Origin of the sequence: Paenibacillus sp. H1-7 (assembly GCF_022354825.1) — a bacterium.
In the GTDB taxonomy this organism is placed as follows: Bacteria; Bacillota; Bacilli; order Paenibacillales; family NBRC-103111; genus Paenibacillus_S.
Genome location: NZ_CP031168.1, coordinates 7,816,886 through 7,932,228 on the forward strand (window position 1 = coordinate 7,816,886; position 115,343 = coordinate 7,932,228).

Below are 115,343 nucleotides of genomic sequence, written 5' to 3' on the forward strand. Positions count from 1 at the left end.
TACGAACATACATACGAACATTATAGGCACCTCTATCAAGGATAAAGATTATGCTGCTAGGCAAATAAATCTTCTTAAAGGTCTTCAGAAAAATTTTCCAAATTCGGAGATATCCTAAGAAAACTAAAGAATGACAAAGTTTGAGTAAAGACAAACGGCTATTCTTCCGTCATTTTTGAACGTAGATTCGAAGATTTCCTTCTTGCAATCATAGCTGGAAGAGATTAGAATTATACGCGAACGGATACGAACATTTGTTCTTATTTTGTGCTCCTCACCGACAACTAAGAAAATACTTTTCGTCTGCCAAACCATGTGAAAGGGGTTGTTTCTTTGCCGCAGCAGCCTTATGGTGCCCGCCACTCCCATCCGACAAAGGAGCTTTGGTCCGCTGACAACCTCAATGGTTATTAACTCTTAATTTAACTTGGAGGTGCTAATTTATATGAGAAAAATGAAACTGGATATAAGCAGCAAACGACGCCGATTTACACCTAACGCCTATTGCCTTGATGCCAAAGGGATTGCCCGCCTTCTTCGGGACGGCCATCATATTCGATCCCGCACCTATTACGCCGGGGATTATGCAGGTGTCGATATTTTAACGGATTTGACGATCGCTATGGAATCGGCTTCTCTTACCACCAGGCAGGCTGAATCGATTCATTGGGTGTATATTCACGACGTCACGCTGGATACAGCCGGTATCCGAATGGGCATTACGAAGCAGGCCGTTCAAGATGCCGTCGCTACCGCCACGAGAAAAATAGCCGCTGTGTTTAAGCAATGGCACGACGTTGAAACGGATACTGAAGGGCAAAAGGAAGGTGAGCCTATTGGATCATAATGAGCATGACGAGCTGGATCATAAAATAACCGGAATCATCCGGCGTAATATCGCTAACCGTACTTTACGTATAAAGGTCATATTCTCACTCATCGAAACCTACCTGCATTCCGCCGGTAAGCTGCCCGCCTCCTCCCAACTGGAGCGTTTGGCCGATTATTTATTACAGGAAGAGCTGAAGGACCCCAATCCATATAAAATCGCTCATAACGATCAGCCGTTTTTGAGTGCATGGCAATACGATATGAGGCAGCGAAGAGAGACTTCGCTTAAAATTGCCGAAGAAATCGGCTCCGACGGCTACCGCCATGCGGCTCCCAAACGGCGCAAGCTCTCCCGCAAAGAAATGATATTCCTCGACGAACAGGCCAAAAGCCGCAATGCAGCACGAGCCCTACAATATGCAAAGGATACCGCACCAGGGCCGGTTATAACGTATTATTTGCGGGATACCGGAGGGCTGATGAGCGATTCCTTCCTCTCATGTACCATACGAAAAAAAAGAATAGAATAACTCCTTTACTTTCGTATCTCCTCAAGCCTATACGTTATGAAAGAGCAGAACCATAAACAGACAAGCTCCATACCAAGGCTGGGGAGATTGCTCTTCGTCCACTCATACAATATTGCCTAAGTTTCAGCATCTTTCCTTAATTTTGTAGCCTGTCGGACTTTGTCTGTCAGAAGTGCATTATGAGGAGGTGACGCGATGTGTTTGATGTTATCGATGTTGATGACTACTAACGATGCTTTTGAGGCGGCTGTAGGTACTGTTGCGGCTATTGTGGCGGCTGATGGTGTTGGAGTTGTTACTGAAGCAGGTGGCTGAGGGTCAGTTTCGTAGCTAGAAGAAAAACGCTGAGCTGCCGAGGAATGTGATTTCATCTCATAAATGACAAGGAGTTGATCATAGTTATGTTACCTACAACAACAATGGATTATTTTGCTTTTTATGGTCCTTTCGCCGTCCTGTTTGTAGCTTTGTTCTATTGGACATTGCGTACTTATACGCATCGCGAAGAGCTTCACCGCAAGGAAATGGATAAGCTCCGAGCAGAATTGGAGGAACAATCAAGGTATCATTATGAGGTTTTAACCAAGTTTAGCGAGAAGTACGACTCTGTCATTTTAGAAATACGAGATATTCGAACCCAGCTCGAATGGAAGCGCGGGAAGTCGCTTTAACTACCATCCTCATTCTATTAAAGCCCTCCTATGGATTTTATCTCCGAGGGCTTAGTACTAGCCTGCTTATTGCGGCACGATGGCTATTACACAAACGGGACAACAAAAAAACCACCCTCATACGAAGGTGGTGATCTGTTCTACGTAAAAGCGTCCCAGGAGGGACTCGAACCCCCGACAACTCGCTTAGAAGGCGAGTGCTCTATCCAGCTGAGCTACTGAGACATAAATATGGAGCGGGTGATGGGAATCGAACCCACGCTACCAGCTTGGAAGGCTGGAGTTCTACCATTGAACTACACCCGCTCACTACTATAAAATAACATGGTCGGGACGACACGATTTGAACATGCGACCCCCTGGTCCCAAACCAGGTGCTCTACCAAGCTGAGCTACGTCCCGAAGATATGGTGCCGGTAGAGGGACTTGAACCCCCACGGTTTCCCTCACGATTTTGAGTCGCGCGCGTCTGCCAATTCCGCCATACCGGCTTTCTGGAGCGGAAGACGGGAATCGAACCCGCGACCCTCGCCTTGGCAAGGCGATGCTCTACCGCTGAGCCACTTCCGCACATTTCAGAAAGAACAAGAACTATTATACAAAAAAATACCTATAAAAGCAAGAACTTTTTTATAGATAATGGAGCGGAAGACGGGAATCGAACCCGCGACCCTCGCCTTGGCAAGGCGATGCTCTACCGCTGAGCCACTTCCGCATAAAACATGCGCGTAGAGGGACTTGAACCCCCACGGTCGCCCGCTAGATCCTAAGTCTAGTGCGTCTGCCAATTCCGCCATACGCGCGCTTTAAGAAAACATGGTGAGCCATGTAGGACTCGAACCTACGACACCCTGATTAAAAGTCAGGTGCTCTACCAACTGAGCTAATGGCTCTTACATGGCTGGGGATCTAGGATTCGAACCTAGGCATGACGGAGTCAAAGTCCGTTGCCTTACCGCTTGGCTAATCCCCAATAAAAAAGATGGGGCGATCGATGGGACTTGAACCCACGAATGCTGGAGCCACAGACCAGTGCGTTAACCCCTTCGCCACGACCGCCATATGAAAATATCAAAACCTGGTGCCGTCGAGAGGACTTGAACCCCCAACCTACTGATTACGATTCAGTTGCTCTACCGATTGAGCTACGGCGGCATGATAAGTAAAGCTGCCGATGTTACACTCTTCGATTCACTCTAAATCAGATACACCTTGAAGCAAAATGGCGGAGCCGACGGGATTCGAACCCGCGGTCTCCTGCGTGACAGGCAGGCATGTTAGGCCTCTACACCACGGCTCCACACTAAAAGAAAATTGGTTGCGGGGGCAGGATTTGAACCTGCGGCCTTCGGGTTATGAGCCCGACGAGCTACCGGGCTGCTCCACCCCGCGTCGTTTTATTATATGGTGGAGGCTGACGGGATCGAACCGCCGACCCTCTGCTTGTAAGGCAGATGCTCTCCCAGCTGAGCTAAGCCTCCATATGTATAGGAATAGTGGTGACCCGTAGGGGATTCGAACCCCTGTTACCTCCGTGAAAGGGAGGTGTCTTAACCCCTTGACCAACGGGCCTTGCATAAATTAATGGCGGAGAGAGAGGGATTCGAACCCTCGAGACGCTTGTGACGCCTACACGATTTCCAATCGTGCTCCTTCGGCCAACTCGGACACCTCTCCATTGTGAATCAAATGAAAAAGGAATTATCATTCCTTGACTGTTAAGTTGGAGATGTGGCTCCCCGAACAGGACTCGAACCTGTGACAACTCGATTAACAGTCGAGTGCTCTACCAACTGAGCTATCAGGGAACGTTACAATTCACTGATGTTAAAACTGATTACCGCTTGGCGACGTTCTACTCTCCCAGGACCCTTCGGTCCAAGTACCATCGACGCTGGAAGGCTTAACGGTCGTGTTCGGTATGGGTACGCGTGGTTCCCTTCCGCCATCATCACCAAACGGTATGTTTCTGCCAAGAAACATAAGGTATTTCATTCAGGTCGTCTTGCGCCCTGAAAACTAGATACGAAACGATGCGTGTAATGAGCAAGTGTATTGCACTTCTGACCATACTTCGTATGGCAGATGAATGGATAAGCCCTCGACCGATTAGTATTCGTCAGCTCCACACGTTGCCGTGCTTCCACCCCGAACCTATCTACCTCGTCGTCTTCAAGGGGTCTTACATACTGGGAAATCTCATCTTGAGGGGGGCTTCACGCTTAGATGCTTTCAGCGCTTATCCCGTCCGTACGTAGCTATCCAGCCGTGCTCCTGGCGGAACAACTGGTACACCAGCGGTACGTCCATCCCGGTCCTCTCGTACTAAGGACAGCTCCTCTCAAATTTCCTACGCCCACGACAGATAGGGACCGAACTGTCTCACGACGTTCTGAACCCAGCTCGCGTACCGCTTTAATGGGCGAACAGCCCAACCCTTGGGACCTACTTCAGCCCCAGGATGCGATGAGCCGACATCGAGGTGCCAAACCTCCCCGTCGATGTGGACTCTTGGGGGAGATAAGCCTGTTATCCCCAGGGTAGCTTTTATCCGTTGAGCGATGGCCCTTCCATTCGGTACCACCGGATCACTAAGCCCGACTTTCGTCCCTGCTCGACCTGTTTGTCTCGCAGTCAAGCTCCCTTATGCCTTTGCACTCTTCGAATGATTTCCAACCATTCTGAGGGAACCTTGGGGCGCCTCCGTTACTTTTTAGGAGGCGACCGCCCCAGTCAAACTGCCCACCTGACACTGTTCCCCGACCGGATCACGGCCGCGGGTTAGAACTCCGATACGATCAGGGTGGTATCCCAACGTCGCCTCCACACAAGCTGGCGCTCATGCTTCTCAGGCTCCCACCTATCCTGTACAGATCGTACCAAAGTCCAATATCAAGCTGCAGTAAAGCTCCATGGGGTCTTTCCGTCTTGTCGCGGGTAACCTGCATCTTCACAGGTATTAAAATTTCACCGGATCTCTCGTTGAGACAGCGCCCAAGTCGTTACGCCATTCGTGCGGGTCAGAATTTACCTGACAAGGAATTTCGCTACCTTAGGACCGTTATAGTTACGGCCGCCGTTTACTGGGGCTTCGGTTCATAGCTTCGGGTTACCCCTAACCACTCCCCTTAACCTTCCAGCACCGGGCAGGCGTCAGCCCGTATACTTCGCCTTGCGGCTTCGCACAGACCTGTGTTTTTGCTAAACAGTCGCTTGGGCCTTTTCACTGCGGCCCCCTCGGGCTATTCACCCTACCGAGGCACCCCTTCTCCCGAAGTTACGGGGTCATTTTGCCGAGTTCCTTAACGAGAGTTCTTCCGCGCGCCTTAGCATGCTCTGCTCGCCTACCTGTGTCGGTTTGCGGTACGGGCACCTTCTCCCTGGCTAGAGGCTTTTCTTGGCAGCTTGAACTCATGACCTTCGCTACTGTAATTTTCACTCCCCATCACAGACCAGCCTTACGATGTGCGGATTTGCCTACACATCAGCCTCTCTGCTTGGACGGGCATCCATCAGCCCGCGTCACTATCCTTCTGCGTCACCCCATTGCTCATAACGGTTCACGGTGGTACAGGAATATCAACCTGTTGTCCTTCGACTACGCCTTTCGGCCTCGCCTTAGGTCCCGACTTACCCTGAGCGGACGAGCCTTCCTCAGGAACCCTTAGGCTTTCGGCGGACAAGATTCTCACTTGTCTTTTCGTTACTCATACCGGCATTCTCACTTGTATGCTGTCCAGCGCTCCTTACGGTACACCTTCAACCTACATACAACGCTCCCCTACCACGCATTTCTGCATCCATAGCTTCGGTGGCGTGTTTAGCCCCGTTACATTTTCGGCGCAGAGTCACTCGACCAGTGAGCTATTACGCACTCTTTCAATGGTGGCTGCTTCTAAGCCAACATCCTGGTTGTCTGCGCAACTCCACATCCTTTCCCACTTAACACACACTTGGGGACCTTAGCTGATGGTCTGGGCTGTTTCCCTCTTGACAATGGATCTTAGCACTCACTGTCTGACTCCCGGGATAAAGTATGTGGCATTCAGAGTTTGACTGGACTTGGTAACCCTTGGCGGGCCCCGCACCCAATCAGTGCTTTACCTCCACTACTCATCTCCCGAGGCTAGCCCTAAAGCTATTTCGGGGAGAACCAGCTATCTCCGAGTTCGATTGGAATTTCTCCGCTACCCCCACCTCATCCCCGAATTTTTCAACATTCGTGGGTTCGGGCCTCCAGTGCGTGTTACCGCACCTTCACCCTGGACAGGGGTAGATCACACGGTTTCGGGTCTACGCCCACGTACTCATTCGCCCTATTCAGACTCGCTTTCGCTGCGGCTTCGGCTTCTCACCTTAACCTTGCACGGGAACGTAACTCGCCGGTTCATTCTACAAAAGGCACGCCATCACCCGTTAACGGGCTCTGACTTCTTGTAAGCACACGGTTTCAGGTTCTATTTCACTCCGCTCCCGCGGTTCTTTTCACCTTTCCCTCACGGTACTGCTTCACTATCGGTCACTAGGGAGTATTTAGCCTTGGCAGATGGTCCTGCCTGCTTCCCACGAGGTTTCACGTGTCTCGCGGTACTCGGGATCCGTCTAGCGATACGTTGGTTTTTAGCTACAGGACTGTTACCCCCTATGGTGAGCCTTTCCAGACTGCTTCGCCTAACCAACTTTTCGCACATTGACGTCCCACAACCCCAGAGGGCAAGCCCTCTGGTTTGGGCTGTTCCGCTTTCGCTCGCCGCTACTGACGGAATCACTTTTGTTTTCTTCTCCTGAGGGTACTTAGATGTTTCAGTTCCCCTCGTATGCCTCTACACACCCTATGTATTCAGATGTGAGTAACTGAGAATTACCTCAGCTGGGTTCCCCCATTCGGACATCCCCGGATCAATGCCTGCTTACGGCTCCCCGAGGCGATATCGTCGTTCGCCACGTCCTTCTTCGGCTCCTAGTGCCTAGGCATCCTCCGTGTGCTCTTATTAGCTTAACCTTGCTAATACACTTTGTTTGCTCTACGCATTTATTTCGTTATCTAGTTTTCAAGGAACAAGCTTGGTTCATTCAACCTGTCTCAATGACAGGAAGAATATCTTATCATGCGGTTAACCTCGATGCAAGCATCAAAATCTTCCAACATGGTTTGAGAGTTTGTTGTCCTCTCAAAACTGAACAACGAAGTGAGTGTTAGTTTGCAGTTTAAAACTGCTTTATGTCCGATGACCTGCAGTCATCATGGACTCCATAGAAAGGAGGTGATCCAGCCGCACCTTCCGATACGGCTACCTTGTTACGACTTCACCCCAATCATCTACCCCACCTTCGGCGGCTGGCCCCTTGCGGTTACCCCACCGACTTCGGGTGTTGTAAACTCTCGTGGTGTGACGGGCGGTGTGTACAAGACCCGGGAACGTATTCACCGCGGCATGCTGATCCGCGATTACTAGCAATTCCGACTTCATGCAGGCGAGTTGCAGCCTGCAATCCGAACTGAGACCGGCTTCTAAGGATTGGCTCCACCTCGCGGCTTCGCTTCCCGTTGTACCGGCCATTGTAGTACGTGTGTAGCCCAGGTCATAAGGGGCATGATGATTTGACGTCATCCCCGCCTTCCTCCGGTTTGTCACCGGCAGTCACTCTAGAGTGCCCAACTTAATGCTGGCAACTAAAGTCAAGGGTTGCGCTCGTTGCGGGACTTAACCCAACATCTCACGACACGAGCTGACGACAACCATGCACCACCTGTCTTGGGTGCTCCGAAGAGGGCGCCTATCTCTAGACGTTTCACCCAGATGTCAAGACCTGGTAAGGTTCTTCGCGTTGCTTCGAATTAAACCACATACTCCACTGCTTGTGCGGGTCCCCGTCAATTCCTTTGAGTTTCACTCTTGCGAGCGTACTCCCCAGGCGGAGTGCTTACTGTGTTTACTTCGGCACCAAGGGTATCGAAACCCCTAACACCTAGCACTCATCGTTTACGGCGTGGACTACCAGGGTATCTAATCCTGTTTGCTCCCCACGCTTTCGCGCCTCAGCGTCAGTTACGGTCCAGAAAGTCGCCTTCGCCACTGGTGTTCCTCCACATCTCTACGCATTTCACCGCTACACGTGGAATTCCACTTTCCTCTCCCGCACTCAAGTCATCCAGTTTTCAGTGCGATCCGGGGTTGAGCCCCGGGCTTAAACACCAAACTTAAATGACCGCCTGCGCGCGCTTTACGCCCAATAATTCCGGACAACGCTTGCCCCCTACGTATTACCGCGGCTGCTGGCACGTAGTTAGCCGGGGCTTTCTTCTCAGGTACCGTCACCCACAGGGCAGTTACTCCCCATGGCGTTCTTCCCTGGCAACAGAGCTTTACGATCCGAAAACCTTCATCACTCACGCGGCGTTGCTCCGTCAGACTTGCGTCCATTGCGGAAGATTCCCTACTGCTGCCTCCCGTAGGAGTCTGGGCCGTGTCTCAGTCCCAGTGTGGCCGATCACCCTCTCAGGTCGGCTACGCATCGTCGCCTTGGTAGGCCATTACCCTACCAACTAGCTAATGCGCCGCAGGCCCATCTGCAAGCCACAGGTTGCCCCGTGTTTCATGATTCCCTCATGCGAGGAAACCAGCTATCCGGTCTTAGCTATCGTTTCCGATAGTTATCCCGGTCTTGCAGGCAGGTTGCCTACGTGTTACTCACCCGTCCGCCGCTATCCCCGAAGGGACCGCTCGACTTGCATGTATTAGGCACGCCGCCAGCGTTCGTCCTGAGCCAGGATCAAACTCTCCATTAAAGTGTCACCGAAGCGACCGTATAACAGAGCTTGTCTTAAGCTCAAAATTCAATGCTAGCGAGAATTTTCATTCTCTATTTAACACTCACTCGTTGTTCAGTTTTCAAAGGACAATTTCGTTCATTTCCTCGTTGCCCAATCAGCAGCAAGGAATTTCAATATATCATATTCTCTCAAGCAATGCAAGCTTTTTTTAAATTTCTTTATTTAAGCTTCCCTTTGCTTGCCAGCCGTCATTTGGCCGGAAGACCAATATAGCATGATCCAAAATTATTTGCAACCCTAAATTTCAACTTTTATAGTATATCCGCCTTCAACAAAAAATAACAGCCTGATAACAAAACTGCAAATGCAGCATCGTCACCAGACTGTTTCCCATAATATGACTATTCCTTCGCCTCAAAGCCGGTCGCTTGGGCAAGCGCGAGCTCCTGTTGAAACTCCGGATGAATATGGCCGTTGGAGGCTAGAACATGGCGAACTCCCAACGTATACGGATTGCCTGCAGTATCGGTTACACGACCGCCCGATTCGGTTATTAGCAGCGAGCCTGCAGCAACATCCCACGAATTCAGCCCGATCTCCCAGAACCCGCTCAGCCTTCCCGCGGCCACATAGGCCATATGCAGAGCAGCGGAGCCCGCTACGCGAATGTTGCGAACTTTGGGCGTCAACGCCTGTACGCCTTGCATATTAATAGGCAAAGCATAATTTCTGTCGGCCGGGAAGCCTGTCGCTACCAAGCACTCGGAGAGCTTGATTTCTGTAGATACACGCATGCGTCTTCCGTGCAGGTAGGCGCCTTTTCCTTTTTCCGCAACGAAAAGCTCGTCCTGGATAGGGTTGTACACTACACCTACAATGACTTCCCCTTTATGAGCAAGCGCAATGGATACGCTGAAAAACGGGAATCCGTGCACAAAATTGGTCGTTCCGTCCAGCGGATCTACAATCCATAAATACTCGGCCTCGCTGGCCTCCTCCAACGCTTTGCTGGAAGCTTCCGGTCCCGGCTCCACTCCCTCCTCACCCAGTATGGAATGATGAGGAAAGTGCGTTTGTATCAAATTGCGGATCATCGTCTCCGCACCCTTGTCCACTTCGGTAACTAGATCATGAGGGGAATACTTCATATGTAAGCTGTTGAAGTCCCCTAGCTTGCTTTGGATCCACTCTCCAGCTTTGGATGCGGTATTGATGGCCACTGCGGTAAAATTTTTGCTTCCCACAACAAAAGATGAATTGCTTTCGTTAGCCATTTCAATCAGTCCTTTTCTTCCCATAAAAAATAGTTTGGTTTCGATTACAACCAGTATAGTTAATTTACGACCCAAAAGCTACAGCGTTTCACCCAATTAATACTAGAGTTTATGACAAATCAACAAACATCAGAACGGGTCAAATCGAGCTCCGCACCCTTTCTCCCGGAGATGAAAACACCCTCGTTCTCCTAAGCAGCCTATCCAGCAAAAGCACTGCCGCCTCCATATGAAAAAAGACCCTTCTGCCGTCGCAACGAAGGATCTTCTTCAAGCAAATAATATAGGGTAAGTTGAATTACACGCCTACAATATGATAGCCGTTATCAACATAAATGACTTCTCCAGTAATACCACGGGACAAATGACTCATAAGGAACATGGCGGTGTCGCCAACCTCGGCTGTTTCCGTCGTGCGTCGGAGAGGCGCTTTTTCTTCTACGGTTTTCAAGATGGAGTTGAAGTCCTTGATGCCTTTTGCCGCCAGCGTGCGGATCGGACCTGCCGAAATCGCATTGACACGAACATTGTATTGACCCAAATCGTTGGCCAAATAACGGACGCTCGCTTCCAAAGCCGCTTTGGCTACGCCCATTACGTTGTAGTTCTTCATGGCGCGTTCCGCACCGAGGTACGTCATCGTCATGATGCTGCCGCCTTCGGTCATCAACGGATACAGGCGTTGGGCAACCGCAACGAGAGAGTAAGCGCTAATATCGTGAGCCAATGCGAAACCGTCGCGCGAAGTGCCTACGAACAACCCTTCCAGCTCCTCCGTCTTAGCGAACGCAATGCTATGTACAAGCCCATGAAGAACGCCGAAATGCTCACGAACAGCCGCAGCAAGAGTATCAATCTCCGCATCCACCGTTACGTTGCAAGGCAGTACGATAGAATTGGGAATCGTATCGGCCAGCTTGCGTACCCGTTCCTCTACGCGCTCGCTCTCATAAGTAAAGGCAAGGCGCGCACCTTGAGCGGCCAAAGATTGAGCAATCGCCCAAGCGATACTGCGATCGTTCGCAACACCCATAATTAGTATATTTTTACCGTTCAGCAGTTGAGTCATGAAATAGAAGTCCCCTCTCCGAATTAAAATGAGGCGGCTTGGCCAACCTTACTTCTTTCTCAAGTTACCCCATTTTTACCAATAATTCAAGAGAGAATATAGTAGGTTTAAAGCTCGAACGAAGCTTGATCCAGCAAGGTTACGCCCGTTTCCTCACGCACATCCTCCACCAGCTTGAATAATGCTTCATCCTTCTTTTTGGCTTCAATCATGACATCCAGCCTGGGTGTGAGAGCGGAGATCGAACGAAGAAATTGCATGAGTACACGAGCATCTATAAAGTCCGCGTGACCTCTCGGATCCTTCTCGCTTTTGGGGCTGGACACATGGATTTTGGGCGGCAGCGGTCGATCCGAGCCTTGCTCACGCTCCCCTTCCCACGTACGCAAAATGCGGGGCCACAGCTCAGGAGCACTGTCCCGGCCCTCCTCGTGATTGACCTGGTGATGATGAATATCGAGCACCATGGGAGTGTTCACCTTTTCACAAATGTCCAGGGTCTCGAGAGCGGTGAACGTTTTATCGTCGTTTTCCAGAGTCATTCTCCGTTTGATTCGCTCCGGCAGCTGTTCGAATCGGGAGACGAACCGGTCGGCCGCCGTCTTTTTGTTGCCATAGGTGCCCCCGACATGAATATTGCATTTGGCCGATTCATCAAGGCCCATCGCCTCTAACATCGTCACATGCCGGTCCAGATCGTCCAGCGAATTACGCAGCACCTCGTCTCTCGGAGTACTTAACACCGTAAAATGATCAGGATGAAAGCTGAGACGCATCGCATGTTCACGGGCATAGGAACCTAACTCGGCAAAAGCCTCCGATAACACAGGCATCGGGTTCCAGCCACGAAGAGCTTCGTGACCGATCAGCGGAATCAATTTGGACGAGCACCGGTACATACTGATATCGTGTGCCCGGTTATGCTTCAGAAGCCGAAGCGTATTATGGATATTTTCCGCAGCTATACGCTCCAGCTTTCGAATTGCCGCCTCCCGGTCTTCCAGCTTCAAGAATTGGGTCGCCGTCATAGTTTTGGAGGGAGAAGCATTGGACACACTCATCGACATTGCCACATAACCGAGACGAACAATCACAGGCTTGCACACTCCTTCCTCTCATCTACCGGCTAGTTTGTCCATTTGCGCCAAGAGCTATCAGAGCGGAAATAAAAAAACACCTCTTCGCCCTGCGACGAAAAGATGCTTTTGCTTCGTTAACGTTATTTATGATTTAGCCCAAAAAACATTTCATGAGCCAGCGACGTTTGCACGCGCGCTTCTTCATCCGTAAGCCTGCGGACCAGCTCCATTTCCACTTGAGTCACTTCCTCGCCTTGAAAATTGATTTCCGCGATGGATGCGACAATTTTGACTATGGCGATCGCTTTATTTTCCGGAGTATAGGCAATGACCATCTGCCCCGTCGGGAAAACCCGGAAGCCGCTTTTGACCATTTTGCCCCGGCCATATTCCAACAGCTCGTAAAGCTCCTGCTCGGATTTGAATTTGCATACAGAATTGAATTCGGTTTGAAATCCCATACGTGGTCCTCCTTCCCAAGGCTTTATCAACCTGTTTATGCTAAGCATACGTGAAGCCGCTTCACGAATCAAGTCAATAGAACGATAACGGCGTCACATACGGAATATTCGATTGGATACAACCTCGTTCTAATCCCTTACTCTACATCAAACGTATATTGAAGCCGCTGTTTATCGGCATGGCGTTGCAAAGCTAGAGTAATCAGATCGTCAAGAAGCTCCTGATACGGCTTGCCCGTCTCTTTCCATAGCAGCGGATACATGCTGAAAGGTGTAAAGCCTGGCATCGTATTAATCTCATTAATAAAAATGCGATTGTCTTCCTTGCGCAAAAAGAAATCGACACGCGATAAGCCGGATCCGTCAACCGCTTGAAATGCACGAACCGCCAGCTCGCGAATTTGATCGGACAGCTCCTCGGAAATTTCGGCCGGAATAATCATGGAAGATTTGCCATCGATATATTTCGCTTTATAATCATAAAATTCATTGGACGATACGATTTCACCGACAACGGATGCACGCGGCTCATCATTGCCTAGCACGGCTACTTCAACCTCACGCGCGTTGATGTTCTCCTCGACTATGACTTTACGGTCATACTGGAATGCGATTTGAATGGCAGCGATGAGCTCGTCACGGTTACTTGCTTTGCTGATGCCGACGCTGGAGCCGAGGTTAGCCGGTTTGACAAAACAAGGATAGCCAATGGAAATTTCGATTTCCATCAGGAAGTAGGCTTGGTCCTTTTCCCACTGCGTCTTGGTAAAATGACGGAACACGCATTGCGGTAAGCCTTCCTGCGCGAACACCTTTTTCATCATGACCTTATCCATGCCCACGGAGGAAGCAAGTACGCCTGCGCCTACATAGGCGATGTTAGCCATCTCCAGAAGACCCTGGATCGTTCCGTCTTCGCCGAAAGTACCGTGCAGCAGAGGGAATACGACGTCCAGCGGCTTGTCTTGGGCCGAGCCTGTCTTTTGAGCCGGTGCCGTTTGGGACGAGCTGATTACGGCCTTATCCCCTGTAAGCTGGGAGGCAAAAAACGGCTGAAGCGCAAACGATGATGCCGGAGCGGATAGCGCCTCATCCTGGAACGTCAGCTCGGCAACGGTTTGTGCCGGAGCCGTCAGTTGAGGGCCCGTGCGCCATTCCCCCTGCTTCGTTATGTAAAATGGCTGAATTTCGTATTTGTTCATATCGAATGCTTTAATTACGGCGAGTGCCGTCTGAAGAGAGACCTCGTGCTCTCCCGACTTCCCTCCGTAGATTAAGCCGACGCGAATTTTGTCATTCATAATAACCTCCGAATGGATATGTCATTCAATGCATAGTACTATCGCTAATCTCGTAACCTAAGAACATTCTGAGAAGAATGTTCAACTTTGTAAACATGCGCCCCTAAGAACATTCCGTAAAGGAATGTTCAACTTCGAAAGCGTGCGCTAAGAACATTCCGCGAAATGATCGATTGGAGTATCTGCTTAGATCATTCGAGGAATGTTAAGCTTCGGATCATATGATAAGAACATTCGAAGAATGCCGAAGCTTTCAGGCTACAGCAGATCCGCAATATGCAGGAACTTGTATTTGGTGTATTCCGTCCAGGCTACAGAGTCCCTGTAGCTCCAGTATCTGTGATAGCTGTTGGTAGTATGGGCGTTCACCAGCGGCATTCCGTTCCCATCCTTGGCCGTTACGATAGTGCTGTGCTGGTATCGTCCGTTGCCGTCCCAGTCATAGCTTATTACGTCACCCAGCTCAAGCATTTCCGCCCGTGGCACCTCCTCGGCGCGAAATCCGCCGCGGTTCGCCAGCAAGTAGTGCTGCAAGCTATGAGCCACAGCCCAGCTGAAGCTCCACTGCTCTTGGCCGTTAAAGCGGCCTTTGTACCACCAGCCGGAATCCCTTTTCCCAGTATAGTGCATTGGCGCCCCGCCTGCAAAGAGGCACTGGGATATAAAATTGCTGCAGTCCACTTCAAATTCAATGTAAGCGGGATTCGCCTTATCCCACCAGGTATCGGCGTACTGAACGGCTTTCATCCGGTCATAAGACCCTTTTCGACCGCTTGACTCCAAGTAGGGGAGCACGCTGTAATTCAAATAAGGCACAGAGGGCGAAGGGGCGGAAGAACTGACGGTATATTCGTCCATTTCAGACAGGTCATCGTCCGCAGCCGCTTGCTCGGATGGATACGACCGCTCGGTGGCCATGGAATCAATCTTTGCGATATACCATTTCCCATCATATTCCATGAGTTGGATACGCTCGGATTCCAGTCTCTTTTCCTCCTGCTCCCGATAACCGATGGTTCCTACGGACGTTCGCCGCAGCAGGACATCGGCGGTTACGTTCCCGGGCTGTTCGTCCGCTTGCAGGATCGTTAAGCGGGTCTCGCTTTTCACAGGATAAAACCTGCGGTCCTGATCGGAATGAGCCGTTCTCGACAGCCGCTGAATTTGGGATTGCAAATAACCATTATCGGTAACAAAAGGCAGCAGAGGCTGGACGGAATAATCCATGTCCATTTGATTTTTGTGATGAACGTAATCATAGAGCGTCGTTTTCCAAGACATGCGGGCTACCTCCATTATTATGAAATGGCTGTTAAGGGCTGCCTAGCTGAACGGGATGCAAGTTATATGAAAAAACGTAAACCAGACAGGCTTTTTCACGCATAGCAATTACTCCAATATATGAAGAAATCCAAGTAAAAATGATTGAATTTAACCTTTACGCGGGGCCTTTCAGCATGTATACTTAGTGTATGGCAATTATGAAATCCTGTTTCAATAGATGAAACATAGATGGTTTCAGCTTACAACTTCTTAAGGAGGAATGACACTCATGGCTAAAAAAGACCATTACTCGGTCCGTAAAGCGCTTGACGTAAAAGGTAAAACATACCAATACTACAGCCTGCCAGGACTCGAGGAGCAAGGCCTCGGCAACATTTCCGCACTTCCTTTTTCCATTAAAGTGCTGCTGGAAGCAGCGGTTCGTCAATTCGACGGCAGAGCGATTACTCCAGATCATGTAAAGCAAATCGCAAACTGGGCGAAAGAGCGCGAAGAGAAAGAAATTCCTTTTATTCCTGCTCGTATCGTTCTTCAGGACTTCACCGGCGTACCGGTTGTCGTTGACTTGGCGGCAATGAGAGACACGATGAAGAAATCCGGCGGAGACCCTAAACGGATCAACCCGCTCGTTCCGGTTGACCTGGTTATCGACCACTCTGTCATGGTTGATGCTTTTGGTACCAAAGACGCTTTGGACACCAACATCAACATTGAATTCGAGCGTAACGAAGAGCGCTACCGTTTCCTTCGTTGGGCACAAACAGCATTCGACAACTTCCGTGCTGTTCCTCCTTCAACAGGTATCGTTCACCAAGTTAACTTGGAGTACCTGGCTAGCGTAGCAGCTACGAAAGTCGTTGACGGCGAAACGGAAGTATATCCTGATTCCCTCGTAGGTACTGACTCCCATACTACAATGATCAACGGTCTTGGTATCGTAGGCTGGGGCGTAGGCGGTATCGAGGCGGAAGCAGGAATGCTTGGACAACCTCTGTACTTCGTTACACCTGAAGTTATCGGCTTCAAATTGACAGGCACATTGCCTGAGGGCGCTACGGCTACCGACTTGGCTCTTACCGTTACCCAAATGCTTCGTAAAAAAGGCGTTGTAGGTAAATTCGTCGAGTTCTACGGCCCAGGCCTCAGCAACATCAGCTTGGCAGACCGTGCAACAGTTGCGAACATGGCACCTGAGTACGGCGCGACGATCGGTTTCTTCCCTGTTGACTCCGAGTCCCTCAACTACTTGAGAGGTACTGGCCGTGAAGAAGATCAAATCGCTTTGGTTGAAGCTTACTATAAAGCACAAGGCATGTTCCGTACGGACGATACTCCGGACCCTGTATTTACGGACAAAATCGAGCTTGACCTTTCCTCCGTTGTACCAAGCTTGGCAGGTCCTAAGCGTCCTCAAGACCGCGTAGAACTGACAGCTATGAAGGAATCGTTCAACTCGATCGTTCGCACGCCGATTGAAAAAGGCGGATACGGCTTGAGCGACGAGAAAATCGCTGAAACCGTTGAAGTAAAACACGCTAGCGGCGAAGTTACCAAAATGGGCACAGGCGCAGTCGTTATCGCGGCTATTACAAGCTGTACTAACACTTCCAACCCAAGCGTTATGCTCGGTGCAGGTCTCGTTGCGAAAAAAGCGGTAGCACGCGGTTTGAAAAAACCTGCTTACGTGAAAAGCAGCTTGACTCCAGGCTCCCTGGTTGTTACCGAGTACCTGAAAAACGCAAACGTGCTTGAGTCCCTCGAAGCATTGGGCTTCCACGTAGCTGGCTACGGTTGTGCAACCTGTATCGGTAACTCCGGTCCTTTGCCTGACGAAGTAAGCAAAGCGATCGCAGACAACGACATGACGGTAGCCGCTGTATTGTCCGGTAACCGTAACTTTGAAGGCCGCGTTCACGCACAAGTCAAAGCGAACTACCTGGCTTCCCCGCCGTTGGTTGTTGCCTATGCTCTTGCAGGAACAGTGAACATCGACCTGGCGAACGATCCTATCGGCTACGACCAAGCGAACCAGCCGGTTTACTTGAAAGACATCTGGCCTACTAAAGACGAGATCCAAGAAGCTATCAATACGGCTATGGGTCCTGAAATTTACCGTGAGAAATATGCGAATGTATTCCGCGCCAACGAGCGTTGGAACGCTATCGATGTTCCAGAAGGCGAGCTGTATGAGTGGGACGAGAAATCCACTTATATCGCGAACCCTCCGTTCTTCGAGAACCTGGGCGCTGGCATTTCCGATATCGCCGATATCCGCAGCGCAAGAACTTTGGCATTGATGGGCGATTCCGTAACAACGGACCATATCTCTCCTGCAGGTAACATCAAAGTCGACAGCCCGGCAGGTAAATTCCTGATCGAGCATGGCGTGAAGAAGGAAGACTTTAACTCCTACGGTTCCCGCCGTGGTAACCATGACGTTATGATGCGCGGTACGTTCGCGAACATCCGTATTCGTAACCAAGTGGCACCTGGCACCGAGGGCGGCGTAACGACTTACCTGCCGACCGGCGAAGTCGAGTCCATCTACGATGCTTCCATGAAGTATCAAGCTCAAGGAACGAACCTTGTCGTTATCGCAGGCAAAGAATACGGTACAGGAAGCTCCCGTGACTGGGCAGCGAAAGGTACATTCTTGCTTGGCGTCAAAGCGGTTATCGCTGAGAGCTTCGAGCGTATTCACCGCTCCAACCTCGTGGGCATGGGCGTATTGCCTCTGCAATTCCACGAAGGCCAAAGCTGGAAAACGCTTGGTATCACAGGTACCGAAACGTTCGACATCTCCGGCTTGAGCAACGACGTTCAACCGGGTCAAAACGTAACGGTAACGGCTACCCGCGAAGACGGAACCAGCTTCTCCTTCGAAGTATCCGTACGTCTCGACAGCATGGTGGATGTAGACTACTACCGTAACGGCGGTATTCTGCAAACCGTATTGCGTCAAATCATGGCTTAATTTAAGCCTTGAACCAATAGATACAAGGTTTACATGCAATACAAGCGAAAAGCCCCGCAAGGGGCTTTTTTGCTTGTCGAAGCAGCGCGGTTGGAGGCTGCTTCCGCAAGAAGCGCGGTGAAATGAAAAACAGGAGCTTCCGGGTCATGAGTATGACCCGACGAAGCTCCTGTTTGTTTATTTCACCATCTTGCCCATGCGGCTGGCCGCTTCCATCAGGACCGGCGCATGCTCCTTCATCTTCTCCAACGTGAGCCGGTTGGAGGGTCCGCTCACCGCGAGCGCGGCTACAAGCCGCTGCGCCCGGGTTAAGACGGGCACCGCCACCGCCGCGGCGCCGGGCTCCCGCTCCTCGACGCTCGTCGCGTAGCCGAGCGCCTTCGCCTCCGCCAGCTGCTGCAGGAAGGCGCCTTGATCGAGCCCCGCCGGCCAAGCCGGGCTCGAGAGCAGCGCCTCCTGCAGCTCCTGCTCCGCGAAGGCGACGAGGATCTTGCTCGAAGCGCCGACGTAGAGCGGCATTCTCGCTCCGATCGGAGCAACGCGGCGAATCGCCTGGTTGCTCTGCACCGCCTGCACGCGCACGCGCTCGAACCGATCGCTTACATATAAGCTGATCGTCTCGTCGAGCTGGTCGCGCAGCCGTTCCATTTCCGGCAAAAAGATCAGCGCCGGGTCATCGCTATGTGTCATATTGGCCGACAGCTCCCATATGCGGAAGCCAAGCCGGTATTTATCCGAAGCGGCGTCACGGATTACGAAGCCCTTCCCTTCCAAGGATGCAAGAAGCCGATGCACCGTGCTCTTGTGCAGCGATACACGGAACGCGATTTCCGTCAGGCTCAAATCGGACGAATCCGTAAAGCAAAGCAATATATCCAGTGCGCGTTCTACGGCGCGCACGGTTAGTTTACCATCTTCCATCGTAGGTTCCTCCGTCATATAGTTTCACCAAATGAAACTCTGTTACGTATAGTATAACTCGGTCCGGCAAAAACGTAAAGGTATTATTTCACCAAAATCTGACTGGGATACCGTCTAAAAGACCTAGCTCCGTCCTAATATTACGGACAGATTACAACAAGCTAACATTTCTCGCGAACGATTGACGCGGATGCCCGCTGCATTTTACTATAGTTATAAGAAGACCAAGCAAGTGTTACCCATCGATTTCTCCGCCTATGGAATTCGCTGTTCACCGCTTAAGTCATCTTAGTCAACAAGGAGGGATCCCGATGGAAACGAACCCCGTCACCCCAACCACTATAAGCACAACAAGTGTTGAAACCGCTGTCAAAACGCGTTCCGTAGCCAGACGCAGAATCAAAACGATCCTAATCGCTCTGCTTTCCGTCGTGCTGCTCTTTGTCAGTCTGGTTATGGCTTTCCATGCATATATCGCCTGGACGTTAGCCAGGCCTCATATCGATCCTTTACGTTCGAACCCGTCGATCGCATTCGGCGCGGCTTATCAAGATATCGAGTTCCCCAGCCTGAACGGAAGCTCTGTCTTAAGCGGCTGGTATATCCCGGCCCAACAGGCTGCTCCGGCCAAGAAAACCGTCGTCTTCTCGCACGGCTACGGCGGCAACCGCGAAGAAATCTGGGTTCCGATCTACGATTTGGCTCGCGAGCTCCACAAGCAAAACTATAATGTCCTCATGTTCGATTATGGCTTCGTACAGCCGAAGGAAAGCGTGACCGGAGGAATCCGCGAATCGCAGGAGCTGCTCGGCGCAATTAAATATGCTAAGGATCAAGGCGCGGAGCACGTATATGTATGGGGCTTCTCCATGGGAGCCGGCACCGCTTTGCAGGCCGCGCTGTTAACCGACGATATCGAGGGCATGATCCTGGACAGCACCTTCATTCTGGAGCCCGAAACGCTGTATCATAACATGAAACAGGTCGCCAATTTGCCGAAATATCCGACGCAGCCGCTGGTCGATTTCTTCTTCCCGTTCATTAACGGCGTAAACTTGAGCCAGATTCCTTACGACAAGGTCAAGGAGACGAAGTACTCCATCCCGATCTTCTTCATTCACGGAAAGCAGGACTTGAAGGCCCCCTATGAAATGGCGCAAACCATTTACAACAACCAGCCGGCCAATTCCGGTTCCGAGCTGTGGCTGCTCCCTAATGACAGTCATGAGCTGATCTACAGAGCGCATCCGAAAACCTACTTATCTTTAACGACCGGCTTCCTGAAAAACGTCGCTGCTTCGCAGGCCTTTTTGCAAAAGGAGCCCGGAGCTGTCGTAAATTAAAAAAACCCCCTTGCCTGTTGGTTTTCAACAAGAAAGGGGGATTTTTTTGAGTTCGTTTATTGCTTCAGCAGCGACAAAAATTCGGCACGCGATGCCGGTTCCTTGCGGAAAATACCGCGAACGGCCGACGTCACCGTCTTGCTGCCCGGCTTCTTCACGCCGCGGGCGCACATGCACAAGTGCTCGCCTTCCACAACGACCATACAGCCGTGAGGCGTAAGCTCCGTTTCGATAATATCGGCGATTTCGGATGTGATCCGCTCTTGCACCTGCAGTTTGCGCGTAACGGCTTCGACCAGTCTGGCAAACTTGCTGAGACCGGCGATTTTGCCGCTCGGCACGTAGCCGATATGAATTTTGCCGAAAAACGGCGCCATATGATGCTCGCATTGGCTGTAATACACAATATCCCGCACGATGACGAGCTCCTCGTGCTTCTCGTCGAAGGCTACGCCGAGAATCTCTTTGTAGTCCGCTTCGTAGCCTGCGAATATCTCTTCGTACATCCGGGTTACCCGGGCAGGGGTATCGAGCAAACCTTCACGATCTACGTCTTCTCCGATTAATCTTAAAATCTCTTTTATGTGACCTTCGATTAATTCGCGGTTTTCGCTGACCCGGGTATTTTTGTATTCTTTGGCCGGCATGTTTTGCACCTCCTGTGAGCTTCACCGGGGGTGAAGCTTACTTTATTTTCTTCCCGGCTTGCGGCCGCCGAAGTTTTGGTTTTTCATCATTTGCTGAGCTTTTTGCAGCTGCTGCTTGTTCATGTTGTAGCCCATCTTCTTGGCCATTTCCTGAAGCATAGCCGGGTCGCTCTGCATATTTTCAAGCTGCTTGCGCAAATAGTAGACACCTGCGAAAAATCCGCCTACCGCGCCGACAAGTAGAGTAACAATAGGGATAATATAGCTCCACATTACTACGAATTCACCTCATTAGGAAGTTATCATTGTACCATAATAGCAAATACTGCGCTTGCACACAAATACGTTTTTTCTATTTGCCTCTCCGCCTGTCTATAAAAGCACGCTGTCGATAAACACCGTCGTATGCTTGGCCAGATCGACTTCCTTTACGTCCAGCTCGCGGTCGGAGAAGTCGGATTTGACGACCCGGACGACCGGGCGACCCGGAAGTCCTCTGTGCTGCCCTACAACGACCCCCGTCTCCTTGGTCGACAGCTTTACCGAAGCACCCGTCGGATATACGGATACCGTCCGCAGGAAGTGAATCACAATCTCGCGGTCGAGCTGTGTTCCGGCGAGCGCCGTCATTTGTTCGCAAGCTTCGTGCGGCAGCATGCGCCGGCCTAATGAAAGGTCGGACAGCAGGTTGTCATACGTGTCGGCGACGGCCGTAATTTTTGCATACAGATGAATCTGATCGCCGGGTATTCTTCTCGGGATGCCTTCGCCGTCCATCCGCTCATGATGCTGGAACGCTACATGCGCTATGAGCAGGCTCAGCTCGCGTTTGTTTTTAAGCAGCTCGAAGCCCCGCCAAGTATGATGCTTGCGCAAATCGGCAGATTCGTCGTCCGTAATGGACTCGATTTTACCCACATCGTGCAGCATGGCCCCAATCGACAGCTCACGCAGCTGAGCCATCGGAAGCCCCATATGAATGCCTATCAACACGGACATCATGCATACGTTAAGCGCATGGACATACATTTGGTTATCCTGGGTGCGTATGTCGGAGAGCTGTATAAGCACCTCTTTGTTCTTCATAATCTCTTCCAGCAGGTTGTCGATACTGCCGTTAATGCTGCGGGTGTTGAAGTCTTTGCCCGAGCGGATCGATTCGAACGTTTCCCCCATGCGCTGCATGACGGCGCGCTTCGTTTCCTCCGACACGACCTCGGCTATTTCCACGTCCTCAAACTGAGGGTCTTTAATGTAGATCATCGTGACGCCGATCCGCTTCAGCGTCGTTATCATGTAAACCGTCAGCTGCACCCCTTCGGAGAGCAGCACCGCCCCGTTGCCGGAGAAAATCGTCCTTCCCAGAAACTGGCCGGGCTCGACATTATCAATGTGTACGTATCTCATAGGCTCTCTCCTAAAAGCTTCCGCCAGGACGCCATATCGCCGTAAGCCTGTAGCTTGCGATACATTCAACGCTTCCCTCGGCAAAGCTTCTCTTCTATTGCATCATTCGGCAGTTCCTGTTCCCCGGACTGCGACGAACGTCCTACTACTTATATCGGATAACCTTCGAGCCTTAATAAGCGGGTTTTCACATCCAGCCCGCCGCCATAGCCGACCATGGATCCGTCCGCTCCAATAACGCGGTGACACGGAACAATAATCGGGACGGGATTCTTATTGTTGGCTCCGCCTACGGCGCGGACCGCCTTTTCCGACTGAATGGCCCGTCCGATGTCTTTGTAGGAGCAAACTTGACCGTATGGAACCTGCGTCAACGCCCGCCATACTTTGACTTGAAACGGCGTTCCCCGCAAATCAAGCGGCACATCGAACGTCGAACGGCTTCCGTCGAAATATTGCTCAAGCTGGTTTTGTGCCTCCGTGAGCTTTGAGCCGCTCTCCTCCCATTCGGTCGTTCCGAACCATCGATCGGACCACTTTTGGAGATCAGCTTCGTTATCCGAGAACCGGCCGAATTCGATATGGCACAGTCCTCTGTCGGAAGCTGCGACAACCAACGGTCCGATAGGAGACGATACCTCAGTGTAATAGATGCTCGTGCTTGGCATAGGCTTTGTCCAGCTCCTTCCTTACGATTGCATCCTGCTCCCGTTCCTTGGCTTCGAGGATGGCCTCCAGTGCCTGCTCTCCGCCTATTCTTCCTAATGCCCAGGCAGCAGCCCCGCGAATTTCCGGCCGGTCGTCGGTCTTCAGTAACTTACGCAAGGCAGGTATGGCTTCCTTGTCTTTAAAATGCCCCAGCGCCAATATCGCATTGCGCTGAATCGGCTTTCTGCCTCTCCACGCTGCGGCGCTGGAGCCGAACTTCTCTTTGAACTCCCGGTTGCTGATTTCAAGCAGCGGCATTAGCAGCGGCTTGGCCTGCTCCGGGTCTGGCCGAAGCTCCGGTTGATGGGTCCAGTTTTTCCCTTTATTCTTGGGACAGACGATCTGGCACGTATCGCAGCCATACAGGCGATTGCCGATTTTCTCCTTTATCGCATCGTCCTCGATATGGCCTTTGGTCTGCGTTATGAACGAAATACACAGCTGCGAGTTCAGCTGGCCAGGCCCTACAAGCGCTCCCGTCGGGCAAGCGTCAATACATATCGTGCAGTCGCCGCAGCTTTCCGTGACAGGCGAATCCGGGGGCAGGGGCAAATTCGTAATCATGTCCCCAAGGTACACCCAGGAGCCGAATTCCGGCGTAATAATGGAGCAGTTTTTGCCGCTCCAGCCGATCCCCGCTCTCTCCGCTACGGCACGGTCCACGAGCGCTCCCGTATCCACCATGCTCTCCAGTCTCGCATCGGGAACGCGCTCCCGTATCCATGCTTCCAGCCGCTGCAGCCGATTGCGCAGCACGCGGTGGTAGTCTTCGCCCCATGCGGACCGGGACAGCATTCCGCGGTAAGCTCCCGGCTCGGAGCGCGGCACATAAGGAAGCTTCGACGGATAAGCTATCGCAATAGAGATAATGGAGCGCGGCGCCTCCAGACTAAGCGCAGGATCCGTCCGCTTGTCCAAATCCGGATCCTCAAAGCCCGATTCAAAGCCCTGCTCGCGGTGACGCTGCAAAATATCCTTCAGCTCGGTGAAAGGATCGGCGCTCGCAATTCCTATTTTATCGATACCGAGATCTGCGGCTGCCGCCTTCATGTCCGCTTTCAGCTGGTGCCAGTTCATGTTGCTCCCGTCTTTCGCTTCTGTCGTCATTTGTTGTCACCTCACGATCCATCGGGACCGTTTAAACTATCGTCCCTTTTCTTACAATGATCCCCATTTGGCTACCGGCCATACGATGCATTCCGCGAGTCCTTCTACGGAGCTCAGCGAAACGGCGCCAAAGCTGCGGCTATCGTAGCTTGCATTCCGGTGACGGTTGTCCCCCATCACAAAGATATGACCCGGTTCCACAATATACGGATCGAACCGGCCGTCCTCAATGAGGGAATCCGTATAGCTCTCTTCATTCGAGCTGCCGTTCACGTACAGCTTGCCCTGCCGTATAAACACCTCGTCCCCAGCTATGGCGACGACGCGTTTGACCAAATATAAATGCTCTGAGCCTTCACCCTCCGGCTCCTTGATCACGACGATATCCCCCCGCTCGGGCTCCCTCGTCCAAAAAGCCGCTTTATTAATAAACAGCCATTCGCCTTCTTCAATAGTTGGTCGCATTGAAGCACCCTTTACAGGGGACAGATGAAATCCGTATTGATGGATCAACAGAATAAGGAATAATGCAACGACGATAGATTTCATCCAATCCCATAGCTCCGCCATAAAATCCGTCGCCTGATCCACCGGAGCCCCTTGCCCCGCCAAGTCGCGATCCGGTTTTTTCTGAGGGAAAAAAACCATGCTTATGCCTCCGCCCCTTCACCTTTCCACTTCTGCCACTGCCGGTAATATTCATGCACCCATTCGTCATGGAACGGTGCCTGGCCCTGCTGGATGCGAAGAAGCAAGTCCTGAAGGCCTTGTTTGACCTTGCCGTCAACGATGGATGAGTAATGGTAGCAGATTTTATGCCTCTCATACTCTTCCTGATCGACAATATGAACGGTGCCTCCCGGCATTCGGATCACATCCAGGTCATAATCGATATACGTTATGACGTTTCCGTTCACATAAGGCGGAGATGCCACGTTGCAATAATACCGCACTCCGGAGTCCTCGAGCAGCGCCACTACATTAAACCATTGCTTCGGAATAAAAAACGAAATGCCCGGGATGCGGCTGACCCATTCCTTCCCGTCCGCTTCGATAATCTTGGTCTGGCTGTTGATTAGAACCATCATCGATTCGGCTTTGTGCGATTCATGCAGAAGCGATTCGGGCACCATCCCGTTTTCCTGCCAGGTACGGTGTAAATGTCCGTCATGCTTGAAGCTTTTTATAATGTAGGAAGAAAACGTCGCCATGAGGTCCAAACCCTTCTATATTAACGTACGTTCGCCGATGCCTTCATAAGAAAATCACCGGATTATCGCCTTAAATCGTCTTTTGTCTAGCATAAACTTATGTCCGGCCGCTTTCAAGAGGATTCCCGTCATACAGCGAATAAATCCACGAAAATACACCGAATCCGGCGGCAGAAAAAACAAAAAAGCACAGCCTGTGCAGCGCATGCGGGCTATGCCTTGGTAATGCTATTCAATGCTTGTTAGCAGCGGATGCTTATCCGTTGACAATGCTCAGGCGGTGCGTCGTCCGCGAGAAATCCGTTGCTTGATACCCTGCCGATTCATATACCGGAATGACCGTCTCATTGTGTACATCTACCGTTACCATAATCTTGCGAACTTTCCGTTGAACGAAACGTTGTCTCATCCCTTCAATCAATGCCTTGCCAATGCCCCTGCGCTGAAACTCCTGACCTACTGCGATACGGTAATAATAGCCGTTGTGGTTATCGATTGTGCCTACGATAATACCCACCAGCTGGTCTTCCTCGATGGCGACAAGCACCAATTCGCTGTCCCACGAAAGCTGTCTTGCGAAGGCTTCCATGGTTTCGTCATAACAGGCCTCTGTCAAAACCTGCTTGAACAAGTTGGTAACGGAAACGTAATCGGACAATTGAAAGGAACGAACAAGCATCTCTGAACTCTCCCCGCCGCTTGGTATAGTTAATATATAAAATACGACAAATCTCGCAATATTCCTTCTAAATTTCGAAAAAAACACAAAAAAACTTCATAATATTTTAAAATTCTACTGAAAGCGCTATTTTTTAAGCGTTTTCACGAACGTTCGTTCACTCTAGGTCAGGCACGAGCTTCAGCTCCGCCCAGCGGTCGGTGTCATAAGCTCCGGACATTTCGTGATCTTTTTTCCCCTATTGACAGAATAGGAAGAAATGAGTAAAATTCACTGAGAATGATTTTCATTATTAGATATATAAGGGGAGATATCTCAGATGTTTGTCAAACGGATTCGTTGGACCAAACCATCCATTCTTTTAAGTGCTGTTCTTAGTATTGGCTTGATTGTATCCGGTTGCGGCCAGGCACCGGCTAAAGATAATGCGGGCAGCAACGGCGGTTCCCAGCCGACGTCCCAGCCAGAGAAAGCGGCAGCCTCCGCTTCTTATTCGGTGCAGCACGCTATGGGAGAAACCAAGCTTCCCGGCAAGCCGTCCAAGGTTGTTGTACTGACGAACGAGGGTACGGAAGTGCTGCTGTCACTCGGCATCAAGCCTGTCGGAGCGGTGAAATCGTGGTCCGGGACTCCTTTTTACGATCATATTAAAAAGGACCTTGAAGGCGTCGAAGTGGTAGGCGACGAGAATCAGCCGAACCTGGAGGCGATCGCCAAGCTGAAGCCGGATCTGATCATCGGTAACAAGCTGCGCCAAGAAAAAGTATACGCTCAGCTGTCCGCTATCGCTCCAACCGTTTTTTCCGAGAAGATTAACGCCGACTGGCAAAAGAACTTCAAGCTGTATGCCGAAGCATTGGGCAAAAAAGCTGAAGGCGATCAGCTGCTCGCCAAGCTTGACCAACGCATCGCCGAGTTCAAAACCAAAGCAGGCGACAAGCTGAACATGAAAGTATCCCTCGTTCGCTTCATTCCGGGCAAAACGCGTATCTACTATAATGATACGTTCTCCGGATTCATGCTCAAAAAGATCGGCTTCCAGCGTCCGCAAGCGCAAAACAAAGAGACGTTCGCCGATGAAGTAAACAAAGAGCGCATTCCGGATATGGAAGGCGACATCCTGTTCTACTACACTTGGGACAACGACAAGAAGGAAGCGAGCAGCGTCGAGAAGGAATGGACCAACGATCCGCTATGGAAAAACCTTAATGTCGTGAAGCAGAGCAATGTTCATAAAGTAAGCGACGATACATGGAATTCGTCCGGAAGCATTATTTCCGCGAATCTTATGATGGACGATTTGGAAAAAATCGTTTTGAAAAAATAAGTTTTTGAGAGAGGGCCTTGCGCTCTCTTTTTTATTTGTCGGCACGACGCGCGCTGTCTCATAACGCACCTTCGGCGAACATGATGTATAATAAGGATCATATCTATTGGCGTGAAGCAAGGAGAAACGGACACATGAACACTTTGACTTTACAAATTACGGAACCGAAAAATAAAGATTTGCTCGATCTGATCGCCAAGCTGGACGACTATCTGTATTCGATCTATCCGGCGGAAGAGGTATTCGTCGTCGATTTGGACGAGCCTAAGGTGCAAGACATCGTCTTTGTCGTCGCCTATCTGGACGGAAAGGCTGCAGGATGCGGCGCTTATCGTCCTCTGGACTCTCACTCCGCAGAGCTGAAACGCATTTTCGTCGATCCGGCGTACCGGAACCGAGGGATTGCGTCCAGGGTAATGACGTTCCTTGAGCAGGATGCGAAGCAGGCGGGCTTCACCGCTATGCTCCTCGAAACCGGGCCGATGCAGCAGGAATCGATAGAGCTCTACAAAAAGTTCGGTTACGAGCTTATTGACCGGTTCGGAGAATATATAGATTGTCCGAGCAGCATTTGTATGCGAAAACATCTCGTCTAATTTCAGCATAATCACCAAGAGGAGAATTATGACAACTAATTTGCCATTTGACGGAGCCGATGGAATGACTGATGCGCTTGGAACTGGTGGAACCGAGGGAGTCGGTGGAGCCGATGGCCAGGCGGCTGCATCCTTTAAAAGGATGCCATACGAAGGCATGACCATACGCTCCATGGGCCACGACGACGTAGCGGCCGTGCACGAGCTGATGACGGATGTCGTCTCCCGCCTCCCTTCCAGCTCGCTGTTCGCTACGGATGACGTAGCGTACTTGCATGGCCTGCTGAATCGCGGAGGCGAAATCTACGGAGCCTTTGACAACGGGCGGTTGGTCGCCTACACCGTGCTTGCCATCCCTGGAACGGCTGCAGGCAATTTGGGCCGCGAATTCGGAGTTCCGGATTCGGAGCTCGACCGGGTCGGAGTGCTCGATGCGACGATCGTTCATGAATCGGTGCGGGGCCGAGGGCTGCAGCGATTCTTCCACGAGCTGCGCGAGCAGCGGGCTCGAACACGCGGACTGGTGTGTTTGTACTCCACCGTCCATCCCGACAACCACGCCAGCCGCCGCAATCTGGAGGCCGCCGGCTTCGTCCTTCAGTTCACCCGCCCTATGTATGGCGGGCACCCGAGGCACTGCTACGCCAAGCGGCTGGAATAGCCGCGTCCGGCGCTCACGGCTTCTTGACGGGCAGCAGGCAGTACCGCTCTGTTGCAGCTTGGAGCAGTATCCTTAGGGTCAAGCGGACGGTATAGGTGTGCGTAGACGCAGTAGACGTAAGACGGAGTCGTAAGAGCAGGAGCGCCAATTAAAGGAGCAACCTGACGGAGCAGGATCCTTGCCCGTCAGGTTCTTTGCGTTCAGTCAACCAGCTCCTGTGCAGAATCGTGTGCTGGGGGAGCCTACACCCATCTATACTGCAGTTGCTGCCGCCGCTGCCGCTTGGGATTGTGCGAAGCCGGGGAGGCTTCGGACCGTACGTCCGCTATTTCCTCATTTTGATGCCAAAATGAGGGGCGATCGGACACCAGATCCGTTATTCACTCTATTTTCAGCGAAAATCGGCTGAATTTGGGCGAATAACGGATTCCCTGTCCGATAGGTCGCCAAAAAAGCGCGTTTAGAGCAAATAGCGGATCCTGTGTCCGATCGGTGCTTGGATGCGGATTTGCTATGCTATTGCAGAGCCTTTCAATGCTGTGGCGACGCAGTCTTACGTCTGCGCATTTGCGATGCACGTGTAGAGTCTTACAGCACTCTGGCGGTGCCTCTTGCCGCGCAGTTGTGACGCTTTTGCCACGCTCTTACAACATGCTTGCTGCTACACGCTCACAGCTTCTACTATGATCGTTCACCGCTACAACGCTCTTCCACTGCCTTCTGCAACAACCTTTGCTACTACATTCCTCCAACGCTTCTACTACGACTCAGCCACTGCTTCTACTACGACTCAGCCACTGCTTCTGCAACGCTCTTCCACCGCTTCTGCAACACTCTTGCTACTACGCTTCTCCTCCGTCTCTACTACAACTCATTCACCGCTACACAACGCTCTTCCACTACTTCTGCAACAACTCTTGCTATTACGCTTCTCCGCCGCTTCTACTACGACTCGTTCACCACTACTACAACGCTCTTCCTCTACTTCTGCAACACTCTTGCTACTACGCTTCTCCACCGTCTCTACTACGACTCGTTCACCACTACTACAACGCTCTTCCACTGCTTCTGCAATAACTCCTGCTACTACGCTCCTCCACCGTCTCTACTACGACTCATTCACAGCTACTACAACGCTCTTCCACTGCGTTTGCAACAACTCTTGCTACTACGCTTCCCCGTCGTCTCTACTACAACTCATTCACCGCTACAACGCTCTTCCACTGCCTTCTGCAACAACTCTTGCTGCTACGCTCCTCCACCGCTTCTGCTACGACTCATTCACTACTTCTGCAACACTCTTGCTATTACGCTCCTCCCCTGCTTCTGCTACGTCTTGAATAATGTTACAACCCTCCTGCCATGCTCCTGCAACGCAAGACCTGCCTTGACCCAAACCACAGCCCGCCTGCAACAAAAAACACCGGAAAAGCACGAAGCTTTTCCGGTGTCATAATGTTTAGCGCACGCCGAGCAGAACTTCCATCGTCAGCTGATCCAGCTTCTCGTAGTTCACGCCTTCCGCGCCGATGGTAGCACGATCCACTTCATAGCCGCGAAGCGCCTTCAGGCTCTCTGCGGAGAACTTGATGTCGAAGCCAGGGAGATCAAGCTTCTTGCCGTTGATTTCCTGCAGCAGCGCTTGAATCTCCTTGTCTTCGTTAAACTGCCGTACTTTCTCTTTCAGGATCAAGTACGTTCTCATGTTGCCTTTGGCAAACTCGATGACCCCGTTGCGGTCTTCCGTACGCAGCGCGTGAGCATCGAAATGCAGCATGCCTTGGTACTTATAGTCTTCAAGCAGCTTGACGAGGAAGAACGCTTCTTTGACTCCGTCGGAGCCAAAGCGCAAATCCTGGTCGAAGCGGCCCATCTTCTGGTCGTTCAGGTCGATATGGAACAGCTTGCCGGCATCCAGCGCTTGCGCTACCGCATGGTAGAAGTTCAAGCCCGCCATCCGCTCATGGGCAACCTCAGGGTTAACGCCTACCAGCTCCGGATGATCCAGCGTGGAAATCAGACCGAGCATCGCTCCTGTCGTAGGCATATAGATGTCAGCGCGCGGCTCGTTAGGCTTTGCTTCGAGTGCGAACTTGTAGCCTAAATTTTGCGAGATGCTGTACTCGCACAAGTAGTTGATCGCTTCACGGTACCGCTTGGTAGCTTCCACCGCATCCTTGCCTGCATCCACCTCGGAGCCTTCACGGCCGCCCCAGAGGACGAACGTTTGCGCTCCGAGCTCGGCTCCCAGATCCATCGCCTGGATCGTCTTCTGGATCGCGTAAGCGCGTACACGCGGATCGTTCGATGTGAAGCCGCCGTCCTTGAAGATCGGATCCGTGAACAAGCTGACGGTGGCCATAGGCACCTTCAATCCGGTCTCATCCAGCGCACGCCGGAATTCGCTTACGATCCGGTCTCTTTCCGCAGCCGTCGCATCGATCGGCACCAGATCGTTATCGTGGAAGTTGACGCCGTAGGCTCCGGCTTCCGCAAGCATATGCACCGCTTCAACAGGGCTGAATCCTTCACGCACAGGCAGGCCGAACGGGTCGCGACCCGGATTGCCGACGGTCCATAAGCCGAATGTAAAACGGTCTTCTTTAGTAGGAATAAATTTACTCATAAGTGCACCTCCGAGTATACTTTGTTTATTCAGTAAACTATGTATCTGGAAATAGTGTACCACTGATCGGACGAAATGAAAAGACGGTTCGGGTCATTTTATAAAAAGAAAAAAGCCGACCGGATGAAAACCGGTCAGCCATGCCAAACAAGCCGAACATACACTAGCTTAATTCAATAATGGAATGAATGTGCACCTTCGGCACAACGAAAGAGATTCCGCGGTCTGTCGAGCTTACGGATAAAGGAATATTACCGGGCTGCAGGACAGCGCTGGACACTGCTTTATCATTAATTTTCACTTCGATATCATGCACCGGCGTAATTTGCTCAATCGGGTTGTAATAGGCGGTGCTCTTCTCCCCGGCATGGATGCTTTGGAAATTGATCAGGTGCAAATATTTGCGTCCTTCCTTCTCCATCATGTTCGCTTCTACATGCGTAGGCGCAGCTACTTCGTAAAGTTTATACGCGTCATACTGATCGAGCAAATTGTTTACGATACGGCGTACCCAGAAGTGATTGGAATGCCAGTACGAACGGAATACCGGCGCGGCGACATAGAGCGCAATGCCTTTGCCGTATTCATTGACGCTGATCCCCGGGAAGTCGCTAATGTTGCCGGCCGGAGGCATCGGATGGCGGAACGCACGGTTCACCGCAGGCACGGTCAACGGCCATTGAACATAGCTCAACGTCTTTGCCGTTGTCGCCATTGCCTTGACGAACTCCGCTTCGACCAGCTGCGGAATCCGCGCTATCCCTTCCCACAGCGCTTCGTTCTCGGTCAAGTACGCGAACGAATACGGTGTCCGCTCCAGATACTTCACGCCGAGCACATCGGCCAGCAGGAAGTTTTTCTTCTGCTTGTCGTAAGTAGCCGCGCCTTCCGCCAGCAGCAGGCCGCCGTTGCGGACGAACTGCTTCAGCCGCTCCGCCGATTGCTCCGACAGCTTGACCGTATCAGGCAGGACAACGGCACGATAGCCGCTTAAATCCGGAAAGTTATCATTGTAATAAATATCGAATTGATGATGGCCTTCGATTAACATTTTGGCGGCGCCGAATGTAGCGGCATCATCCTTGTCGTGATACCAGTTGCTCGTATTGTCCGCGATCAAGGCAATATGCTTCACGCTGTTCGCGCGCGTGCAGAAGGGCTCCCGCTCCTCGACGAATCTGAACGCCTCGCCGATAATGTCGTATACGCCGCTTTGCAGCGTCCCGTCCGGCAGCATTTGATCGCCGATGTTAATGATGCCGCCGTTCGCCATAATCGTCGCGAACTCATATTTGAGCTGCTCCGCCGTTTTGCAGGACATGAGCCCCCAGCCTTCCGTAAAACGGACGGTCATGACCTGTACCGGAACGTCCAGCGTCCGTACATGGCGCGCGCGGATCGAGTGATTGTGGAACGACCCGGTCGCCGACGGCTGGGATTCCCACAGCCCGTAATCGCTGGTCGCATTGATCGAATCCGGCTCGCCCATACGCCAAGCGCCGTTGCAGTTCATCAGCACGTGCGGGCGGATGCTTTTCACGGTATCATGAATTTCCTGCATGCAGCGGGCGGCCGAGTCGATACCGAACTGAACGACCAGCTCGCGGTTCGTCTCGAGCAGCTCCGGCGTCAGAGCCAGCCCGTGCTCCTCGGCGAACTTCTTTTTGCAGTACGTGCAGAAGCAGTAATGATTATGCAAATACGGAATGTCGAGCAGATAACCGTCCATATCGTATTTCTCGGTTATTTCCTTAATTTGCGGAATGACCAGCTCTTCCCGGTAAGGGCTGTTGATGCACGGCAGCTCCCATACGGTCCCTTCGGCTCCGCGAACCTTCCCGTGTTCATCCACCTGGTACCAGTCCGGATTGTTGACTACGGCGTGCGCATCGGTGCCGAGCGAATAATAGGCAATGACCTTGATCCCGTTCTTGTGCGCCTCTTCCAGCACCTCGCCGAAGAAATCCTCCTTCAGCCCGCTATGCTTGTGTCCGACCGTGTTATCGTAAAAGGCGTTGCCGAAATGGCACTTCGTAAAGACGCCGATCACGTTCGCTTTCGCTTTGACGAACTGGGCGACGAACGATTTGGCATCGAAGTTTTTAACGGCATCGCGCGGAAATTCCGGCATGTGAAAATCAACATGGACCTGACGGGTGTAATCCCAAAACCAGCTGTCCCTTTTCATGAATCATCTCTCCCATTCCTTGAACGTTCTCCAAATCAAAGAACCCGGCAGCATGCGGTTGCAGCCAAACCGGGAACCTTTAGTACCATATTATGATTGCTTGTACGAAATTAGGACAATCCTAAACGGATGGCCTGCTCCTCCGGCGCCTTCAGCTCTTCCAGCTTCCGCCGCAGCGCCTGCTGCATTTCCTCCAGCTTCTCCGGCATGTCGCCGGCCAGGTTGATCCGTTCGCCGGGGTCCGCTTTCTTGAAGCTGAGCCACGTCGGCTCCGGCCACGATTCGCAGTCCGTTTCCCGCTTGCCGTCCCGGTATGGACCCAGATCGTAAGGAATGAAACGGGCCGTGCTGTGGCCGTACCAATTCAACGGCTTGTTCGAATCTACAGGCGATTGATGCAGAATCCAGTCGCCGTCCGTAATGGTGACGCTTTTGCCGAACATGCCGCACACCGCATATTCGCGGGTCTTCGCTTCGGCATCCTGCAGCACCGGGAGCAGATCGACGCCGTGCCGATCCGGCGGACATGGGCGGCCTACCGCACTCAGCACCGTCGGATAAATATCGACGAGCTGTACGAGCTGGCTGCGCCGCTCCCCATGCCCGTACTGCGGATGGGCGATGATGAACGGGATATGACCGCAAGCATCGTGCTGATGCGTCTGCAGCTTGCCGATCCGGCCATGATCTCCGTTGTAGGTGCCGTGGTCGCTCGTGAAAATAATCATGGTGTCATCCCACAGCCGAAGCTCGTCCATCTTGTCTAGCAGCTTGCCGAGCCACTTGTCCGTAAGCACGACCTGCGCCGCATAGCGGGCTTGAACGTGCAGCAGCTCCTCCGGTGTATAATGCCGGTCCCACTTGTCATAAGGGACCATCGAACTCCATTTCTCCACGTCGTAGCCCCGCGGGTCGAACAGCTTGACCAGCTCCTCCGGCGGGTCCCACGGCTCATGCGGGTCGAAGCAGTCGATGTGGAGGTAAAAGTTGCTGTGATTCTTGTTCGCTTCGAGCCACTCCGCCGCCTTGGTGAACACCTGCGCGCAAAACTGGTCGCTCTCCGACCGGCGCGTTAAATGCACGTTGCGGAAGTGGCGCTCCGCTTTGTGATGGATATCGTCCGGACACGGGAACGGAACCGGGTCCGTCTTCCACGCGTCGGCCTCATGGCCGCGGACAAACTCGAAGCCGCTGTAGCCCATATGATAGTTGCCGGCCCCCTGCTCCCACAGATGGAAGTGGTCGGTGACAAGGTAGCTGACCGGGCGGCCCTGCGACAGCTGCCACGTTAGCGACACGTTCGGAGCCCCCGATATTTGCCGCGGCAGATCGAGATCGTCGTCCTCGAGCGGTCCCCAGCCCCGTTCGAGAAATTCGTGGCGGCCGATATAAATGTCGCGGCGTGCCGGCATACATGGCGTAGAGCCGCACCATGCCTGATCGAACACCGTCCCCCTTGACGCTAGCCTGTCCATATTGGGGGTAGGAACAACCCAGTCGGGCTGCTCCTTGCTGACTACCTGGTTGAGCGGGCGTCCGTGATGGTAAGGACCGCAATGGTCATAGCGCAGCGTATCGCAGACGATGACAATGCAATTCATCGGATGATTCTCCTCCAAGCTTTGCGCAGTTTTCTATCAAATTGCGCATTATTTTTTACTGCCGTAATCGTTATCCTTAGACCAGTTGTTCGTCTTCATGACTTCGTTGATGCCGTTTTTGAGCGTTTTTTGCAATTCCTTCGTGTACATGTCGAGCGTTACCGAATTTTCCAAATACAGCTGCCCGATGCGAGCCAAATCTTCGTTCAGCTTCTTATTAATATGGGCGGCGTAAAAGTTGACGAGAATCCGTTCGCCTACGAACTGGAACCCTTTCAGGTTATCCGGCAGCTGGATGTCGGCAAGCGTCGTGGCGGTATACATTTTGTTGCCCATAATGGTCGCTACTTCAGGAGACGACAAATATTTCAGGAAGTCGAGGGATGCGTCCAGCTTCTCTCCCGTCACCTTCTTCGGAATCGTGAACACCATGTCCGGATAGCCGCCGAGCTCGACGTTTTTCTCGGATGCATTCGGATTGTCCTGCTTGGTCAAATAAGGAAGCGCGAACGTTCCGTATTCGAATTTTCTCGCCTTGGAGTCCTGGATCGTCTTCAGCTCGAAGTTGCCGGCCATCACCATCGCCACATCGCCGCGCAGGAACATTTCCTTGGCCGTATCGCCATTGGTACCGTTAAAGCCTTTGGCCCAATATTGCGACCAATCCTTCACAATCGGCAGCACCGCATTCCAATCCGGAGACTCCAGGTTGATAACGCCTTGGTCTACGGCCGCAGCGATTTCGTTAAGCTCCAGCTGGCGGTTCTTGTTCACGTCGAAGTTTTTAACCTTCTCCGCCGCTATCTGGTTCGTCATCATGTTGACGACCCACAGCAAATGGTTGTCGCCCGGCTTCGAGTTAGCGAAGGCGAATGGCGTCACGCCGCCCGCTTTCAGCTTCTTCTGAACGTCAATGAATTCCGTCCATGTTTTCGGAACCTGCAGGCCGAATTTTTTGAACACATCCTGGTTGTAAAAGACGCGGATCGAGAGCGTTTGCAAAGCAACGCCGGACAGCTTGCCGGAAATCGGATTTTTCATCTCGTTCAAAATGGTCGGAGTGAATGTATCCTTCCATACTTTGTTATCGGTATATGGATTCGGCTTGTCGTACTCAGGTGTCATATCTACGAGCAGGTCCCTATTCAGGTCCTCGTGGGTCCATGTGTAACGGCTGGGCACGATTTCCGGAGCGGTCCCTCCGATCAATCCGGTGGTAAGCCATGTGCGGAACGCATCGCCGTCGTTAGGCGCGTAATCGAGCTTGATTTTGACATCAGGCCTTTTCTTCGAATAGCCGTCGACGATTTCCTGCCATACCGCTTTCGTCTCCTCCTGCTTCGGCGTCTCTACGGCGAACGTCAGATTGACCGTCTTGCCGCCGGCTCCTCCCGCTTCCTTCTTGTCTTCTTTAGCGGAGCTGCAGCCCGCCAGCACGACGGACAAAGCCATCATGGCGGACAAGCTTGTGTAAGCCCATCTTTTTTTGCTGTTAACCATCATTGATAACACCCCTTTTATAAAATAAAGCTATATAACTAGCCCTTTACCGCGCCGGACGTAATTCCGGAAATAAACGGCTTGGTGGCTACAAGAAACAAAGCAAGCAAGGGCAAAGATGAAATAATATAGCCCGCCAGCTTGACGCTGACCCCTTGATCCATATTGCCCGTAACGGTGCTGAGCGCAAGAATGACCGGTTTGACGTCGTCGCCCGTCGTTGCAACAAGCGGCCAAATATAGTTGTTCCAGCCTGCGAGAAAATTAATAATAGAAACCGTCGAAATGACAGGCAGCGACAACGGAAGCACGATGCGGGTAAAAATTTGCATTTCGCCAGCGCCTTCCGTATCGGCGGCTTCCAGCAGGCTTTTCGGAATCCCTTCGAAAAACGTCTTCATCAAGTAGGTCGCCATGGCTGCGCCGAACGCGATGGGCGGGAAAATTTGACCCTGGTACGTATTCAGCATGCCCAGCTTTTGCACAAGCAGAAACTGCGGAATAAGAATTAGAAAGCCCGGAACCATCATAAGCGACAGAATGAGCATGAACAGAATGCTTTTGCCCGGATAAGAAAATCTCGTGAACGAATATCCCGCCATCGATGAAATCACAATAACACCGATGACGATGCAGACCGAAATGAACACGGTGTTGCCGATAAAAGGGCCGATCTGCTTAAAAGCCGTAACATAGTTGTCCAGATGCAGCGGGTACGCCATCCCCCAGAAATTGTTGATCATTTGCTCTGTGTATTTAAGGGAGCTGACGATCAGCATATAAAACGGAAACAGCGTCAATCCCAGCAGCACAGCCAGTGTGCCGAAATGCGGCACGGCCGCCAGCTTGTTTTTCATGCGTACCCCCCCCTTTAGTCAATCGTCTCCGTGTTTTTAATAAAGCGGTTGTTGGCCCATGTAAGCAGCAGCAAAAAGAAGAACAACACAAGACCGATAGCCGAAGCATAGCCCATTTTGCTGTAAGAGAAGCCTTGCAGGTACAAATACAGCGCCGGGGTCATGGTCGATTGCCCGGGTCCGCCGTTCGTCAGCACGAGAATGTTCTCGAAGCTCTGAATTTGCTGAATGATAGTAAGTACCATCACCAGCTTCAATTGGCTGCGCACCAGCGGGAATTCCAAGTGAATGAACCGCTGCCATACCGTCATGCCGTCCAGCTTGGCCACCTCGAACAGCTCGTTCGATATCGCCATCAGCCCCGCCAAGTAGATCAGGAAGGTGATCCCGCCGATCCAAGGGAAATTGACGAAGATAACGGACCATAAAGCGGTTTTGCTCTCCCCGAGCCAGGCATGCGTCCACGATTCGAGGCCGACGAGCTCAAGAAATTCGTTCAACACCCCGTAGTCTCCGGCAAAAATCCACTGCCAAGTCAAGTAGATGACGATGCTCGGAATGACGAGCGGAATGACGAACCAAAGCTTGAACGCGTTTTGCAGCTTTTGGTGCTTGACGTGAAAGACGAGCACGGCCGCGAGCAGCGGCACCGTCAGCTGGATGATCACGCCGGTGACCGTGAAGGTCAGCATGTTTTTCAAGGAAACGTAGAAGGCCGGGTCCTGAAACAAATCGATAAAGTTGCGTAAGCCGATAAACTGCTTGACGTTGGCTCCGTTCCAATCGTAAAACGACATGATCAATGCGTCAAAGAATGGAACGTATTTGAACGTGGCCAGAACGGCGAACACAGGAAGCAGGAAAGCGTAGCCTTTCCAATGCTTGCGACAAAAACGTGATGCGGCTGCAGCCATCTGTCTACCTCCCGTAGTATGATTGGTGAGTTGCGTTTGCGATACGTTTACTTTACGTGAAACCGTTTTACATTCACAGGAGACATTTTTTTTACTTCAGGGGGGTCATTTTTTGATGGTGCCTCGGGAGGGTCTTTCGCAGGCTCGCATCCGGGAAACATATGCTATACTAAAATTCCGGTGAACTACAATCCCGAAGCGGATGAAATAATGCTAGGCCTCACGTCATCGAAAATAGCGAAAACGCTCTCTTGATGCTTTTGAGCCCGCTCCGTATGGATTTCACCAAGACATCTCAATATCGTTCGAAGCCATCTTCCGGGACCGCGGCGTTTGGGGCAGCAGCTGCCGGATACACCGTTTCCGGACGAAGGTATGGAGGACCTACAATATGAACGTACTTATCGTCGACGACCAGAGACTTTCCCGTGCAGGCATTATCGGAATGATCGACTGGGACCGGCTCGGACTGAAGCTGGCCGGGGAATGTGCGAACGGCCGTGAAGCGCTGGAGCTGATCGGGGACGCTGAAGCCGATATCGTCATAACGGACGTCAGAATGCCTGTAATGAACGGGCTGGAGCTGATTGAAAGGGCAAAGGAGCTGTACACGGGTGTGGCTTTCGTCGTCATTAGCGGCTACGACGATTATGTGTATGTGCGCAAATCCATCCAGCTTACCGTAGCGGACTATTTGCTTAAACCGGTCGACGCGCAGGAGCTTAATGAGCTGCTGGAGCGGCTGATCGGCCAGTGTGCCGAGGCGAAGCGCAAAGAGGCGGAGGAGCTGCAAAAACGGCGCGAGCAGTTTTTTTATTTCCTGCTGGAAGGCGCCTACGAGAACGACAGCGAGCATATGGCGGCGGAATTTTCCGATATCCGGTTCTCCGATGCCTGTGACCGCTATGCCGTCGTCGTGTTTGAAAGCGATCTCGATAAAAACAGCGTATACCGTCACATCGATCCCTTATCCAGCCGATATGCCGTATGCATCGTACGAACGCGCGGCGTGTACATGCTGGTTGCCGCCGGGGCGGTATTGACGGCGGAAGAGTTCTCCTCCTCGCTGCAAAGCCTGATGGGCGGCGATTCCTTGTTCCGGCTCGCCAGTGTCGGCAAGGTCGTCGAGGGGATCGGCGCGCTGCGCGAATCGATCGGCCAGGCGTTCGACACGTACTCGATGCAGGCGAGCCTGCGCTTGCCGGAGCATCCGGCGGACAAGCCGGTGACGTACGAGCGGTACGAGCCGATAGCCGCGCCGCTGACCGCCTCTTGGGAGCAGGACTGGGTGTTCCAGCTTCGCCAGGGCAACCGCAGCGCCGCTCTGCGCAAGCTGGCCGAGCTGCTGCAGGCAAACGAGGGCTCTTCTGCTCACCCCGACGTGCAGGAAAGCTCGTACCAGTACGTGCTGCTGCGGGGCGCACGTGAGCTCTACGAGCAGGGAATGATCAGCGAGCCCGATTACGTGGAGGCATGCCGTCTCGCCAAGACGCTGCCTCACATTATGGGGCTCGACGGGAAGCAGGCCGCGGTGACCGATTTCTTCCGCCGGCGGCTGCAGGCTCCCGAGGCCGTGCCGTCACAGGAGACTAGGCACGCGGTCGAAAAGGCGAAGGCCTATATCGACGCGCATTATTGCGAGACGATCAACTTGTCGGATTTGGCTCAAAGCAGCTATATGAGCCCAGGCTATTTCAGCTCCTTGTTTCGGCAGTACACGGGCCGCAACTTTCTGGAGTACATCACCCATTTGCGGATCGAGCACGCCAAATCGATGATCGAAGCGGATCCGGAGCAAAAAATCAGCGACATCGCGATGCAGTGCGGCTATCAGGACCTGAAATATTTTCGCAAGCTGTTCAAGCGCCATACCGGGGCTACCCCTTTGAAATATAAGGAGGATGCCGCCGTTGCTCAAAAAGATCGTCCATGATGTCCGAAGCAGCATCCGGATCAAGCTGCTGCTCTCCTACATCGCCATCATCCTCATTCCGCTGCTGTTGATCGGCAGCATTTTGTACGTCTCGATGCTCGCTATTACGGAACGACAGACGCTAGACAACCGGGCGCTCGAAATGAAGCTGGTCACGCAAAACCTGCAAGCGTATTCGGATCAGCTCGAGCTGTACTCGCGGGTCATTTATACTGGAGAGGTTCAGCAGCTGCTGAATGCCGGGCCTCCCTCCGATCCGATCGCCTTCACCCGCTGGAGGAGCGCCCTCTTCCAGGAATTCGAGGAATGGTACGGCTACATGAACATTAAGGCGTATATTCAAAACGTCACCATCGTTCATGCCGACGGCAGCCAAATATCCAAGGAGCCTTTGTACCGCCCAGAGCTGTCCTTCTCTCAAGAGAGCTGGTACCGGGAGGCGATCGAGCGCAAAGGAGAAGTCGTCATCGCCGGACCGTTCATTCGTCCCGACGTGCTTCCCGGCTCCTCGCCCTCTCCTTATACGTTCTCCCTGGTGCGGAAAATTAACAACAGCACCGGCAGCGCCGATCTGGGAGGCATTGTCGTCGATATTAACGTGATGGACGTCGCGCGTCTGCTGAACAGCCTGAATCTGACGCAAATTACGATTCTCAACGGCTCCGACCAAATCATTTACAGCAAGGACACGGAGCGGATCGGCCAAGTCTGGAGCTACGGCAAGCAAATTCGCCCCGACCAGCCCGGATGGCTCGATATCGACGGCGAGCGGATGTTCGTGAATTCCGCCTATTCTCCCGCTACCGGCTGGAGGTTCGTCAGCCTCGACCCGCTCCGGAGCCTGACCGCCAATTCCGTCGCGTTCCGCAATATGACCGTCGGCGTCGGTCTGGTCGCCATGCTGGTCGCCTCCGTCATCTCCTCGTTTATTGCCGGACGGATAACGAGACCGCTGCGGACGCTGCAAAAAAACATGAAGCAGGTGCAGGGAGGCAACTTCGGCATCCGGCTCGATGTGACCAGCTTCGACGAGGTCGGGCAGCTGACCAAAAGCTTCAATCAGATGACCGATCAGATCGAGTCGCTGGTCAACGACGTCTACAAGTCGGAGATCATCCGCAAGGAAGCGCAGCTTAAAGCGCTCCATTCGCAGATCAATCCGCATTTTCTGTACAACACGCTCGACTCCATGAACGCTATCGCAGTGCTGGAGAAGGTGCCGCTGTTGTCCCGCATGTCCAAAATGCTCGCGGACATGTTCCGCTACAGCATTTCGCAGGGCGAGCAGGTCGTCGCCCTCCGCGACGAGCTGAACCAGGTGAAGCGCTATGTCGAGATTCAGCGCATCCGCTACGACAACAAGTTCAGCCTCCAGTTGGACATTCCGGAGCACCTGCTCGCCTACCGCATTCCGAAGCTGACGCTTCAGCCCATTGTTGAAAATGCGATCTATCACGGTCTGGAGATGATCCCGGACGAAGGCGTCATCTCGATCACGATGTACGAGACGGCCGGCAGTACGATCATCGAGGTGTTCGACAACGGAAGCGGAATACCGCCGGACCGGCTGGGCCTGATCCGCAGCGGACTGCAGGCGAAGATCGACTATGCCGATCATCTTGGGCTAGCGAACGTGCAGGAGCGTATTCAGCTGCACTTCGGCAGCGAATACGGCATCTCGATCGAGAGCGCGCCGGGGTACGGCACGACGATCGTCTACCGGCTGCCGCCGGGTGCTTCCGGCACGAAGCGGGCGGAGTCTGCGGAGCCCGCGGCGCCGTCGAGTTCTTCGTGACGCGGGTAGCCGTGGCGCACCGAAAGCCACAGCCGCCTGCTAGCTCGGTTTACTGGGCACTGGCGGCGCAGCAGAACCCCCAAAGCCGTCTTCCGAAATCAAGCTTATGCTTGGTTTAGTGGGGACGGCTTTTTTATAACTGCACATTAATCAGCTTCAGTTGGAATCGATCGCAGAGCCTCTGACCTCAATCCTACACTTCATCAATAATTTACAAGGCTAACCGTTGTTGGTGACGGCAATCCCCCATGCATGCAGACATCTTTCGCTGTATAACACGCTTTATCCCTTATTTGCCCCTTGGATGAGAACCCATTCTACCTTTTACCAAAAAACTCAGAATAGTAGAGAAATCAGGAGAAATAGCAAGATGGTCATTTTCTGAAAACGGATTTAATTCCATATTTTACAAATCAACTCCGTCTTCTCCCTTTCCGGAAAAACGTCTTAAATCGCCTTTGACACCCGATCATATGTTCGATATTCTCTATGAGCAAACCCATTTTATGAGTATAGGGAGTGTAGATTCCATGCCATTTCCGATTTGCTTGAACGATGCTTTTACCCCTGTGATTTCCTATCTGGATCAAATCCGCAGCCAGTCCGATGCGTCCGCTGCCGCACTGGCCGTCATACACAATGACACTATCGTTTGCGAATGGTATAAAGGAGCCCATCACAAAAAAGCCGGCGCCAGACTTCTCGACGCCGATTCGATGTTCAACATTTATTCGATACGGAAAAGCTATGTCGGCCTTGCGCTGGCGATGGCCATATATGAAGGCGGCATTGCCGATATGGAGACGCGTCTGTCCGATATCATTCAAGACATCCCGCGGGAGGATTTGGGAGAATTGACCGTCCGGCATTTGGCCACAAAACGAGGACCGAAATTCGTCGGCGAGCAGCGATTGGAGCGGGAAGAGCTAATCAACAAAGTCACGCAGGCTGCGACAGGTCTCACTATCGCACAACTGCTCACCGGTAAGGTATTCGAGCCGTTGGAGCTAACGGGCACGGAATGGGCGACCTCACCGAAGGAGACGATGGTATGCGACTTTACCGCAAGAGACGGCTACGCCTCGGTCCGGATCGAGTCCAATGAAGGGCATGAGCGGAATTTGTACGCTACTGTACGGGACTTGGCCTGCTGGGGTCAGTTGCATCTCCGCAAAGGAAACGTCCGTGGCAAGCAGGTGCTGCCGCCGGAGCTATTCGATATCGCTCCCGAAATTGCCGCAACATCCGGAACAAGCAAGCCTGTGCTGGGATGGACTTTCGAAAACGGCTATTACCACATAACCGGCTATACAGGCTGTCACATCGTCGTTTTACCGGAGTATGACGCCGTCGGCATAAGGATGCTCAACGATTGGAACCTTCCGGGCACATATCATAAAGATACATACACGAGCGAAATATACAGCTTCCACGAAACGCTTATCGCCTCTCTCGAGAAAGCACGTCAGTATTCGGTACCTTCGGTCTGACCTGCACGGAGCTTCGACCGAGGGGACAACCCGCTTCACACGCTATCTTCTCTTCCTCTGGCAGGCGAGACGGACCCGATATAGCCAACGGCGAGCATAAAGAAAAATAGGACGAAAAAACGCTCATACACCACATAATCGAGCGCAATTCTCACATACCGGTCGAAAGGGACGACTTCCGGCTGCAGCACCTGCACAATCCAGATCATATTCAGCACCACAATCCCAAGCAGAGCCAGTCCTTGCAAATATTCCATCAGGTTCAGCCTTTTCATGTTTCAGCCCCTCTTCCATAAGTGTAATCAGAAAATAGACGGCGCTTTAACCGCTGCCCCCTCGCATAAATTACCGGTTGGCGAGAAATGCTAATGCGGGAAAATAACCACAATGCGAAAGGAGGAGCGGAATGCAAAGCGATAATGTCCGCCGGATTCACGAGCTCAACGACTTGAAGACCTCCGCCTGGACGGAAGAAGAGCTTCATTATCATCAACGTGTAATGAGTGATTTGTCCCCGTGGCTTAATGCTCAAGGCAGCGCTATGTTAAGCCAAATTATCCAGGAAATTCAAAAACGGGACTAGCCAACACTTTTTATACATACATGTTGATTTTATATCGAAAATAGAGGATAATAAAACATGGAATACGAAACTACATACTATTAGGAGGTATTTACGAATGGCACATCAATTACCAGCACTGCCTTATGCCAACAATGCTTTGGAACCTCACATCGACGAAACAACTATGATGATCCACCACGATCGTCACCACAACACATACGTAACGAACCTGAATGGCGCATTGGAAGGTCACCCAGAGCTTCAAGCGAAAAGCATTGAAGAGCTGATCGCTGACCTGAACAGCGTACCGGAAGCTATCCGTACAGCGGTTCGCAACAACGGCGGCGGCCACGCTAACCACTCCCTGTTCTGGGAAGTTATCGGACCTAACGGCGGCGGCGCTCCAACAGGTAAATTGGCTGATGCCATCAACAACGAGCTTGGCGGCTTCGACAAATTCAAAGAAGACTTCGCTAAAGCAGGTACTACCCGTTTTGGTAGCGGCTGGGCTTGGCTGTCCGTAACTCCTCAAGGCAAATTGGTTGTAAGCAGCACGCCTAACCAAGACAGCCCAATCATGGAAGGCAACACGCCAATCCTTGGTATGGACGTTTGGGAGCACGCTTACTACTTGAAATATCAAAACAAACGCCCTGACTACATCTCCGCTTTCTGGAACGTTGTTAACTGGGCTGAAGTTGGCAAACGTTACGAAGCAGCAGCAAAATAATGTCACCAACTTCGGAGAGGAGCCTTTGATGAGGCTCCTCTCTTTTTTTATTAGCGATGTTAATATTTCATAGCAATTTTCAAATGAATGTGAAATAATGTATAAGAATACCATTCCTTAGGGCCGCACGAGGCTGTACTACTGCGCCTTGCCCCCAAGGTACTACAACCAGCTGAATACAAAAGGTGGAATCAAGGTCGATGAGATTACTCCCAATCTCAATGGTGCAGCCCGGTATGAGACTCGGTAAGCCCATTGTGTCCGAAGAAGGACATACGATGTTGAGCTATTACTCGGAGCTTTCCCTGCCTGATATTCGCAAACTAAAGCTAATGGGCCACCATCAGCTCTATATTGAAGACCACCGTACAGAGGACATCGCTGTAGCCGATGCATTAAGGGAAGAAACCTCCGACGCCGTCCGAGTTCTATTAACCCCCGCCTTTCAGCGGCTTCAGCAGTCCGGCGACTGGAACAGCGGAGATATGCGCTCCTTGTCCGATGCCGCACTCCGGTGCATGGAGCTGATTCTGGACGATTTGCAGGAACAGCGCACGCAGTCGCCGGGCGACGATTCGATCATGCTCATGCATCTGAACAAGAGCAGCTTCTCCCTTGTGGAGCAGCTGTGCCAAAATGCTTTGAACGTTTGCACGTATGCAACAAGGGTCGGTATTATTGAGGGGTACTCTCTTGAGGATCTGTACGGGTTAGGCCTAGGAGCCATGCTGCACGATATCGGCAACACGCAAGTCTCTCCCAAGCTGCTTCTGAAGACAGGCCCTCTCACACCGCTCGAATATGAACAAATTCAAAAGCATACGGAATACGGCTACAAAATCGTCAAGGACGCGCCAGGTATTCCGCCTATTGCCGCCCACTGCGTTTTGCAGCATCACGAGAAAATCAACGGCAGCGGCTATCCCGCAGGCTTGACGGAAGCCGGTATACACCCTTTTGCCCAGTGGGTAGGCTTGCTGGACGCTTATGACGCGATGACGCATCCCAGGCCTTACCGTCCCGCTTTTCGTCCCGATCACGCTTTGGAAAACTTGTTCACCCGGGCTGGCACGCTGTATGACCGGAACAAAGTGGAATCGTTCTGCGGCCGAGTCGTGATTTATCCGGTTGGCTTGGCTGTCCGTCTTGGGACCGGGCAAATCGGCATCGTCTCCCGGCATAACCCCGCTGTTAAACACAGGCCGGTCGTCCGCGTGCTGACCAATGAACTGGGACAAGATCTGAAGCACCCGGTGGATATCGATTTATCCCTCGAGCCTCACATCAAGATTTACCGCATCGGTGAAGATGCTTTGGTACATTAAGTTTTTCGGAAGTGAGATGAATGATGACATGCAAAGTATTATCGGACTGTTGCAGGAAGTCCCATTATTTCAGGACTTATCCATAAGCGAGCTCGAATCGATTGCGCCTCTTTTCGTGGAGCGGAAGTTCAAGAAGAACACCGTGCTGTTCCATGAGGGAGACTCAGGCAACGAATTTTTCATTATTGAATCCGGCCTGGTCAAAATCTATCGCATCGATTATACGAAGGAAGTTATTTTATCCCTATTCCGTGAAGGGGATTATTTCGGGGAAATGTCTTTGATTCAAAACGGTATGACCCGTTCCGCTACCGTAGAAACGTTGGCCCCTACAACGATGTATACATTATCCCGGTCCGATTTCATTGAATTTATGGTCAAATCGCCGAGACTCAGTCTGAAGCTGCTGGAAGTAACTATGGAGCGGCTGCGTAAAGCGAACGAGCAAATTTACGACTTGACCTTCCTGGATGTGCGCACCCGTACGATCAAGGTGATTTCGCGCTTGGCGGAGGAGCATGGGGTTACGAAGCATGGAGGGCTCATGATCGATATGAAGCTGACCCACCAGCAGCTCGCCAACATGGCCGGAACCGTAAGGGAATCCGTAACCAAGGTGCTTCAGGAGCTTCAGGAGGATCAGGTCATATCCATCGACAAGAAAATGATATTCATTAAGAATATGGAAGAGCTGAAGAAGCGTATCATTTAACCGTACCGCATCGTGCAGATGCGGTCTTTTTTATGAGACCGGCTGCTGCGCAAAGTAGCGGTTAAGTAATTTCAAGAACACATTAGGAAACGCATACTGCCCCATCGAGTCCCGATCGACCCACTGATAATGCGACGGCAGCAGCAAGCCCGCTCCGAGAGGCAGAACCGACGGCTCCAGCCTGCATGCGATCACCTGCATGTCCCAATGGATGTGACTGAACGTATGCTCGGCGTGCGCAAACCAGCTTCGGACACTAACGCCGATCGTTTCCTCAGCCAAATGCTCGGTTAATACCGATACGGTATCGGGTACGGCACCCTCCTGCGGATAAGCAAACGGCGCTTCCGTATGCGGCAGCTCCCACATTCTGGCGAGCAGTCCTTCCTGAGGGCGCTGCCGGATGAGCACCTTCCCTGCGTTCGGACCTTCTCCTTCTATTAAAGCGGCGAGCCGGTATTCCGGACGCGGGGGCTTGGCCTTCTTTTTGACAGGCAGCTGCTCTTCCATTCCCGCTTCCCTGGCGGAGCAATGCTCCATGACCGGACAGGTTAAGCAATGAGGGGAACGGGGCGTACACACCATCGCGCCAAGCTCCATCAAGCCTTGATTAAAATCCCCGGCCGCTCCCTCTGGAATGAGCTCCTTGGCGAGCTTCTCCATCTTCACTCTCGTACCGGCCTTCATAATGTCATCTTCAATCAGAAAATATCGTGACAGCACCCGCATCACATTGCCGTCTACCGCCGGCTCCGGCTTGTTGTAGGCGATGCTCAGCACCGCACCCGCCGTATAGGGGCCGACTCCTTTTAACGTCGATATTTCCTCCAGCGTATCGGGCACGACGCCCGCATACCGCTCCTGTACTTCCCGAACCGCTCCCTGCAGATTGCGGGCTCTCGAATAATAGCCAAGCCCCTCCCACAGCTTCAGCACGTCTTCCTCGGGCGCATTCGCCAGCGCCTCCATCGTAGGAAACCGCTCCGTAAACCGGTGAAAATACGGAATGACGGTCTCGACCCGCGTTTGCTGCAGCATCACTTCCGAAATCCATATATGATAAGGGTCCCGGCTTCGGCGCCAAGGCAGATCACGCCGGTGCTTGCGGTACCATGACAACAATTCCGCGGAAAAATATTGTTTTCTTTCGTTTGTTTCCATGAGGTCTCCTTTTGTTGCTAAACGGTATGGTATAATGATGGCACTTGAATCCATCGGAGGAGTGAGGCGCATGTTGACCCCCGGTGAACTGGCGGCACGACTGAACAAACTGGTCATTTCGATCTTGCTCGTAGGCCATCAAAAATGCAGCCCCCAGTGGCACCAGCTGCCCAGAACGATTCGTCACAACTCGATCTGGCTTATTATTAAAGGCAAAGGCACGTTTACGATCAACGGGACGCACTATCCGGCGGAGCCGGGCAAGTTTTTTTGCTTTAGCCCCGGCATGGTCGTAGAACGGCAAACCGATCCCGAGCAGCCGCTCGAATACTACTTCCTCCGTTTTCATTATACGGAAACTTACGAGGAGAAGGAACAGTGGATTTATCGCAGCTCTTCCGAGACCGCATTTCCGCTGGAAGGCATGTACACGGTAAACAATACGCCGCAGCTTATTTATTTGTTCGAGCAGCTGGACATCTTGTGGAAGCGCAGAGGCCATATGACCGCCATGAGGCGGAAAATATTGCTTCTCGAGTTTTTCCTCACGCTGATCCAGGATTTTCGCGCGCAAAAAATAGCCGGCGATACGACAGCCGCCATCGAGCTGACGCAGGACCATATGATCGGCCACTATCAGGAGCCGTTGACATTGGAAGGTCTGGCGCAAATGGCGGGGTTGAGCGTAAGCCATTATTCTCGGTTGTTCAAAAAATATATCGGATACAGCCCCATCGATTATTTGACGCATCTTAGGGTCGACCGGGCGAAGGAGCTGCTCGTGCTGTCCGACTACCGGCTGAAGCTGATCGCCAACAGTGTCGGGTATACGGACGAGTTTTACTTCAGCCGCATTTTCAAGAAAGTGACCGGTGTCTCTCCACGGGATTACGCCAAAAAGCACCGTTTCGCTCCTTTTATGGATCACTAGAGCGACTCGTCCGCCGGCAGCCTTTGCTCGCTTGGGGCAAGTTTGACTTCCCTTGGCGAAAGGTGTACGCTACCCATAAAAAGGATGCTGCGGTTAGGGGGAACCACGGATGAGTTTACTATCAAAAGGGGTCGGGCTGGCTGCTGCCAGCCTGTTAATCGTTGGAGCACTCGCTGGATGCGGAGCGCCCAAGCAGGGGTCGGAGCCTTTCGGCGGAGGGAAAACGGCCATCGGACAGGCCGAGGCGATGGCCGGCGCATCGGAGCAGGTCCAATCGGTGTATAAGCAAAGCTGTATGTCCTGTCACGGCAATAGCCTGGAAGGCAAAGTAGGTCCATCGACGAACCTTCAGAAGGTCGGCGGAAGAATGACCAAGGAGCAGATCGCCAAGCAAATTACGAACGGCGGCAACGGTATGCCCGGCTTTGGCGGCAAGCTGAAGCAGGAGGATGTCGATGCGCTGGCTTCCTGGCTGGCAGAGAAGAAATAGCCGTTATTTCACGGAACTAATCATAAGAGCAGGTTAAGCATCCGCATGGCGATACTTCATCGTCAGGACGGGTGTTTTTTCGTATGACGGGGCAATGGTTCCGTCTCGTTTTGAGCCATGCAAATTTTTTTGTTAAAAATATTATTCTATCGAGTAACCCTGCAACATTTGTTCAAACGGCTGCGTTTCTAACAATGAACCAACAATTTGGTAACAGGGGGAATTTCATGAAATCGACTGTAGCTAACAAATTGATTATCGGTGTCGCCGCCGTTGCTCTGTTAACGGGTCTGACTTACTTCACGTCCGTCAAGCCAGGGGTAACTCCGGTTTATGCGGAGCAGGCCGCGCCGGCGTACAAGAATTCGATTTCCGTCAGTGGTCAAGGGGAAATCAAAGTGACTCCCGATGTGGCTTACATCAATCTCGGCGTCATGACCAAAGCCGCTACGGCTAACGAGGCACAGACGAAGAATGCGGAAAGCTTCGCGAGCCTGACCTCCATGCTGTACGATACGTACAAGCTGGATAAAGCAGATGTAAAAACATCCGGCTTCCAGGTGCAGCCCGTCTACAACTATTCGGAGAAGGAAGCGAAAATTACCGGCTATACCGCTACGCAAATGGTGCAAGTTACGTACCGCGACATTGAAAAAGTAGGCTCCTTCCTGGATGCGGCATCCACAGCCGGCGCGAATCAAATTAACGGCGTTCAGTTCGATACGGAAAAGCGACAGGACTATGAAATTCAAGCGATTGATTCCGCTATGAAGAATGCCGAAGCCAAAGCCAAAGCCATTGCCAAAACGGCAGGCAAAGAGCTGAAAGGCATCATGAATGTGGCTCAAGGCGGCACATCGGCCATTCCGGTGCAGAGGGAGTACAGCCCTATGATGATGAAAGCAGACGCTGCAGGAGCTTCCACCAGCATTGCCCCGGGCGAGCTGACTATCACCACCAGCTTGACGGTACAATACGAGTTTTAATGCGGCACTTAAAGAAAAGGAATCTTCTGCGTCCGTCCGATTGCGGATTACGGGCCAGAGATTCCTTTTTTTTACTATGTGCATTCTTTATTTCAATCCGTATCGCTCTTGTAGCACTTTGAGATGATGAAGCTCATGGCCGGAAATCACGCAAGCCAAGGCTCGTGCTGTAAATGGACTGCTGCTCGCCACCCCTTGTCTCCTCCACGCTTCCTCGGACAGCCCCTTCACCAGCGTTAACGTTGCGCGGCGAACGACGGTCAAATCTTCAAGAAGAAACGGCAAGGAGCATTGGTCGAACGAGGCTCCGCTAATATAAATATCCTGATCGAAGCCGGGCAATTCCGTCGTGTCCCCCCGCGCTATCCGCAGCAATCGGTATGCCATGATACGCTCGGTATCGGTGATATGGCCGATGACCTCTTTGATGCTCCATTTACCGGGCGCGTAACGATAGGCGGCCTCCTCCTCGGACAAACCGCTGAGCAATGCCAACGCCGCATCCAGTTGATCATCAAGAAGCTGAATCAAATTTCCTTCAGGAACGAGCTGAATATAAGTCCCGTAATAAGGGGCGTACTCATGTTGTTCCGGTCTTTGCAGCATGGATAAACCCACCTTTCGCTTCCGCTGTAGTTTGCTTTTGGCCAACACATCAATCAGACCTATCCTAGTAGCCGGCCGCTCTTTTCGTTATTCCCAAGGGAAGGTGACCGTCAAATGGTCCGAGAACTCCTTGCTCTCTTCTCTGCGGCGTCGCCGCATTTCCGCTCTTTTGTTACCGGTCTCGTTCAATCGGCGCTCTTCCTCGGTTTCCGGGATTACCATAGGAACGCGAACAGGCTTTTTATTATCGTCCAGCGCTACAAAAGTCAGGAACGAGGTAGCCGCGATCGTGCGCTCGGCTGTCTTGAGATCCTCGGTGATGACTTTCACGAACACCTCCATGGAGCTTTTGCCCGTCCACGTTACGAACGATTCCAGACAAACGGAATCCGTCGGGCGGATCGGCGACAAAAAGTCGACGGAGTCGGTAGATGCCGTAACGACGGAGCGGCGGCAATGCTTGGACGCGGAGATCGAGGCGATGTCGTCGATATAGGCCATCAGCTTGCCCCCGAACAAGGTGTTGTGATTGTTGACATCCGTAGGAAAAATCCGGGATGTCTTGTATACTCTGGATTCCTTTACAAAACGTTGTTCCACAACGGTTCCTCCCTAATAAGCTCGTATGTATGTATTAGCCGTTCCGATTCTCCACGATGACATAGGCCATGGCCGACGTCTCGGAATGCGTGATGCTCAAGTGAATGACCGTTTGCTCCGGATTCAGGCCGAGGCGCGAAAAGGCTTCCTTCGCCACACGGCAGACCGGTTTGCCGCAATCGTCGGGAATGATCTCGATATCCTGCAGAGACAGCTGCTTGCCGATCCCGCAACCGAGCGCCTTGCTCACCGCCTCTTTGGCGGCGAAACGGCCTGCTGTATATTCGGCCAGCCTGCCCCGCCGCTTCTCGGCGAGCTCCCGCTCCGCCGGCGTAAGCACGCGCTGCAAAAACCGCTCTCCCGCAGCGCCCTCCAGTATCCCTTTCACTCTGGCAATCTCGAGCAAATCCGTTCCAATACCTATAATCATCTTGTACACGCCTTCCCGGTCTTAATGCAACTCTCAGCTCATCGTACCGAATCGCCGGAACGAAAGCAAGAAGCTGCTGACCGCTGCAGTCCGGCGCCTCCTCTGCTGCGAGAGATTCAAAACAGACCGGGCCTCCGCCCGGTCTGATCCTTTTAACTTGCACAACGTCCTATCCGACGGGTTTAAATTCCCGGAATCGGAGCGCGCTTGTGCTCGGTCTTCATATACTGCTTCTCCAGCTTTTCCTTGGCTACAGGATCGATATCCTTGCCTTCCAAAAAAGAGCTGTTATCTCCATAAGTGATGCCCAGCTCGTTCTCGTCCGTCTGGCCTTCCCACAAGCCGGCGGTCGGAGCTTTATCGAGCACGCTTTGCGGTACTCCCAGCGTAGCGGCAAGCGAACGTACTTGACGCTTGTTCAACGAGCTAAGCGGAGTGATGTCTACCGCACCGTCGCCATATTTGGTGAAAAAGCCTGTGATCGCTTCGGAAGCGTGATCGGTTCCGACGACAAGCAAATTAAGCTCGAACGCCAAAGCGTATTGCATAACCATGCGCGTTCTTGCCTTTACGTTGCCTTTGCCGCCGCGGCTCAAATGGCGGTGCTCGCCGATCGACTTCAAGCCGTGCTCCGCTTCGAGGGCGATTTCATTCACCGCTTCCTCGATGTTGGTCTCTATTCTGTATTTAAGCTGAAACGCTTCCGCCACGGCATAGCTGTCCGAAATGTCGACTTGCTCTCCATACGGCTGAAACACGCCCAGTGTTTTGTATTCTTTACCTTGCTCCTCCGTCAATTCATCGGTCGCCTTCTTGCATAGACCTGTGACAACGGCGCTGTCGATGCCGCCGCTGATTGCAATCAGTAGGCCGCTAACTCCGGATTTGAGCACATAGTCCTTAAGAAAATCGACACGCTTGCGGATTTCTTCATCTACGTTGATTTCCGGCTTCACGCCGAGCTTCGCGATAATTTCCTGCTGCAGGTTCATGGTTTTACACCTCTCCTACTCTTTATTTCCTCTAGTATAGTCCACTAATGTCAGAATGCAAGACAAAATGCTCCAGTTTACACCAGTTTCCTTCGCTTTAGACTCATTGCCCTTACCGTGGTTATACAAAAAAAGCGGCCGGCTATCCTTGGATAGTCCAGCCGCTTAAAGCTATGCTTCATGCTGAAGCATAAACCTTATTTGCAATATTGCTCGAACGCGCCGATCAAATCGCCGGCGATCATTTCCGCCGAACGGTCTTCGATCTGGTGACGCTGAATGAAATGAACCAGCTCGCCGTCCTTGAACAGAGCAATCGAAGGAGAAGATGGAGGATACGGCGCCAAATACTCGCGAGCTTTGGCGGTAGCTTCTTTGTCTTGTCCCGCGAATACGGTGAACAGGTTATCCGGCTTCACTTCGTTTTGCAGCGCTCTGGCAACGCCTGGCCGGCATTGGCCCGCAGCACAGCCGCAAACGGAATTGATGACCAGCAAAGTTGTACCTTTAGCTGTTGGAAGGCTCGCCTCCACTTCCTCCGGCGTGCGAAGCTCGGATATACCGATACGAGTCAAATCGTCTCGCATAGGTTGAACCATATCTTTCATGTATGACTCAAATGACATGGACATGTACTTTCACTCCTTTTACCTACATAAGGGTTTACAAACTATCATATGTTTTATTATACATCGGTAAGGAATGAAAGCAAAGTACCTGTTTTCCCTTTTATGCAACTGCTTGAAGTGGCTCAGGACGGATTTCCTTCTTCCGGACGGTCGTCTTCCTGATCGCTTAGCTGGCCGTTGTAAGCCTGATAGGCCACATTTTTGTCCGCATGCATGAAATTGCCGGTTTGCGGTACGATGCCCTTTTCGAAATAATCCTTGTTTTCGGGTGAGTGGAACCCGACGTCCTTGAACGGATGGACCCATTCGTCGCCAGACATGACGGCCGGATCCGTGTTTTTCGACCAGTTTTCCAAAGGAGAGTTGGCAGACTCATAGTCGTGATCGCCGATCACAACTCCTTGCGAATTAACAAACGGATCTCTAGGGCCTCTGCCTTCCAAAAACTGCGACAAAAAGTTGATTTCAAACGGATCCAGCTCACTGTTGTCTTTGGACAGGGCGGCAGCCGGGCGGGCTTTGTCTCCGTTGTCTTTATCAGCCATTTATGATCGCTCCTTCCTTGCAATGTTGTATCTTATACCGACGGACGGTTAGGGCCGTCCAATTTTTTGTCGTATCCGGCAGCATCCGAATTGTTGTCGGCTTGCCGTTTATTTTGCGTGGATTGCATCTCCTGTTCCTTCGAGCCTGTTGTTTTCTTCGTTTTCATCGTTATCGCTCCCTTCCCCGTTATTATGCGTACCCGCATGAAATTAACTCAAAGCTTCAAAAATTGGAACTTGAATGAATCCTTATGAAGCCTATCGAAACGGTATCCCTGATCCTTCAAGTACTCTATAACTTCCGGAAGCGCTTCAACCGTCGTTGTTTTCCGGTCCATATCGTGCATCAGGACGATAATCTTGTCCTTTCCCGCGCTGTTGCTCTTTACCGCCTGGACAATATCTTCTTTGGGCTGTACAGCCGCGGCGGCGTCTGTCGAGCTCACATTCCAGTCAAAGTATGAATATCCATTATTCGACATTTCCCGGGCAATAGCTTTCATCACGCTTCGACCGCCTGTCTTCCAGCTTAACCGATTATTCGACCCTCCGGGAAACCGGATGATATCCGGACTTACTCCCACCTCCGCCTTCAGAAAACGGTTCAGCTTCTCCATATCGGCTTTAAACGCCTGCACGGAAGCATAAATTCGCGAGTAATCGTGGGAAAAGGTATGGTTGCCGATCGCATGGCCTTTTTCTGCAATAAGCTTTAGCTGCTTGATGTTCTCCTCCGATGTTTTGCCTGTAACGAAAAAGGTCGCGGGCACCGCGTATTTACTTAAAATATGTAAAATGGACTCCGTGCTTCGCGAAGGGCCGTCGTAAAATGTCAAATACGCTACTTTGCCCTGCCGGATTGTGTACTGCCGCGTGATCCGTTTTGAATCGAAGCTTGGCTGGCTGTAGCCGAAGCGGTGATTCAAAGAAAACTGGGACGTAACCCGCTCTTCCTCCGCTTCTGCCTCTTTCTCGACACTGGCACCCCGATTCTTCATGGCTGCTGCCTGGTGCCCCCCTACGCCTGCTGCGTTTAAAGCCGCCGAACGTTCAAGCTTCCACTGATCTGACGTGGCGCTAAAGCAAATAATGCCTACTGCAGATACAATGACCGCACCGCCGGCAATAAGCGGCCAGCGCTTGGTTCTCCCCTCCTTGCCCATGCTCTCGCCCCCAACGCCATAGTAAAAATTATTATGGCTATCATCTGGATAGAAAACCCCGTGGTAATACTGGATAAAGTGGGATATCTATGCAATTCGACATCCGGTAACACAAGCAGATGTCGAGCCGATCGTTCCGCTTATTGCAGCAGTATAAGTATTGCTCGACCGAAAAAATGAGCAGACCTTGCCGTCTTTGCTTTGTTAGGGAAAAAGCGTACAATAAATGTTAATTCCACTACTCATTCAAGGAGCTTTGAACGACTATGTCTTATGATGTTATCGTCATCGGGGGAGGACCGTCCGGCCTTATGTCTTGTATTGCCGCGGCTTCCCACGGCGGCAAAGTGCTTCTCATAGATAAAGGAGATAAGCTGGGGCGCAAGCTCGGCATCTCAGGAGGCGGCCGCTGCAACGTAACGAATGCCAAAGAGCTGGATGAGCTGATCCGGCATATTCCCGGCAACGGGAGATTTCTGTACAGTGCCTTCGCGAATTTCAGCAACAAGGACATCATCGCTTTCTTTGAAGGACTGGGTATCCGGCTTAAGGAGGAAGACCGCGGCCGCATGTTTCCCGTCTCCGACAAAGCGAAGACCGTGGTCGATGCGCTTGTCGGCAAAGTCCGCAGCCTTGGCGTCGACATTCGCGTCAACAGCCCGGTAGCCCGAGTACTGTACCGGGATGACCGCGTTGCTGGCGTCGAGCTAAGGGATGGCCGCCGCATCGATGCGGCTGCGGTCATTATCGCTACGGGAGGCAAGTCCGTGCCGCATACCGGCTCCACCGGCGACGGTTACGCATGGGCTGAAAGCGCGGGTCATACGATAACGGAGCTGTATCCGACCGAGGTGCCTATTACGTCGAAGGAGCCGTTTATCCGCAGCAAGGAGCTGCAAGGGCTGTCACTGCGCGATATTACGCTATCGGTCTGGAACCCGAAGGGGAAAAAGCTGATCGAGCATGAAGGCGATATGATCTTCACTCATTTCGGCATATCGGGTCCGACTGTCCTGCGATGCAGCCAATTCGTAGTCAAAGCACTGAAGCAATCCGGCGCTCCGACCATCCGCATGACGATCGATCTGTTCCCGGAGCAAAGCGCCGATGAGGTGTATCAATATACGTTATCCTTGGGGAAGGCCGATCCCAAAAAGCAGGTGAAAAACGTCCTAAAGACCGCCGTTTCCGAACGGCTCCTCCCGATCGTTCTCGATAAAGCGGGGGTGTCGGGCGATATTACGTACGACAACATTCCTAAGCAGCCTTGGATGGAGCTCGCCAAGCTGCTCAAGGCTTTTCCGATCGAGGTTAACGGCACGCTGTCCATTGAGGAAGCTTTCGTTACCGGAGGCGGTGTGAACCTGAAGGAAATCGATCCGAAAACGATGCAGTCCAAGCTGATGCCCGGCTTGTTCTTTTGCGGGGAAATCCTTGATGTTCACGGATACACCGGGGGCTATAATATCACAGCGGCGTTCACCTCCGGCTATACGGCAGGGATGAACGCAGCGGAGATGTAGCCGGTTCGCTAAGCTCCGGCGGAGGCTTGAGTTTTCGACAAGCAAAACGCGCGAAAAAAGGCGCATCCCCTATGGATGCGGGATTGCGACGCGGCGGTAGCGGGGCGGCAGGTGCGTTGCGGCTGCGGCTGCGGCTGCGACTGCGACTGCGACGGCGATTGCGGCTGCGACTGCGACGGCGATTGCGGCTGCGACTGCGACGGCGATTGCGGCTGCGACAGCGACTGCGGTAGCGACGGCGGCTGCGACAGCAGCTGCGACAGCAGCAGCGACAGCAGCAGCGACAGCAGCAGCGACAGCAGCAGCGACTGCGGCAACAGCAGCAGCGACTGCGGCAACGACAGCGACGGCGGCTGCGACGAGGCGGCGACTGCAGCAGCGACTGCAGCAGCGACAGCAGCAGCGACGGCGGTAGCGACGGCGGTAGCGACGGCGGTAGCGACAGCAGCAGCAACAGCAGCAGCGCGACGGCGGGGCGGGAGGCTTGGACGAGCCGCCTCTCGTCCACCCTAACGGACCGTGGTTCCGTTATTGTTTCAAAATTGCTGCTTTTTCGATAGCTATCGGACCGTGGTTCCGTTATTTGGCCCAATCAGGCCCCTCAACGTGCCAAAAAACGAAAATAACGGATCCTGAGTCCGATCCATGCCCGAAAAAGCACAAATTGAAGGCAATAACGGATCTCCTGTCCGATCCGTTCGTTAACCAGCATCATAGCACGCCGCCACTCTCCTCTTCCCAAATACCGCCAAGGTATCCACACCAGCACGTTCTACAGAGTAAGGACCCGTGCTTACCCATTCCTCAGTTGTTACTCTTACCGCCAATGCCACTCCTCCCTCATTTGTCACACCTAGCGCCAATATCACTCCAGCTCTCATTTGTTACTCCTACCGCCGATGTCACACTATCCCTCACTTGTTACTCCTACCACCACTAAGCTTTCATCAGTTTCCCCTACAGCCAACATTACTCCATCCCTCACTTATTACTCTTACCTGCACTATCATTCCAGCTCACTCATCTGTTTCCCCTACCGCCCAACGTTACTCCAGCTCTCAATTGCTACTCCTATCGCCGCCACTATCACACCAACTTTCATCTGTTCTCCCTATAGCCAACGCTACTCTAACCCTCACTTGTTACTCCTACCGCCACTATCACCCTGACTTTCATTCGTTACTCCAACTTGTTTTCATATCGGATCAACAATCCTGCCCACCCTCGCCTGCCTACAGTACACTTGTCGCAGAAAACCCGAACGAAACCCTCGTAGATAACGAAGCTTATCATCAAGCCACCCCGACAAAAAAAGCACACCCCATTACAACCTATGGGGTGTGCCCTGCTATAGCCTGCTGCGCCGGCTTTAGCTTCTATCACAACTACTTCGGCATCCGGTTCGCCGCCGAATAAAACTCGGGGCTCGTCCCGTCGGCGAATCGAACCGCCGTCTTCGCCTTGGAAAAATCGTTGCCGACCACGAACATCCCGTCGGCATCAACACGCTCCAGCGCCAGGAAAGCATCCGTTCCTTCCTCAGCCTTGCAGCCTTGCACGGCAAGGCCTTGCACGTCCTTCAGCTCCACTGCGCTGACTCCAGCCGGGGCTGCCTTGCCTCGGAGTCCTTTTATCGCCAGCTGCTCGATATGCTCGCCATATAGGGCGTTCGACCAATGATCGTTAGGCTCGCCCTCCCAGACGACCTCGACGCCGTCGAGCGACACGTTCTTCGCATGGCGGCAAAATACCGCCGGGATATGGTGGGCAAACACACCGCGCGCCGACGGCTGCGTATCGAACAGGCCGCCCGGATACCCGCTCTTGCGCCGCATCGTATGACGAAGCCCGCGGATCGAAATATTTTCGACGACACTCTCTTCCGAGCCTTCGATATAAACGCCGCCCTCGGCTTCCGTCAATATATGCTCGTAGCGGATATTGCGGATTTTGCCCGGAGGCTGCTCCGAGCCGTTACGCCGCTCGGCCGTGATGAAGATCGGCTCGCCCTTGCCCCACCAGCGAAGCTCACGAGACGGCTCCTCCGCATTGCTGAACAGTCTTGTTTCGATGATGATGTTCGAAAAGAGGATGTTTTCCACCGTCGCGCCGTCACGGACCCAAATGCCGAGACCGCGGTTGGAGTTGCGGATGACACAGTTTTGCACGACGATATTACGAATATCCGCATGGGTTTCCGTGCCGATTTTGACAGCGGAATCATGTGTTACCAGCGTACAATTCGTCACGGTAATGTTCTCGCAGGAGCCGTATCGCTCCGCACCCTGCTTCGTCGTTTTGACAACGATACAGTCGTCGCCGGTCTCGATATGGCAGTCCGAGATATGCACGTCCTTGCAGCAATCCGGGTCAATCCCGTCATTATTCGGCCCTCGCTGCTGGCCCAATATTTTAATGCCGTTAATGTTAACACGGCTGCAGCCTGTCATATGAAGCCCCCACGACGATGCGCGATACAGAGTGACATCCCGGAACAGCACATCCGTACAGCCCTCGAAATCGATAAGCTTCGGTCTGAATCCCCCGAGCGGAAGCAGCACATGGTCGCTCACGCCATCCTCGGGTTCCAGGAAGTGCTCTCCCCGCCCGTCGATTGTACCAAGACCCGTGATCGAAACCTTCTGAGCATGACGTGCGCAGATCAGTGCGCTTTTCCCTTGTCCTTCGCTGAGAAAAGCCTCACGGTCCCCTGCTGTCGGCGGGGCAACAAAATCCCGCTCCTCCATGCTGCTTACGATGCGTGCCGATGCCTCCAAGTGCAGATCGACGTTGGAGCGAAGCAGCACCGTTCCGGATAAATAGTTGCCATGAGGGACGACCACTCGCCCGCCGCCTTGCTGCGCGCAGTAGTCTATCGCCGCTTGAATGCTTGCCGTGTCTTTGGTTTCGCCGTCCCCTATGGCGCCAAAATCGCGAATATTCACATTCATTCCATCATCTCTCCCTATAGTCGTTCGTTATGCTCATCGCCGCAATAATGCTCGAATACAAGCTCGATGTGCTTGAAATACAAATGTCCGTCCTCCCAAGGCTGGAAGTGCAGGTCCATGCGCGAATCGTTCCAATTCTCCGGTGTGCCGGACGTAGTCAGCTTTCTCGGCGCTGCCGGCTCCTCGATGACTTTCGGAAACTCCTGATAGCCGAACAGCAAATTTTCGTGCATGGCGATAATCTCGTACTTATCACCAAGAAACGCCCGCTCCTCCTGAAGCTGATAATGGTAATAAATGTAGCTCGCCATCATCTCCGGCTTCAAATGAGCAATGCGCCCCGCTCTGCGTTCCACCGGCGCTTTCCGGATCCAATGCTCCCGGCTGACCGGCTCGTTGAAGTGAAACACATCGACCATCGGAATCCACTGCCTTTTGTCCGCATGCCCCGGCCAATCCTCCAACAACGGCGCCAAATCGCCGAACATTTCATCCGGATGGATTGCACCGTCCATACATTCGTAGTACAGAAAAAGCTCCCGATTCCACCGGAAGCCGGCGATCGTCATGAGCTTCCCTTCCTCCACGAGCCTTCGGGCTGCTTGTCCGCTGGTCATCGTCTTTAAGCCCGCTTCTTCCTGCCCTTCCCTCAGCTGGGAGCGATAGATCATTCTCAACACTGTAATCCGCCTCATTTCTCAAATTCACTTGCTTTATTGATACTATCTTTTTCATTTGTACGCAATTGGAATTTTATGCACGGCTATCCGAACTGCCAGTGATCGGCATAAGCAGCCTAGCATTTTATTGCACAAAGTTAGACTTTATTAAAGACAGCCCCACCGGAAAAAGAAAAAAGCCAGAGGAGCCGTCTCTAACGGCGGACTCTCTGACTTTTGACATCCTTTTTATAACAAACTATTCTTCATTAATGATAACGGAGGAGGTTTCTGGCTCCCAGTTTACCGCAGCTTTCAAAGCTTCACTTACAAAACGTACAGGCACTACCGTGCTGCCGTCGGCAATTGCAGCCGGTACTTCAAGCGTTACTTCTTTTCCGTCCACATAGGCCGTCGTGCTGCCGATATACAATTTCACAGAGATGCCGTCGCGCGTAACGGTAACGGAACGCTCTTCCTCATTCCATGCAACATCCGCTTTCAAAGCCTCGGAGATGGCGCGGAACGGAACCAAAGTATTGCCGTCGCGGATAAAAGGTGCGACTTCAAAGGAAGGCTCTTCCCCGTTCACGTACAGCTTGACTCCCTTTTTGCCCAATTTGTCGTACAGCTTGCCGAGCTTTTTATAGGAATTGATATTTTTGATGTTGGCTTTGATCGCATCCTTCTGAACATAGACCGCATCGGTCACGCTGCCTTGCTGCTCAAGCAAATCCGCTACGGCGGACAGCGCCTCGTCCTTCTCCTTAATCGCTTCCAGCTCCGCCTTTTGCTCGGCCGTTAGCCTTCCATCGTATTTGGTCAACAGCAAATCGGCAATAACCGCACCTGCAGGCTTGTCCTTCACGTTCTCAATAGCGTTCAATAGTCCTTTAAATCCTTGATGCCCTGTACTGCCGTATGTATTGTCTGTTACAGTGTCTTGAGAAGTCTTCTCAACGTTTTTATTCGCTTTGGTATCCACAGAAGCTTCCACTTTCACTGCCGCTTCCGCTTTTTTCTCTGCACCGTTACCGTTATCCGATTTGGCCAGCGCCGCCCCTGCAAAAAGACTTGTTGCCAATACTCCGGATGCCGTTGCTAATAAAACTTTGTTCATTAATGATCCCTCCAGGATGCAATTTGTAGTGCTGCTAGTTATATTCGGCGCCGGCTGCATTTTTTTTGAGGGTGACTTCTGCTCTTAAACAAAAAAATTTGTATCTTCTCAGCAGTTCATGCCGCTAAAATCTGATAAAACCTATGAAAACCGGGCCATCGTGAACCATTCCTTTGAAGCTCGTAGGGTCTGCAACGGTGGCAACCGCTCCGGCTCCATAAAAGTGATTCAACAATAAAAAAACGGTGTCGATTCCTCACCGATTGGGAAGGAGCCTACGCCGTTTCTTTGGGTCTTACCGTTATCCGATTTTATGAGGAAATTCCATGCCCCGTTCTCTGCAGCTTGCCATAGCCTCGCTAACGAACGTCCCCCGCACTACTATGCTGCCTTCCGGCAATGGCAGACGGCACTTTACACTTTAAAGCGTTACGTTACATCTCATGAATAAACCGCATTCCGAATGACTCACATTAGCGGCTGCCGGTGTAAGGCTCCACATGCACATGCACATTTTCGATATGATGCTTGGTATGCATGCGCCGTTCGATCTCGTCGCTAATATCGTGGCTTTGCTCCACGCTAAGCTCTGCGCTCACTTCGACCACCACATCCAGCAGTACGCTGCTGCCGTGTACCCGGGCGCGAATATCTTTAATTCTCTTGACTCCGGGCGTATCCCCGACCGTCTGCTGGAACGTCTTCAGTTTCTGCTCGTCGAAGCCGTCCGTCAGCGCATGAGTCGATTCCGAAAAAATATCCCACGCCGTTTTGCAAATAACGATGCCTACGGCAAATGCAGCGACCGCGTCCAGGATAGGCAGTCCCAACCGCGAACCGAAAATACCTACCGCGGCACCGATGCTGACCAAAGCATCCGAGCGGTTATCGTGGGCGGCCGCCATCAGCGATTGGCTGTTGATACGCTGTGCCAGACGGCTGTTGTATAAGTAAACGCCCCACATGCAGGCGGCGCACAGAAGCGCGATCCATGCGGCCAGCATATCCGGGGCATGTCTCTCGCCGGACATCAAGCTCTGGGCAGCCTGGATAATGACCTGAATCCCCGCCGCGAACATAATGAACGAAGCGACCAGCGATGCGATGGTTTCTGCCCTCATATGACCGTAAGGATGGTCCTGATCCGGCGGCTTCCTGGCTATGCGCAAGCCTATGAGCACGGCGAGCGATACAATAATATCGGTCGTATTGTTAATACCGTCTGCGGTTAACGCTTCTGAACCCGTGAAATAGCCCATGCTGATTTTGAAAGCAGACAATATGATATAAGCGATGATACTGACCCATGCGCCTTTTTCACCCTGCTTCAGATTATCGTATGTGTCTACCACTCGGCTCTCCTCCAAATCCATGTATCAACATGCATGATTTCAAATCGAACCTCATCATAACAAACGAACCTCGTGTGGGTCTAGAGAAACAGTGTTTTCCTCGCAACGAAAAATAGGGACGGAACAACATTGTTTTACAAGGCAAATCTTTTTCTCCCGGTCAAAAAAAGTGGCTGCCGGTCCACATCGGCTTCATCGAAGCAAACAGCTGCCGCAGCGGAGGAATTAGGGTAAAAAGAAACAGCGGTCCCGCATGCCTGCGGTTCACCGCTGCCCTGTCCTGTCACCAGCCGGCCGCTTGCAACGGTTATAACCGTACGCCGGCGTCAAAATGATTGTAATCGTCATCCGACGGATCGAATACTTCGGCTCCGTTACCGAAGTCGGATTCCCCCGCTCCCACTCCGGGAATCGAAGCGGAGCTGGTTGCGTATTGCTCATTCCAATCCTCATTCACCACATGGGCGGGAATGGCAATAAAGTCTGCTTCATTGTAAGCCATAGCGTACGTATCGCTCTCTGTTGCGAGTCCCGGAATTTCCTTCAGCAGCCCTCCGTGGGCTTGGGCAATTTCAAGTGCGGACGTCAAATCGTTGCGTTCCACCTTGATATGCAGGGTAGGGCGCTTCATTTCGCTATGCATACCGGTCGGATAGCCCAGCTCCTCTAGCATGTCCATGGCAAGCCTAGCCGATTGTTCATTCTCGAATTCAAAAAAGATCGGTGCACCGGTCATGCGGATTCGTTCCTTTCGTTGTATAATGAAATGGTCTGCTCTATAATTCCCAGGGTTTCGCCATATTATTCCTGTCCCAAAAAGGAAGACATACGGTCCGAAGACTGCGCATACACTGGTTACAGCTAAACCAAGGTCCGGGAAGGAAAGGGGTGAATAAAAATGACCCAAACCGACGACGGGCGCAATCCCGTCCAGGCTACAGAAGCCGACGTCAACGAAAATAAATGGATTGCCGCAGCCTCATACATACTATTTTTCCTTCCGCTCATTGCCGCCAAGCAATCCAGGTTCGCCATGTATCATGCGAATCAGGGCCTTATCCTGCTTCTTCTCGGAATTGTATGCAACATCGTTCTCGGCCTCATTCCGTTTATCGGCTGGATTTTACTGCCTATCGCCAATCTGGCGACGCTGGCGCTGGCGATTATCGGCATTATACAAGCCGTAAACGGCCAAATGAAGCCTTTGCCAGTAATCGGCACGATATCGATTATCAAAGTGCCTTAGCCACTCCATCGGCTGCCGGTACTCGAAGCTGTCCTGACGGGTTCTTCATGAACCGCGAGGACGGCTTTTTTCTATGCCACGAGAAATAACCCGTGTTTAATAAATCGGCCGATTCGGCCGGTTCATCGAACACGGGTCCAGTGCTGCTGTTTTCATGGTTGCGCGTCCATTCCTCCGCTTGCGGAGACCGCGTACAGAGCCTCTAAAGGCAGCGGCGTACAGCTAATGAGCCGCCCGTTGCGAAAGACGCAGCGGTATTCGCTGCATGGAGCCTGAGCTAGCATCGGCGGCAAAAAGTGCCTTACATGCTTCGCCACGCCCTGATTGTCCGGATGAACAATCCATTCTACAGGCCTCCAGGCCAGAATCCCTTCCTCCGTCTCGGCCGGCGTCTCATAAGCGGAGGCATACTTTGCCGGCAGCTCCGCCGTATAAACATACATGCCGTTCGTAGGCTTCCCGTCGACCTCCCAGGTCACAATCCCTCCGTACCGGGCTTCCGTAAGCGCAATGCCGGTCTCCTCGTACACTTCCCGCAGCACGCTGTCATACGGCGTTTCCCCAGGCTCCAGCTTGCCGCCTACGCCGTTCCACATGCCGAGCAGAGGCGCTTTATGACGGTTCAGCATCAGCAGCTGCGAGCCTTTACGAATAAAGCATAAATTGTACTTCAGCATCCGCTGTCGCCTCTTTCCTTCACCCTCATAATGATTTACAATCCGAATCATTAACGGTATACGACTCGGCCGCGGCCTCAAGCTCTACTGGCCTCCATAAGTCAGCTTTCCGGCCAGCAGAGAGGCTAGTCCGATCGCCGCCTGCTTCTTCCGCTCCCACTCGTGGAGCGGCATCGAGATGCTGATGGCGCCGGTGATGTCGCCTCCCCGCTGCACGATCGGCGCAGCGACGCAGCAGAAGCCCATCACCGCCTCCTGCTCGTCGCAGGCGAAGCCGTCCCGCTTCGCCTGCTCCACCTGGCGCCTCAGCTCCTCGCGCGCCATTAGCGTGTACGGCGTCAGCTGGAGAAGCGGACTGCCCGGTGGATACAGCCGCTCCCAATCGGCTTCGCTCAACCCGGCCAGCAGGGACTTGCCAAGTCCCGTGGCATGCGCCGGAAAACGCGAGCCCGGCCCCGATACGACGCGGACCGGATTGGGCGCAGTTTCCTTGGCCAAATAGACGACCTCGCTGCCTTCCAATCGGGCGAGCTGTACCGACTCGCCGATTTCATTCATAATCGCGGGCGCTTCTTGTTTGAAACGCTCAATCACGTCAAACTGCTGGAAGTAGACGCTGCCGATCCACCCGAGATACCCGCCGAGCCCGTAGGCATCCGCCCGGTCCTTTTCGATCCAGCCCAGCTCCTCCATCGTTTGCAGCAGGGAGAACATCGTGCTTTTGCTTATTGCGGTTCGCTGGCACAAGTCGCTCAGCCGGAGCCGTCCGGGCTCTCCGGCAATGAGGCGCAGAACGTCATGCGCTCTCTCCAGCGCGGGAACCCAATACTTTTTATCCATCGGTCCGGATGCCTCCACCATATACTAGTTCCATATTTTGAACCATGTTCCAAATATTTTTTCCATATTTTATCACTGTTCGTTTCCGTCGGTCAACCGTTAACCGATCGCAAAAAAATCGACTATTTTTTCCAAATTGTTAACATAATATGTTTGTCAATATGAATTTGTTTTGGTATGATTGACAAAGTATTTAATGATGTGTAATGATAGGGATAGAAAATATCACTTTACCGCTTAAAAGCTAAAAAGCTTAAAAGCCGAAAAGTCATTTTTACCCGATACGGGTGCCGGCTATGTGTTAAACTGCCATATAGGAAAAAGGAGCACTGACTATGACAAGAGATACGAACCACAAAATTTTGGACTGCACGATTCGTGACGGAGGCCTCGTCAACAATTGGGATTTTAGCGTTAAAATGGTACAGGACATGTATGCGGGCTTAAGCGAAGCCGGCGTAGAATATATGGAAATCGGCTATAAAAACTCCGCCAAGCTGCTTAAAGGTGCCGATGCTGGCCCATGGCGCTTTTTGAACGAAGACTTCTTGAAAGAGGTTATCAACCGCAAAACCGATACGAAGCTTTCGGCGCTTGTAGATATCGGCCGTGTGGACGAGAACGACATTTTGCCGCGTGAGCAAAGCCAGCTTGACCTGATCCGCGTTGCGACCTACATCAAAGATGTAGACAAAGCTCTGGAGCTTGTGCGCAAATTCAACAGCTACGGCTATGAAACGAGCATCAACATTATGGCGCTGTCCCATGTTATGGAGAACGAGCTGACCGAAGCTTTCGTGGAAATTAACAAAAGCCCGGTTGACGTAGTGTACATCGTAGACTCCTATGGAAGCATGGATTACAGCGACGTCGACTACCTGGTTGCCAAATTCCAGCGTCTTCTTCCTGAGAAACAGCTTGGCTTGCATATGCACAACAATATGCAGCTTGCTTTCTCCAATACGATTATGGGAGCCAGCAAAGGGGTTCAATTCCTGGATACGTCCGTATACGGTATGGGCCGCGCTGCCGGCAACTGCCCTACGGAGCTGATCGTCAGCCATTTGAAGAACCCTAAATACGACGTACGTCCTGTACTCGATCTGATCGAGAGACACTTGATCCCTATGCGCGAGAAAGTGGAGTGGGGCTACATCATTCCTTACATGATTGCAGGCGTATTGAATGAGCATCCGCGTTCGGCTATGGCTCTTCGTGCCAGCGATAATAAAGACAAATTCGTCGACTTCTATGATCAGCTGACTTCTCCGGAAGTTATGCCAACTAACCATCACTCCGATTAATAAGCTATGACTTTAAGACGGTTGCCGTGTGCAGCCGTCTTTTTTGATATGCTGCCGCTGCCGCCCCCTCCTTCGTGCCGATACTCCCGCTCCCGCTTGCGATTGTTCTTCACAGTTATGGGTATCCTATTGCAGGTAAGGAACATTTTGCATGCTGAACAAGCCCAAGGAGGATGCGTGATGAAGAACAAATGGTTACTGGCTGCGATGATTTTGCTGGCTGTGGAAGGAAGTACGGTACATACCGCTGCTCTCGCTTCTCATACCGTATACGCTGCTCCTGAAGACAGCGCGACGGGCGTCTATGAAGCGGAGCAGGCCGAGCTGGAGAAGCAGGTGAAAATTACGAAGGATCAGTGTATAGCCATCGCCATGCAAAAAGTACAGGGCATCGTGCAGGAGATCGAGCTCGGTACTGAAGACGGCACGATCGTGTACAACGTACTGATCGAGGATAAGAAGGAACGGCTTATGGAGGTTAAGGTGGATGCGGTCACAGGCCATATCATTGATGTAGGCCGCAGCGACGATGTGTTCGAGACTCCCGAGGATCCCGAGTGAGACTGCAGCTGGTTAAAAATTCTGTCGTAAAAGCCTTCCGTGCCCCATGGTCGCGGTAGGCTTTTTTCATTATGGCCATGAAGCATCTCGATTCCCGTTTCTTCCGCTGGCAGCGTTTGGTATAATAGGGAATCAAACAGGAATTCGATCGGAAGAAGCTCTACTACGAGACCGAGGTGAATGCTAACCATGAAACCGACCATCGTGCATAAGACGCCGAAAACGCTGCTGAATCCGGCAAGCGGCTATTTGACCGGCTACAGCCATACGTTGAATCCGTATACCGGCTGCGCTTTTTCCTGCACGTACTGCTACGTGCGCGAGATGCCCGTCGCCAAGTTCCGGGGCGAGCCGTGGGGCACCTGGGTCGACGTCAAGGAAGGCGCGGCGTCGATCCTCGCTAAGGAGCTCGTCAAAGCAAAGCGCAAAGGACGAGTGACGATCTTCATGTCTTCGAGCACAGACCCATACCAGCCCGCCGAGTATAACGAGCGGCTTACCCGGTCTTTGCTCGAAGCGATGGTTGCCGAGCAGCCGGACTTCCTGCTCGTGCAGACGCGCAGTCCGCTCGTGACTCGCGACATCGATTTGCTGCTCCGGCTGAAGGATCGCGTCCGGATCAGCGTGACGGTCGAGACCGACCTGGAGCCGGTCCGGCGGGCCTTCACCCCGGCTGCGCCTCCGATTGCGGCGCGGCTTGGGGCCTTGCAGCGGCTCACCGCGGCGGGGCTTGATACGCAGGCGGCGATCTCGCCGGTGCTGCCGTCCTCGCAGCGGTTCGCTGCGCGGTTGGCCGAAGTCGTCGGGCGCGTATGCATCGACGACTTCTTCATGGGCGACGGCAGCCTCGGGAAGCGCACGGAGCGGCTCGGCATCCGCCGCATTTACGAGCAGCTCGGCTTAAGCGACTGGTACGACCGCGAAGCGTATCAGCGGGTCGTCGCCGAGCTCCGCCATCACTTCCCCGAGGACCGCTTGTTTATAAGCCAAGCCGGCTTTCTCCCATGAACGGCAGCGGCGGACTACCCGGTTGCGTGGCCCCTGTACCGCCTCTCCTTAGTCTCTGCCAAACGCCATAACACGCGAATCGGATTCGCCGCGCGCTGGAGAGGCCCATCACTGCTCGATCCGCAAGAAATATACCGGATCGGCCGTTCTCCCCAGCCGGTATTCGTTCGGGGTCGCCCCGACAAACGTCCGAAACACTTTGATAAAGTAGTTCGTATATTCAAACCCGGCTTCTTTGGCAATCGCCTCCACGGTTTTGTCCGTATGCCGCAGCAGCCATGCGGCCTGCTCGATGCGGATTTTGCGCAAATACTGATTCGGCTTGAGGCCGGTTTTCTTCAAAAACTGCCGGCAGAAATGATATTTGCTAAGCCCCGCCGCCTCGGCGATCTGCTCCACGGACAAGTCCTGCGCGTACCGCGACTTCATGTATTTAATGGCGGCCCGAATCGCGGCGGGCATGTCCTCAGTCGCTTTGACACTCCCCCTCCCCTCTACATACCGGTGAAGCGCCATCAGCAGCTCATAAAGCCGGGCCGATATCGTATATTTATCCAGCTGCGGATCGTGATATACATCTGCATACAGGCGGCTGAGCAGAACAAGCGGCTCTTTATAATCGCGGAACGTCAGCACCGGTCCCGTCGTTTTCGCAATCGCTTTAAAATGGTTCAACGCATCCATCCCGTTCACGACAATGTATAGAAACTCCCACTCTTCGCCGTCCTCCGGAAAGTAGTACTCCTGATCGCTAGGAATGACCGTCATAAATCCGGTATCTTTAGTCAGCGGACATACTGTCTCCCCATCTCTCAGCAGCCCTTTTCCCGCCAACGTATATTGAAACACAACGAACCCGCCGCCTCTTTCCAGCCCGTTCCATCGATAGGCCGGGGAAGTTACCCGATCCCACCCGATATTAATAAGCCGAATCGGCTGCTCCGCCGGGCTTAAATATTTGAAGCCGAAGCTCGTACGCTCGCACATTTCATGAGGCATGAGCAATATAGTCTCATCCTTTCGAAAATATGTTATCATTGTAAGCCTTTTCCTTATGTTTTATTATGGAACTGTCCAAGAGGGAAGTCAATGGAGCTCAGGCGCGTCTGTACCTTGATCATTCAGCGAAAGGGGTATTGTATTATGTTGAAAATCGCCATGATTGGCGCAGGAAGCATCGGTTTTACCCGCAGGCTCGTAATGGATATTTTGGCTGTTGAAGAATTTCGGAATGCGCAATTTCGTTTCATGGATATTGACGAGGAAAACCTTCGAATGGCGACGAATCTGTGCCGCCATATGATCGAGAGCCACTCGCTTCCGGCGACGATTGTTCCGACGACCAATCAGAGAGAAGCGATTGCCGGAGCGGACTACGTGTTCTGTACCGCCCGCGTAGGCGGACTTGAGGCGTTTCGCCACGACATTGAAATCCCGCTCCGCTACGGCGTCGACCAATGCGTAGGCGATACATTGGGACCTGGCGGCGTTTTCTTCGCGCTGCGTACGATCCCTGTGCTACTCGACATCGCTCGCGACATGCGTGAGACAGCGCCCAATGCGCTGCTGCTCAACTACTCGAACCCGATGGCGATGAATACGTGGGCTGTCCGCCGCGCCGGCGGCATCCGCGTCGTAGGCTTGTGCCACGGCGTACAGCACAGCCATTCGCTGATCGCCAAGGCACTCGGCCTGCCTAAGGCAGAGGTCGATTATACGGCTGCGGGCATCAATCATCAAACCTGGTTCGTCCAAGTCTCGCATAAGGGACGCAGCGTGCTGCAGGATATTCTCCCTGCGATGGAGAAGCACACGGATATCGCTGCCAAGGAGCCGTGCCGTATCGATGTGCTTCGCCGTTTCGGTTATTTTTCTACCGAGTCGAACGGTCATTTAAGCGAATATTTACCATGGTACCGCAAGCTGCCGGAACAGACAGCAAAGTGGATTTATCCCGATACATGGATCGGCGGGGAGACCGGAGGCTACCTGAACCATTGCCTCAGCCGAGGAGATGAATACAAGGAGAACTATCCGAAGTGGTTGAACGGCGAACTTGAATCGATCCGGCTCGGTGAACGCTCCGAGGAGCACGGATCGTATATCTTGGAGGCGCTGGAGACCGGACGGGTGTACCGGGGGCATTTCAATATCGAAAATCGCGGCTTGATCACGAATCTGCCGGACGAGTGCACGATTGAGATCCCTTGCTACGTCAACCGCAACGGAATACAGCCGACCTTCGTCGGCGCGCTGCCGTTGGCTTGCGCCGCCACGTGCCGAGCCAGCATCAGCGTGCAGGAAATGGCTGTCGAGGCGGCGCTGACCGGCAATCGCGAGCTGGTGAAGCAAGCGATTTTGCACGACCCTCTCACGGCCGCCGTCTGCACGACGGAGCAAGTATGGCGCATGTGCGACGACATGTTCGAGGCGCTCAGCCCTTGGCTGCCGCAGTTCAACGGCGGCAGCCGGACGTGGAACGATATCCCGCAGCCTGTCTAATGCTGTAATTGCAGCTTCCAATGGAAATGGACGGCTCAAGGAAATACAACGACAGAAAGAAGGCTCCTCCGCAATGGTGCGGGAGAGCCTTCTTCCTCATAAACCCGTCTCTTCACCTGAAGCTGTGGGACAAGGCGATCATTGTCAGCAGACCGGCGATAAAAGCGAACGTGGCAGGTCTCTCATGCCCGTCGCCGTGACTCTCGGGAATAAGCTCTTTGTATACGATGAACAGCATCGCTCCCGCCGCAAAGGCAAGCCCGTACGGGACGATCCCGGAGACGCGGGAGGTGAAATGATAGCCGGCCATGCAAGCTATCAGCTCCACAAGCGCCGTACCGAAGGAGAACGCGATCGCCTTCCATCTTCCGACTCCATGAGAAAGGAGGAACAGAGCGATAAGAAACCCTTCCGGCACATTTTGCAGGCCGATGGCAAACGATACGAGCGGACCTAGATCCGGATGATCGCTTGCGTAGCTGACACCGACCGACAAGCCTTCCGGCAGGTTGTGCAGCCCCATCGCAATGAGAAAAAACAACGACTTCTCATTCATCCTGTCCGTTCTGGGAGTATGGGACGGCTCTGCGTGCGGAATCCACTTTTCCATGACGGTCAAGACGGCGGTTCCCGCCAATATCCCGATCGTTAGCACCGGCAAGTTGGACAGCTTCAAGGCGGATGGTATGAGGCTGTAGGTGGAAGCAGCCACCATAATGCCGGCAGTATAGGCAAGCAAGCTGTCGCGCCCCCGGTGCGATACATGCTTGAACAGCAGCGCCGGAATAGCCCCGAGCAGCGTGCATAACGATGCGATAAGACAACTAAAGGCTATGTCATTCATAGGACCTCCATAGGACTGAGAAGTATACGCCTCTTTACCATCCTATGTACAAGCCCGTAAAAAATGACCCTTCAGCAGAGGGTAACTCGGCTATCTGAGAGTCTGGAGTCGAACGTCAGTCGACAGTCTAGTTTCACGCATCAAAGCCGTCTTACTTCCACCGCGTGATCAGAAAGCCTCCAGCGATAACGGCAAGGCCGAGGAAGGTTTTCCATGTCGGAATTTCTTTCAAAAAAATATACCCGATCACCACGCACACCAGCATCTCCAAGCATTTGGACATCAGCAGCGTGATGGTCAAATTGCCGAGCGCACGGTAACCGTTCTGAATACCGAAGCCGATCATAAGGTTAGCGGCGAATATTAATGGAAGCAGCTTCAGCTGATACCAGAATGTAGGCCAAAATACAGGCTCGATATATTTGCCTTGATAGGAAAATATCCCGTTGATAAGAAACAGTCCGCCAAGCAGCAGCCCTGCTGCATATACAGCCACCATCCTTACTCCTCCTTATGTCATCTGCATGTTTCCTTTCTTGGACATTAATGTTTCCCAAATCCAACTTTTTAAAAACGGCTCCGCTTACCGTTCATGCCGCTTCCCCTTCACATATGCAGACCTCTATTTGTGGCTTTTCAAAGCCGAGCGCTTCTATGATAAAAAAAGGGACCGACCCGTTAAGGGCGATCCCATTGTAAGCAGCTATGAACATGTCTTTCATGCGAACCCGTAATACCGCATTCGGTATCCGGGACCGTTTCTTAACGGAAATCCGGTGGAATACGGCGGGCAACGTCCGTTGCGATAGCAGCCTCAATCACTGCATGGCGCACGTTTTTCACGACCTGATCGTTAAAAATACTCGGAATGATGTACGATTCGTTCAGCTCGGCGTCGGTAACTACCGATGCGATAGCCCGTGCAGCCGCGAGCTTCATCTCTTCGTTGATCCGGCGTGCCCGGCAATCCAGCGCTCCGCGGAAAATGCCCGGGAAGCACAGCACGTTGTTGATCTGGTTCGGGAAGTCGCTTCGTCCTGTCGCCATCACTCGAACGTACGGCTGAGCTACTTCCGGATCGATCTCCGGCTGCGGATTGGCAAGGGCGAACACGATAGGGTCTTCCGCCATCGCTTGAACATGATGCACCTTCAACAGTCCGGCACGGGATACGCCGATAAATACGTCCGCTCCTTGGATGACCGTATCCAGCGTCCCCGGCGTATCTTCCACTTGCGGCTGCTGAGCAAGCCATTGCCACATCGGCTGCTCGTAAGTTCCGCCGCGGACAATCGCTCCGTCACGGTCTACAGGTACAAGGCGGCCGACTCCTGCAGCAAGCAGCATTTTGCAGACGGATACTCCCGCAGCGCCAATGCCGTTTACTACAACGCGGATCGATTCGATCGGCTTGTTTACGACTTTCAGCGCGTTCAGCAAGCCTGCCATCATCACTACCGCGGTTCCGTGCTGGTCATCGTGGAATACCGGAATGTCGAGCTCCTTCTCCAGTCTCGATTCAATCTCGAAGCAGCGGGGGGAGCTGATATCCTCCAGATTAATGCCTCCGAACACAGGGCTTATCGCCTTGATCGTACGAATAATTTCTTCCGTATCCTTCGTATCGAGGCAGATCGGGAAAGCATCGACATCCGCCAGCTGCTTGAACAGCATAGCCTTCCCTTCCATAACCGGTGCGGATGCCAAAGCGCCAATGTCGCCAAGGCCCAGTACAGCGGTTCCGTCCGATATAACTGCTACCGTGTTACGCTTAATTGTAAGGGAGTACGCTTTGTTCGGATTCTCATGAATCGCCGTGCACACGCGCGCAACACCCGGTGTATAGACGCGGGACAAGTCGTCCCGGTTTTTGATCGGCATGCTTGGAGTAACAGAGATTTTTCCTCCGAGATGGGCGAGGAACGTCCGGTCGGATACGTTGATCAGCTTGGTTCCCGCCAATTCCTTAATTCCTTCCACCACTTGCGCTTCGGCGGAATCCTGCACGTCGACGGTGATATCGCGGACAGACGTTTCCTTGCCGACGCGGATTACGTCGATGGAGGTAACATCCCCCCCGGCACGGCTGATAGCCGCCGCTACATCACCGAAAGTGACTTGTCCATTGGTCAATTCTACCCTGAGGATGATACTTGTATTTGCCATTGAATGAACCTCCTAATAAGTTCGATATGATGAACTTGTTTCCAAATTCTGAACTCCAATGTATTTCACATCATATCACGCACCGTTTTGCAATTGCAATAACGATTTTTTATCCGCTTTCATATACCTAACATGACAATCACATGCAATTCTTGGCGATTCGTCGTTAACGAATCGCCTTTTTTAACATTTCCTCGTCCATTGCACCTTGATGCTTTTTCCGAATAATTCCATTCTCATCCAACGTATAGGTGGCCGGATAGGCTGCTACTTGATAGGTTTTCCCGACCTGCCCATCCGCATCCAGTACAACAGGAAACGTGAGTCCCCAATGGTTCACGAACGATTCCACAATCGAACTGTTCAGCTCCGTATGAGTAGCGTCCACGGACAGAATGACCACATTGTTGTCCTTTTGCTGGCTGTAGAACTGCTGCATGATCGGCATTTCAATCCGGCATGGGGGACACCAGGTCGCCCAGAAGTTGATCAGCACTTTTTTGCCGCGGAAGTCCGACAGCTTCACCTTCTGTCCATCCAACGTAAGCAATTCAAAGTCCGGAGCGCGCTGGCCGATCCCAATACCGACAGGAGTCCCTTCGGCATCCTGCGCCACCGCGCCGGCCGATTTCTCCCATGTGCTCATCGCCAAGGAACTAAGCAGCGCATGCGCGATCACGAATGATATGAATACAGCGTGCATCGTTTTGCGTCCCGCCTGAGGCTCGCGGATCCACCAAAGCACTATCGTCGCAATACCGATGGCAACAGCGGCTCCATTGGTTACAGCATGACCGTCCTGAACGACAGCAGCGAGCAACCGATACGTTGTATAACCGGCTATTATAGAGATAAGCCATGCATCTATATAAACGGCTTTGTAAGGGGATTTGCGATCCTTATACCAGACATATCCTGCCGCCAGCAGAACGGCAATCCAGGCTCCCTTGCTTCCGCCGCTATAATACAAGAGAGTCATCGGGTTATCGATAACCCCTTGCGGATTAAACAAGACTATACTAAGCTTCCAAACCAGCAGCCAGATCAGCACCACTTCAAATGCCCTGTCATAGCTTGACCCGGCGGGTAATGCATTTTGCAGACGAAATCTCATCACAGCGTATCCGACAACGATTGCCGCCACGATAATTAGCATGCTGCTTGTCAAAACAAACGGACCGAACGTCCATGCATTCATGCGGTACCTCCTACCAACTATCTTATGTTTATTGTGAATCGGTTGCATGGACATGTCAAACTAAGATCTTTTTGCACACCAATAGAACAATCTTATAGGCCTCATAAGCCCGCTACACCTAACATATCGAGTAAGCTATACGCGTATTGTTCGAACTTCGCTCACGAGTATTCTATACCCATGTATGGTATAATGAATCATAATAAAGTTTTTTTCACGGAGGTATACCATGAAATTGCGTCTGGCCCCGCTATTCGGCCTTGTAGCTCTAACGGTTGTTGTTTCGGCCTGCGGCTCCCCTGCCAACCAAGCAGCGACCTCCTCATCGCACGCAGCTCACCAGCAGCATGCTCCCAACGGCGATTTGCAAGAAACGACGGCAAGCATTACGAAGCTCCCTTCCTTCCTTGACAAGCAGCGTCCGGAGATCAAGCAAGCGTACCAGATCGCTGCATCGGTTGTCGATGTGCTTCAATGGGTTCCATGCTACTGCGGCTGCGGCGAGAGCGCCAATCATCTCAGCAACAAGAACTGTTTTATCAAAGAAGTCAAAGAAGACGGCTCCGTCGTGTGGGATGATCATGGAACCCGGTGCGGCGTCTGTATGGAAATTGCGGTGACTGCAGCCAGAATGAAGAAAGACGGCAAATCGAATAAGGAAATTCGCGACTTTGTCGATCAAACCTACAAGAAAGGCTATGCCAAGCCCACCCTCACTCCGATGCCAGCCTGATACGGCTATAGCTTCAAACGACACAAGGCGATGGAAGCCGCTCCGGCTCTCATCGCCTTGTTCTTTTCTTCCCCTTGGCTGCCGCCAAAGCTCACTCATCTCACTGTTCATAGTAAGCTGGGCAGGACGATCGTACATACCGTCCCCTTGCCTTCCTCACTCGTAACAGTAATATCACCCTTATGCAGATCTACGATCTTCTTTACGATAGCCAAGCCTAGACCGCTGCCGCCTACTTTATCCGTTCTGGACCGGTCCGCTTTATAAAACTGGTGAAAAATCATCGACAGCTCCGCCGCCGGGATTCCAATCCCGGTGTCTTGAATCGTGACGATGACGCGGTTTACTTCCGCTTGCAGTCGGATCGCAATCGTTCCTCCGTCCGGTGTGAATTTGATGCTGTTTCCGATCAAATTGACCCATACCTGACTTAGCAGATCCGTGTCGCCCTCGATCACCGTCTTGGGCAGCTCCAAATCCAGCTGCAGCTGCTTAGCGCTCCACTGCGGCTCGCATACGACAACGATATGTCGAATTTGTTCATCCAAACGATACGCTGTTTTACGAAACGGATGATGCTCCGACGTAAGGGAGGCCAGCTTCAGCAAATTATCGCTCAACCGGGACAGCCTTTCGCTTTCCGATTGAATGATGTCCAAATAGTACAGCCGCTCCGCCTCCGGCATCGAACCGGTTCTCAACGCTTTCGTGAAGCCGATGATCGAAGTGAGCGGCGTTTGAATTTCATGCGAGACGTTCGAGACAAAATCCTGCCTCATCTGCTCCAGCTGCTGCAGCTCCACTGTCATTTCATTAAAGCTTTGGGCCAATATTCCGATCTCATCGTTGCGCTTCATATTCAGCCGAATGTCGAAGTTCCCTTTGGCCAGCTTTCGGGTCGCTTTGGTCAGCTGGTTCAGCGGATTAACCAGGTATCTCGCAGCCACTGCCATAACCAGACCGCCAATCAAAAGAACGACAGACAGATTAATCTGTATCGTGCGCCTGATCTCATTGCTGATTTCCAAATAGTTCGGCTGGACGAACAACGCATACGTGCGGTCTCCCTGTTTCATCGGATAGCCCATAAGCCAGGCGGGAAGCTCGTGCTTGTCGTGCTGGACAAACACCTCGTACCGGCCTCCCGCAATGACAAGCGCTATGTTCTCTTGTGTCACCCCTGGAGGGATCAGCGAGCCGGATAGCCGTTGGCCGTCTGCACCGTACAAGCTGATAGAAGACGATTTCATCTCGGCAAACCGCCGCAGCATCTCCCCCCACCGAGCCGGATCCGCCTCAGACAGCATAGCCGTTATATGCTCTGCCGAGCTGTTCGTATCCTGCTGCATCCAGTCCTGCATCTGCTGCTCGAACATCCGGTTCGTGAGGATCATTGCTCCCATTAATCCGATGAGAACTGCAAGAATGAAAGTGATTACGAGACGAACATAGAGCGATTTCATCTTGCTTCCTCCAGCCGATAGCCGAGTCCGCGGATTGTGCTGATCTTGAAGCCGGCGGAAGATTCCGGGAATCGTTCGCGAAGTCTTTTAATATGCACATCTACCGTCCGCTCGTCGCCCTCGTAATCGATGCCCCATATTTGCTGAATCAGCTGCTCCCTCGTAAAAATTTGCCCGGGATAGCTCGCCAGCTTGAACAGCAGCTCGAATTCCTTTAGCGGAACATAGACGGTCTCGTCAGCCAGCTTCGCCTCATGCCCCGAATGATTCAAATGAACGTTCCCGATCTGCACAAGATGCGAGCTTGCGATCTTATACCGTTTGAGCAGCGCACGAACCCGAAGAACCAGCTCGACCGGATCGAATGGTTTCACCAAATAATCGTCGGTCCCGAGCTGATACCCTTTCACCTTCTGCCCCGTTTCTCCTTTAGCCGTCACCATCAGAACGGGAATATCGTAATGCTGCTTAATCGTCTGACACAGCTCCCAGCCGTCCATCTCGGGCATCATAATATCAAGCACGACAAGATCGATGAGGCCGGCCTCCAGCTTCCTCCATGCCTCCTTGCCGTTATAAGCTTCTTCAGTGGCGAAGCCTTCCTTTTGCAAAAATAACGTGATCAGCTTAACGATATGCTTATCGTCGTCTACGACCAGTATTTGGGCCAAGGCAGCAACCCCCTATCGTTTCCTGTCGTGCCTTAGTATGCCCGGTTTTGGTAATATGCAGGTCCGATTGCCTTCCTCCCTACACAAAAAAGACTTCGTCTTAAGACGAAGTCTTGCTTGTCGAGAAACTCATATATTCAGATTTCCCATGAGGTCAGGTAGGGGTATCTCTCGGAGGAGCGTGAGCGTCCGCCTTTGAAAATCGTGAAAATACCACTAAATTTGATCAAAATTCACGAGTTTCAACAGCGGCCGGAGAGAGATCCCCTACCGGTGTATTATGGGAAATCTCTGACTCTGGGAGTTCCCCGACAATCTATCTCGGTCTTAAGACGAAGTCTTACAGCCCGAATATGGCATCTATCATAGGCTTTGTATCCCCGCCCGGATACATGATGTACAGCAGGACATAGACTACGACACCAGTTGGTGCCGTCAACAGCCACATCACCGCAGTCCAGCGCCCGATTTTCTTATGCTTCGCAAACCGCTTGTTAAAAGCGTGCAGCATAGTAACGATCCCAAACACGCCGGCTACCGTTGCCAACGTGATATGGAAAAATAGAAAAGTATGATAAGCCAGCTTCAGCGATTCCGGCCCGCCAAACGTCGTATTCCCTACAAAGATCGTCCTCGAAGCGTAAATCAGGAAAAACGCCAGAGCAAAGCCGGCTCCCCACAGCATCAGCTTCTCATGCCCTTTACGGTTCCCTTTCAAGATCTGAGCCCATCCGAAGGCTACAAAGATCGCACTGATGACGATAAAACTCGTGCTGATCGTAGGCAATATATGCATTGTTGCTCCACCCCATTATGAATAGTCAAGCCCGGTTTGCATTGATCTGCGAATGTGCATACTCCAATTCTTCTTCTTCGTCTTTCTTCCGTTCCATGCGATACCATCGGAAGAAGGTGTAAGCCAGTGCAGCACCGTAGACGATTTCTTGAACGATCTTCATGATAACCCCGCCCAGCTGCTGATCGTTCAATACCGACATAAACAAGTACGATTCGGGCACATCCATATAATTGGCGTACAGCGGTTTACCGGCAAAAATAATCAACGCACACGCCGGCGTCAGCAAAATACCGTTAATAAAGATGTAAGCCATCTTCCACAGCTCCGAAATTTTATTAAATTCCGGAAGCGGACAAAATACAGGGAACCACATCTGGAAAGCCGCTATCAGGAAGATGGTATTGTAAACCTCATGCAGCAGCGGATTAGCCATCAGGGTATCCATAATCATCGGTATATGATAAAAGGAGAAAATCAGGTTAAATACGAACAACGAGCACATGGGAGCTGTCCATATTTTCATGAACATTTGGGCGGCTTTCCCCTTAAACAGCGGTCGGATAAGCCAACCCGGCGTTCCGAGCAGAAACAACGGCGGCATGATAAGATACAGTACCGATTGCTGAAACATATGGGCACTGAAGCTGTAATGGTGCGCGTAGTAGTAGAGCGGGCTTCCCTCCGCCACATAGAACAAAAACAACCCGGTGTAAAAATAAAACTGCTTCTTCAGAGATACAGGCGCCGATTCTGCAAATCGATGCCGATGGCGGTGTATTGCCGCTCCATACAACCACCCGACAACGATAAGAACAAGCACCAGACCCGGACTCCACAACGATGCGAAATCAGCGACTCCCCCGTGTCCCGAATGACCCAATGTTCCCGTTGGATCCGTATTCATGCTGATCTCTCCTTTCTTGGCTACATAAGTAATCCTCTATTTGTTACTAATTTGTGAAAAATAGCGCATACATAGATAGACTAAATCCCTGACATTAAGCATAACCTACAATTCCATTCATTAAACAAGCTGTTCCCTTATGGTAAGAAAAAAGAGGGGCTTTCATCTAACAAAAGCCGCCCCTTCTCTCTCTATTACCACCAAACCCAATATACGGCTGCTGCGACTGCAGTCAGGGCGACTAACGCCCCGAAGATCAAACCAGCGATCGGGAAAAGATGACCTTTATCTTTCATGTGCATCCAATATGCAAGCTGGAAAATCGATTGTACCAATGCCAAACCGACCAGGAACATGATCAGGAACGCTCTGTCCAGACCGCCGTACAATACGGCAGCGAACGCCAGAATGGTCAAAAGAATCGAAACGATATAGGACAAGTAATGGTTCCTTGGGCCTTCAAGCTTGTGACGATTGCCCGCAGACGAAGTATGCTGTTGACTGCTCATTTACGGTCCCACCTTCCCCATCAAGTACACTACGGTGAAGATAAATACCCAAACTACGTCGATAAAGTGCCAATACAAACCGGCTACATAAAACTTCGGTGCCGTAACAACCGTGAGTCCTTTTTTCACAGAGCTGATCATCAGCAAGGTGATCCAGAGAACCCCGAACGCAACGTGCGCTCCGTGGAAACCGACTAACGTATAGAATGAAGTGGCAAATGCACTCTTCGAGAACACATGGCCTTCATGTACATACTCGAAAAACTCGTAAACCTCCAAGCCCAAGAAGCCCAAGCCTAGAACAACAGTAACACCCATCCACAAGAGAACCTTGTTAAGCTGGCCACGGTGCAATGCCATGGTTGCAAATACGCTCGTCAATGAGCTTGTGAGCAAGATAAGGGTAGCCAAGCCGACCATGCCAAGCTGGAAAATCTCTTGCCCTGTAGGTCCGTCAGGAACCTGATTGCGAAGGGCGATAAACGAAGCGAACAACGTTCCGAACAACACGCACTCTCCGCCAAGGAAGAGCCAGAAGCCCAAAACTTTATTTTTACCTTCCAGCGTTGCCGTTTCTGCGTGAGGTGGCAAGGCACCGCCTACTTCATGATGTGCACTCATGCCTTAACCCCCTTATCATTAAGCTCTTCCGGTTCGATATGGTAGCCTTTGTCGTCGTATACCGATCTAAGCAGCATACATACCAACATCGCACCCAAACCGATAGCAACTACTACGTACTTATGGTACATAAATCCGTAACCGGCAATGAAGAAGCCGAGGGACATAACAAACGGTAAAATCGATGGAGACGGCATGTGAATCGAACCAACCGGCTCGGCAGGGGTCATCTCCTTGTTGCCTGCCATCTTCTCTTTCCACAATGGATCCAAACCGCGAACCAGTGGAGTTTGTTTAAAGTTGTACTCTGGTGGAGGAGATGGGATAGCCCACTCCAATGTACGTCCATCCCACGGATCCGCAGGAGCAGTCTTAGGCGAACGCGCTGTAGCAATAATATTGATGATAAATACAATCGTACCGACACCCATCAGGAAAGCACCGATGGTACTGATAAAGTTACCTTCTTCCAGTCCAACGTTCGGCTGATATGTAAATACCCGGCGAGGCATCCCCATCAATCCCAAGAAGTGCTGCGGGAAGAATGTCATATGGAAACCGACAAAGAATGTCCAGAAGTGAATTTTACCCAAAGTTTCGTTCAGCATGCGGCCGAACATTTTTGGCCACCAGTAGTAAGCGCCTGCGAAAAGACCAAGTACCAGACCGCCTACGATAACGTAGTGGAAATGCGCTACGACGAAATACGTATCATGATATTGATAGTCCGCTGGAGGTACTGCAAGCATAACCCCTGTCGTACCACCCATAACGAACGTTGGAATAAACGCCGTTGCAAAGGTGTTTGCCGTGGAGAACGTAATTTGACCGCCCCAAAGCGTAAACAGCCAGTTAAAGATTTTAACCCCGGTAGGTACGGCAATCGCCATGGTGGCTATCGAGAATATCGCATTACCTACAGGACCGATACCTGTTGTAAACATGTGGTGAACCCAAACCATGAAGCCCAAGAAACCGATCAACGCTGTTGCGAAGACCATGGAGCTGTAACCGAACAGACGCTTTTTGGAGAATGTACTTACAATCTCCGAGATAATACCGAAAGCCGGCAAAATCAAGATATATACTTCAGGGTGACCGAAGATCCAGAAGATGTGCTCCCACAGAACCGGGTTACCGCCTTTGGATACTTCAAAGAATGCCCCTTCGAACAAACGGTCGAACATCAATTGAACCAAACCTACCGTGATGGCAGGGAAAGCGAACAAAATCAATGCGGAAGTGATGAATGCAGTCCATGTAAAGAGCGGCATTCTCATGTAAGTCATACCAGGAGCACGCATGTTGATGATCGTAACCAGGAAGTTAATACCCCCGATCAGCGTACCCAAACCGGCGATCTGCAAGCCTAATACGTAGAAGTCAACTCCATGATACGCAGACGTAGAGTCAACGATCGAGGAAAGCGGCGCATAAGCCGTCCAGCCTGCTGCCGGAGCTCCGCCCAAGAACCAGCTCGTATTCAGGAGAACCCCCCCGAAGAAAAACAGCCAAAAGCCTAACGCATTCACAAAAGGGAATGCAACGTCGCGCGCTCCGATTTGAAGAGGAACAATCGCATTCATGAAAGCAAAGATAATCGGCATCGCCGCCAAGAAAATCATCGTTGTTCCATGCATTGTAGTCAAAGCGTTGAATGTATCGCCGATGAAAATTTTCGAATCAGGATACATCAATTGAATCCGGATCAGGATTGCTTCAAGACCGCCGAGCAGGAAGAACAAACCGCCTGCAAGCATGTATAAAATACCGATCTTTTTGTGGTCGACGGTTGTCAACCAATCCATGATTCCACTGTAATGCTTTACTTTGTGAGAGTCAGCCAACGTATTTACCTCCTTGTTCCAAGATGTTCATTACTTCAGTGCGTTCAAATATTTAATCAAATCGTTGATTTGATCATCTTTCAAAGGAACCTGCGGCATCTTGTTGCCCGGCTTCATCGCTTGCGGATCTTGGATCCATTTCTTCAAGCTTTCATTGTCGTGCGGCAAAATACCCGCTACCATTTCACGCGACGCAAATCCGTTCAAGTTCGGCCCGAAACCAAGACCTTGTGCGTTAACCGCGTGACAGGACAGACAGTTTTCTTTAAAGATTTGCTCACCGTTCTTAGCATCTGCCGGAATTGCTGCAGGCGCCTTCATTTTATCTACCCACTTGGAGAAATCCGCTTCGGATTTAGATATTACTTTAAAGTCCATCAACGCATGGGACGCACCGCACAACTCGGCACACTTACCCATAAACGTATCGGCTTCATCAGCCTCAAGGTAGAACACGTTAGTCATACCAACGTTCGTATCTTGTTTACCGCCCAGGGAAGGAACCCAGAACGAGTGGATTACGTCTGCAGACGTAATTTCAAACGCAATCTTTTTACCCGTAGGAATAACCAGATCTTGCGCTGTGGAAATACCCAGGCTTGGATATTCGAACTGCCACCAGAATTGGTGAGCGGTTACTTTTACATGAATTGCATCTTTGTTTTCAATGTGGTTCTCAGACAGCTTGACTGTATAGCTAACGGTAGGAACCGCCAAAATGAGCAGCAATACAATCGGAATAACTGTCCAGATAACCTCCAGTGTGTGGCTGCCTTCCACTTGCTTCGGAATAATATCTTTATCGCCTTTTTTCTTCCGGAAGCGAAACAGTACGTAAATGTAGATTGCAAATACAACCACGACAACCAAGACCATGATTCCCAAGCTCAGCTTCATCAAGAACAGCTGATCTCTGGCAACCGGACCTCTTGGCCTTAAGGCGGAAATCGTATCGTCTCCACACCCCGTCAGAAGCAACATCATCAACCCGAAAAGAGGGATGAAACGCCACAGATTTTGCCATCGATTCATCTTATCAATCCCACCTCTAAAGCTAATATTTTTCGAACAAAAGGTCACATATTGTCAATGAACCTAATCACCATATTAACTATAATTTCGTACCACTTTTTTGTCAATGAATCTAGAGAAGTTCACAAATTGTTCTTAATCCTGTGATTTTATTGACTTTTCCCTTTTGTCTCTCTTGTTTTATTTCCATAAATCAGCGCTTTTATGCATGAAATCACCTTTTGTCGAATACGCATATTTCTTGCGATTTAACGGATTCTATATATATAGAAGAAACACGTCATTAACGACGTCTTATGTCTTTTCAGTTTTCTCAATTGAACCCCAAACTTATGCTTCGTCCGGAATTTTTCTTCAAATCCCTTTCAGGGAGCTAGTCGGAAAGTCTAATGGTACCAATCAACAAGGAGGTCACGGCTATCATGGTCAAAATGAAAACTTCATGGGCGATCCTATGTACAAGCTCCATGCTGGTGCTTGGCGGATGCTTTCCTACGTACGATTACAACAGCGCCAATAACTACGGCAGTAAACGCGACGAGCCGAAGCAAGATACATCGAGAGCTTATCAAACGCAGCAGCAGTATGCGATCGTATCCCACAACCATTCGACGCTGGACATGAATCAGTTTTTGTCCGATCAGGTGGCGGCCATGGACGGGGTGAACAGCGCCATAGTCATGATGGCCGACAATACGGCTTATGTCGCGATAACAATTGATAAAACGGCCACAGGCACAAAAAGCGGTGCTGCAAGAAACGAAACGAACAATCAAGGTACGGTTCGCGGCTTGTACAGCCCTCATACGCCATTTACCGACTACAGAGATCCGAAGCAGCTGGCTACCGGAAGCAATTCTTACGACACGGTCATGAAGCACGAGCATATTAGTCACCTGTTCAAGCAAAAAATTGCCGAGAAAATCCGCTCGCTGCAGCCGACCGTGGTCGACGTATATATTTCCGCCAACCGCGTCTATATTAATGAAATGAACCGGTTCGCTCAGGAAGCGTGGAAAGGTCAGGATCTCAAGCAGTATTTGCCGCAGTTCGACGCCTTGTCGGAGCAGGTATTCGGTACTCAGCCGACCCACCCTACAAGCACCGAATAAATACCGTCCAAATGAACCCTGAGAATCGCTTCATATTATATATGAAGAAACTCGGGGTTTTTCTGATGGTTGTACTGTTGAAACGGTTAGGAAAAATCGGTGCTTTGTTTCTTTTTCCTCCCGCATCCTGTAGAATGCAGGTAACAGCCAGAAGCTGAAACGATACATAATGATGAATGAACTGGAAGATAAGGAGACAATCTATAATGAATTCGAATTTGTTTGCCGCATTAGGCGTGAGTGATGAATTAGCGGAAGCCTTGAACAAGCACGGCTATACGGAACCTACTCCCATCCAGCAGCAGGCCATCCCCGTTGTCATCGCCGGTGAGGACGTCATTGCACAGGCACAAACGGGAACAGGCAAAACGCTGGCTTTTGTCCTGCCGATTTTGGAGCGGATTGATGCCCGGAAAAATTATACGCAAGCTCTCATCGTAACTCCGACCCGTGAGCTGGCTATCCAGATTGCCGGAGAAGTACAGAAATGGGCGCCGATCAAAGGCATCCGCGTTCTTGCCGCTTACGGCGGACAAGATGTGGAACGGCAGCTGAAAAAGCTTGAGGGTACCGTACATATGATCATTGCTACACCCGGCCGTCTTCTGGATCATCTGCGCAGGGAAACGGTACAGCTGCAACGATTGTCCACTCTCGTTCTCGATGAAGCCGATCAAATGCTGCACATGGGCTTTCTTAATGAAGTCGAGGAAATCATTATCCAGACTTCGCCCAAAAGACAAACGCTGCTCTTCTCAGCGACGATGCCGGGCCCGATTCGGAATTTGGCCAAAAGCTACATGAGGAACCCTCAAGAAATCAAGGTGAAATCCAAGCAAGTGACCTTGACGGAAATCGAGCAGATTGCCGTAAAAACAACCGACCGCGGGAAGCAGGATGCGTTGTGCCGGCTGATCGACGAGTATCGGCCGTATCTCGCCATGATCTTTTGCCGGACCAAGCTTCGCGCCTCGAAGCTAAATGAAGCTTTGCAGGATCGCGGCTATGCGTCCGATGAGCTGCACGGCGACTTGACGCAGGCGAAGCGCGAGCAAGTAATGAAAAAATTCCGCGAGGCCAAAATTCAGCTGCTCGTAGCTACGGACATTGCCGCGCGCGGGCTCGACGTTGAAGGAATCACCCATGTGTTCAATTATGATATTCCGCATGATGTCGAAAGCTATATTCACCGGATCGGCCGGACGGGAAGAGCCGGGCAGCGCGGGATGGCCGTCACGATGGTCGCCCAGCGGGATCAAGGCACTCTGGAAGCAATCGAGAGAGGCATTCATGCGGAGCTGCCGCGGAGAACGTTCCGGGCAGACGGCGAGCTGAGCGTAGCGAGAACAAGCGGGCGGAGCAGCGCACGAGATGACGAGCGCAGCCGTGATCGCGAGGAACAAGGGCAACGGCAAGCGCGACGCGGAGAGCAGAGCGGTCGGCGTGGCGCCGGACGCGCGGACGTCAAGCAAGTGCGAGGACGTGGAACTGCAAACGCGACGCGGGAAGCCGGCGACTGGACTCAAGGGCGTGCTGAGCGCGATGGCGTCAAGCAAGTACGAGGACGCGGTGCTGCAAGCGCGACGCGGGAAGCCGGCGACTGGACTCAAGGGCGTGCTGAGCGCGATGGCGTCAAGCAAGTACGAGGACGCGGTGCTGCAAGCACGACCCGGGATGGCGGCGACTGGACGCAAAAGCGTGCAGGGCGTGTTGGTGCCAAGCAAGATCGCGGGCGCGGTGCGGCTGGCGCTGCTCGGGAAGGCGGCGACTGGACGCAAGAGCGTGCAGGACGGGATGGTGCCAAGCAAGTACGAGGACGCGGTGCGGCTGGCGCTGCTCGAGAGACCGGCGACTGGACTCCGGGGCGTGCGGGACGCGATGCTGCTAAGCCAGCGCGCGGGCGCAGTGCAGCCGGTTCGGCTCAGGAAGCCGGCGACTGGACTCCGGGGCGTGCGGGACGCGATACTGCCAAGCCAGCGCGCGGGCGCGGTGCGGCTGGCGCTGCTCAAGAGGCCGGCGACTGGACGCCGGTGCGTGCGGGACGCGATGCTGCTAAGCCAGCGCGCGGGCGCAGTGCAGCCGGCTCGGCTCAGGAAGCCGGCGACTGGACGCCGGGGCGTGCGGGACGCGATACTGCCAAGCCAGCGCGCGGGCGCAGTGCAGCCGGTCCAGGTCGAAGCGGCGGCGGACGCAGCGGTCAGTCGCAGCCTGGCAATCGCAGCGGACGGACGGACAACCGTGCCAAAGGCAACGGGCGCAACGATACCGGCGGGCGCGGGCGGCGCGGGCGATAACATTGCCCGTCCTCTGAATATGGACAAAACAGCTATTACACCACCTGCATGGAGAATCCGTCATAGCTTGCTAGAATCCGGATAACCCTTTACCTCCGCATGGAAAACATGTAAAATAAGGTATACGGTCAACGGCAAGGAACTTCCAAAACCAAGGAGGGGTTTCCATGTACGAACTACGAGACAAGGATTACATATTTGTTTTTACAGGACCTAACGGTGCCGGACGCAAGACAGTAGCCCAAATGTCAGGCGAGACACTTGGAATGAAACAAGTCATTTCGTACACGACTCGTCCTCCCCGCTCCGCTGAGTTTAACGGACAGGATTACCATTTCGTTAGCCGGGATACTTTTCTTGAGGCAGAGCGCAACAATGAATTTGTCGAAGTCATTGAAATCGACGGCAACCGTTACGGCGTGAAGGAGAAGGACGTCGCCCATATGCTGCAAAAGTACGGCGCGATCTACCTGGTCTTGAACCGCTTCGGCGCGGAGGCGTTGAAGAAGACTTACGGCAACAAAGCCGTTCGCATCTTTATTCACGCCGACCTGAAGACGATCGTTAAGCGGGAAGAAGACCGCGGTGATTCTCCGGAACTGATCCAACGCTATACTTCCCATTATGATGAGGAAATGGCTTATAAAGATCAGTGCGAGCACGTATTCGAGAATATCGATTTGGCGCACACCGTATTCGATTTAACCAAAACATTGGACGATCATTATTTGCACCGCAATTTGGTGGATAAAGACTAAGCTTTATTCAACTTATAATGAAGCCGGACTTTAATAGAAGCACAAAGAGACCGATCCTCAGCGAGCGCTGAGACGGTCTTTTTTTCACAGCCGCAGCCCATTTACAGCATACAGAAAGGTAAGGTGCCTCACCTATGCATATTGTATCCATCGAACCGACTCCAAGTCCCAACAGCATGAAAGTCAATCTGAGCGAACGGCTGCCGGAAGGCATCCGAACAACCTATACGAGCGCTCAGGCAGCGAAGGCTCCTGCATTCATCCGCGATATCCTCGGCATTGAAGGGGTAAAAAGCATTTATCACGCAGCTGATTTCATAGCGGTGGATCGTTCGCCCAAAGCCGATTGGCAGCCAATATTGCAAAAAATCGGCGAGCTTCTCGGAGGAACCCCTGCAGCCGGCCGTGAAGGCGCGGCGGCGGCGAGTACAGCCGAAGACGCAGTTCACTTCGGCGAAGTTCAGGTGCTGCTGCAGCACTTCCGCGGCATTCCGCTGCAGGTGCGTGTGCAAGCCGGAACCGAGCAGCAGCGGGCCGCCATGCCGGACCGGTTCAACGAAGCGGCCGTCAGAGCCGCAGCCGCCTCCCCTAACCTGATCAAAGAGCGTTCGCTCGAGGATTGGGGAATCCGTTACGGCGAGCTGAAAGAGGTGCTGGATGAGGTCGTACAGGAAGTCGACGCCACCTACGATGCAGCCCGGCTGGAGCAGCTCGTGCAGCAAGCGCAGCAGATGACCGGCTCCGTTCAGGGAGCCGCAGCCGTTCGCACGGCGGGACGCATCGTCTTGTCGCCGGATGAGCTTCACCAGCAGCTGGCCGACCCCGATTGGAAGAAGCGGTATGCGGCGCTGCAGCAGGTTAAGCCGTCAGCCGAAACGATGCCGCTGCTGATTACAGCGCTTCGCGATGAGCAATCATCGGTGCGTCGGCTGGCTTGCGTATACATCGGCGATTTGAAGGAAGAAGCCGATGTGCTCCCTTACCTGTTCGAAGCGATGCAGGACCCGTCGGCCTCTGTCCGTCGAACAGCGGGCGATACGTTATCCGATATCGGCGATCCGCAGGCTACATCGGCTATGGCAAAAGCACTCAAGGATACGAACAAGCTCGTACGTTGGCGCGCAGCCCGTTTCCTCTACGAGGTAGGGCTGGACGAAGCGCTGCCGGAGCTGCGCGCTGCCGAGAACGATCCGGAATTTGAAGTACGGATGCAGATCAAAATGGCGATTGAGCGGATCGAAGGCGGCCATGCCGCCGAAGGCTCCGTCTGGCAGCAAATGACGCGGCGCTCCCAGCAATAACCGGGAGCAAGCGCTCAGTCAGGTCAGCGTCTCGCCGTGCTGCAAAATGCGGAGCGCCTGCTCCGACAGCTGCCGCCGCGTCCATTCGGCGGTCAGCCGGTCCAGCGCCTCCTTCGGCGTATCGTCGGCGAGGCGGAACGCCCCGTAGTGCATGGGGATGAACACGTCCCCCCGCACGTCCAGGTATGCTTGCACCGCTTCCTCCGGCGTCACGTGCTGCGCGGACATGAACCATTCCGGCTCGTACGCGCCGATGGGCATCAAGGCATAGCGGATCGCGAACCGCTCGCCGATCCGCCGGAAGCCGGGGAAGTAGCCGCTATCCCCGGCAAAATAAACCGCCCCGCGCTCCTCTCCCTGCAGCGCGGGCTGAATAACCCAACCGCCCCAATGGGAGCGGTTGGTGTCAAGCAGCGTCCGGCGCGTCCAATGCTGCGCCGGGACAAAATGCAGCTCGAGTCCGCCGAGCTGCGCGTGCTCCCACCAGCTCAGCTCGGTCACGCGGGCGAAGCCTTTCGCCCGGAGCTTGCCGCTGAGCCCCGCGGGTACGAATAGCTGCGCTTGCCGGAAGGAGCGCAGCGTTCGCATGTCCATATGATCGTAATGACTGTGGGATAAGAGCACGGCATCAATCGGAGGCAGCTCCTCAAGGCGAAGGCCGGGAGCCGCCAGCCTTTTGGCAAAGCCCATCCGATCAGCCCAGACCGGGTCCGTCAGCAGGTTGATCCCGTTCATCTGAATCAGAAACGAGGAATGTCCGATCCATGTAATCGACGTCTCCGTCCGGTTACTGCGCAAAAAATCGATCCGTTTCGTTTCACAAGCCGGAACGGTGTACGATAAGTCCTTTATTTTTGCATTTCGTTCCTTCCTCCATTGGCGAAGCTGCTTGAAGCTTTTTAACGTCTTGACTCCGTCCATATTTTCGAACCTTTTATTGTCCATGCCGTCCCCCGCCTCCTTCCTTCCCTTACTAGACCAGTCACCTGTTCAGCTGGCTGTTCAGCGGTCCATCCATCAATCCATCAGCTATCCGTTCCACGATCCGGCCAGTACAAATCGCTCCCGACACTCAGACACGATCGGTCATAATGCGCTTGTACAGATTCATAGCAATATGCAGGAATCCTTCATCATTCGGGTGCAAATACGCATCGCCAAACAAAGAGGTCATATTCGGGATCAGCCGCTGACCGTCCACGAGCCTAGTATTAGGGTAAGCCGCACATACGTTTCGAATTGTATCGCTCAATGCTTCAAGCGAGCCCAACGGGCGGGACTGTATTTGATCCGCTCTCCAGAACGGCGTCAGAACATACATAGGAATATCAGAGTACAGCTTGTTCGCTTTGGCAAAAAAACGCGCGCACTGCTCCCGGAATGCTTCCATTGTCTGGTAACGCCCCCAGTCGTTAGTGCCGTAGGCGACCGTAATGAGATCCGGCTTGTAAGGCAGCTCTTCATCCAAGCTGTCGGCGTCGAACACATACCCTCCTACCCCATGATTGAGCAGGTTCATCTCCAACGCCCGGGACAAGAGCACCGGATAAGTCGAGGATGGCTTTCTCGCATCCATTCCTTGCGTAATCGAATCGCCGATACAGAGCAGATTGCGGTCATACGGCTTTGCGGCCTCGACCACCGCTCCTTCAGACAATGTCAAGGAACGCAGAGTCAAGTTAGCGATTTGCGGCAAGTAAACCGTCCATCTCCGATGCTTTACTGCGTCGTTCTGATGGCCGTATTCCAAAGTCAGCTTGCCTTCGTCCTCCTCAAGCGATGGCGCGCCTTGACTCGCGATCAGCACACCGTCGATAAACACATCAAAAACAATCCATTTGCGGGCCGCCTCTCCTACTGTGTAACCCAGTTCTACCGATGCGGTATCCGATACAAAATCAAGACAAATCCCGGCCGGGCAGCCGCTGCGGATTTGATAGTTTTTTTGCCGCGCATACAGCTCCATTTGACGTTCGGTGAACCGGTGCACTACGACGCCCTCTCCCGTTTGCTCCCATCGGATCGCGTTGCGAAACAGTTCTCCGTTCGACAGATCGATTGTACTCATTCAACCATTCCCCCAGGTTTCATTTGTGCTACAATAAATCTATTATACACACCATCAGGGAAGGAAAGGAAATGTACGATGGACGCTCCCCGCATTCTTATTTTTTCCGGCGGCAGCTTGGGGAAATGGTCTCTGGAAGCCATTAGCCCCGGAGATATTCTAGTAGGCGCCGATCGTGGGGCCTTGTTTTTGCTGCAGCACGGCTATATCCCCGACTTGGCGCTCGGCGATTTTGATTCGGTGACGGCCGAAGAAGTGAAGCAGATTGAGAAAGGAAGCCGCAGCTTCATTAGCTGCGACCCGGTGATGAAGGATTGGACCGATACGGAGATGGCCTTCAACTGGGCGTTGGAGAGGAAGCCCTCAGAGATCGTCATGCTCGGAGTACTGGGATCGAGATGGGATCATTCGCTCGCTAACCTACATCTGCTGCGCAAAGGCTTGGAGGCCGGCGTCCCGTGCCGGATTGTCGATGCGCACAATCAAATCACCCTGCTCGACTCGAGTTCGCCTCTGATGCTTGCGCGCAGCCGTTTCGCCAACGTATCGCTTCTGCCTTTAAGCCTGCAGGTGACGGGGATTACCCTCCAAGGCTTTCAATATCCGTTGAACGATGCTACCCTTACGCTAGGCCAATCCTTAGGGATCAGCAATGTGCTCCTTGAACCCCAAGGACGGATTGCGATAACGGACGGACTTTTGCTAGTGGTCCAGAGCAGCGATGCGGAGTAACATAGGTCCCTCATTTGAGGGGCTTTTTTTCATATGGAAAGTTTCCGTTTTATAAGCCCGAACCTTTTGTTAATATATGGTTATTGGTACATTCCAGTAATCGCTGTTAGGGAGGGAGCTTGTTGGAGCAATCAAAACAATCGATTTTAGGGTTATTGCGCGATCCCGTCTTTTTAATTTTTTTGAAATCGGTAAAAAAATACCGCTGGATCTACGTCGGCGCCATCGCCACTCAGGTGACCATGACCGTCATCTCTCTGTTGTTTGCAGAGACAGGACGCCGTTTGTTCGACTATGCCCCGAATGTGCCCGCACAAGCTTTGATCCTCTTATTATCCTCTTTCGTCGGCCTCACTGCAGCGCGTATCGGGCTTCAATTCGGGAACGAATGGCTGCGCTCGTATTTGAACGAATCCGTCGTATACGAAATGCGCAGGAACATACTGAACCACCTGCAGCGCCTGCCTCTCGGCTTTCACGAGCAGAACCACAGCTCCAGCTCCGTCAATGTGATGCATCACGAGCTCGAAATTGTAAAGAACTTTCTCGTTGCCGACATCCAAAAGCTAATCGCCCTCCCCATATCGTTTATTATCGTGGGCGTGTACTTGTTGACGGTCCATCCGCTCCTTGGGTTGATAGCGTTTTCCATCGGTCCGCTTCAACTGATAAGCAATTTTGTATTAAAGCAAAAATTCATGGAAGCGACTCGTCTGCAAAACGAAGTGACCCGCAATGTGTTTTTTCAAATCGGCGAGACGCTGCAAGGGATCCGGGAAGTGAAGGCCAATCAATTGGAGCGGCATATTGATGACAGGATGGCGGATATCGAGCGAAAAGGCGTTGAGTACAACGTGCTGCTGACGAAGGTACGGTCGATCCGCAGCATTTGTAAAGATGCTCCCGGACAAATCGGTTATGTTCTCGGCCTTGGTGTCGGTGCCGTTATGATGGCTTCCGGCCATATCGGGGCGGGTGGACTGGTTGCGTTCATTTCCCTGCTCGATAAGGTCGCTGAGCCGTTCACGACGGTAGTTGAGGTTATTAATAATTTACAGCGTTTCATTTCGGGGGCTAGCCGGCTTCATCATGTCATGGGTTTACCTGAGGAGGATTTAGAGACGGGAATCCCTCTAGCGAAAAAGGCTCCGGAGATCACTTTCGACTCCGTCGATTTCTCGTATCAAGAGGAGCATCCGACCTTGCGGCAAATCTCCTTCACGATACCCGCCGGAGCGACCGTCGCCTTGGTAGGGCCGAGCGGTGCCGGGAAGAGCACCCTGCTGAAGCTGTTGTACCGGTTCTACGAGCCCTGGCAAGGTGTCATCAAGATCGACGGCATTCCTTTGCAGCAGTACTCCTTGACTTCTCTGCGCGATTCGATGGCACTCGTGTCACAAGACATCTATTTATTCGACTCCACAGCGGCTGACAATATCTCGCTCGGAAGAGACGACATTCCGCGCGAACAGCTGGAACGGGCTGCCCGGCTGGCTCAAGCTCACGATTTTATTAGCAAAATGCCGGAAGGCTACGACACACGTTTGGGTGAGCGCGGCATCAAATTATCCCACGGACAAAAGCAGCGCATCTCGATAGCTAGAGCCATTCTCCGGAACGCTCCCATCCTCATACTGGACGAACCGACATCCGCTCTCGACGTAGAGACCGAGGAATCGTTCCAGCGCGATTTGGGCCAGTGGGCCGAGCATTGTACGAAAATCATCATCGCCCACCGATTGTCCACCATACGCCAGGCGGATCTTGTTGTTTTTCTGGAGGATGGCACGATTCGGGAAATAGGCTCCCCCTCCGAGCTGCTCCGCCAAAACGGAAGATTCCGCAGCTATTGGGAGAAGCAATCACCGTACGAGTTTCAAGTCCGTTAAAATAAAAAGCGGGACGGCATGTTATCACATGCTGCCCCGCTTTCTTGATATATCCGTCCCCGGCTGAAGCTCTTACGGACACTGGTTCCGTTATTACCACAAAAAGACCCAAAAACGTCAAGCGATCGGACCGTAGATCCGTTATTGTGGTATAATCCAAAGCTTTTACAGCAAAACAGCGCCAATAACGGACTCACGGTCCGATCGGTCCCTATTTTTGCAGGATTTCAAGCAAATAACGGATTTCCTGTCCGATCCACCGCCGTAGCGCGCAATCTGTTGCGCAGTCTGTTGGGCCGCCCTCTCTGCTGCTTCCTCAATCTCTTCCGAATTCCTTCTTCCATGGTTGGCGGGAATTTCTACGCTAGCATCCTATTATGCTCAGCTCCATATAGCTGCCGAACAGCGTCCGGTCCATCGTCATCCGAATCTTGGCCGTTCTCGCCTACCAAGCACTAATCCAATGAACCAAAGGAACTGCAATCGCAGCGATAAGCAGCGAAGGGAGCAAATTAGCCACGTTAATTTTGCGAAGCTCCAGCAGGTTGATGCCGATGCCCATAATCAAAATGCCGCCGACAGCGGTAATTTGCGTGATGATCTCGTTCAGCATGTCTTGCGCAAGCAAAGACGCGATTCCCGACGCCGCCAAGGCGATTGCCCCTTGATACAGGAATACGGCTACGGATGAGAACAGCACTCCGACCCCCATCGTCGAGGCAAAAATAATCGCGGTGAATCCGTCGAGCATCGCTTTCGTATACAAGATATCGTGCTGGCCGCGCAGCCCGCCGTCCAAGGCGCCAAGGATCGCCATAGCGCCGACGCAGTAAATCAATGTCGTGTTGACGAAGCCGAACGCGATCCGGCCTTGCTTCTTCTCTCCATTCGCTTCTCCGCTGTCTGTATGGGAACGGTTCGCCGCTGCCGACTTCCCTGCACCGGTCAACGCATTTACGGCCCGCTCCAGCTGCTGACCGAGCCGTTCCAGTCCTCGCTCCACCTGCAGCAGCTCGCCAAGAACGCCGCCCAATACCAAACTCGAAACGATCAGCAGAAAGTTGCTCGATTTCAATGTCATAGAAAAGCCGAGCGCAACCAACGCCATGCCGATCCCCTGCATCACCGTACTGCGAATACCTTGACTCATTCGTTGAAGCACAAGCCCCAGCAGCCCTCCGATAATAATGGCCGCCGCATTAACAATAGTTCCCCACAATGCCATGCCGTCTATGAACCTCTCATTCTGTCATGTCGCTTTCCGTATCATATCATACCTGCTCTACTAGCGTGCAGTAGTCAATTTTGCCAGCAAAGCTCGTACATCCCTCTTAGGGAGAGCCCCATCTGTATCAAAAATTTTCCGATACAAAAAGCCTGCCCGCGAGCATACAGCTCGGCAGGTCAGGCTTTTGCCAGGTTTACTTGTCACCGGTTCGATCCATCCGGCTCATCCGGTTCGTACTTGCTTTGCATGATCCGCTACCATGCCCTACAAAACAGAACCTGCCCGCTGTTCGTTCCCACTCCACCGTGGTTCCGCACTTGGCCCCTAAGAATGAGCAGACCCTCCGGCCGTTAGCCCAACCCGGTCGATCATTTGCCTACTCTCTTGATTTAGCCCCGTGAGCGTGACCTTTTTACCGAGAGCCGCGTATTTTTGCGTAGCTTTGGATATCGCCGTCACGGCGGAGTGATCCCACACATGCGAAGCGCTCAGATCGATAACGACGTGCTCGGGATCTTCCGCATACTCGAACTGCTCGACGAAATGGGTCATCGTCCCGAAAAACAGCTGTCCCGATATTTCGTACACCTTGTGTCCGTTCTCGTTCATGAAGGTGCGGCTGCGCAGCCGCGCCATTTTCCAGCCGAAGTTGAGCGCGCTCATAATGACACCGGAGACGACGCCGATCGCCAAGTCCGAGGTGGCTACGACGATAGCTACCGTCAGTACCATGACCACCGCGTCGCCGCGAGGGATTTTGCCGATGGTCCGGATCGAATTCCAGTCGAACGTCCCGATGGACACCATGAACATGACGCCGACCAAAGCAGCCATAGGAATCTGCTTCACGACATCACCCAGCACGAGGATGAGGAACAGCAAAAAGATTCCCGCTACGAACGTAGACAATCGCGTGCGCCCCCCGGACTTCACATTGATGACCGTCTGTCCGATCATCGCGCAGCCGGCCATGCCCCCAAAAAATCCCGTGATCACGTTGGCAATGCCTTGTCCGCGTATCTCGAGGTTTTTGTTGCTTTTCGTATCCGTCATTTCGTCGACTATCGTTGCCGTCAGCAGCGTCTCGGTCATTCCTACTACGGCCAGCGCCAGGGAATATGGAAACAAAGCAAGCAAGGTGCCCAGCGTTAACGGCACTTGCGGAAGGTGGAACACCGGAAGCGCCTGAGTGATGCTTCCCATATCACCTACCGTACGCAGATCGGCGCCCGTCAGCATGGCGATGATGGTCATGACAATGATCGCCACCAGCGCCGACGGCACCGCCGTAGTCAGCCTTGGAAGCAAATAGATGATCGCGAGCGTACCAGCCACCATCAAGTACATAACCCAAGTGGCGCCTGCAAAATTAGGAAGCTGCGCCATGAAAATAATAATGGCCAGCGCATTGACGAACCCGACGATAACCGATTGCGGTACAAAGGTGATGAACTTCCCTACTTTCAAAGAGCCTAAAACCCATTGAATAATTCCGGTCAACACCGTAGCGGCAAACAAATAATCCAGTCCGTACTTGACGATAATCGGCCCCATCAACGAAGCCATTGCTCCGGTTGCCGCCGAAATCATCCCCGGCCGGCCGCCGACAATCGAGATCGTCACGGCAATGGTAAAGGAAGCATATAAGCCTACCATCGGATCGACGCCCGCCATGATGGAAAAGGCGATCGCTTCGGGAATTAACGCGAAAGCAACCGTCAAGCCCGACAGCAAATCGTTGCGGACATTGCCAAAGAAGCCTTGTTTTACCCGTTCAAAAAACAAGAAAGATCCTCTCCTATTCGATTATATCTATAGTTGGCGCTCCACTCTCAGGATTGCCGGGGCCGATGTTCACTGCCCTAGATTATAAACGGTAGGAATGAATCTTTCACCTTCGCCAATGGCGCTATATCCCGATAAACCGTCTTTCTTGCCGGAAAATAGACGATTTTCGCCGGATTGCTCTTTTTTACACGGACGGGCCGGACTATATCTCTTGTTTTATTTAAACCAGCCTTTGTACAAAAACCAGGAGAACATCCCCGCCCCAATACCGGTCATAACAACCAGCACGACATAGTAACCCCACTTCCACTCCAGCTCGGGCATATAATGAAAGTTCATGCCGTAAAGGCCGGCGATGAAGGTTAACGGCATAAATATCGTGGTTATGACCGTCAAGGTTTTCATAATATTGTTCATGCGGTTGGAATTCAGCGAAATGTAGCTGTCCCGCAAATCGGCCGTAACCTCGCGGTTGGACTCGAGTATTTCCGACAGCTTGAGCAAATGATCGTGAATATCGGTGAAATAAAACAGATGCTCCTTGAGCCCTTCGATACGGTCCGAATTGATGACCCGGTACAGCAGCTCGCGCATCGGAAAAATCGTTCTGCGCAGCTTCAGCAGCTTCGCACGGATTTCGAACGTTTGGCTCATCAGCTTCTCGATCGCCTTACCGGTCGTATTGCCTTCGATGGCATTGAGCTCGTCCTCGATTTGATAGACGCACGGGAAATACTGGTCCACCAGCTTGTCCATAATGAGATACGCGCAATATAGATGATTGATCTCCCCCGGCTCCTTATGCTCCCTGATCCGGTTCCATGCTTCATCTATCTCTTTTTGCTGAGCAAAATGGAAGGTGACGACGAAGCGTCCGCTGAGAAACATATCGACCTCTTCAGCGCCTAACGTCTCTTCATTTAAGGCATGCAGCACGAAAAACTGCACATCGTCATAGTAATCGACCTTGGGACGCTGCAGCAGATGATAGCAGTCTTCAATGGCAAGAGGATGAAAGTGAAAGTAGCTCTCCAGCCATTTCGCCTCTTCCTCCGTCGGCCGGTCGAAATCAACCCAGTACCATGCAATCTCGGGACGATGCAGCTCGTTAACCGGGATATTTTCCAAAACTCGCCCTTCTTCGGTCACCGCCAGAACTCTAATCAAACGTACTCACCCTCTATCCAGTTTCCTCGTCCGTCCCGCCGGAACGTGTCCTTGCCGCTCCTGCCTAATTACCATCATTACCCGTTTGGCCGAATTCAGACGAACAAGGCCGCAAAGGAAAAAAGGTACTCCAACTTAAACCGTTGAAATACCTCTAAGCTTCCGTTACTTCCGTCCGTAATCGGCTTTAATCTCGCCCCAAGCCTTCGTGTCCCATTTTAAAATTTTGTTGCTGTACGTATGGCTCCGCAGCCAGGACAAGGCGCGGTCCACCAGCGTCCATATTTCCTCTGTCGAGGCGTCGCGGGGCAAATTGGTGGCAACCTCTTTCTTGCGCACCCAGCTGATCGCCGTAACCGAGTCGCTGTATATCGTCATGGAGCTTCCTTGCTTGTTCAAGTAGGCGAGTGCATGGACGATAGCCAAAAATTCCCCAAGATTGTTCGTCCCCTTGGCAATCGGCGGATGCTGAAAGACGACCTCGCCGGTGCGCGTGTTGACGCCCTTGTACTCAACAATGCCCGGATTGCCTCGGCTGCCTACGTCCACGGACAAGCTGTCGAGGTCGGCCTGTGGAGGCGTGCCGCTGGAGGCAGCCGTCTTGCTGCGGCTTGCCGATGCCGTACCAGCCGTACTTCCCTTTGCGTTGGCCGCAACGAACGACGCTTTCCAGCCGCGGGCCATCGCCGCCTTCGCCTCGGACTCGCTCTCATAGGCCTTGAAGCGCGCCTGCGGGTAGCCGTTCGTCTGCGCCTGGCATTCCGCCCACGTATTGTAAATGCCGGGAACCTTTCCTTCCCATACCACGTAATATTTTTGCTTCGCCACTATTAGCTAGCTCCTCTTACTCGTTCATATTTTTGAAAAATTCGATAAAATACGCTCCGTATTTGAAAAACTTCGCTTCGCCCACGCCCTTGATCTTCAGCATCGCCGCCGGATTGGTCGGCTTCACGCCGCACATTTCCCGCAAGGTGCTGTCCGGAAATACGATGTAAGGCGGAATGCCCTCCCGCTTCGCAATTTCCATGCGCAGGGTGCGCAGCTGATCGAACAAATCCGACTCGACGTCGCGTGCAACCGGAGCGGTTCGGATGCGCATTCTCTGAATGACCCGCTCCTCGCCGGACAGCACGGTCTGAGCCTTCGGCGCCAGCCGCAGCACAGGGTACTTGCCTTCGGTAATGATCAGGTAGCCTTCGGCCACGAGCAGCTGAATCAGGTCGACGATCTCCTTCTCGGTACGGTCCTTCAGCAGACCGTACGTCGTCAGCTCGTGGAAGCCCATCTCGATCACTTTTTTATTGCGCGAGCCTTTCAGCACCGAGGCGACGGTCGTTGCGCCGAACCGTTCCCGCATCCGGCGGACGCAGGAGAAAATCTTTTGCGCCTCAACCGTAATGTCGGTCAGCTCCCGCTCCGTACTGCAGCTGCTGCAGCGGCCGCAGTCCTCGCAATCGTCGCCGAAATAGCGCACGATATAGCGCTGCAAGCATTGCGACGTATGGCAGTAGTCGGCCATCTGCTGCAGCCGGCGGTATTCCTGCTGCTGTCGTCCGGGATCGCCGATCGACTGCTCGATCAAGAACTTTTGGATATGAATGTCCTGCGGGCTGAACAGCAGCATGCATTCGCTCGGCTCGCCGTCCCGGCCCGCACGGCCGGCTTCTTGATAGTATGCCTCCATATTTTTCGGCATATTGTAGTGAATCACGTAACGAACGTTCGACTTGTCGATGCCCATACCGAACGCGTTGCTCGCCACGATGACGCGCACTTCATCGTACAGGAACTGCTCCTGCGCCTCGGCGCGCTCCCTGTCGGTCATGCCGGCATGGTACTTGCCGACCGGCACCCTTTGCTTGCGCAGCAGCTCGTACAGGTTGTCCACTTCCTTGCGCGTGGCGGCGTACACTATGCCGACCTCGTCGCTGTGCTCGCGGATGTAATCGAGCAGCACATCGCGTTTGTTCTCGCCTTTGATGACGGAGAAGGCGAGATTCTCCCTCGCGAAGCCGGTGACGTGCAGCTCCGGCTCTTGCAGCTGCAGGTGCCTGACGATGTCGTCGCGCACCTGATCGGTCGCTGTAGCCGTAAAGGCGGCTACGATGGGCCTCTGCGGCAGGCGGTCGATCAGCCTGCTGATGGCGAGATAGCTGGGGCGGAAGTCATGCCCCCACTGCGAGACGCAGTGGGCTTCGTCCACCGCCACCATCGGCACCTCCAGCTCCGTCATCAGCTCGATGAATCGTTCCGATTCCAGCCGTTCCGGAGCTACGTAGAGCATCTTGTATTCGCCGCGGCTCGCCTTGCGAATTCTCAGCTCCACCTGCGCATAGGTCAGCGAGCTGTTAATATAGGCGGCTGATATGCCGATGCTGTCGAGCCCGTCAACCTGATCCTTCATTAACGAGATTAACGGCGAAATGACAATCGTCGTCCCCTGCATCAGCATCGCCGGAACCTGATAGCAGATCGACTTCCCGCCGCCGGTAGGCATGATGCCGAGCGTATCCTTTTTATCCAATACGCTGCGGATCACCTTCTTCTGCCCGTCCCGAAACGTCGTATAGCCGTAATATGATTTGAGCACCCTTTCGGCCCGCTCCATGATGCCTGCCAAAGCTTGCTCCTCCCCTTTCTATATCAGCCTGTCACCTTGCGTTAGACAGGTAGTCCCATAATTCCTCATAGCCCCATGCTCGTTCGAGACGGTGCTCTCTCTTGATTGTTCTGCATGCTTATTGATCTAAGCGGTCCGCTCCTCCAGCCACCCTCCGCGAGACAATCGGCTCGCCGTCCCACAGCACTTCCGTCTCGGCCCGACGCTCCCGCACCTCCGGCTCTTCCAGCAGCAGGAAGAAATTTTTGGTAGGCAAATACCCTAACCCATGCTTGGCGGACAACCGGTCCAAATATGGGCGCATATCCTCGTGCATTCCGGACATATTGCTGCCGTTCTGCGAAAAAGCGTACAAAGCGCTGGCTACCGGCACCCGTTTGACCACCGCATGGTCGGATGCCCTCAGAAACCAATCCCAGTCCCAATAATGATACATATCCTCATCGAACAGCCCTATCCGCTCATGCAGGTCCTTGCGGTACAGGCAGCCGGAAGAAACGAAGGTCGAAAATTTCCGCATTGCCGCTGCATCGTGCTCGTAAGCAAACACAAACCGTTTGGTCGCCCTGCGGGTCGTGCCTTCCAGATCGTAATCGAATATTTCGACGTCGGAGTACACCATATCCGCATCGCCGATCTCTTGAAGCATCCGCTCGACGTGGGTCGGCAGAAGAAGATCGTCATCGTCGCACAGCAAGACGAACTCCCCCCGCGCATACGAAAGACCGCGGTTTCGGGCCCGCACATGCCCTCCGTTCGTCTCCATATCCACGATCGTTATATCCAGCTCGGGGTACAGCTCCTTCATGCTGTCGACCGATTCTCCCGCGTCGTTAACAATAATCAGCTGCAGCCGCCGGTACGTTTGTCTCCACAGTGATTCCAGCAGCTCGCTCAGGCTGTCCAGTCTGTTATATGTCGGAATAATAACCGATACTAACGGAAGCTCCATTGTTCGGTTCCCCTCTCTCATTTTCCTTTTATAGCGACGCGTTCTGCCATTTTCAATCTGCTATTGTCAAGATACCAAAAAAACGGCCAAAGGGAAACCGCCTCGAGTACCTTTTCTGTCGTTTCTGCCTTTGGAAGCATATGGGGCGGGGTATAGAGTGGCCTGAAAAAAAAACAAACGCCTCCCCCGCAGCTTCCCTGCGGAAAAGACGTTGCCGAGCTGGTCTTCGCGTAGCGCCGTATAGCCGGTTCCGGTTTAAGCAGATGAACGGCATGTCACCGCAGCAGTACATCGTCAAGCTGAAATTGGAGAAGGCCCGAACGATGCTGCTCGAAAGCACCCGCTCCGTGACGCGGATCGCCGAACAGCCCGGCTACCCGTCGATTCATTGCTTTTCTAATCAATTCGGGATGGTGGGAATCTCTACCGAGGCCTCCATCCCGGGCTTCAAGCTCAACTTAGCGCCTTTTAGAGCAATCTTCACTTTCGTAGCCACATGGTCGTCGTTGGCCGACTGCTGATCCTTCGGCGTATACTCATGCTTCAAAGCAATATATTGGACTCGGCCCGCCAATACCTCATTGCCGACCTTCACATTCACGGTTTGATTATAGTTGACCCGGTCGAGATAGGCATCCGGCACATAGCATACCGCATACAAATCATTGGCAACGGCGATGTCCGCCAGGTTGCTGCCGGCGTTAACCACATCCCCCAGCTCGAAATGCTTGCTGATGATGATCCCGTCCTCCAGGGCTACAATCCGGTAATTGTCCAGCTGGCTCTTGGCCTGGTTGAGCTGCGCTGCGGCTTGATCGAAATCGGCTTGTGCCGCCGCCACGGCCTGCTTGGTGCTGCCCGCCTTAAGCAAAGCCAGCTGCGCATCGGCCGCTTCATAATTCGCCCGGGCCGCCGAAATCTCTTCGGCCGTCGCGCCGTTCTTCAGCAGGGCCAGCTGCTGCTTGCTCGCTTCCAGCTGGTGCTTCGCCGCAGCCTGCTGTTTAGCGGCGGTATCCGTTTTGTACTTGGCATTGTCCAGCTCGTCCTTGGACAGCTGCCCCAGGTCGTACAAATTCGCCGCCTTGTTTTGCTGTATTCGCAAATAGTCGAGCGTAATTCCGGCATTGCTTAGCGCCTCTTCCGCCATAAGCACCTGGCTCTGCGCTTGCTCGATCTGCTCTGGCCGGCTACCGGAAAGCAGCAGGTCCAGCTTCGCCTTGGCGGCTTCAGCCTGAGCTTCCGCCTGTCTTATTTGCTCGGGCCGGGAACCGGCTTCGACCTCTTCGAGCCGCGCTTTCTTCGCTTGAACAACCGCCTGCCATTGATCTACGACATACGTTGGATTCGCGTTATCGATCACGGCAAGCACCTCGCCTTTGTTCACCGGTTCTCCCTGCTGCTTGTTCAGCCTTATAATTTTACCGGACACCGTGCTGACCGCGGAAATTTGGTTGTATTCAATCGTTGCCTTCACCGTGACAGGCGAGCTGCCGGATTTAAGGGAGCAGCCCGTCATCATTCCCGTTATTAGAACTGCGACTGCGGCGGCGAATCCCAGCTTAACCATTCTTCCCTCTCCCCCTTCGCCAATGAACTAGATGCTGCGATATTTTTTAAGCACAAGCGTGTTTGCAATGATAAAGACCAGACAAATGGCAGCCAAAACGAATACATCGAAAGCAATATCCTCCCACCCTTTGCCGCGGATCATCACATTCCGGAGCGCATCGGCGGCATACTTCAGCGGCATGAACTTTCCGAACGCCTGAAGCCAGGGCGCCATCGTACTAATATCAAACAAGCCGGAGAAAAACACTTGCGGTACCAAAACAACCGGAATAAATTGAATCATTTGCAGCTCATTGTTGGCGAACGCCGAGATGAAAGTGCCTATCGTCAATGCCACCATGGCCGTCAAAATCGTAATAAGCAGCACGAGAAAAAAGGACCCGACCATCATGACTTTCAGCACGTGTATAGAATATAAAGCGATCAAGGTCGCTTGAATCATCGTAAAAGCACCGTATCCCAGCACATATCCCGTTACAATCTCCCACCTTCTGAGAGGAGTGGCCAGAAGCCTCTCCAGCGTTCCGGAGGTGCGTTCGCCGAGAAAGGATACGCCTGCAATCAAAAATACGAAGAAAAATACGAAAAACCCGATAAGTATCGGTCCGAAATTATCGAACGATACCATGTCCTTATAACCGTATATGTACGTTGTTTCTATCGGAGGCGCTGAACGCGACGGCTGGACCGTTTGCTGTACGAGCGCCAGGACGGCCTTATTTTTACTCGGATCACTGCCCTCCAGATCAATATGAGGAACCCCGCTTTGAAAATCGATCGTTGCATCGACTTTCGATTGTTTCAGCGCTTCATAGGCCGCACTCTCGTCATATCGGATGACAACGGCATCTTTATCCTCCAGAGCTTGAATAAATCCCATCGGAGCATTGATTACGCCGATCCTCGGGTGATAGTCCCCTCCGCCAAAAATCAGCGACATGAAGGTCAGCACGAGCATCGGAGCCAATACCATCATGGCCATCGTCCGCTTATCGTGGCGAAGCTGCTGCAGGATCCGGATCATTACGGCTCTAATTCTCATTTGGCTGCCCCTCCGTAATACAGGAACGCCTCTTCAATCGTCCGGGACGAAGTCGCTTGCTTCAGCTCCTCCGGCGATCCGGAAGCAATCAGCATGCCTTCCCGAATCATACCGAGATAATCGCACTTTTCCACCTCATCCATAACATGCGTTGTTACGATGATAGTGGTTCCTCCTGCCTTCAATTGATTTAGCTCATGCCAAATCGATTTTCGCAGCACGGGGTCTATTCCTACCGTCGGTTCGTCCAGAATCAGGATCGGCGGTTCATGAATGAGTGCTATCGCGAGCGACAATCTTCTTTTCATTCCTCCCGAGTACTGCTTGACTTGCTTCTTCAAATGCTCCGTCAGCTGGACAAGCTCCATGACCTCGTGCATTCTTTGCTTCTGCTTCGATTTGTTCATGCCGTACATAGAAGAGAAAAAGATTATATTTTCCGCCGCCGTCAGGTCGCCATACAGCGCATCGGACTGAGCCATATAGCCGAGCTTATGCATCATCGCCAGCTTAGGCATTTTTTGACCGAGGACATACACTTCTCCTTGAGTTGCGGTGTCAATTCCGGCAATCATTTTCACCAATGTCGACTTCCCGGAGCCGGAAGGACCTAGCAGGCCCAAAATTTGTCCGTAAGGAACCTGAAGGCTGATATTATTCAAAACTTGCTTCTTCCCAAACCGTTTATAAACTTGATCTACCTGAATACACGGATGCTGACCGGCAATTTCAGACTTGGCCCCGGTCATAGAGCATACACTCGCTTGCATGCAGAACTACCCGCCATCCTTCGATACAGGTACATGTAAAGTTCATCTCCTCTCCTCTTTAGATTAAAATGCAGCCCTGCAATAAACAATCATCACTATTAGACATAATGTTCATATCTCAACATAAGTAAGAAACGTGTTGATTAATTTGAAAAAAGTTATCCGGATAAGACAGCGAAATATCCATTACAGAAGCTGTTTGGGGAGAGTCGGGACGAATCCGTTGTTGCTTAGCGGGGATAAGAGAATGGTGCAGATGGTGCGGCTTCAGACCACAAGCCTTCGGGAAAGGCGGCCATAATCGGTCCTTTATACATAATCCGTGCAATCATTATTGCCACTTTTTCCTCTGGAAGGCTCATCCCTGACTGGATCCAATGAGTGAGCAGACCAAGCTGGGCGGATGTAATAAAAGCAACCAAGTAGTCTCGGGGAACGAGCGCGCTGTCGTCATTCGGTATATGGACCAAAACCTGATTGTGCATTTGCTTGGCCATGAACATTCTTATTTGATAAGGAAAAGCGATATCGCCGTTCGGTCCCAATATCACTCTAAAAAAATCGTACTGCTTGCGAAAATATTGGAGCAAATGAACTGCCGGAGGGTACGGCACTTGTTTATCCGCATATTTGGCTATGTCCGAGACGACGATTTTGGACATTTCTGCAGCCAGTCCGTCAAAAATCTCCTTCTTGATCTGATCCATCAAATCGTAAATATCCTTGTAATGCAAATAAAAGGTACCCCGGTTCACTTCGGCCCGTTCCGTCAAATCGCGCACGGTCACTTTGTCCAGCCCTTTCTCGTCCATCAGCTCCAAAAGCGCCTTTCTCAGCAATCGTTTCGTTCGTATTTTCCGGCGATCGGTCGTTTTATCCATTGGTATCGCTCCCTGGCGGTCATTTTGCTCTCATTATAATAGACATCAAGATCATTAAACAACAGTTTGTTCATTAATTGCGAATGCAGCTTTTTCAACGGACAGGTGTTCTGAGTAGGAGTTGTACCAATTTGGACGCTTTTAACAAAAGGATTTCGGCCGCCTCTGTGGAAGTCCTATAGATGAATCATTCCGGGTCGCTTTCGAGCCGGTCCATTTTGACGTAAAACAGACAGTCATCCCGAACTCATATAGAATCAGTGCTTCGTAATAACAGCTTAGAGCTAGGAGGAATTTCAATGCCTCGATTTAAAAAAAGCGTATGGCCGCAATTCGCCCTCGCCGTATCGATGCTTTTGCCTTTTGATTCGATCCTTGCCAGCGCTCAGGACGCACCTCCCGTGCAGATCTACCTGCAGCAGGAGCGGCTCCAATGGGAGCAGCCGCCATACATCGAGCAGGGGAATACGATGGTGCCTATGCGGGCCTTGTTCGAAAAGCTTGGCTTCACGGTAACCTGGGAGCAGGAGACCCAGACGGCCAAAGCCAAAAAAGGCGACCTGACTTTGTCGCTATCGATTAACAAGGCGACGGCGGACGTCAACCAAACGCTGTTTTACCTGGAAGTGGCTCCCCAAATCAAGAACGGAAGCACGTTTATTCCGCTCCGGTTTGTCAGTGAAGCGGCAGGAGCCAATGTAAGCTGGGAAGAGGCAACGCGAACCGTCCGCATTGACACTACCGCAGCCGATGCTAAGCAAATGATACAGCGGCTGATTGAGAATATGACGCAGAGCAGCACGTTTACACAGAAGGCTACGTCCATTACCGGAGCCGACGGCATCAAGAAAAACGACGTCCATGTTACGAATATTGCGATGAATTCGGATTCTTCCTCCGCTACGGTAACGTTCCAGGCCGGCTTTACCGTCTCCAAGGCGATCAAGAACGGCAACGGCATCACGATCTCTCCTTCGGAAACGGTGCTTTACGAATTTACCGGCGAGGTATATAAAGACTCGGCCGGTCAATGGCTGCTCCGTACGTCGCCGTCGGCCATGACTTATGTATTGAAGGAAAAGAAGCCGTTCATGGATTCGAACTGACCTGTTAAGGTGTGAAACAAGCCTTGGCCTTCTGCCGGGCTTATGAGACCTTGGTGTACAATATACGTTGTGCGTGCGGAGGGAATGGGTATGGGATTCCGGCCGCTCCTCCCCCCACACCCATTCCCTCTACTGTTCTACTCTGAGCTTTATGCTGCTTTGTCGATTATGTGCAAAAGCCCCTTGCCTGCTGGCAAGGGGCTTCATTGATTAGTCCGAAATTACAGCGGAAGCAAGCTCACATGCGCCCGCTGCTTCAGCGCGGCGACCATGTCGTACCATGCCGCCGGCTTGTTAGGCAGCACCGCGTAATAGCGCTCCAGGAAGCCGCTGATGAGTGAAGCAGGGATGGCTTCCACGGTGTCGGCATCGTCGCCGAACGGCATGAAGCCGAGATCCAGCTCCTGCACCGCGGCACCGTCATTGTGCCATGACGGGTGCACATACGCGAGGTCCAGCTTGCGGTAGCCCAGATGGGCGAGCACCTCGCGGCGCACGAACGGGTCCATCGGCTTCACACCGCCGAAGCTGTGATCCTGCGCCAAATACGGGTTGTAAATTTCGGCGAACATGCCGAGCAGCCGACTGCCCTGCTCCCGAACGAGTGAAAGCAGATCGTTCGTGCGGTGCTTCACGAGAAACGGGCCGATGCCCAGCCCCTCGCGGCCGATGATCGTGAAATCCGTCATCGCTACCTGCATATCCTCGTAGTACCGGTATTCGGTGGCTCCGACTACCTGTCCCTCGTAGACGGCGACGAATACCCGGATGCCCGGGTCCTGCAGCGGCTCCGCCCACAGCTCGTACTCCAGCACTTCCTCCGGCGGAAACACCGTCTGCATCAGCTCGTGCATTTGTTTAAAGTAAGGGTCCGTTATATTCGTAATTCGATGGTATTCCATGTACCAGCACTCCTCTCCATTCTTACTTGCTAGTATAGCAATTGGAACAACTGAATGCCATGACAGGACCGATATTGATCAACGACACCTGTCAGTTCTTGGCGTCAATGACTGCCATAACGTCCACTTCGACATGAAAGCCGATATCGCTGATGACACGCGTAATGGCTTTCTACGCGCCTAATTACAGCCAACATGCATTCTTTGCCAGTGATCCGGCCATACTATCTCTGTTATTTTTCAATCCGAGACAGGAGGCAGCATGATATGCCAAGCAGCAGAGGACATCAAGGTGCACAAGGCATTGGACAAGCGGAGGAGCAGTTGAACGCTCAAGCGCAAGCCGCAGCCGAGATCCAAGGCGCCAACGAGACCGACCAGGAAGTATTGGCCGCAGCGAATCAGCAGGACAGCGAGCTGGATGAGATCATCCCGTCGGATCAGGAATAGCCTCATTACTGAGATCAGCAGCACTGCCATTAGGCAGCGAAAACAGACACGAAGCATCTCGTGTCTGTTTTTTATCTTTAATCCGCCCGTCACACCTCCGGTAAAATCGCGAATACCTCCGGCTCGCCAAGCGAAGCCTTCGCTTGTTCCAACGGCATCGCGTGCGTTTCGCCCTGCTTCCCTGCAGCGCTCGTCCCCCAAAAAAAGAACCCTCCTGCACCGGCAGGAGAGCTCTCCACTGTCTCAATTCGTATTATGATTCCGATCCCACTAGCAGGGGTACAACTTGTCCGCGATTGACATCGATCAGGCCGAAATCGGTGATCTTCAGCGCCGGGCTGACCGGCAGCGAATGCGTACTGATCGACATGATCGGATTGTAGTGGTTATATCCGAGCGACTCCATCGCCTCGCGGAGGCGCTGCACGGCCGCAGCCGCCTCCTCCAGCGGCTCCTCCGTCAGGATGCCGCCTACCGGCAGGCGGAGCATCGCGAGCACCTTGCCGTCTTCGACGACGCAGAAGCCGCCTTGGCTGCGGATCACTTCGTTGGCCGCGAGCATCATATCCTCGGGGCTATGCCCTACCACGAGCAGGTTATGGTTGTCGTGGGAGTACGTCGTTGCCACCGCCCCGCGCCGGATCGTGTCGCCCCCGATCAAGCCGTGAGCTCGTGCTCCACTCTTGCCGTAACGCTCGAAGGTGGCGATAAGGCCGTACGGGCTGTCCTCCCAGCGAACTTCGCCGTCACGAACCTCCACTTCACCGTGATGCTCCTCCGTGAACGTCGAGCCGTTCTTCACCAGCATGACACGGCTGTGGTACATCCCATCCTTCGCATCGGCCCGGATAGCGAAGTCGGCTTCCGTCAGCAGAGGAAGCTGTACACTTTGGTAAAAATGGGCAGGGAACGCATGCCGATACCCTTCCGGCTTGTACTCCTTACCGGCATCAAATACTTTCTTACCATTCTTGAACACTTGACCTATGGTCAATTCTTTGGCATCCGATACTAAAATAAAATCTGCAATCTTGCCCGGCGCGATTGCACCTCGGTCGCTCAGCTTCATCCGGCGGGCCGGAGTGAAGGTTGCGGCGTAGATTGCCTTTTCTGGCGACATCCCCATGCCGATCGCCTTGCGGACAATATGATTCAGATGCCCTCTCCGCTGGAACGAATCCGGCATGACATCGTCTGTGACAAAGCAGAAATGCTCCGAAACGTCATGCTTGATCAAATAGTTCATGACCTCTTCGGTCATCGACTTCTCCTGAATCTCGATGAACATGCCGGCAGCGATGCGCGCTTCCATCCCTTCGATCGATTGATGCGTATGGTCGGAATCGATTCCCGCATAAATCACCCGCTGCAAATCGAGATCAAGCAGCTTCGGCACATGGCCTTCTATAATCAGGTCCGGATATTGGGACCGTATATGCCTCAGGATTTGATTCGTCTTGCAATCCGGGGCGTTAATGACATCGACATAGTTCATAATTTCGCCAAGGCAAGCGATCCGCTCCGTCTGCATCAGCCGGTCCATATCTTCAATCTCAATGGAGCCGCCCGACGTTTCGAGCGACGTTGCCGGCACCGAGCTCGGAATCGCATAAATCATATCCGCTACGCAATGCTTGCTCGCACGGATCATTTCCGTAACGCCAGGCAGCCCGAACACATTCGCCATCTCGTGAGGCTCCGGCACGATCGTCGTGACGCCGTTCTTGATCAAGCCGTAGGAGAAAGTATCCGGCGTCACCATCGTGCTCTCGATATGCAGATGGATATCGACCAGGCCGGGAACCATATAGCGCCCCTGCCCGTCGACGATTTGGTCCGCTTCGAAGCTGTCCGCTCCGCGCGGACCGATATATAAGAACCTGCCATCCAGGACGGCGGCATTGCCTGGAATGAACCTTTTGAAGTAACTGTTATAGATGTTTACATTCTGGATGAATAAATCGACTCGCATGCCTGTACCTCCCAAGTAGCTCGTTACTCCACCAAAACCAGCTTTTCGCCGGGGAACAGCAATCGAACTTCACGGCCGTTCACATAAGGAAACTCCATTTCTTTATTGACGGTAAAATCGCCCAGCGCCGTCTCGACGACATACTGGTAGCTTCTGCCGAGGAAAGTGCTTACTTTGATACGGCCTGCCAGCGTGTTCGGACCTTTGTCCATCACTTCCTCCGCCGTACCCATCACGACATCGTCAGGACGGATGGCGCCCTTCTTGCTCTCCAGCGCGCCCGTACCCGGATGCTTGACGACACGGAAAGGAATATCGCCCGCCTTCAGCTCGATTTCATGGTCATTCTCACGCCGTTCGGTGAAATGGATGAAATTGTTGAATCCGATGAATCTCGCTACAAATTCGGTCTTCGGATATTTAAAGATCGTCGCCGGGTTATCCAGCTGCTCGATAATCCCTTTGTTCATAATCGCGACCTGGTCCGAGATGGAGAAGCATTCCTCCTGGTCATGGGATACATAGACCGTTGTAATGCCCAGCTCCTGCTGAATGCGGCGGATTTCTACCCGCATGTTGATCCGCAGGTTCGCATCGAGGTTGCTGAGCGGCTCGTCGAACAGAAGCAGGTCCGGCTCGATCACGAGCGCACGGGCGATAGCGACCCGCTGCTTTTGTCCTCCGGACAGCGCCTTCGGATACCGCTTCTCGAAGCCCGCCAAACTCACGACCTCCAGAATCCGGTGCACCCGCTTGCTGATTTCCGCTTCCGCGACCTTTCTCAGACGAAGGCCGAAGGCGACGTTCTCATATACCGACAAATGCGGGAACAGTGCATAGCTTTGGAACACGAAGCCGAAATTCCGTTTGTTGACGGGAACCCGGGTGTAGTCTTTGCCGTTCAGCAGAAACTTGCCGTCTCTAGCTTCGAGAAATCCGGCGATCAGACGCAGCGTCGTCGTTTTCCCGCAGCCGCTCGGCCCGAGCAGCGAAATCAGCTTACCTTTTTCAATATTTAAGTTAAAATCCTTCAAGATATAATTTTGCTCGTAAGCTACCGACACGTTTTCCAGGGATAGCAATGCCATGGACGAAATCCTCCGTTATCGTTTTGTAAAGTAGGACAATCCCATAATTCTTTCAATAATGAACATGAGCACTGCCGTAAAGATCATCAGAAGCACCGAAATTGCGGCGATCGTAGGGTCAAAATGGTTTTCTACATACGTCAGCATTTGGATCGGCAGCGTACTGATGCCCGGACCGGTCATAAAGACCGAAATGTCGACGTTATTGAACGACTCCAGGAAAGCGATCAGCACCGCAGCGATAATCCCCGACTTAATGTTCGGCAGCACGACCTTGAAAAAGGTTTGCAAATGCCCTGCGCCCAAGCTGAGCGCCGCCTCCTCGATGGCAAAGTCGAAGTTCGACAAGCTGGAGGCTATGACGCGGATAATGAACGGCAGCATGATCACCGTATGACCGATCAAGAGAGAAGCATAAATCGGCAGGTTATACGTAATAATCAAGTATTTCAGCATGGTGAAGCCAAGCACGATTCCCGGAATGAGCACCGGGGAGATGAAGATCGCATTCAGCGCGTCCTTGCCTTTGAACTGGAACCGGCTTAAGGCATAAGCGGCCGGAACCCCCAGAATCAAGGCGAACAAGTTGCCGAGCAGCGATACGACGATCGACGTCTTGAACGTTTCCATGAACATTTTCACTTTGAAAATATTTTCATACCACTTGAACGAAATGCCTGTCGGCGGAAATTTCAGCACGGCTCCCGGCTCGAACGAAGCGGCGGCGATAATAATAAGCGGGCCCAGCAAAAACGCATAGACTAGAAGCGTAAACAGGCCCAGTCCTCGATTGTTCTCCTGCATACGGTTCTACTCCTTCGGGGTAAATTTGTTGGCCAGTTTGTTCATAATGCCGATGACGATGAACGTAATGGCGATCATGATCGTTGCAATGACCGAGGCCATATGCCAGTCGTTAAGCGTAATCGCATTTTGGTACAGGAAGGTCGAAATAACCCTCTGCTTGCCTCCCAACAGCGCCGGCGTCGTATAAGCCGTCAAGCTTCCGACGAACACGAGAATGCTCCCAATAATAAGACCCGGGATGGAGAGCGGCACGATGACCTTGCGGAATGCCGTAAAACGCGGAGCGCCGAGGCTTTCTGCGGCCTTGATCAAATCGGGATCGATATTTTCCATAACCCCGACAAGCGTAATGATAATGAGCGGCAGGAACAAATGGATGAGGCCGATCATCATGGCCGTCGGCGTGTACAATATGTCGAGCGGCTCCTGTATGAGCCCTATCGCAATGAGCGCATTGTTCAGCAGCCCTTTTTTCCCGAGTACGATCATCCAGCTGAACGAGCGTACGACCGAGCTGGTCAACAGCGGGAAGATCGCCAGGGCAAGCAGGATGCCTTTTTTCCGCAGTCCCTGCTTCGAAATATAGTAAGCTACCGGAAAGCCGAGCAAAATGCAGATGAGCGTCGTTACAATGCTGACCTGCAGCGTCGTCCCTACGATTTTGAGAAAATACGGATCTTTAAAGAAATGCAAATAACCGTCAAAGCTTAGGCGGCCCTCCTGGAAAAAGGTGGACCCTATCGTCAGCACAATCGGGACGAGCATAAAAATGCACAAAAACAGAAGTCCCGGCAGCAGCAGTAAATAGGTATACGTTTTTTTCATGTAGCTATTGGCTCCTGTTCTTGTAAGGCTAGACACGCAACGCTTGCGTAAACAGCTGAATAAAAGCGTCCGTATCGACGTCCACGCAAACATGCACGTTCGGCTGTCGGGACAAGCGGTTCTGGAAGTCGCATACGGTTTGCCCGTCGCACAGCTCGCTTCTTGTTTCTACGTCCACATAATAGGGACGGGTCGTTACGATGCCGCGATCCAGCGCGACACCCACGGCTAGCGGGTCGTGCATCACGCAGGCATGGATGCCGTTGCGCTCATAGTAGCGCTTCATGTAATCCGAAGTGCTCTCCAGAACATAACGGGCGATATCGGAATCGCCTAGCTGGAGCATCTGCTCCTCCGTGAGCAGCGCTTTGCGGGTCACATCCAGCCCGACCATCGTAAGGCTCGGAAAGCCTGCGTGGAACACCACTTTGGCCGCTTCCGGATCGACGTACATGTTGTACTCGGCGGTCGGAGTCACGTTGCCGTAGCTGCTGACCGCGCCGCCCATGACGACGACCTCCTTGACAAGCTGCACCAGCTCCGGAGCTTTGCGCACGGCGAGCGCCAGGTTCGTCAGCGGCCCGGTCATGACGAGCGTCAGCTCTCCGGGCTCGCGGCGCGCCGCTTCGACGATGAAGTCCGGCCCGAAGCCGGCTTCCGGCTGCTTGTGCACCGGCATATCGCGGAGCGCTCCGCCGATGCCGTCCTTGCCGTGCACCCGGTGCTCGAAGAACGATTCCCTCAGCAGCGGCCGGTCCGCACCCTTGTAGACGGGAATCGCATCCTCCGCGCCAGCAAGCTGGAGGATCTTGCACGTGTTCTCCGTCGCCTGCTCCATCGAGACGTTGCCGTTTACCGTCGTAATGCCGAGCACGTCGAATTGGCCGCTGCGAATCGCGAGCAATATGCCCAGCGCGTCATCGACTCCCGTATCGACATCCAGGATCACTTTCTTCCTCATCAACGAACCTCCTTGGCAAAAAAATGGGGTACATGCCATGGTCATGTCATATACCCTGATTCCTTGTTTCTAGAACGGTTGCTTCTGTTCCGTCTGCGCTTGCTACGTTCTCTTATTGCGTTACTTCTTTATTGAAACGGTCGATCCATTTTTTCAAGTTTTGGTTGACGAATTTCATGTCCAGCTTGCGCAGCTTGTCAACGACATCCGCACCGTAAGTGATCCCTTGAGCTTCTTCCGCTGTCAGCTGCAGCGTTTTGTTAACAGGGGAGTCAACTTTCGCTTTTGCCGATTTCTCTTGAGCTTCCTTGCTCAAATGCCAGTTGATGAAGTCTTCGGCCAGCTGCTTGTTTTTGCTGCCTTTTACGACGTTAACGGTGTTCATAATAGCGTAGGCGCCTTCTGTTGGCGTTACGAATTTCACATCCGGCGTACCGGCCTTCAAATCTTTTACGTACATTTCCATGATCGGACCGGCGGCGATTTCGCCTTGCGCCATCATGTTGACGAATTCGGACGTTTGTCCGTAGTACTTAACGACGGATTTGTTCAGCTCTTTCAGCTTCGCAAACGCCTGGTCCTCGTTAAACGTGCTGCCGCCCGCAACGATCGAAGCCGCGTCCACAATCATCGGACCGCTGGTTGCCGTAATGTTCGGAATCGTCAGCTTCTTCGCCAATTCCGGCTTCCACAGGTCGGCCCACGATTTGATTTCTTTACCGCCAAGCGCTTTCGGGTTGTAGGCGATGCCCAATTGGCCGATGGTATAAGCAGGGCCGTAGTCTTCGCCAAGCGGCGCTTTCGCCACGTCGTAAATATTGTTCAGGTTCGTCAGGCGGCTGCGGTCGATTTTCTCGAACAGCCCCGCTTCGATCCCTTGCTGCGCGTAATAGTCGGACAAGT

General features: G+C 52.6%; 105 protein-coding genes, 17 tRNA genes, 3 rRNA genes and 1 pseudogene (1 of these 126 cut by a window edge). 35 read left to right on the top strand and 91 right to left on the bottom strand.

Annotation, left to right across the window (positions count from 1 at the left end):
* Positions 1 to 445 precede the first annotated feature (445 nt).
* The 3 genes from DVH26_RS34395 (at position 446) to DVH26_RS34405 (ending at position 2,032) form a co-directional block, all read left to right on the top strand.
* The gene (locus tag DVH26_RS34395) at positions 446 to 847 is read left to right on the top strand and encodes an RNA polymerase subunit sigma (RefSeq protein ID WP_239630108.1); all 402 of its coding nucleotides are present in this window, start codon (positions 446 to 448) and stop codon (positions 845 to 847) included.
* Complete coding sequence (locus DVH26_RS34400) at positions 837 to 1,361, top strand: hypothetical protein (protein WP_239630109.1); 525 nt, start codon at positions 837 to 839, stop codon at positions 1,359 to 1,361. Before DVH26_RS34395 ends, DVH26_RS34400 begins: the two co-directional genes overlap by 11 nt.
* A 401-nt stretch (positions 1,362 to 1,762) precedes the next feature.
* Positions 1,763 to 2,032, top strand: a complete 270-nt coding sequence (locus tag DVH26_RS34405; protein WP_239630110.1) for a BhlA/UviB family holin-like peptide — start codon at positions 1,763 to 1,765, stop codon at positions 2,030 to 2,032.
* A gap of 151 nt (positions 2,033 to 2,183) precedes the next feature.
* Here the strand turns inward: DVH26_RS34405 and DVH26_RS34410 are convergent.
* From DVH26_RS34410 to DVH26_RS34535, 26 genes are all read right to left on the bottom strand, one after another.
* Positions 2,184 to 2,257, bottom strand: a tRNA-Arg gene (locus DVH26_RS34410).
* 7 nt (positions 2,258 to 2,264) lie between these two features.
* Positions 2,265 to 2,338 (bottom strand) — tRNA-Gly (locus tag DVH26_RS34415).
* Positions 2,339 to 2,357: 19 nt separating this feature from the next.
* Positions 2,358 to 2,434, bottom strand: a tRNA-Pro gene (locus DVH26_RS34420).
* A gap of 6 nt (positions 2,435 to 2,440) precedes the next feature.
* Positions 2,441 to 2,523: transfer RNA gene (locus DVH26_RS34425), tRNA-Leu, on the bottom strand.
* Between the two features lie 4 nt (positions 2,524 to 2,527).
* Positions 2,528 to 2,602: transfer RNA gene (locus tag DVH26_RS34430), tRNA-Gly, on the bottom strand.
* A gap of 70 nt (positions 2,603 to 2,672) precedes the next feature.
* A tRNA-Gly gene (locus DVH26_RS34435) sits at positions 2,673 to 2,747 on the bottom strand.
* An 8-nt stretch (positions 2,748 to 2,755) separates the two neighbouring features.
* Positions 2,756 to 2,835: transfer RNA gene (locus DVH26_RS34440), tRNA-Leu, on the bottom strand.
* 14 nt (positions 2,836 to 2,849) lie between these two features.
* Positions 2,850 to 2,925, bottom strand: a tRNA-Lys gene (locus DVH26_RS34445).
* A gap of 5 nt (positions 2,926 to 2,930) precedes the next feature.
* A tRNA-Gln gene (locus DVH26_RS34450) sits at positions 2,931 to 3,005 on the bottom strand.
* Positions 3,006 to 3,015: 10 nt separating this feature from the next.
* Positions 3,016 to 3,091: transfer RNA gene (locus DVH26_RS34455), tRNA-His, on the bottom strand.
* A gap of 20 nt (positions 3,092 to 3,111) precedes the next feature.
* Positions 3,112 to 3,187, bottom strand: a tRNA-Thr gene (locus DVH26_RS34460).
* A 68-nt stretch (positions 3,188 to 3,255) separates the two neighbouring features.
* Positions 3,256 to 3,332: transfer RNA gene (locus DVH26_RS34465), tRNA-Asp, on the bottom strand.
* 15 nt (positions 3,333 to 3,347) lie between these two features.
* Positions 3,348 to 3,424, bottom strand: a tRNA-Met gene (locus DVH26_RS34470).
* 13 nt (positions 3,425 to 3,437) lie between these two features.
* A tRNA-Val gene (locus DVH26_RS34475) sits at positions 3,438 to 3,513 on the bottom strand.
* 16 nt (positions 3,514 to 3,529) lie between these two features.
* Positions 3,530 to 3,604: transfer RNA gene (locus tag DVH26_RS34480), tRNA-Glu, on the bottom strand.
* Positions 3,605 to 3,617: 13 nt separating this feature from the next.
* Positions 3,618 to 3,709: transfer RNA gene (locus DVH26_RS34485), tRNA-Ser, on the bottom strand.
* Positions 3,710 to 3,764: 55 nt separating this feature from the next.
* A tRNA-Asn gene (locus DVH26_RS34490) sits at positions 3,765 to 3,840 on the bottom strand.
* Between the two features lie 34 nt (positions 3,841 to 3,874).
* Positions 3,875 to 3,991, bottom strand: a 5S ribosomal RNA gene (gene rrf / locus DVH26_RS34495).
* Positions 3,992 to 4,121: 130 nt separating this feature from the next.
* A 23S ribosomal RNA gene (locus tag DVH26_RS34500) occupies positions 4,122 to 7,034 on the bottom strand.
* A 255-nt stretch (positions 7,035 to 7,289) separates the two neighbouring features.
* Positions 7,290 to 8,822: ribosomal RNA gene (locus DVH26_RS34505) — 16S ribosomal RNA — on the bottom strand.
* Together the 16S, 23S and 5S rRNA genes with 17 tRNA genes alongside form the textbook arrangement of a ribosomal RNA operon.
* 386 nt (positions 8,823 to 9,208) lie before the next feature.
* Positions 9,209 to 10,081 carry an inositol monophosphatase family protein gene (locus tag DVH26_RS34510; protein ID WP_239630111.1) on the bottom strand — a complete coding sequence of 291 codons (873 nt, stop codon included), beginning with the start codon at positions 10,079 to 10,081 and terminating at the stop codon, positions 9,209 to 9,211.
* A 298-nt stretch (positions 10,082 to 10,379) separates the two neighbouring features.
* Positions 10,380 to 11,150, bottom strand: a complete 771-nt coding sequence (gene fabI, locus DVH26_RS34515; protein WP_239630112.1) for an enoyl-ACP reductase FabI — start codon at positions 11,148 to 11,150, stop codon at positions 10,380 to 10,382.
* 107 nt (positions 11,151 to 11,257) lie between these two features.
* The gene (gene uvsE / locus DVH26_RS34520; protein WP_239630113.1) at positions 11,258 to 12,244 is read right to left on the bottom strand and encodes a UV DNA damage repair endonuclease UvsE; all 987 of its coding nucleotides are present in this window, start codon (positions 12,242 to 12,244) and stop codon (positions 11,258 to 11,260) included.
* 125 nt (positions 12,245 to 12,369) lie between these two features.
* Positions 12,370 to 12,690: a hypothetical protein gene (locus DVH26_RS34525; protein ID WP_239630114.1), complete on the bottom strand. Its 321-nt coding sequence runs from the start codon at positions 12,688 to 12,690 to the stop codon at positions 12,370 to 12,372.
* Between the two features lie 137 nt (positions 12,691 to 12,827).
* The gene (locus DVH26_RS34530; protein ID WP_239630115.1) at positions 12,828 to 13,991 is read right to left on the bottom strand and encodes a D-alanine--D-alanine ligase; all 1,164 of its coding nucleotides are present in this window, start codon (positions 13,989 to 13,991) and stop codon (positions 12,828 to 12,830) included.
* A gap of 258 nt (positions 13,992 to 14,249) precedes the next feature.
* Positions 14,250 to 15,272, bottom strand: a complete 1,023-nt coding sequence (locus tag DVH26_RS34535) for an amidase domain-containing protein (protein ID WP_239630116.1) — start codon at positions 15,270 to 15,272, stop codon at positions 14,250 to 14,252.
* A gap of 271 nt (positions 15,273 to 15,543) precedes the next feature.
* Here DVH26_RS34535 and acnA point away from each other — a divergent pair, with 271 nt between their 5' ends.
* Positions 15,544 to 18,249 (top strand): aconitate hydratase AcnA, encoded by a 2,706-nt coding sequence (gene acnA, locus DVH26_RS34540; protein WP_239630117.1) that lies wholly within the window; start codon positions 15,544 to 15,546, stop codon positions 18,247 to 18,249.
* Between the two features lie 177 nt (positions 18,250 to 18,426).
* On the opposite strand, the gene DVH26_RS34545 is transcribed toward acnA, so the two are convergent.
* Positions 18,427 to 19,170 (bottom strand): IclR family transcriptional regulator, encoded by a 744-nt coding sequence (locus tag DVH26_RS34545; RefSeq protein ID WP_239630118.1) that lies wholly within the window; start codon positions 19,168 to 19,170, stop codon positions 18,427 to 18,429.
* 311 nt (positions 19,171 to 19,481) lie between these two features.
* On the opposite strand from DVH26_RS34545, the gene DVH26_RS34550 reads away from it, so the two are divergent.
* Positions 19,482 to 20,513, top strand: coding sequence for an alpha/beta hydrolase (locus DVH26_RS34550; RefSeq protein WP_239630119.1), 1,032 nt, complete (start codon positions 19,482 to 19,484; stop codon positions 20,511 to 20,513).
* A 56-nt stretch (positions 20,514 to 20,569) separates the two neighbouring features.
* On the opposite strand, the gene folE is transcribed toward DVH26_RS34550, so the two are convergent.
* The 8 genes from folE to DVH26_RS34590 form a co-directional block, all read right to left on the bottom strand.
* The gene (gene folE / locus DVH26_RS34555; protein ID WP_239630120.1) at positions 20,570 to 21,160 is read right to left on the bottom strand and encodes a GTP cyclohydrolase I FolE; all 591 of its coding nucleotides are present in this window, start codon (positions 21,158 to 21,160) and stop codon (positions 20,570 to 20,572) included.
* A gap of 42 nt (positions 21,161 to 21,202) precedes the next feature.
* Entirely contained in the window at positions 21,203 to 21,433 is a 231-nt protein-coding gene (locus tag DVH26_RS34560) for a YneF family protein (protein ID WP_239630121.1), read from the bottom strand.
* 99 nt (positions 21,434 to 21,532) lie between these two features.
* The gene (locus DVH26_RS34565) at positions 21,533 to 22,567 is read right to left on the bottom strand and encodes an HD-GYP domain-containing protein (RefSeq protein WP_239630122.1); all 1,035 of its coding nucleotides are present in this window, start codon (positions 22,565 to 22,567) and stop codon (positions 21,533 to 21,535) included.
* A 149-nt stretch (positions 22,568 to 22,716) separates the two neighbouring features.
* The gene (locus DVH26_RS34570) at positions 22,717 to 23,235 is read right to left on the bottom strand and encodes a methylated-DNA--[protein]-cysteine S-methyltransferase (protein ID WP_239630123.1); all 519 of its coding nucleotides are present in this window, start codon (positions 23,233 to 23,235) and stop codon (positions 22,717 to 22,719) included.
* The gene (gene queG / locus DVH26_RS34575; RefSeq protein WP_239630124.1) at positions 23,207 to 24,382 is read right to left on the bottom strand and encodes a tRNA epoxyqueuosine(34) reductase QueG; all 1,176 of its coding nucleotides are present in this window, start codon (positions 24,380 to 24,382) and stop codon (positions 23,207 to 23,209) included. The genes DVH26_RS34570 and queG overlap by 29 nt, the downstream gene beginning before the upstream one ends.
* A 51-nt stretch (positions 24,383 to 24,433) precedes the next feature.
* On the bottom strand, positions 24,434 to 25,030 hold the full coding sequence (lepB, locus tag DVH26_RS34580; RefSeq protein WP_239630125.1) for a signal peptidase I: 597 nt from the start codon (positions 25,028 to 25,030) through the stop codon (positions 24,434 to 24,436).
* A 2-nt stretch (positions 25,031 to 25,032) separates the two neighbouring features.
* The gene (locus tag DVH26_RS34585) at positions 25,033 to 25,593 is read right to left on the bottom strand and encodes a DUF402 domain-containing protein (RefSeq protein WP_239630126.1); all 561 of its coding nucleotides are present in this window, start codon (positions 25,591 to 25,593) and stop codon (positions 25,033 to 25,035) included.
* A 256-nt stretch (positions 25,594 to 25,849) separates the two neighbouring features.
* Positions 25,850 to 26,272, bottom strand: coding sequence for a GNAT family N-acetyltransferase (locus tag DVH26_RS34590; protein ID WP_239630127.1), 423 nt, complete (start codon positions 26,270 to 26,272; stop codon positions 25,850 to 25,852).
* Positions 26,273 to 26,591: 319 nt separating this feature from the next.
* Here DVH26_RS34590 and DVH26_RS34595 point away from each other — a divergent pair, with 319 nt between their 5' ends.
* From DVH26_RS34595 to DVH26_RS34605, 3 genes are all read left to right on the top strand, one after another.
* Positions 26,592 to 27,599: an ABC transporter substrate-binding protein gene (locus DVH26_RS34595; protein ID WP_239630128.1), complete on the top strand. Its 1,008-nt coding sequence runs from the start codon at positions 26,592 to 26,594 to the stop codon at positions 27,597 to 27,599.
* A 134-nt stretch (positions 27,600 to 27,733) separates the two neighbouring features.
* A complete protein-coding gene (locus DVH26_RS34600) occupies positions 27,734 to 28,195 on the top strand; it encodes a GNAT family N-acetyltransferase (protein WP_239630129.1) in 462 nt (153 codons plus the stop codon).
* A gap of 28 nt (positions 28,196 to 28,223) precedes the next feature.
* Positions 28,224 to 28,856, top strand: coding sequence for a GNAT family N-acetyltransferase (locus DVH26_RS34605; RefSeq protein WP_239630130.1), 633 nt, complete (start codon positions 28,224 to 28,226; stop codon positions 28,854 to 28,856).
* Between the two features lie 1,459 nt (positions 28,857 to 30,315).
* On the opposite strand, the gene xylA is transcribed toward DVH26_RS34605, so the two are convergent.
* The 6 genes from xylA to DVH26_RS34635 form a co-directional block, all read right to left on the bottom strand.
* The gene (gene xylA / locus DVH26_RS34610; protein WP_239630131.1) at positions 30,316 to 31,482 is read right to left on the bottom strand and encodes a xylose isomerase; all 1,167 of its coding nucleotides are present in this window, start codon (positions 31,480 to 31,482) and stop codon (positions 30,316 to 30,318) included.
* Positions 31,483 to 31,645: 163 nt separating this feature from the next.
* A complete protein-coding gene (locus tag DVH26_RS34615; protein WP_239630132.1) occupies positions 31,646 to 33,670 on the bottom strand; it encodes an alpha-amylase family protein in 2,025 nt (674 codons plus the stop codon).
* Positions 33,671 to 33,780: 110 nt separating this feature from the next.
* Complete coding sequence (locus tag DVH26_RS34620; protein WP_239630133.1) at positions 33,781 to 35,271, bottom strand: sulfatase family protein; 1,491 nt, start codon at positions 35,269 to 35,271, stop codon at positions 33,781 to 33,783.
* A gap of 48 nt (positions 35,272 to 35,319) precedes the next feature.
* Complete coding sequence (locus DVH26_RS34625; protein WP_239630134.1) at positions 35,320 to 36,774, bottom strand: ABC transporter substrate-binding protein; 1,455 nt, start codon at positions 36,772 to 36,774, stop codon at positions 35,320 to 35,322.
* 35 nt (positions 36,775 to 36,809) lie between these two features.
* Positions 36,810 to 37,628 carry a carbohydrate ABC transporter permease gene (locus DVH26_RS34630; RefSeq protein ID WP_239630135.1) on the bottom strand — a complete coding sequence of 273 codons (819 nt, stop codon included), beginning with the start codon at positions 37,626 to 37,628 and terminating at the stop codon, positions 36,810 to 36,812.
* 14 nt (positions 37,629 to 37,642) lie between these two features.
* A complete protein-coding gene (locus DVH26_RS34635) occupies positions 37,643 to 38,542 on the bottom strand; it encodes a carbohydrate ABC transporter permease (RefSeq protein ID WP_239630136.1) in 900 nt (299 codons plus the stop codon).
* Positions 38,543 to 38,933: 391 nt separating this feature from the next.
* On the opposite strand from DVH26_RS34635, the gene DVH26_RS34640 reads away from it, so the two are divergent.
* From DVH26_RS34640 to DVH26_RS34650, 3 genes are all read left to right on the top strand, one after another.
* A complete protein-coding gene (locus DVH26_RS34640) occupies positions 38,934 to 40,475 on the top strand; it encodes a response regulator transcription factor (RefSeq protein WP_239630137.1) in 1,542 nt (513 codons plus the stop codon).
* Entirely contained in the window at positions 40,453 to 42,270 is a 1,818-nt protein-coding gene (locus DVH26_RS34645; protein WP_239630138.1) for a sensor histidine kinase, read from the top strand. Before DVH26_RS34640 ends, DVH26_RS34645 begins: the two co-directional genes overlap by 23 nt.
* A 530-nt stretch (positions 42,271 to 42,800) precedes the next feature.
* Positions 42,801 to 43,760: a serine hydrolase domain-containing protein gene (locus DVH26_RS34650; protein WP_239630139.1), complete on the top strand. Its 960-nt coding sequence runs from the start codon at positions 42,801 to 42,803 to the stop codon at positions 43,758 to 43,760.
* A gap of 35 nt (positions 43,761 to 43,795) precedes the next feature.
* Here the strand turns inward: DVH26_RS34650 and DVH26_RS34655 are convergent, their stop codons facing one another.
* Positions 43,796 to 44,035, bottom strand: a complete 240-nt coding sequence (locus tag DVH26_RS34655) for a hypothetical protein (protein WP_239630140.1) — start codon at positions 44,033 to 44,035, stop codon at positions 43,796 to 43,798.
* A gap of 131 nt (positions 44,036 to 44,166) precedes the next feature.
* On the opposite strand from DVH26_RS34655, the gene DVH26_RS34660 reads away from it, so the two are divergent.
* The 4 genes from DVH26_RS34660 to DVH26_RS34675 all read left to right on the top strand — a co-directional run bounded on the left by DVH26_RS34660 (position 44,167) and on the right by DVH26_RS34675 (position 47,092).
* On the top strand, positions 44,167 to 44,343 hold the full coding sequence (locus DVH26_RS34660) for a hypothetical protein (RefSeq protein WP_239630141.1): 177 nt from the start codon (positions 44,167 to 44,169) through the stop codon (positions 44,341 to 44,343).
* Positions 44,344 to 44,440: 97 nt separating this feature from the next.
* Positions 44,441 to 45,055, top strand: coding sequence for a superoxide dismutase (locus DVH26_RS34665; protein ID WP_239630142.1), 615 nt, complete (start codon positions 44,441 to 44,443; stop codon positions 45,053 to 45,055).
* 200 nt (positions 45,056 to 45,255) lie between these two features.
* Complete coding sequence (locus DVH26_RS34670) at positions 45,256 to 46,380, top strand: HD-GYP domain-containing protein (RefSeq protein ID WP_239630143.1); 1,125 nt, start codon at positions 45,256 to 45,258, stop codon at positions 46,378 to 46,380.
* A 28-nt stretch (positions 46,381 to 46,408) separates the two neighbouring features.
* Positions 46,409 to 47,092 carry a Crp/Fnr family transcriptional regulator gene (locus DVH26_RS34675; protein ID WP_239630144.1) on the top strand — a complete coding sequence of 228 codons (684 nt, stop codon included), beginning with the start codon at positions 46,409 to 46,411 and terminating at the stop codon, positions 47,090 to 47,092.
* Between the two features lie 30 nt (positions 47,093 to 47,122).
* Here the strand turns inward: DVH26_RS34675 and mutY are convergent, their stop codons facing one another.
* Complete coding sequence (gene mutY / locus DVH26_RS34680; RefSeq protein ID WP_239630145.1) at positions 47,123 to 48,253, bottom strand: A/G-specific adenine glycosylase; 1,131 nt, start codon at positions 48,251 to 48,253, stop codon at positions 47,123 to 47,125.
* Positions 48,254 to 48,323: 70 nt separating this feature from the next.
* Between mutY and DVH26_RS34685 the strand changes: the two genes are divergently transcribed.
* The 3 genes from DVH26_RS34685 (at position 48,324) to DVH26_RS34695 (ending at position 50,660) form a co-directional block, all read left to right on the top strand.
* Complete coding sequence (locus DVH26_RS34685) at positions 48,324 to 49,184, top strand: helix-turn-helix domain-containing protein (RefSeq protein ID WP_239630146.1); 861 nt, start codon at positions 48,324 to 48,326, stop codon at positions 49,182 to 49,184.
* Between the two features lie 109 nt (positions 49,185 to 49,293).
* On the top strand, positions 49,294 to 49,674 hold the full coding sequence (locus DVH26_RS34690) for a c-type cytochrome (protein ID WP_239630147.1): 381 nt from the start codon (positions 49,294 to 49,296) through the stop codon (positions 49,672 to 49,674).
* Between the two features lie 227 nt (positions 49,675 to 49,901).
* A complete protein-coding gene (locus DVH26_RS34695; RefSeq protein ID WP_239630148.1) occupies positions 49,902 to 50,660 on the top strand; it encodes an SIMPL domain-containing protein in 759 nt (252 codons plus the stop codon).
* Between the two features lie 87 nt (positions 50,661 to 50,747).
* Here the strand turns inward: DVH26_RS34695 and DVH26_RS34700 are convergent, their stop codons facing one another.
* The 8 genes from DVH26_RS34700 to DVH26_RS34730 form a co-directional block, all read right to left on the bottom strand.
* Positions 50,748 to 51,266 (bottom strand): DinB family protein, encoded by a 519-nt coding sequence (locus tag DVH26_RS34700; protein WP_239630149.1) that lies wholly within the window; start codon positions 51,264 to 51,266, stop codon positions 50,748 to 50,750.
* Between the two features lie 87 nt (positions 51,267 to 51,353).
* Entirely contained in the window at positions 51,354 to 51,866 is a 513-nt protein-coding gene (locus tag DVH26_RS34705; RefSeq protein WP_239630150.1) for an acyl-CoA thioesterase, read from the bottom strand.
* A 34-nt stretch (positions 51,867 to 51,900) separates the two neighbouring features.
* A complete protein-coding gene (acpS, locus tag DVH26_RS34710) occupies positions 51,901 to 52,296 on the bottom strand; it encodes a holo-ACP synthase (protein WP_239630151.1) in 396 nt (131 codons plus the stop codon).
* A gap of 182 nt (positions 52,297 to 52,478) precedes the next feature.
* A complete protein-coding gene (nadE, locus tag DVH26_RS34715) occupies positions 52,479 to 53,288 on the bottom strand; it encodes an ammonia-dependent NAD(+) synthetase (RefSeq protein ID WP_239630152.1) in 810 nt (269 codons plus the stop codon).
* 197 nt (positions 53,289 to 53,485) lie between these two features.
* On the bottom strand, positions 53,486 to 53,920 hold the full coding sequence (locus tag DVH26_RS34720; protein ID WP_239630153.1) for a BrxA/BrxB family bacilliredoxin: 435 nt from the start codon (positions 53,918 to 53,920) through the stop codon (positions 53,486 to 53,488).
* Between the two features lie 119 nt (positions 53,921 to 54,039).
* Positions 54,040 to 54,462, bottom strand: coding sequence for a DUF3905 domain-containing protein (locus DVH26_RS34725; RefSeq protein WP_239630154.1), 423 nt, complete (start codon positions 54,460 to 54,462; stop codon positions 54,040 to 54,042).
* Positions 54,463 to 54,494: 32 nt separating this feature from the next.
* Entirely contained in the window at positions 54,495 to 54,629 is a 135-nt protein-coding gene (locus DVH26_RS37135) for a hypothetical protein (RefSeq protein ID WP_275590441.1), read from the bottom strand.
* 48 nt (positions 54,630 to 54,677) lie between these two features.
* Complete coding sequence (locus DVH26_RS34730; protein WP_239630155.1) at positions 54,678 to 55,625, bottom strand: polysaccharide deacetylase family protein; 948 nt, start codon at positions 55,623 to 55,625, stop codon at positions 54,678 to 54,680.
* Between the two features lie 266 nt (positions 55,626 to 55,891).
* On the opposite strand from DVH26_RS34730, the gene DVH26_RS34735 reads away from it, so the two are divergent.
* Both DVH26_RS34735 and DVH26_RS34740 read left to right on the top strand, forming a co-directional pair.
* Complete coding sequence (locus DVH26_RS34735; RefSeq protein WP_239630156.1) at positions 55,892 to 57,148, top strand: BaiN/RdsA family NAD(P)/FAD-dependent oxidoreductase; 1,257 nt, start codon at positions 55,892 to 55,894, stop codon at positions 57,146 to 57,148.
* A gap of 111 nt (positions 57,149 to 57,259) precedes the next feature.
* On the top strand, positions 57,260 to 57,661 hold the full coding sequence (locus DVH26_RS34740; RefSeq protein ID WP_239630157.1) for a hypothetical protein: 402 nt from the start codon (positions 57,260 to 57,262) through the stop codon (positions 57,659 to 57,661).
* A gap of 872 nt (positions 57,662 to 58,533) precedes the next feature.
* Here the strand turns inward: DVH26_RS34740 and DVH26_RS34745 are convergent.
* The 5 genes from DVH26_RS34745 to DVH26_RS34765 all read right to left on the bottom strand — a co-directional run bounded on the left by DVH26_RS34745 (position 58,534) and on the right by DVH26_RS34765 (position 63,966).
* A complete protein-coding gene (locus tag DVH26_RS34745) occupies positions 58,534 to 60,099 on the bottom strand; it encodes a glycoside hydrolase family 28 protein (protein ID WP_239630158.1) in 1,566 nt (521 codons plus the stop codon).
* A 14-nt stretch (positions 60,100 to 60,113) separates the two neighbouring features.
* Positions 60,114 to 60,770, bottom strand: a complete 657-nt coding sequence (locus DVH26_RS34750; RefSeq protein WP_239635590.1) for a hypothetical protein — start codon at positions 60,768 to 60,770, stop codon at positions 60,114 to 60,116.
* A gap of 247 nt (positions 60,771 to 61,017) precedes the next feature.
* Positions 61,018 to 61,878 (bottom strand): copper amine oxidase N-terminal domain-containing protein, encoded by an 861-nt coding sequence (locus DVH26_RS34755; RefSeq protein WP_239630159.1) that lies wholly within the window; start codon positions 61,876 to 61,878, stop codon positions 61,018 to 61,020.
* A gap of 473 nt (positions 61,879 to 62,351) precedes the next feature.
* The gene (locus DVH26_RS34760) at positions 62,352 to 63,230 is read right to left on the bottom strand and encodes a cation diffusion facilitator family transporter (RefSeq protein ID WP_239630160.1); all 879 of its coding nucleotides are present in this window, start codon (positions 63,228 to 63,230) and stop codon (positions 62,352 to 62,354) included.
* A gap of 307 nt (positions 63,231 to 63,537) precedes the next feature.
* Positions 63,538 to 63,966, bottom strand: coding sequence for a hypothetical protein (locus tag DVH26_RS34765; protein WP_239630161.1), 429 nt, complete (start codon positions 63,964 to 63,966; stop codon positions 63,538 to 63,540).
* 162 nt (positions 63,967 to 64,128) lie between these two features.
* Between DVH26_RS34765 and DVH26_RS34770 the strand changes: the two genes are divergently transcribed.
* On the top strand, positions 64,129 to 64,476 hold the full coding sequence (locus tag DVH26_RS34770) for a DUF4870 domain-containing protein (RefSeq protein WP_239630162.1): 348 nt from the start codon (positions 64,129 to 64,131) through the stop codon (positions 64,474 to 64,476).
* A gap of 152 nt (positions 64,477 to 64,628) precedes the next feature.
* Here DVH26_RS34770 and DVH26_RS34775 read toward each other — a convergent pair whose 3' ends face one another.
* Positions 64,629 to 65,153 carry an NUDIX hydrolase gene (locus DVH26_RS34775; RefSeq protein WP_239630163.1) on the bottom strand — a complete coding sequence of 175 codons (525 nt, stop codon included), beginning with the start codon at positions 65,151 to 65,153 and terminating at the stop codon, positions 64,629 to 64,631.
* 84 nt (positions 65,154 to 65,237) lie between these two features.
* The gene (locus DVH26_RS34780) at positions 65,238 to 65,993 is read right to left on the bottom strand and encodes an IclR family transcriptional regulator (protein ID WP_239630164.1); all 756 of its coding nucleotides are present in this window, start codon (positions 65,991 to 65,993) and stop codon (positions 65,238 to 65,240) included.
* A gap of 335 nt (positions 65,994 to 66,328) precedes the next feature.
* Between DVH26_RS34780 and DVH26_RS34785 the strand changes: the two genes are divergently transcribed.
* The 3 genes from DVH26_RS34785 to DVH26_RS34795 all read left to right on the top strand — a co-directional run bounded on the left by DVH26_RS34785 (position 66,329) and on the right by DVH26_RS34795 (position 68,866).
* Positions 66,329 to 67,297: an aldolase catalytic domain-containing protein gene (locus DVH26_RS34785; RefSeq protein ID WP_239630165.1), complete on the top strand. Its 969-nt coding sequence runs from the start codon at positions 66,329 to 66,331 to the stop codon at positions 67,295 to 67,297.
* A gap of 180 nt (positions 67,298 to 67,477) precedes the next feature.
* The gene (locus DVH26_RS34790; protein WP_239630166.1) at positions 67,478 to 67,858 is read left to right on the top strand and encodes a PepSY domain-containing protein; all 381 of its coding nucleotides are present in this window, start codon (positions 67,478 to 67,480) and stop codon (positions 67,856 to 67,858) included.
* 189 nt (positions 67,859 to 68,047) lie between these two features.
* On the top strand, positions 68,048 to 68,866 hold the full coding sequence (locus tag DVH26_RS34795) for an SPL family radical SAM protein (RefSeq protein WP_239630167.1): 819 nt from the start codon (positions 68,048 to 68,050) through the stop codon (positions 68,864 to 68,866).
* A 108-nt stretch (positions 68,867 to 68,974) separates the two neighbouring features.
* Here the strand turns inward: DVH26_RS34795 and DVH26_RS34800 are convergent, their stop codons facing one another.
* Positions 68,975 to 69,904, bottom strand: a complete 930-nt coding sequence (locus DVH26_RS34800) for a helix-turn-helix domain-containing protein (RefSeq protein WP_239630168.1) — start codon at positions 69,902 to 69,904, stop codon at positions 68,975 to 68,977.
* A gap of 105 nt (positions 69,905 to 70,009) precedes the next feature.
* Between DVH26_RS34800 and melA the strand changes: the two genes are divergently transcribed.
* Entirely contained in the window at positions 70,010 to 71,368 is a 1,359-nt protein-coding gene (gene melA / locus DVH26_RS34805; protein ID WP_239630169.1) for an alpha-glucosidase/alpha-galactosidase, read from the top strand.
* Positions 71,369 to 71,480: 112 nt separating this feature from the next.
* Here the strand turns inward: melA and DVH26_RS34810 are convergent, their stop codons facing one another.
* The 4 genes from DVH26_RS34810 to DVH26_RS34825 form a co-directional block, all read right to left on the bottom strand.
* Positions 71,481 to 72,212, bottom strand: a complete 732-nt coding sequence (locus DVH26_RS34810; RefSeq protein WP_239630170.1) for a ZIP family metal transporter — start codon at positions 72,210 to 72,212, stop codon at positions 71,481 to 71,483.
* A 151-nt stretch (positions 72,213 to 72,363) separates the two neighbouring features.
* Complete coding sequence (locus DVH26_RS34815) at positions 72,364 to 72,711, bottom strand: hypothetical protein (RefSeq protein WP_239630171.1); 348 nt, start codon at positions 72,709 to 72,711, stop codon at positions 72,364 to 72,366.
* Between the two features lie 263 nt (positions 72,712 to 72,974).
* On the bottom strand, positions 72,975 to 74,378 hold the full coding sequence (locus DVH26_RS34820) for an NAD-dependent malic enzyme (RefSeq protein WP_239630172.1): 1,404 nt from the start codon (positions 74,376 to 74,378) through the stop codon (positions 72,975 to 72,977).
* Between the two features lie 166 nt (positions 74,379 to 74,544).
* Entirely contained in the window at positions 74,545 to 75,576 is a 1,032-nt protein-coding gene (locus DVH26_RS34825) for a redoxin domain-containing protein (RefSeq protein WP_239630173.1), read from the bottom strand.
* Between the two features lie 229 nt (positions 75,577 to 75,805).
* Here DVH26_RS34825 and DVH26_RS34830 point away from each other — a divergent pair, with 229 nt between their 5' ends.
* Positions 75,806 to 76,309 carry a PCYCGC motif-containing (lipo)protein gene (locus DVH26_RS34830; protein ID WP_239630174.1) on the top strand — a complete coding sequence of 168 codons (504 nt, stop codon included), beginning with the start codon at positions 75,806 to 75,808 and terminating at the stop codon, positions 76,307 to 76,309.
* Between the two features lie 107 nt (positions 76,310 to 76,416).
* Here DVH26_RS34830 and DVH26_RS34835 read toward each other — a convergent pair whose 3' ends face one another.
* From DVH26_RS34835 to coxB, 8 genes are all read right to left on the bottom strand, one after another.
* Entirely contained in the window at positions 76,417 to 77,772 is a 1,356-nt protein-coding gene (locus DVH26_RS34835) for a sensor histidine kinase (RefSeq protein ID WP_239630175.1), read from the bottom strand.
* The gene (locus tag DVH26_RS34840) at positions 77,769 to 78,443 is read right to left on the bottom strand and encodes a response regulator transcription factor (protein ID WP_239630176.1); all 675 of its coding nucleotides are present in this window, start codon (positions 78,441 to 78,443) and stop codon (positions 77,769 to 77,771) included. Before DVH26_RS34840 ends, DVH26_RS34835 begins: the two co-directional genes overlap by 4 nt.
* 340 nt (positions 78,444 to 78,783) lie before the next feature.
* Positions 78,784 to 79,239, bottom strand: coding sequence for a DUF420 domain-containing protein (locus DVH26_RS34845; RefSeq protein ID WP_239630177.1), 456 nt, complete (start codon positions 79,237 to 79,239; stop codon positions 78,784 to 78,786).
* Between the two features lie 25 nt (positions 79,240 to 79,264).
* Positions 79,265 to 80,146 carry a cytochrome c oxidase assembly protein gene (locus DVH26_RS34850; protein WP_239630178.1) on the bottom strand — a complete coding sequence of 294 codons (882 nt, stop codon included), beginning with the start codon at positions 80,144 to 80,146 and terminating at the stop codon, positions 79,265 to 79,267.
* Between the two features lie 194 nt (positions 80,147 to 80,340).
* Positions 80,341 to 80,655, bottom strand: a complete 315-nt coding sequence (locus DVH26_RS34855; protein WP_239630179.1) for a cytochrome C oxidase subunit IV family protein — start codon at positions 80,653 to 80,655, stop codon at positions 80,341 to 80,343.
* Positions 80,656 to 81,276, bottom strand: a complete 621-nt coding sequence (locus DVH26_RS34860; protein ID WP_239630180.1) for a cytochrome (ubi)quinol oxidase subunit III — start codon at positions 81,274 to 81,276, stop codon at positions 80,656 to 80,658.
* Positions 81,273 to 83,084, bottom strand: coding sequence for a cytochrome c oxidase subunit I (gene ctaD, locus DVH26_RS34865; RefSeq protein WP_239635591.1), 1,812 nt, complete (start codon positions 83,082 to 83,084; stop codon positions 81,273 to 81,275). The genes DVH26_RS34860 and ctaD overlap by 4 nt, the downstream gene beginning before the upstream one ends.
* Before the next feature lie 69 nt (positions 83,085 to 83,153).
* Complete coding sequence (coxB, locus tag DVH26_RS34870; RefSeq protein ID WP_239630181.1) at positions 83,154 to 84,155, bottom strand: cytochrome c oxidase subunit II; 1,002 nt, start codon at positions 84,153 to 84,155, stop codon at positions 83,154 to 83,156.
* 422 nt (positions 84,156 to 84,577) lie between these two features.
* Here coxB and DVH26_RS34875 point away from each other — a divergent pair, with 422 nt between their 5' ends.
* The 4 genes from DVH26_RS34875 to DVH26_RS34890 all read left to right on the top strand — a co-directional run bounded on the left by DVH26_RS34875 (position 84,578) and on the right by DVH26_RS34890 (position 89,620).
* Positions 84,578 to 85,267, top strand: coding sequence for a YhcN/YlaJ family sporulation lipoprotein (locus tag DVH26_RS34875; RefSeq protein ID WP_239630182.1), 690 nt, complete (start codon positions 84,578 to 84,580; stop codon positions 85,265 to 85,267).
* A 206-nt stretch (positions 85,268 to 85,473) separates the two neighbouring features.
* A complete protein-coding gene (locus DVH26_RS37185; protein ID WP_345774026.1) occupies positions 85,474 to 87,561 on the top strand; it encodes a DEAD/DEAH box helicase in 2,088 nt (695 codons plus the stop codon).
* 167 nt (positions 87,562 to 87,728) lie between these two features.
* Entirely contained in the window at positions 87,729 to 88,319 is a 591-nt protein-coding gene (locus DVH26_RS34885) for a guanylate kinase (RefSeq protein WP_239630183.1), read from the top strand.
* A gap of 134 nt (positions 88,320 to 88,453) precedes the next feature.
* On the top strand, positions 88,454 to 89,620 hold the full coding sequence (locus DVH26_RS34890; protein WP_239630184.1) for a virulence factor: 1,167 nt from the start codon (positions 88,454 to 88,456) through the stop codon (positions 89,618 to 89,620).
* Between the two features lie 18 nt (positions 89,621 to 89,638).
* Here the strand turns inward: DVH26_RS34890 and DVH26_RS34895 are convergent, their stop codons facing one another.
* Together DVH26_RS34895 and DVH26_RS34900 are read right to left on the bottom strand one after the other, a co-directional pair.
* Entirely contained in the window at positions 89,639 to 90,565 is a 927-nt protein-coding gene (locus tag DVH26_RS34895) for an MBL fold metallo-hydrolase (RefSeq protein ID WP_239630185.1), read from the bottom strand.
* 127 nt (positions 90,566 to 90,692) lie between these two features.
* On the bottom strand, positions 90,693 to 91,688 hold the full coding sequence (locus tag DVH26_RS34900; RefSeq protein ID WP_239630186.1) for an SGNH/GDSL hydrolase family protein: 996 nt from the start codon (positions 91,686 to 91,688) through the stop codon (positions 90,693 to 90,695).
* Between the two features lie 78 nt (positions 91,689 to 91,766).
* On the opposite strand from DVH26_RS34900, the gene DVH26_RS34905 reads away from it, so the two are divergent.
* Together DVH26_RS34905 and DVH26_RS34910 are read left to right on the top strand one after the other, a co-directional pair.
* On the top strand, positions 91,767 to 92,420 hold the full coding sequence (locus tag DVH26_RS34905; protein WP_239630187.1) for a thiamine diphosphokinase: 654 nt from the start codon (positions 91,767 to 91,769) through the stop codon (positions 92,418 to 92,420).
* A 122-nt stretch (positions 92,421 to 92,542) separates the two neighbouring features.
* Entirely contained in the window at positions 92,543 to 94,309 is a 1,767-nt protein-coding gene (locus DVH26_RS34910) for an ABC transporter ATP-binding protein (RefSeq protein WP_239630188.1), read from the top strand.
* Positions 94,310 to 94,754: 445 nt separating this feature from the next.
* Here DVH26_RS34910 and DVH26_RS34915 read toward each other — a convergent pair whose 3' ends face one another.
* The 6 genes from DVH26_RS34915 to DVH26_RS34940 form a co-directional block, all read right to left on the bottom strand.
* Positions 94,755 to 95,534 (bottom strand): DUF554 domain-containing protein, encoded by a 780-nt coding sequence (locus tag DVH26_RS34915; protein ID WP_239630189.1) that lies wholly within the window; start codon positions 95,532 to 95,534, stop codon positions 94,755 to 94,757.
* Between the two features lie 327 nt (positions 95,535 to 95,861).
* Positions 95,862 to 97,322 carry a SulP family inorganic anion transporter gene (locus tag DVH26_RS34920; RefSeq protein ID WP_239630190.1) on the bottom strand — a complete coding sequence of 487 codons (1,461 nt, stop codon included), beginning with the start codon at positions 97,320 to 97,322 and terminating at the stop codon, positions 95,862 to 95,864.
* Positions 97,323 to 97,541: 219 nt separating this feature from the next.
* Complete coding sequence (gene corA, locus DVH26_RS34925; RefSeq protein ID WP_239630191.1) at positions 97,542 to 98,492, bottom strand: magnesium/cobalt transporter CorA; 951 nt, start codon at positions 98,490 to 98,492, stop codon at positions 97,542 to 97,544.
* 165 nt (positions 98,493 to 98,657) lie between these two features.
* Positions 98,658 to 99,320, bottom strand: coding sequence for a ribonuclease H (gene rnhA / locus DVH26_RS34930; RefSeq protein WP_239630192.1), 663 nt, complete (start codon positions 99,318 to 99,320; stop codon positions 98,658 to 98,660).
* A gap of 16 nt (positions 99,321 to 99,336) precedes the next feature.
* Positions 99,337 to 101,103, bottom strand: coding sequence for a DNA helicase RecQ (recQ, locus tag DVH26_RS34935; RefSeq protein WP_275590490.1), 1,767 nt, complete (start codon positions 101,101 to 101,103; stop codon positions 99,337 to 99,339).
* Between the two features lie 130 nt (positions 101,104 to 101,233).
* Positions 101,234 to 102,067 (bottom strand): glycosyltransferase family 2 protein, encoded by an 834-nt coding sequence (locus DVH26_RS34940; protein WP_239630193.1) that lies wholly within the window; start codon positions 102,065 to 102,067, stop codon positions 101,234 to 101,236.
* 272 nt (positions 102,068 to 102,339) lie between these two features.
* Between DVH26_RS34940 and DVH26_RS37410 the strand changes: the two are divergent.
* Positions 102,340 to 102,414, top strand: a pseudogene (locus tag DVH26_RS37410) (hypothetical protein); the annotation flags it as partial.
* Positions 102,415 to 102,467: 53 nt separating this feature from the next.
* Here DVH26_RS37410 and DVH26_RS34945 read toward each other — a convergent pair.
* The 4 genes from DVH26_RS34945 to DVH26_RS34960 form a co-directional block, all read right to left on the bottom strand.
* Entirely contained in the window at positions 102,468 to 103,634 is a 1,167-nt protein-coding gene (locus tag DVH26_RS34945) for an HlyD family secretion protein (protein ID WP_239630194.1), read from the bottom strand.
* A gap of 27 nt (positions 103,635 to 103,661) precedes the next feature.
* A complete protein-coding gene (locus DVH26_RS34950; protein ID WP_239630195.1) occupies positions 103,662 to 104,678 on the bottom strand; it encodes an ABC transporter permease in 1,017 nt (338 codons plus the stop codon).
* A complete protein-coding gene (locus tag DVH26_RS34955; RefSeq protein WP_239635593.1) occupies positions 104,675 to 105,427 on the bottom strand; it encodes an ABC transporter ATP-binding protein in 753 nt (250 codons plus the stop codon). Before DVH26_RS34955 ends, DVH26_RS34950 begins: the two co-directional genes overlap by 4 nt.
* Before the next feature lie 251 nt (positions 105,428 to 105,678).
* Positions 105,679 to 106,329 (bottom strand): TetR/AcrR family transcriptional regulator, encoded by a 651-nt coding sequence (locus tag DVH26_RS34960; protein ID WP_239630196.1) that lies wholly within the window; start codon positions 106,327 to 106,329, stop codon positions 105,679 to 105,681.
* 299 nt (positions 106,330 to 106,628) lie between these two features.
* Here DVH26_RS34960 and DVH26_RS34965 point away from each other — a divergent pair, with 299 nt between their 5' ends.
* Complete coding sequence (locus tag DVH26_RS34965) at positions 106,629 to 107,435, top strand: copper amine oxidase N-terminal domain-containing protein (RefSeq protein WP_239630197.1); 807 nt, start codon at positions 106,629 to 106,631, stop codon at positions 107,433 to 107,435.
* Positions 107,436 to 107,656: 221 nt separating this feature from the next.
* On the opposite strand, the gene DVH26_RS34970 is transcribed toward DVH26_RS34965, so the two are convergent.
* Entirely contained in the window at positions 107,657 to 108,337 is a 681-nt protein-coding gene (locus DVH26_RS34970) for a GNAT family N-acetyltransferase (protein WP_239630198.1), read from the bottom strand.
* Positions 108,338 to 108,604: 267 nt separating this feature from the next.
* Here DVH26_RS34970 and DVH26_RS34975 point away from each other — a divergent pair, with 267 nt between their 5' ends.
* On the top strand, positions 108,605 to 108,787 hold the full coding sequence (locus DVH26_RS34975; RefSeq protein WP_239630199.1) for a hypothetical protein: 183 nt from the start codon (positions 108,605 to 108,607) through the stop codon (positions 108,785 to 108,787).
* 89 nt (positions 108,788 to 108,876) lie between these two features.
* On the opposite strand, the gene DVH26_RS34980 is transcribed toward DVH26_RS34975, so the two are convergent.
* From DVH26_RS34980 to DVH26_RS35010, 7 genes are all read right to left on the bottom strand, one after another.
* Complete coding sequence (locus tag DVH26_RS34980; protein WP_239630200.1) at positions 108,877 to 109,026, bottom strand: hypothetical protein; 150 nt, start codon at positions 109,024 to 109,026, stop codon at positions 108,877 to 108,879.
* A 14-nt stretch (positions 109,027 to 109,040) separates the two neighbouring features.
* The gene (locus tag DVH26_RS34985; RefSeq protein ID WP_239630201.1) at positions 109,041 to 110,759 is read right to left on the bottom strand and encodes an adenine deaminase; all 1,719 of its coding nucleotides are present in this window, start codon (positions 110,757 to 110,759) and stop codon (positions 109,041 to 109,043) included.
* A gap of 23 nt (positions 110,760 to 110,782) precedes the next feature.
* Entirely contained in the window at positions 110,783 to 111,847 is a 1,065-nt protein-coding gene (locus DVH26_RS34990) for an ABC transporter ATP-binding protein (protein ID WP_239630202.1), read from the bottom strand.
* A gap of 15 nt (positions 111,848 to 111,862) precedes the next feature.
* The gene (locus DVH26_RS34995) at positions 111,863 to 112,651 is read right to left on the bottom strand and encodes an ABC transporter permease (protein ID WP_239630203.1); all 789 of its coding nucleotides are present in this window, start codon (positions 112,649 to 112,651) and stop codon (positions 111,863 to 111,865) included.
* A gap of 6 nt (positions 112,652 to 112,657) precedes the next feature.
* Entirely contained in the window at positions 112,658 to 113,479 is an 822-nt protein-coding gene (locus tag DVH26_RS35000) for an ABC transporter permease (protein WP_239630204.1), read from the bottom strand.
* Positions 113,480 to 113,507: 28 nt separating this feature from the next.
* Entirely contained in the window at positions 113,508 to 114,440 is a 933-nt protein-coding gene (locus tag DVH26_RS35005; protein WP_239630205.1) for a nucleoside hydrolase, read from the bottom strand.
* Between the two features lie 112 nt (positions 114,441 to 114,552).
* Positions 114,553 to 115,343 carry the 3' portion of an ABC transporter substrate-binding protein gene (locus DVH26_RS35010; RefSeq protein WP_239630206.1) on the bottom strand. Its footprint extends 295 nt past the window's final position, so 791 of the gene's 1,086 nt are visible here — the last part of the coding sequence; its start codon lies off the right edge, out of view; the stop codon is at positions 114,553 to 114,555.

Coding starts and splice junctions, on each gene's coding strand:
- DVH26_RS34970 (WP_239630198.1), bottom strand. CDS start 108,337: ATGGAATACCATCGAATTACGAATATAACGGACCCTTACTTTAAACAA.
- DVH26_RS34820 (WP_239630172.1), bottom strand. CDS start 74,378: ATGGCAAATACAAGTATCATCCTCAGGGTAGAATTGACCAATGGACAA.
- DVH26_RS34395 (WP_239630108.1), top strand. CDS start 446: ATGAGAAAAATGAAACTGGATATAAGCAGCAAACGACGCCGATTTACA.
- ctaD (WP_239635591.1), bottom strand. CDS start 83,084: ATGGATTGGTTGACAACCGTCGACCACAAAAAGATCGGTATTTTATAC.
- DVH26_RS34905 (WP_239630187.1), top strand. CDS start 91,767: ATGGACGCTCCCCGCATTCTTATTTTTTCCGGCGGCAGCTTGGGGAAA.
- DVH26_RS34650 (WP_239630139.1), top strand. CDS start 42,801: ATGCCATTTCCGATTTGCTTGAACGATGCTTTTACCCCTGTGATTTCC.
- DVH26_RS34600 (WP_239630129.1), top strand. CDS start 27,734: ATGAACACTTTGACTTTACAAATTACGGAACCGAAAAATAAAGATTTG.
- DVH26_RS34640 (WP_239630137.1), top strand. CDS start 38,934: ATGAACGTACTTATCGTCGACGACCAGAGACTTTCCCGTGCAGGCATT.
- DVH26_RS34770 (WP_239630162.1), top strand. CDS start 64,129: ATGACCCAAACCGACGACGGGCGCAATCCCGTCCAGGCTACAGAAGCC.
- DVH26_RS34595 (WP_239630128.1), top strand. CDS start 26,592: ATGTTTGTCAAACGGATTCGTTGGACCAAACCATCCATTCTTTTAAGT.
- folE (WP_239630120.1), bottom strand. CDS start 21,160: ATGCCGGCCAAAGAATACAAAAATACCCGGGTCAGCGAAAACCGCGAA.
- DVH26_RS34550 (WP_239630119.1), top strand. CDS start 19,482: ATGGAAACGAACCCCGTCACCCCAACCACTATAAGCACAACAAGTGTT.
- DVH26_RS34590 (WP_239630127.1), bottom strand. CDS start 26,272: ATGCTTGTTCGTTCCTTTCAATTGTCCGATTACGTTTCCGTTACCAAC.
- DVH26_RS34560 (WP_239630121.1), bottom strand. CDS start 21,433: ATGTGGAGCTATATTATCCCTATTGTTACTCTACTTGTCGGCGCGGTA.
- DVH26_RS35005 (WP_239630205.1), bottom strand. CDS start 114,440: ATGAGGAAGAAAGTGATCCTGGATGTCGATACGGGAGTCGATGACGCG.
- DVH26_RS34830 (WP_239630174.1), top strand. CDS start 75,806: ATGAAATTGCGTCTGGCCCCGCTATTCGGCCTTGTAGCTCTAACGGTT.
- DVH26_RS34660 (WP_239630141.1), top strand. CDS start 44,167: ATGCAAAGCGATAATGTCCGCCGGATTCACGAGCTCAACGACTTGAAG.
- DVH26_RS34735 (WP_239630156.1), top strand. CDS start 55,892: ATGTCTTATGATGTTATCGTCATCGGGGGAGGACCGTCCGGCCTTATG.
- DVH26_RS34965 (WP_239630197.1), top strand. CDS start 106,629: ATGCCTCGATTTAAAAAAAGCGTATGGCCGCAATTCGCCCTCGCCGTA.
- mutY (WP_239630145.1), bottom strand. CDS start 48,253: ATGGAAACAAACGAAAGAAAACAATATTTTTCCGCGGAATTGTTGTCA.
- DVH26_RS34795 (WP_239630167.1), top strand. CDS start 68,048: ATGAAACCGACCATCGTGCATAAGACGCCGAAAACGCTGCTGAATCCG.
- DVH26_RS34605 (WP_239630130.1), top strand. CDS start 28,224: ATGACAACTAATTTGCCATTTGACGGAGCCGATGGAATGACTGATGCG.
- DVH26_RS34525 (WP_239630114.1), bottom strand. CDS start 12,690: ATGGGATTTCAAACCGAATTCAATTCTGTATGCAAATTCAAATCCGAG.
- queG (WP_239630124.1), bottom strand. CDS start 24,382: ATGACGACAGAAGCGAAAGACGGGAGCAACATGAACTGGCACCAGCTG.
- DVH26_RS34835 (WP_239630175.1), bottom strand. CDS start 77,772: ATGAAATCGCTCTATGTTCGTCTCGTAATCACTTTCATTCTTGCAGTT.
- DVH26_RS34915 (WP_239630189.1), bottom strand. CDS start 95,534: ATGGCATTGTGGGGAACTATTGTTAATGCGGCGGCCATTATTATCGGA.
- DVH26_RS34570 (WP_239630123.1), bottom strand. CDS start 23,235: ATGCCAAGCACGAGCATCTATTACACTGAGGTATCGTCTCCTATCGGA.
- DVH26_RS34620 (WP_239630133.1), bottom strand. CDS start 35,271: ATGAATTGCATTGTCATCGTCTGCGATACGCTGCGCTATGACCATTGC.
- DVH26_RS34900 (WP_239630186.1), bottom strand. CDS start 91,688: ATGAGTACAATCGATCTGTCGAACGGAGAACTGTTTCGCAACGCGATC.
- DVH26_RS34720 (WP_239630153.1), bottom strand. CDS start 53,920: ATGTCCATGTCATTTGAGTCATACATGAAAGATATGGTTCAACCTATG.
- DVH26_RS34890 (WP_239630184.1), top strand. CDS start 88,454: ATGCATATTGTATCCATCGAACCGACTCCAAGTCCCAACAGCATGAAA.
- DVH26_RS34855 (WP_239630179.1), bottom strand. CDS start 80,655: ATGAGCAGTCAACAGCATACTTCGTCTGCGGGCAATCGTCACAAGCTT.
- DVH26_RS34800 (WP_239630168.1), bottom strand. CDS start 69,904: ATGATAACATATTTTCGAAAGGATGAGACTATATTGCTCATGCCTCAT.
- DVH26_RS34750 (WP_239635590.1), bottom strand. CDS start 60,770: ATGATCTATCGCTCCCAGCTGAGGGAAGGGCAGGAAGAAGCGGGCTTA.
- DVH26_RS34815 (WP_239630171.1), bottom strand. CDS start 72,711: ATGGTGGCTGTATATGCAGCAGGGCTGCTGCTTGGCGGACTGTTTCTT.
- DVH26_RS34530 (WP_239630115.1), bottom strand. CDS start 13,991: ATGAATGACAAAATTCGCGTCGGCTTAATCTACGGAGGGAAGTCGGGA.
- DVH26_RS34655 (WP_239630140.1), bottom strand. CDS start 44,035: ATGAAAAGGCTGAACCTGATGGAATATTTGCAAGGACTGGCTCTGCTT.
- DVH26_RS34545 (WP_239630118.1), bottom strand. CDS start 19,170: ATGGAAGATGGTAAACTAACCGTGCGCGCCGTAGAACGCGCACTGGAT.
- DVH26_RS34995 (WP_239630203.1), bottom strand. CDS start 112,651: ATGCAGGAGAACAATCGAGGACTGGGCCTGTTTACGCTTCTAGTCTAT.
- DVH26_RS34535 (WP_239630116.1), bottom strand. CDS start 15,272: ATGTCTTGGAAAACGACGCTCTATGATTACGTTCATCACAAAAATCAA.
- DVH26_RS34665 (WP_239630142.1), top strand. CDS start 44,441: ATGGCACATCAATTACCAGCACTGCCTTATGCCAACAATGCTTTGGAA.
- DVH26_RS34585 (WP_239630126.1), bottom strand. CDS start 25,593: ATGGCGACGTTTTCTTCCTACATTATAAAAAGCTTCAAGCATGACGGA.
- DVH26_RS34785 (WP_239630165.1), top strand. CDS start 66,329: ATGACAAGAGATACGAACCACAAAATTTTGGACTGCACGATTCGTGAC.
- DVH26_RS34895 (WP_239630185.1), bottom strand. CDS start 90,565: ATGGACAATAAAAGGTTCGAAAATATGGACGGAGTCAAGACGTTAAAA.
- DVH26_RS34765 (WP_239630161.1), bottom strand. CDS start 63,966: ATGACCGGTGCACCGATCTTTTTTGAATTCGAGAATGAACAATCGGCT.
- DVH26_RS34510 (WP_239630111.1), bottom strand. CDS start 10,081: ATGGCTAACGAAAGCAATTCATCTTTTGTTGTGGGAAGCAAAAATTTT.
- acnA (WP_239630117.1), top strand. CDS start 15,544: ATGGCTAAAAAAGACCATTACTCGGTCCGTAAAGCGCTTGACGTAAAA.
- DVH26_RS35000 (WP_239630204.1), bottom strand. CDS start 113,479: ATGAAAAAAACGTATACCTATTTACTGCTGCTGCCGGGACTTCTGTTT.
- DVH26_RS34975 (WP_239630199.1), top strand. CDS start 108,605: ATGCCAAGCAGCAGAGGACATCAAGGTGCACAAGGCATTGGACAAGCG.
- DVH26_RS34940 (WP_239630193.1), bottom strand. CDS start 102,067: ATGGAGCTTCCGTTAGTATCGGTTATTATTCCGACATATAACAGACTG.
- DVH26_RS34405 (WP_239630110.1), top strand. CDS start 1,763: ATGTTACCTACAACAACAATGGATTATTTTGCTTTTTATGGTCCTTTC.
- DVH26_RS34625 (WP_239630134.1), bottom strand. CDS start 36,774: ATGATGGTTAACAGCAAAAAAAGATGGGCTTACACAAGCTTGTCCGCC.
- DVH26_RS34755 (WP_239630159.1), bottom strand. CDS start 61,878: ATGAACAAAGTTTTATTAGCAACGGCATCCGGAGTATTGGCAACAAGT.
- DVH26_RS34690 (WP_239630147.1), top strand. CDS start 49,294: ATGAGTTTACTATCAAAAGGGGTCGGGCTGGCTGCTGCCAGCCTGTTA.
- acpS (WP_239630151.1), bottom strand. CDS start 52,296: ATGATTATAGGTATTGGAACGGATTTGCTCGAGATTGCCAGAGTGAAA.
- DVH26_RS34845 (WP_239630177.1), bottom strand. CDS start 79,239: ATGCATATATTGCCTACGATCAGCACGAGTTTTATCGTCATCAGTGCG.
- DVH26_RS34670 (WP_239630143.1), top strand. CDS start 45,256: ATGAGATTACTCCCAATCTCAATGGTGCAGCCCGGTATGAGACTCGGT.
- DVH26_RS34875 (WP_239630182.1), top strand. CDS start 84,578: ATGGTCAAAATGAAAACTTCATGGGCGATCCTATGTACAAGCTCCATG.
- fabI (WP_239630112.1), bottom strand. CDS start 11,150: ATGACTCAACTGCTGAACGGTAAAAATATACTAATTATGGGTGTTGCG.
- DVH26_RS34685 (WP_239630146.1), top strand. CDS start 48,324: ATGTTGACCCCCGGTGAACTGGCGGCACGACTGAACAAACTGGTCATT.
- DVH26_RS34810 (WP_239630170.1), bottom strand. CDS start 72,212: ATGAATGACATAGCCTTTAGTTGTCTTATCGCATCGTTATGCACGCTG.
- DVH26_RS37135 (WP_275590441.1), bottom strand. CDS start 54,629: ATGAAAACGAAGAAAACAACAGGCTCGAAGGAACAGGAGATGCAATCC.
- DVH26_RS34850 (WP_239630178.1), bottom strand. CDS start 80,146: ATGAATACGGATCCAACGGGAACATTGGGTCATTCGGGACACGGGGGA.
- DVH26_RS34885 (WP_239630183.1), top strand. CDS start 87,729: ATGTACGAACTACGAGACAAGGATTACATATTTGTTTTTACAGGACCT.
- DVH26_RS34730 (WP_239630155.1), bottom strand. CDS start 55,625: ATGGGCAAGGAGGGGAGAACCAAGCGCTGGCCGCTTATTGCCGGCGGT.
- DVH26_RS34725 (WP_239630154.1), bottom strand. CDS start 54,462: ATGGCTGATAAAGACAACGGAGACAAAGCCCGCCCGGCTGCCGCCCTG.
- DVH26_RS34745 (WP_239630158.1), bottom strand. CDS start 60,099: ATGAATGTGAATATTCGCGATTTTGGCGCCATAGGGGACGGCGAAACC.
- DVH26_RS34565 (WP_239630122.1), bottom strand. CDS start 22,567: ATGAGATACGTACACATTGATAATGTCGAGCCCGGCCAGTTTCTGGGA.
- recQ (WP_275590490.1), bottom strand. CDS start 101,103: ATGGAGCGGGCCGAAAGGGTGCTCAAATCATATTACGGCTATACGACG.
- DVH26_RS34695 (WP_239630148.1), top strand. CDS start 49,902: ATGAAATCGACTGTAGCTAACAAATTGATTATCGGTGTCGCCGCCGTT.
- DVH26_RS34700 (WP_239630149.1), bottom strand. CDS start 51,266: ATGCTGCAAAGACCGGAACAACATGAGTACGCCCCTTATTACGGGACT.
- DVH26_RS34630 (WP_239630135.1), bottom strand. CDS start 37,628: ATGAAAAACAAGCTGGCGGCCGTGCCGCATTTCGGCACACTGGCTGTG.
- DVH26_RS34985 (WP_239630201.1), bottom strand. CDS start 110,759: ATGCGAGTCGATTTATTCATCCAGAATGTAAACATCTATAACAGTTAC.
- DVH26_RS34775 (WP_239630163.1), bottom strand. CDS start 65,153: ATGCTGAAGTACAATTTATGCTTTATTCGTAAAGGCTCGCAGCTGCTG.
- DVH26_RS34825 (WP_239630173.1), bottom strand. CDS start 75,576: ATGAATGCATGGACGTTCGGTCCGTTTGTTTTGACAAGCAGCATGCTA.
- lepB (WP_239630125.1), bottom strand. CDS start 25,030: ATGGTTTTTTTCCCTCAGAAAAAACCGGATCGCGACTTGGCGGGGCAA.
- DVH26_RS34790 (WP_239630166.1), top strand. CDS start 67,478: ATGAAGAACAAATGGTTACTGGCTGCGATGATTTTGCTGGCTGTGGAA.
- xylA (WP_239630131.1), bottom strand. CDS start 31,482: ATGAGTAAATTTATTCCTACTAAAGAAGACCGTTTTACATTCGGCTTA.
- DVH26_RS34955 (WP_239635593.1), bottom strand. CDS start 105,427: ATGACCGGGGCCAAGTCTGAAATTGCCGGTCAGCATCCGTGTATTCAG.
- DVH26_RS34780 (WP_239630164.1), bottom strand. CDS start 65,993: ATGGATAAAAAGTATTGGGTTCCCGCGCTGGAGAGAGCGCATGACGTT.
- DVH26_RS34990 (WP_239630202.1), bottom strand. CDS start 111,847: ATGGCATTGCTATCCCTGGAAAACGTGTCGGTAGCTTACGAGCAAAAT.
- DVH26_RS34960 (WP_239630196.1), bottom strand. CDS start 106,329: ATGGATAAAACGACCGATCGCCGGAAAATACGAACGAAACGATTGCTG.
- DVH26_RS34615 (WP_239630132.1), bottom strand. CDS start 33,670: ATGAAAAGGGACAGCTGGTTTTGGGATTACACCCGTCAGGTCCATGTT.
- DVH26_RS34675 (WP_239630144.1), top strand. CDS start 46,409: ATGCAAAGTATTATCGGACTGTTGCAGGAAGTCCCATTATTTCAGGAC.
- nadE (WP_239630152.1), bottom strand. CDS start 53,288: ATGAACCTGCAGCAGGAAATTATCGCGAAGCTCGGCGTGAAGCCGGAA.
- coxB (WP_239630181.1), bottom strand. CDS start 84,155: ATGAATCGATGGCAAAATCTGTGGCGTTTCATCCCTCTTTTCGGGTTG.
- DVH26_RS34635 (WP_239630136.1), bottom strand. CDS start 38,542: ATGGCTGCAGCCGCATCACGTTTTTGTCGCAAGCATTGGAAAGGCTAC.
- DVH26_RS34945 (WP_239630194.1), bottom strand. CDS start 103,634: ATGGTTAAGCTGGGATTCGCCGCCGCAGTCGCAGTTCTAATAACGGGA.
- DVH26_RS37185 (WP_345774026.1), top strand. CDS start 85,474: ATGAATTCGAATTTGTTTGCCGCATTAGGCGTGAGTGATGAATTAGCG.
- DVH26_RS34860 (WP_239630180.1), bottom strand. CDS start 81,276: ATGAGTGCACATCATGAAGTAGGCGGTGCCTTGCCACCTCACGCAGAA.
- melA (WP_239630169.1), top strand. CDS start 70,010: ATGTTGAAAATCGCCATGATTGGCGCAGGAAGCATCGGTTTTACCCGC.
- DVH26_RS34950 (WP_239630195.1), bottom strand. CDS start 104,678: ATGAGAATTAGAGCCGTAATGATCCGGATCCTGCAGCAGCTTCGCCAC.